The organism is Herbaspirillum rhizosphaerae (assembly GCF_001189965.1).
Taxonomy (GTDB): Bacteria; Pseudomonadota; Gammaproteobacteria; order Burkholderiales; family Burkholderiaceae_D; genus Herbaspirillum; species Herbaspirillum rhizosphaerae.
On record NZ_LFLU01000001.1, the window covers coordinates 401862 to 517204 of the forward strand.

At 58.7% G+C, this 115343-nt stretch carries 100 protein-coding genes and 2 tRNA genes (2 of these 102 cut by a window edge); 65 read left to right on the forward strand and 37 right to left on the reverse strand.

What is annotated here, in order from left to right:
• Nucleotides 1-775, forward strand: the end of a protein-coding gene (locus tag AKL25_RS01770) for an APC family permease (RefSeq protein WP_050476114.1). Its footprint begins 1181 nt before the window's first position; only the last 775 of its 1956 coding nucleotides appear in the window; its start codon lies beyond the left edge, outside the window; it ends in the stop codon at nucleotides 773-775.
• Nucleotides 776-808: 33 nt separating this feature from the next.
• On the opposite strand, the gene AKL25_RS01775 is transcribed toward AKL25_RS01770, so the two are convergent.
• The 3 genes from AKL25_RS01775 to AKL25_RS01785 all read right to left on the reverse strand — a co-directional run bounded on the left by AKL25_RS01775 (nucleotide 809) and on the right by AKL25_RS01785 (nucleotide 3957).
• Nucleotides 809-1210, reverse strand: a complete 402-nt coding sequence (locus tag AKL25_RS01775; RefSeq protein WP_050475911.1) for a surface-adhesin E family protein — start codon at nucleotides 1208-1210, stop codon at nucleotides 809-811.
• 571 nt (nucleotides 1211-1781) lie between these two features.
• Complete coding sequence (locus AKL25_RS01780; RefSeq protein WP_050475912.1) at nucleotides 1782-2801, reverse strand: DctP family TRAP transporter solute-binding subunit; 1020 nt, start codon at nucleotides 2799-2801, stop codon at nucleotides 1782-1784.
• Nucleotides 2802-2880: 79 nt separating this feature from the next.
• Complete coding sequence (locus AKL25_RS01785; protein ID WP_050475913.1) at nucleotides 2881-3957, reverse strand: tartrate dehydrogenase; 1077 nt, start codon at nucleotides 3955-3957, stop codon at nucleotides 2881-2883.
• Nucleotides 3958-4058: 101 nt separating this feature from the next.
• On the opposite strand from AKL25_RS01785, the gene AKL25_RS01790 reads away from it, so the two are divergent.
• On the forward strand, nucleotides 4059-4973 hold the full coding sequence (locus AKL25_RS01790; RefSeq protein WP_050475914.1) for a LysR family transcriptional regulator: 915 nt from the start codon (nucleotides 4059-4061) through the stop codon (nucleotides 4971-4973).
• A gap of 10 nt (nucleotides 4974-4983) precedes the next feature.
• Here the strand turns inward: AKL25_RS01790 and AKL25_RS01795 are convergent, their stop codons facing one another.
• Nucleotides 4984-6051: a substrate-binding domain-containing protein gene (locus AKL25_RS01795; protein ID WP_050475915.1), complete on the reverse strand. Its 1068-nt coding sequence runs from the start codon at nucleotides 6049-6051 to the stop codon at nucleotides 4984-4986.
• 163 nt (nucleotides 6052-6214) lie between these two features.
• On the opposite strand from AKL25_RS01795, the gene AKL25_RS01800 reads away from it, so the two are divergent.
• From AKL25_RS01800 to AKL25_RS01890, 18 genes are all read left to right on the forward strand, one after another.
• Entirely contained in the window at nucleotides 6215-7858 is a 1644-nt protein-coding gene (locus AKL25_RS01800; protein WP_050475916.1) for an OFA family MFS transporter, read from the forward strand.
• Nucleotides 7859-8466: 608 nt separating this feature from the next.
• Nucleotides 8467-8946: a formate dehydrogenase subunit gamma gene (locus tag AKL25_RS01810; RefSeq protein WP_050475918.1), complete on the forward strand. Its 480-nt coding sequence runs from the start codon at nucleotides 8467-8469 to the stop codon at nucleotides 8944-8946.
• Complete coding sequence (locus AKL25_RS01815; RefSeq protein WP_050475919.1) at nucleotides 8943-10493, forward strand: formate dehydrogenase beta subunit; 1551 nt, start codon at nucleotides 8943-8945, stop codon at nucleotides 10491-10493. Before AKL25_RS01810 ends, AKL25_RS01815 begins: the two co-directional genes overlap by 4 nt.
• Before the next feature lie 39 nt (nucleotides 10494-10532).
• Nucleotides 10533-13412 carry a formate dehydrogenase subunit alpha gene (gene fdhF / locus AKL25_RS01820; RefSeq protein ID WP_050475920.1) on the forward strand — a complete coding sequence of 960 codons (2880 nt, stop codon included), beginning with the start codon at nucleotides 10533-10535 and terminating at the stop codon, nucleotides 13410-13412.
• A gap of 39 nt (nucleotides 13413-13451) precedes the next feature.
• Nucleotides 13452-14285, forward strand: a complete 834-nt coding sequence (fdhD, locus tag AKL25_RS01825) for a formate dehydrogenase accessory sulfurtransferase FdhD (protein ID WP_050475921.1) — start codon at nucleotides 13452-13454, stop codon at nucleotides 14283-14285.
• Nucleotides 14286-14311: 26 nt separating this feature from the next.
• Nucleotides 14312-14542, forward strand: a complete 231-nt coding sequence (locus AKL25_RS01830; protein WP_050475922.1) for a formate dehydrogenase subunit delta — start codon at nucleotides 14312-14314, stop codon at nucleotides 14540-14542.
• A gap of 239 nt (nucleotides 14543-14781) precedes the next feature.
• The gene (locus tag AKL25_RS01835; protein WP_205627195.1) at nucleotides 14782-16272 is read left to right on the forward strand and encodes an EAL domain-containing protein; all 1491 of its coding nucleotides are present in this window, start codon (nucleotides 14782-14784) and stop codon (nucleotides 16270-16272) included.
• A gap of 344 nt (nucleotides 16273-16616) precedes the next feature.
• Nucleotides 16617-17696, forward strand: coding sequence for a LacI family DNA-binding transcriptional regulator (locus AKL25_RS01840; RefSeq protein ID WP_050475924.1), 1080 nt, complete (start codon nucleotides 16617-16619; stop codon nucleotides 17694-17696).
• Nucleotides 17697-17908: 212 nt separating this feature from the next.
• Complete coding sequence (locus AKL25_RS01845) at nucleotides 17909-18715, forward strand: transporter substrate-binding domain-containing protein (protein WP_050475925.1); 807 nt, start codon at nucleotides 17909-17911, stop codon at nucleotides 18713-18715.
• A 258-nt stretch (nucleotides 18716-18973) separates the two neighbouring features.
• Nucleotides 18974-19672 (forward strand): amino acid ABC transporter permease, encoded by a 699-nt coding sequence (locus AKL25_RS01850; protein WP_007879909.1) that lies wholly within the window; start codon nucleotides 18974-18976, stop codon nucleotides 19670-19672.
• On the forward strand, nucleotides 19669-20319 hold the full coding sequence (locus AKL25_RS01855) for an amino acid ABC transporter permease (RefSeq protein ID WP_050475926.1): 651 nt from the start codon (nucleotides 19669-19671) through the stop codon (nucleotides 20317-20319). Before AKL25_RS01850 ends, AKL25_RS01855 begins: the two co-directional genes overlap by 4 nt.
• A complete protein-coding gene (locus tag AKL25_RS01860) occupies nucleotides 20306-21040 on the forward strand; it encodes an amino acid ABC transporter ATP-binding protein (RefSeq protein WP_050475927.1) in 735 nt (244 codons plus the stop codon). The genes AKL25_RS01855 and AKL25_RS01860 overlap by 14 nt, the downstream gene beginning before the upstream one ends.
• Entirely contained in the window at nucleotides 21037-21783 is a 747-nt protein-coding gene (locus AKL25_RS01865) for a sugar phosphate isomerase/epimerase family protein (RefSeq protein WP_050475928.1), read from the forward strand. The genes AKL25_RS01860 and AKL25_RS01865 overlap by 4 nt, the downstream gene beginning before the upstream one ends.
• A gap of 59 nt (nucleotides 21784-21842) precedes the next feature.
• Nucleotides 21843-22790: a sugar kinase gene (locus AKL25_RS01870; protein ID WP_050475929.1), complete on the forward strand. Its 948-nt coding sequence runs from the start codon at nucleotides 21843-21845 to the stop codon at nucleotides 22788-22790.
• Nucleotides 22791-22822: 32 nt separating this feature from the next.
• The gene (locus tag AKL25_RS01875; RefSeq protein WP_050475930.1) at nucleotides 22823-23782 is read left to right on the forward strand and encodes a 2-hydroxyacid dehydrogenase; all 960 of its coding nucleotides are present in this window, start codon (nucleotides 22823-22825) and stop codon (nucleotides 23780-23782) included.
• A gap of 244 nt (nucleotides 23783-24026) precedes the next feature.
• The gene (locus AKL25_RS01880) at nucleotides 24027-24782 is read left to right on the forward strand and encodes an electron transfer flavoprotein subunit beta/FixA family protein (protein ID WP_050475931.1); all 756 of its coding nucleotides are present in this window, start codon (nucleotides 24027-24029) and stop codon (nucleotides 24780-24782) included.
• A 12-nt stretch (nucleotides 24783-24794) separates the two neighbouring features.
• Complete coding sequence (locus AKL25_RS01885) at nucleotides 24795-25724, forward strand: electron transfer flavoprotein subunit alpha/FixB family protein (RefSeq protein ID WP_050475932.1); 930 nt, start codon at nucleotides 24795-24797, stop codon at nucleotides 25722-25724.
• Between the two features lie 137 nt (nucleotides 25725-25861).
• Nucleotides 25862-27664, forward strand: coding sequence for an acyl-CoA dehydrogenase (locus tag AKL25_RS01890; protein ID WP_050475933.1), 1803 nt, complete (start codon nucleotides 25862-25864; stop codon nucleotides 27662-27664).
• 76 nt (nucleotides 27665-27740) lie between these two features.
• Here AKL25_RS01890 and AKL25_RS01895 read toward each other — a convergent pair whose 3' ends face one another.
• On the reverse strand, nucleotides 27741-28157 hold the full coding sequence (locus tag AKL25_RS01895) for a hypothetical protein (protein ID WP_050475934.1): 417 nt from the start codon (nucleotides 28155-28157) through the stop codon (nucleotides 27741-27743).
• Between the two features lie 304 nt (nucleotides 28158-28461).
• On the opposite strand from AKL25_RS01895, the gene rpsP reads away from it, so the two are divergent.
• From rpsP to trpS, 11 genes are all read left to right on the forward strand, one after another.
• Nucleotides 28462-28716 carry a 30S ribosomal protein S16 gene (gene rpsP / locus AKL25_RS23635; RefSeq protein ID WP_007879928.1) on the forward strand — a complete coding sequence of 85 codons (255 nt, stop codon included), beginning with the start codon at nucleotides 28462-28464 and terminating at the stop codon, nucleotides 28714-28716.
• Nucleotides 28717-28756: 40 nt separating this feature from the next.
• Complete coding sequence (gene rimM / locus AKL25_RS01900; RefSeq protein ID WP_083444539.1) at nucleotides 28757-29320, forward strand: ribosome maturation factor RimM; 564 nt, start codon at nucleotides 28757-28759, stop codon at nucleotides 29318-29320.
• A 47-nt stretch (nucleotides 29321-29367) separates the two neighbouring features.
• Nucleotides 29368-30114 carry a tRNA (guanosine(37)-N1)-methyltransferase TrmD gene (trmD, locus tag AKL25_RS01905; RefSeq protein WP_050475936.1) on the forward strand — a complete coding sequence of 249 codons (747 nt, stop codon included), beginning with the start codon at nucleotides 29368-29370 and terminating at the stop codon, nucleotides 30112-30114.
• 141 nt (nucleotides 30115-30255) lie between these two features.
• Nucleotides 30256-30639, forward strand: coding sequence for a 50S ribosomal protein L19 (rplS, locus tag AKL25_RS01910; RefSeq protein WP_007879931.1), 384 nt, complete (start codon nucleotides 30256-30258; stop codon nucleotides 30637-30639).
• A gap of 81 nt (nucleotides 30640-30720) precedes the next feature.
• The gene (locus tag AKL25_RS01915) at nucleotides 30721-31386 is read left to right on the forward strand and encodes a CoA pyrophosphatase (protein ID WP_050475937.1); all 666 of its coding nucleotides are present in this window, start codon (nucleotides 30721-30723) and stop codon (nucleotides 31384-31386) included.
• Nucleotides 31387-31586: 200 nt separating this feature from the next.
• Nucleotides 31587-32543, forward strand: a complete 957-nt coding sequence (locus tag AKL25_RS01920; protein WP_050475938.1) for a CobD/CbiB family protein — start codon at nucleotides 31587-31589, stop codon at nucleotides 32541-32543.
• A gap of 170 nt (nucleotides 32544-32713) precedes the next feature.
• The gene (locus AKL25_RS01925) at nucleotides 32714-33058 is read left to right on the forward strand and encodes a DUF3579 domain-containing protein (protein ID WP_050475939.1); all 345 of its coding nucleotides are present in this window, start codon (nucleotides 32714-32716) and stop codon (nucleotides 33056-33058) included.
• Nucleotides 33059-33357: 299 nt separating this feature from the next.
• Nucleotides 33358-34746: a class II fumarate hydratase gene (gene fumC / locus AKL25_RS01930; RefSeq protein WP_050475940.1), complete on the forward strand. Its 1389-nt coding sequence runs from the start codon at nucleotides 33358-33360 to the stop codon at nucleotides 34744-34746.
• Nucleotides 34747-35013: 267 nt separating this feature from the next.
• Nucleotides 35014-35346 (forward strand): hypothetical protein, encoded by a 333-nt coding sequence (locus AKL25_RS01935; RefSeq protein ID WP_050475941.1) that lies wholly within the window; start codon nucleotides 35014-35016, stop codon nucleotides 35344-35346.
• An 89-nt stretch (nucleotides 35347-35435) separates the two neighbouring features.
• A complete protein-coding gene (locus AKL25_RS01940) occupies nucleotides 35436-35999 on the forward strand; it encodes a glycine zipper family protein (protein ID WP_050476115.1) in 564 nt (187 codons plus the stop codon).
• Between the two features lie 320 nt (nucleotides 36000-36319).
• Nucleotides 36320-37366 carry a tryptophan--tRNA ligase gene (gene trpS / locus AKL25_RS01945; RefSeq protein WP_050475942.1) on the forward strand — a complete coding sequence of 349 codons (1047 nt, stop codon included), beginning with the start codon at nucleotides 36320-36322 and terminating at the stop codon, nucleotides 37364-37366.
• Nucleotides 37367-37432: 66 nt separating this feature from the next.
• Here the strand turns inward: trpS and AKL25_RS01950 are convergent, their stop codons facing one another.
• Both AKL25_RS01950 and AKL25_RS01955 read right to left on the reverse strand, forming a co-directional pair.
• Nucleotides 37433-38863: an ATP-binding protein gene (locus AKL25_RS01950; protein ID WP_050475943.1), complete on the reverse strand. Its 1431-nt coding sequence runs from the start codon at nucleotides 38861-38863 to the stop codon at nucleotides 37433-37435.
• Nucleotides 38860-39588 carry a response regulator gene (locus AKL25_RS01955; RefSeq protein WP_205627196.1) on the reverse strand — a complete coding sequence of 243 codons (729 nt, stop codon included), beginning with the start codon at nucleotides 39586-39588 and terminating at the stop codon, nucleotides 38860-38862. The genes AKL25_RS01950 and AKL25_RS01955 overlap by 4 nt, the downstream gene beginning before the upstream one ends.
• Before the next feature lie 207 nt (nucleotides 39589-39795).
• On the opposite strand from AKL25_RS01955, the gene AKL25_RS01960 reads away from it, so the two are divergent.
• The 5 genes from AKL25_RS01960 to AKL25_RS01980 all read left to right on the forward strand — a co-directional run bounded on the left by AKL25_RS01960 (nucleotide 39796) and on the right by AKL25_RS01980 (nucleotide 50175).
• On the forward strand, nucleotides 39796-40317 hold the full coding sequence (locus AKL25_RS01960) for a Spy/CpxP family protein refolding chaperone (RefSeq protein ID WP_050475945.1): 522 nt from the start codon (nucleotides 39796-39798) through the stop codon (nucleotides 40315-40317).
• Nucleotides 40318-40616: 299 nt separating this feature from the next.
• Complete coding sequence (locus tag AKL25_RS01965) at nucleotides 40617-42239, forward strand: MdtA/MuxA family multidrug efflux RND transporter periplasmic adaptor subunit (RefSeq protein WP_050475946.1); 1623 nt, start codon at nucleotides 40617-40619, stop codon at nucleotides 42237-42239.
• Nucleotides 42240-42249: 10 nt separating this feature from the next.
• On the forward strand, nucleotides 42250-45417 hold the full coding sequence (locus tag AKL25_RS01970; RefSeq protein WP_050475947.1) for an MdtB/MuxB family multidrug efflux RND transporter permease subunit: 3168 nt from the start codon (nucleotides 42250-42252) through the stop codon (nucleotides 45415-45417).
• Nucleotides 45418-45439: 22 nt separating this feature from the next.
• Nucleotides 45440-48685, forward strand: a complete 3246-nt coding sequence (locus tag AKL25_RS01975) for an efflux RND transporter permease subunit (RefSeq protein WP_050475948.1) — start codon at nucleotides 45440-45442, stop codon at nucleotides 48683-48685.
• 26 nt (nucleotides 48686-48711) lie between these two features.
• On the forward strand, nucleotides 48712-50175 hold the full coding sequence (locus AKL25_RS01980; protein WP_050476116.1) for an efflux transporter outer membrane subunit: 1464 nt from the start codon (nucleotides 48712-48714) through the stop codon (nucleotides 50173-50175).
• A 17-nt stretch (nucleotides 50176-50192) separates the two neighbouring features.
• Here AKL25_RS01980 and pabB read toward each other — a convergent pair whose 3' ends face one another.
• Entirely contained in the window at nucleotides 50193-52040 is a 1848-nt protein-coding gene (pabB, locus tag AKL25_RS01985) for an aminodeoxychorismate synthase component I (RefSeq protein WP_050475949.1), read from the reverse strand.
• A 248-nt stretch (nucleotides 52041-52288) separates the two neighbouring features.
• Between pabB and AKL25_RS01990 the strand changes: the two genes are divergently transcribed.
• Genes AKL25_RS01990 through AKL25_RS02000 form a run of 3 tightly spaced genes read left to right on the forward strand, consistent with a single transcriptional unit; the run spans nucleotide 52289 to nucleotide 55638 of the window.
• A complete protein-coding gene (locus AKL25_RS01990) occupies nucleotides 52289-53713 on the forward strand; it encodes a DHA2 family efflux MFS transporter permease subunit (protein WP_050475950.1) in 1425 nt (474 codons plus the stop codon).
• Nucleotides 53714-53736: 23 nt separating this feature from the next.
• Nucleotides 53737-54627: a DMT family transporter gene (locus AKL25_RS01995; protein ID WP_050475951.1), complete on the forward strand. Its 891-nt coding sequence runs from the start codon at nucleotides 53737-53739 to the stop codon at nucleotides 54625-54627.
• A gap of 24 nt (nucleotides 54628-54651) precedes the next feature.
• Entirely contained in the window at nucleotides 54652-55638 is a 987-nt protein-coding gene (locus tag AKL25_RS02000) for a magnesium and cobalt transport protein CorA (protein WP_050475952.1), read from the forward strand.
• A gap of 107 nt (nucleotides 55639-55745) precedes the next feature.
• On the opposite strand, the gene AKL25_RS02005 is transcribed toward AKL25_RS02000, so the two are convergent.
• Both AKL25_RS02005 and AKL25_RS02010 read right to left on the reverse strand, forming a co-directional pair.
• The gene (locus tag AKL25_RS02005; RefSeq protein WP_050475953.1) at nucleotides 55746-59741 is read right to left on the reverse strand and encodes a translocation/assembly module TamB domain-containing protein; all 3996 of its coding nucleotides are present in this window, start codon (nucleotides 59739-59741) and stop codon (nucleotides 55746-55748) included.
• Between the two features lie 30 nt (nucleotides 59742-59771).
• On the reverse strand, nucleotides 59772-61538 hold the full coding sequence (locus tag AKL25_RS02010) for an autotransporter assembly complex protein TamA (protein WP_050475954.1): 1767 nt from the start codon (nucleotides 61536-61538) through the stop codon (nucleotides 59772-59774).
• 251 nt (nucleotides 61539-61789) lie between these two features.
• Here AKL25_RS02010 and AKL25_RS02015 point away from each other — a divergent pair, with 251 nt between their 5' ends.
• Nucleotides 61790-62581 carry a ferredoxin--NADP reductase gene (locus tag AKL25_RS02015; protein WP_050476117.1) on the forward strand — a complete coding sequence of 264 codons (792 nt, stop codon included), beginning with the start codon at nucleotides 61790-61792 and terminating at the stop codon, nucleotides 62579-62581.
• Between the two features lie 495 nt (nucleotides 62582-63076).
• Nucleotides 63077-63721, forward strand: coding sequence for a response regulator transcription factor (locus tag AKL25_RS02020; RefSeq protein ID WP_240475622.1), 645 nt, complete (start codon nucleotides 63077-63079; stop codon nucleotides 63719-63721).
• A 112-nt stretch (nucleotides 63722-63833) separates the two neighbouring features.
• On the opposite strand, the gene istB is transcribed toward AKL25_RS02020, so the two are convergent.
• On the reverse strand, nucleotides 63834-64586 hold the full coding sequence (gene istB, locus AKL25_RS02025; protein WP_050475955.1) for an IS21-like element helper ATPase IstB: 753 nt from the start codon (nucleotides 64584-64586) through the stop codon (nucleotides 63834-63836).
• A gap of 3 nt (nucleotides 64587-64589) precedes the next feature.
• A complete protein-coding gene (gene istA, locus AKL25_RS02030; protein ID WP_050475956.1) occupies nucleotides 64590-66125 on the reverse strand; it encodes an IS21 family transposase in 1536 nt (511 codons plus the stop codon).
• A 401-nt stretch (nucleotides 66126-66526) separates the two neighbouring features.
• On the opposite strand from istA, the gene AKL25_RS02035 reads away from it, so the two are divergent.
• Nucleotides 66527-67453 carry a hypothetical protein gene (locus AKL25_RS02035; protein ID WP_050475957.1) on the forward strand — a complete coding sequence of 309 codons (927 nt, stop codon included), beginning with the start codon at nucleotides 66527-66529 and terminating at the stop codon, nucleotides 67451-67453.
• On the opposite strand, the gene AKL25_RS02040 is transcribed toward AKL25_RS02035, so the two are convergent.
• Nucleotides 67445-67723, reverse strand: coding sequence for a helix-turn-helix domain-containing protein (locus AKL25_RS02040; RefSeq protein WP_050475958.1), 279 nt, complete (start codon nucleotides 67721-67723; stop codon nucleotides 67445-67447). The genes AKL25_RS02035 and AKL25_RS02040 overlap by 9 nt on opposite strands.
• A 93-nt stretch (nucleotides 67724-67816) precedes the next feature.
• Between AKL25_RS02040 and AKL25_RS02045 the strand changes: the two genes are divergently transcribed.
• From AKL25_RS02045 to AKL25_RS02060, 4 genes are all read left to right on the forward strand, one after another.
• Nucleotides 67817-68059, forward strand: coding sequence for a hypothetical protein (locus AKL25_RS02045; protein WP_050475959.1), 243 nt, complete (start codon nucleotides 67817-67819; stop codon nucleotides 68057-68059).
• A 177-nt stretch (nucleotides 68060-68236) separates the two neighbouring features.
• Complete coding sequence (locus tag AKL25_RS02050) at nucleotides 68237-68437, forward strand: hypothetical protein (RefSeq protein WP_050475960.1); 201 nt, start codon at nucleotides 68237-68239, stop codon at nucleotides 68435-68437.
• An 83-nt stretch (nucleotides 68438-68520) separates the two neighbouring features.
• The gene (locus AKL25_RS02055) at nucleotides 68521-69198 is read left to right on the forward strand and encodes a hypothetical protein (RefSeq protein ID WP_050475961.1); all 678 of its coding nucleotides are present in this window, start codon (nucleotides 68521-68523) and stop codon (nucleotides 69196-69198) included.
• A 110-nt stretch (nucleotides 69199-69308) separates the two neighbouring features.
• The gene (locus AKL25_RS02060; protein ID WP_157050426.1) at nucleotides 69309-69758 is read left to right on the forward strand and encodes a hypothetical protein; all 450 of its coding nucleotides are present in this window, start codon (nucleotides 69309-69311) and stop codon (nucleotides 69756-69758) included.
• Between the two features lie 465 nt (nucleotides 69759-70223).
• On the opposite strand, the gene AKL25_RS02065 is transcribed toward AKL25_RS02060, so the two are convergent.
• The 3 genes from AKL25_RS02065 to AKL25_RS02075 all read right to left on the reverse strand — a co-directional run bounded on the left by AKL25_RS02065 (nucleotide 70224) and on the right by AKL25_RS02075 (nucleotide 72653).
• Entirely contained in the window at nucleotides 70224-70736 is a 513-nt protein-coding gene (locus AKL25_RS02065; RefSeq protein WP_157050428.1) for an SLATT domain-containing protein, read from the reverse strand.
• On the reverse strand, nucleotides 70733-71800 hold the full coding sequence (locus tag AKL25_RS02070; protein ID WP_157050430.1) for an SMODS domain-containing nucleotidyltransferase: 1068 nt from the start codon (nucleotides 71798-71800) through the stop codon (nucleotides 70733-70735). Before AKL25_RS02070 ends, AKL25_RS02065 begins: the two co-directional genes overlap by 4 nt.
• Nucleotides 71801-72035: 235 nt before the next feature.
• Nucleotides 72036-72653 carry a LysE family translocator gene (locus AKL25_RS02075; protein ID WP_050475965.1) on the reverse strand — a complete coding sequence of 206 codons (618 nt, stop codon included), beginning with the start codon at nucleotides 72651-72653 and terminating at the stop codon, nucleotides 72036-72038.
• 164 nt (nucleotides 72654-72817) lie between these two features.
• Between AKL25_RS02075 and AKL25_RS02080 the strand changes: the two genes are divergently transcribed.
• Both AKL25_RS02080 and nikR read left to right on the forward strand, forming a co-directional pair.
• Nucleotides 72818-74872: a TonB-dependent receptor gene (locus AKL25_RS02080; protein ID WP_338034461.1), complete on the forward strand. Its 2055-nt coding sequence runs from the start codon at nucleotides 72818-72820 to the stop codon at nucleotides 74870-74872.
• A 65-nt stretch (nucleotides 74873-74937) separates the two neighbouring features.
• Complete coding sequence (gene nikR / locus AKL25_RS02085) at nucleotides 74938-75393, forward strand: nickel-responsive transcriptional regulator NikR (RefSeq protein WP_050475967.1); 456 nt, start codon at nucleotides 74938-74940, stop codon at nucleotides 75391-75393.
• A 379-nt stretch (nucleotides 75394-75772) separates the two neighbouring features.
• Here the strand turns inward: nikR and AKL25_RS02095 are convergent, their stop codons facing one another.
• The 5 genes from AKL25_RS02095 to AKL25_RS02115 all read right to left on the reverse strand — a co-directional run bounded on the left by AKL25_RS02095 (nucleotide 75773) and on the right by AKL25_RS02115 (nucleotide 79834).
• Nucleotides 75773-76006 (reverse strand): hypothetical protein, encoded by a 234-nt coding sequence (locus tag AKL25_RS02095; protein ID WP_050475969.1) that lies wholly within the window; start codon nucleotides 76004-76006, stop codon nucleotides 75773-75775.
• 515 nt (nucleotides 76007-76521) lie between these two features.
• Nucleotides 76522-76597: transfer RNA gene (locus tag AKL25_RS02100), tRNA-His, on the reverse strand.
• 123 nt (nucleotides 76598-76720) lie between these two features.
• A complete protein-coding gene (gene murI / locus AKL25_RS02105) occupies nucleotides 76721-77539 on the reverse strand; it encodes a glutamate racemase (protein ID WP_205627198.1) in 819 nt (272 codons plus the stop codon).
• A 94-nt stretch (nucleotides 77540-77633) separates the two neighbouring features.
• The gene (locus tag AKL25_RS02110) at nucleotides 77634-79178 is read right to left on the reverse strand and encodes a fumarate hydratase (RefSeq protein WP_050475970.1); all 1545 of its coding nucleotides are present in this window, start codon (nucleotides 79176-79178) and stop codon (nucleotides 77634-77636) included.
• A gap of 32 nt (nucleotides 79179-79210) precedes the next feature.
• Complete coding sequence (locus AKL25_RS02115; protein WP_050475971.1) at nucleotides 79211-79834, reverse strand: YqhA family protein; 624 nt, start codon at nucleotides 79832-79834, stop codon at nucleotides 79211-79213.
• Between the two features lie 547 nt (nucleotides 79835-80381).
• On the opposite strand from AKL25_RS02115, the gene acs reads away from it, so the two are divergent.
• From acs to AKL25_RS02135, 7 genes are all read left to right on the forward strand, one after another.
• Nucleotides 80382-82364 carry an acetate--CoA ligase gene (gene acs / locus AKL25_RS02120; RefSeq protein WP_050475972.1) on the forward strand — a complete coding sequence of 661 codons (1983 nt, stop codon included), beginning with the start codon at nucleotides 80382-80384 and terminating at the stop codon, nucleotides 82362-82364.
• 225 nt (nucleotides 82365-82589) lie between these two features.
• Nucleotides 82590-82680: transfer RNA gene (locus tag AKL25_RS02125), tRNA-Ser, on the forward strand.
• Between the two features lie 285 nt (nucleotides 82681-82965).
• Nucleotides 82966-83124 carry a DUF6538 domain-containing protein gene (locus tag AKL25_RS24800; RefSeq protein WP_420840695.1) on the forward strand — a complete coding sequence of 53 codons (159 nt, stop codon included), beginning with the start codon at nucleotides 82966-82968 and terminating at the stop codon, nucleotides 83122-83124.
• Nucleotides 83066-83410: a hypothetical protein gene (locus AKL25_RS24045; RefSeq protein WP_157050432.1), complete on the forward strand. Its 345-nt coding sequence runs from the start codon at nucleotides 83066-83068 to the stop codon at nucleotides 83408-83410. Before AKL25_RS24800 ends, AKL25_RS24045 begins: the two co-directional genes overlap by 59 nt.
• 37 nt (nucleotides 83411-83447) lie before the next feature.
• The gene (locus tag AKL25_RS02130; protein WP_050475973.1) at nucleotides 83448-83942 is read left to right on the forward strand and encodes an MltR family transcriptional regulator; all 495 of its coding nucleotides are present in this window, start codon (nucleotides 83448-83450) and stop codon (nucleotides 83940-83942) included.
• A gap of 11 nt (nucleotides 83943-83953) precedes the next feature.
• Nucleotides 83954-84730, forward strand: a complete 777-nt coding sequence (locus AKL25_RS24050) for a hypothetical protein (protein WP_157050434.1) — start codon at nucleotides 83954-83956, stop codon at nucleotides 84728-84730.
• A gap of 39 nt (nucleotides 84731-84769) precedes the next feature.
• Nucleotides 84770-85222 carry a hypothetical protein gene (locus AKL25_RS02135; RefSeq protein ID WP_157050436.1) on the forward strand — a complete coding sequence of 151 codons (453 nt, stop codon included), beginning with the start codon at nucleotides 84770-84772 and terminating at the stop codon, nucleotides 85220-85222.
• Nucleotides 85223-85414: 192 nt separating this feature from the next.
• Here the strand turns inward: AKL25_RS02135 and AKL25_RS02140 are convergent, their stop codons facing one another.
• From AKL25_RS02140 to AKL25_RS02190, 11 genes are all read right to left on the reverse strand, one after another.
• On the reverse strand, nucleotides 85415-86701 hold the full coding sequence (locus AKL25_RS02140; RefSeq protein ID WP_050475975.1) for an aspartate carbamoyltransferase: 1287 nt from the start codon (nucleotides 86699-86701) through the stop codon (nucleotides 85415-85417).
• A gap of 125 nt (nucleotides 86702-86826) precedes the next feature.
• Nucleotides 86827-87591 carry an SDR family oxidoreductase gene (locus AKL25_RS02145; protein WP_050475976.1) on the reverse strand — a complete coding sequence of 255 codons (765 nt, stop codon included), beginning with the start codon at nucleotides 87589-87591 and terminating at the stop codon, nucleotides 86827-86829.
• Between the two features lie 68 nt (nucleotides 87592-87659).
• On the reverse strand, nucleotides 87660-88679 hold the full coding sequence (locus tag AKL25_RS02150) for a dipeptide ABC transporter ATP-binding protein (protein WP_050475977.1): 1020 nt from the start codon (nucleotides 88677-88679) through the stop codon (nucleotides 87660-87662).
• The gene (locus tag AKL25_RS02155) at nucleotides 88679-89677 is read right to left on the reverse strand and encodes an oligopeptide/dipeptide ABC transporter ATP-binding protein (protein ID WP_050475978.1); all 999 of its coding nucleotides are present in this window, start codon (nucleotides 89675-89677) and stop codon (nucleotides 88679-88681) included. Before AKL25_RS02155 ends, AKL25_RS02150 begins: the two co-directional genes overlap by 1 nt.
• A gap of 3 nt (nucleotides 89678-89680) precedes the next feature.
• On the reverse strand, nucleotides 89681-90607 hold the full coding sequence (locus AKL25_RS02160) for an ABC transporter permease subunit (RefSeq protein ID WP_050475979.1): 927 nt from the start codon (nucleotides 90605-90607) through the stop codon (nucleotides 89681-89683).
• Nucleotides 90604-91614, reverse strand: coding sequence for an ABC transporter permease subunit (locus tag AKL25_RS02165; protein ID WP_050475980.1), 1011 nt, complete (start codon nucleotides 91612-91614; stop codon nucleotides 90604-90606). Before AKL25_RS02165 ends, AKL25_RS02160 begins: the two co-directional genes overlap by 4 nt.
• Nucleotides 91615-91913: 299 nt before the next feature.
• The gene (locus AKL25_RS02170) at nucleotides 91914-93503 is read right to left on the reverse strand and encodes an ABC transporter substrate-binding protein (RefSeq protein WP_276202996.1); all 1590 of its coding nucleotides are present in this window, start codon (nucleotides 93501-93503) and stop codon (nucleotides 91914-91916) included.
• Nucleotides 93504-93711: 208 nt separating this feature from the next.
• Nucleotides 93712-95103, reverse strand: coding sequence for an aminopeptidase P family protein (locus AKL25_RS02175; protein ID WP_050475982.1), 1392 nt, complete (start codon nucleotides 95101-95103; stop codon nucleotides 93712-93714).
• A gap of 556 nt (nucleotides 95104-95659) precedes the next feature.
• Nucleotides 95660-96595, reverse strand: coding sequence for an exopolyphosphatase (locus AKL25_RS02180; protein WP_050475983.1), 936 nt, complete (start codon nucleotides 96593-96595; stop codon nucleotides 95660-95662).
• A gap of 394 nt (nucleotides 96596-96989) precedes the next feature.
• Entirely contained in the window at nucleotides 96990-97805 is an 816-nt protein-coding gene (locus AKL25_RS02185; RefSeq protein WP_050475984.1) for a methyltransferase, TIGR04325 family, read from the reverse strand.
• A gap of 375 nt (nucleotides 97806-98180) precedes the next feature.
• Nucleotides 98181-98588, reverse strand: coding sequence for a winged helix-turn-helix transcriptional regulator (locus AKL25_RS02190; RefSeq protein ID WP_050475985.1), 408 nt, complete (start codon nucleotides 98586-98588; stop codon nucleotides 98181-98183).
• 108 nt (nucleotides 98589-98696) lie between these two features.
• Between AKL25_RS02190 and AKL25_RS02195 the strand changes: the two genes are divergently transcribed.
• Complete coding sequence (locus AKL25_RS02195; protein ID WP_050475986.1) at nucleotides 98697-99560, forward strand: SDR family oxidoreductase; 864 nt, start codon at nucleotides 98697-98699, stop codon at nucleotides 99558-99560.
• Between the two features lie 56 nt (nucleotides 99561-99616).
• On the opposite strand, the gene AKL25_RS02200 is transcribed toward AKL25_RS02195, so the two are convergent.
• The 4 genes from AKL25_RS02200 to AKL25_RS02215 all read right to left on the reverse strand — a co-directional run bounded on the left by AKL25_RS02200 (nucleotide 99617) and on the right by AKL25_RS02215 (nucleotide 103225).
• Nucleotides 99617-100933: an NAD(P)/FAD-dependent oxidoreductase gene (locus AKL25_RS02200; protein WP_157050438.1), complete on the reverse strand. Its 1317-nt coding sequence runs from the start codon at nucleotides 100931-100933 to the stop codon at nucleotides 99617-99619.
• Complete coding sequence (locus AKL25_RS02205) at nucleotides 100930-101703, reverse strand: amino acid ABC transporter ATP-binding protein (protein WP_050475987.1); 774 nt, start codon at nucleotides 101701-101703, stop codon at nucleotides 100930-100932. Before AKL25_RS02205 ends, AKL25_RS02200 begins: the two co-directional genes overlap by 4 nt.
• Nucleotides 101700-102356, reverse strand: coding sequence for an amino acid ABC transporter permease (locus tag AKL25_RS02210; RefSeq protein ID WP_050475988.1), 657 nt, complete (start codon nucleotides 102354-102356; stop codon nucleotides 101700-101702). Before AKL25_RS02210 ends, AKL25_RS02205 begins: the two co-directional genes overlap by 4 nt.
• Before the next feature lie 98 nt (nucleotides 102357-102454).
• A complete protein-coding gene (locus AKL25_RS02215; protein WP_050475989.1) occupies nucleotides 102455-103225 on the reverse strand; it encodes an ABC transporter substrate-binding protein in 771 nt (256 codons plus the stop codon).
• A gap of 208 nt (nucleotides 103226-103433) precedes the next feature.
• Here AKL25_RS02215 and AKL25_RS02220 point away from each other — a divergent pair, with 208 nt between their 5' ends.
• Entirely contained in the window at nucleotides 103434-104237 is an 804-nt protein-coding gene (locus AKL25_RS02220; protein WP_050476121.1) for an IclR family transcriptional regulator, read from the forward strand.
• A gap of 104 nt (nucleotides 104238-104341) precedes the next feature.
• Here AKL25_RS02220 and mgrA read toward each other — a convergent pair whose 3' ends face one another.
• On the reverse strand, nucleotides 104342-105379 hold the full coding sequence (gene mgrA / locus AKL25_RS02225; protein WP_050475990.1) for an L-glyceraldehyde 3-phosphate reductase: 1038 nt from the start codon (nucleotides 105377-105379) through the stop codon (nucleotides 104342-104344).
• 500 nt (nucleotides 105380-105879) lie between these two features.
• On the opposite strand from mgrA, the gene AKL25_RS02230 reads away from it, so the two are divergent.
• From AKL25_RS02230 to AKL25_RS02265, 8 genes are all read left to right on the forward strand, one after another.
• Complete coding sequence (locus AKL25_RS02230) at nucleotides 105880-106188, forward strand: hypothetical protein (protein ID WP_050475991.1); 309 nt, start codon at nucleotides 105880-105882, stop codon at nucleotides 106186-106188.
• Between the two features lie 317 nt (nucleotides 106189-106505).
• Nucleotides 106506-106976, forward strand: a complete 471-nt coding sequence (locus AKL25_RS02235; protein WP_050475992.1) for a (2Fe-2S)-binding protein — start codon at nucleotides 106506-106508, stop codon at nucleotides 106974-106976.
• Nucleotides 106973-109225 carry a xanthine dehydrogenase family protein molybdopterin-binding subunit gene (locus AKL25_RS02240; RefSeq protein ID WP_050475993.1) on the forward strand — a complete coding sequence of 751 codons (2253 nt, stop codon included), beginning with the start codon at nucleotides 106973-106975 and terminating at the stop codon, nucleotides 109223-109225. The genes AKL25_RS02235 and AKL25_RS02240 overlap by 4 nt, the downstream gene beginning before the upstream one ends.
• 74 nt (nucleotides 109226-109299) lie before the next feature.
• Nucleotides 109300-109719, forward strand: coding sequence for a CHRD domain-containing protein (locus tag AKL25_RS02245; RefSeq protein ID WP_050475994.1), 420 nt, complete (start codon nucleotides 109300-109302; stop codon nucleotides 109717-109719).
• Between the two features lie 650 nt (nucleotides 109720-110369).
• Nucleotides 110370-111653 (forward strand): MFS transporter, encoded by a 1284-nt coding sequence (locus tag AKL25_RS02250; RefSeq protein WP_240475628.1) that lies wholly within the window; start codon nucleotides 110370-110372, stop codon nucleotides 111651-111653.
• Nucleotides 111654-111699: 46 nt separating this feature from the next.
• Nucleotides 111700-113283, forward strand: coding sequence for a galactarate dehydratase (garD, locus tag AKL25_RS02255; protein ID WP_050475996.1), 1584 nt, complete (start codon nucleotides 111700-111702; stop codon nucleotides 113281-113283).
• Between the two features lie 99 nt (nucleotides 113284-113382).
• Complete coding sequence (locus AKL25_RS02260) at nucleotides 113383-114468, forward strand: lactonase family protein (protein ID WP_083444540.1); 1086 nt, start codon at nucleotides 113383-113385, stop codon at nucleotides 114466-114468.
• 243 nt (nucleotides 114469-114711) lie between these two features.
• On the forward strand, nucleotides 114712-115343 hold the start of the coding sequence (locus AKL25_RS02265) for a methyl-accepting chemotaxis protein (protein WP_050475997.1). The gene runs 1108 nt beyond the window's last position; 632 of the gene's 1740 nt are visible here — the first part of the coding sequence; the start codon lies at nucleotides 114712-114714; its stop codon lies beyond the right edge, outside the window.

A 115343-nucleotide genomic window follows, 5' to 3' on the forward strand; every position in this document is an offset into this window, starting at 1 on the left:
ATTCCTGACCTTCGCCATTTCGCTGTTCGGCCTGTGCCGCTACTGGTGGCGCCATCGCCGCCATCTGGCGCACTGGAAGCGGCGTTTCCTGCTGTCGCTGGTCGGTTTCGTGATTTGCGCTTCGATTTTGTCGGTCCTGCTGTTCGAGAAGCTGTTTGAAGGCGGCTGGGCCACAGCGGTGATCATCGCCGCCATTTCGGCACTGTGCATCTATATCCGCAATCACTACCGCGACACCAAGGAAGCGATCCGTTCAGTGGATCAGATTTTTTCCAGCCAGCCCTTCGGCGCCAACATGGAGGCGATCGAGCCGGATCCGGTCAATCAGACGGCAGTCTTCATCGTCGGCACTTCGCGCGGCGGCGGTTTGCATGCCTTGCTGTGGGTGCAGCGCATGTTTCCGCATCATTTCAAGAACTTCATCTTCGTCAATGCGCGCACGGTCGATTCGCACGCCTATGGCGGTGAAGGCGCGGTGGAACAGATGCGCGCCGAGGCCAATGCGACCTTGCAGTTCTTCGTGGATTTTTGCCGCAGCCACGGCATGGCGTCGACTTCGTTTCTGGGCTTCGGCACCGATGCCGTGCAGGAAGTGACCAAGCTTTGCTACGACATCAGCAAGCAGTATCCGAATGCGATTTTCTTTACCAGCAAGCTGATTTTCGAGCAGGACAACTGGTTCATCCGCCTGCTGCACAACCAGGCGGCGCTGGCGATCCAGCGCAGGCTGCACTTCGATGGTTTGCAGATGGTGATTCTGCCGATGAAGGTCTGACGGACAAGAAGAGCGTTTTACGAAACGCTCTTTTTATTTGAGACTGCAGATGGCCTTGATCATTTGCGCGCCGGTCGAGCCGGGCACCGTGTCTTGCAGCTTGACGTCGCCATAGGCGAGGTAGGGGGAGAACAGTGCGCCGCCCTGGGCGTCCGCCTTGGCATACATGGTGCGGCTGCCGAAACCGATTTGCTTGTCATCGCAATCAAGATAGGCGACGGACACTTCGGACAAGTAATATTTGCCGTGTCCTTGCAGTGCCTGGGGCTTGTTCCAGTTCAGCAGGACGTTTGCCTGCAGGACGCCGCGGGTGCGGGTGATGCTCGTTTTGTCGACAAAAAAAGTACCGAAGTCATTGTCGCCGAGCAACGACCATTGCGCGGCAAGAACCTGGTTCGACACCAGCAGCAACGCCAGTACAGCAAATTTCATCATGTCCCGTTCAGTCAATACGGTGAGTGTGTTGGGCAATGTTTTCAGGAAAACATAAACGCCAGCATGGCGACGTCATCTTCCAGCATGATGAGCAAGGTGACCGACCACAGCAGCGTGTGTGCACTCAATGCCGCCGCGAAATACGTCAATCGAACCTTCATCTTGATGGGTAACGCCTGCTTATTTTAAGCGGCAAATGCTAACACGACATGACGGTGCTGTATTTCAGAATGTGCCTCTGATGTAAAAAAGCCGACGATCCCAGGGCCTGTTGACCATTAATTTGTAAGGTGCGTTCCCACCAGAAGGCGTGTTGGCAAGGCGCGTGGCGTAGCAGGTGGTGGGCCCACCTGCAAGCCATGCAACGCCGCCAGCGCGCCTTCTGGGGGGAACCCTCCGGGAACGGCTGCAGGCGTCGCCTGCCGTTGTTGCAGCTCCTTGCCATAGCACCGCTATGCCGCGTCGCCGCGCCTAGGCAGTCAACGCCTGCCGCGCGTTCGCACTTGCAAATTAATGGTCAACAGGCCCTGAATTCGTCGGCTTGAACTTGACACGGCTGGCGCCGCTGCGGCTATTTGCCGTCCGGCGTGCGGCCGATTTCCTTGTAGATGGACTGGATCAGGTCCTTGCCGATGCGGTCTTCCATCTCGCGGTGGACCTTGTACTGGATCTTTTTCCACTCGCTCTTTTCTTCCGGCGTCATGGTCAGGATTTTCATCTTGCCGGTCTTTTTGATGTCTTCCAGCGCATCGTCGTTTTCTTTCTTCGAGTTGCTGTTGAAATAGTCGGTGGCGTCGATCACGGCCTTGTCCATGATCGGCCTGATGTCGGCCGGCAGCGCGTCCCAGAAGCGCTTGTTGGCGATGAACACGTAGCCGTGATAGCCGTGTTCGGAAATCGTCATGAACTTCTGCACCTCGAACAGCTTGGCGGTGCTGACGATGGACGGCGGATTTTCCTGGCCGTCGACCACGCCGGTCTGCAAGCCCTGATAAATCTCCGACCACGGCATCACCTGCGGCAGCGCGCCGACGATGCGGGTGCGCGCGTCGATCACCTTGGACGACTGGATGCGGATCTTCATACCCTTGATGTCGGCCGGTTTCAGGATCGGCTTGTTGGAGGTCCAGTCGAGAAAGCCGCTGTCCCACATCGCCAGGCCGGTCAGGCCCTTGCTATCGAGCTTCCTGAGCAGCGCATGGCCGATAGCGCCCTGCGTGACCTTTTGCGCCTGCGCCATGTTGTCGAACAGATAGGGCAGGTCGAATACTTCGAATTCGCGCACACCCATCGGGCCGAATTTGCCGAAGGTCGGGGCCAGCATTTGCACCGAGCCCATTTGCAGGGCTTCGAGCTCTTCCTTGTCCTTGTAGAGCTGGCTGTTCGGGTAGACCTCGACCTTGACGCGGCCGGCAGTGCGTTCTTCGACGATCTTCTTGAAGTATTCCGCCGTCTTGCCTTTGGAGGTATTGGCGGCGACGACGTGGCTGAACTTGATGACGATGGGTTGCTGCGCGGTTTGTGCCTGTGCGTTGAATGCGAACGTTGCTGCTGTCGCTATGGTCGCGACGATGGCTTTCCAGTGTTGCATGGGGTCTCCTCCTGATGGCGATGCGGTCGCGCTTCTGATGAGCGCGATCCGCATCCGGGTACTGCGGTTTCTGGTCCGCTCAGATGGCGGCGGCGATGGCCTTGCCGACTGCCGTTGTGTCGCCGGTGCCGCCCAGGTCGGCGGTCTTCGGTCCTTCCACCAGCACCTTTTCGATGGCGCTCAGAATGGCGTCATGGGCTTGCTTGTATTTCGGATTGCCGTTGCCGAGGAAATCCAGCATCATCGCGCCGGACCAGATCGTGGCGACCGGATTGGCGATGTTCTTGCCGGCGATGTCGGGTGCCGAACCATGCACCGGCTCGAACAGCGACGGCAGCTTGCGGTCCGGATTGATGTTGGCCGACGGCGCAATGCCGATGGTGCCGGCGCAGGCCGGGCCGAGGTCGGACAGGATGTCGCCGAACAGATTGGGCGCGACCACCACGTCGAAGCGCTGCGGGTTCAGCACGAAATGCGCGGTCAGGATGTCGATGTGGTACTTGTCCCATTTGACGTCGCCGTAGTTCTTGCCCATGGCTTCGACGCGTTCGTCCCAGTAAGGCATGGTGATGGCGATGCCGTTGGATTTGGTGGCCGAAGTCAGATGTTTCTTTGGACGGCTTTGCGCCAGGTCGAAGGCGTATTTCAGGATGCGGTCGACGCCGTGTCGGGTGAACACCGATTCCTGGATCACGACTTCACGCTCGGTGCCTTCGTACATGCGGCCGCCGATGGAGGAATATTCGCCTTCGGTGTTTTCGCGCACGACGTAGAAATCGATGTCGCCGGGTTTGCGGCCGGCCAGCGGGCAGGGCACGCCGGGCATCAGGCGCACCGGACGCAGGTTGACGTAGAGGTCGAAGTCGCGGCGGAATTTCAGCAACGAACCCCACAGTGACACGTGATCAGGCACAGTAGCGGGCCAGCCGACCGCGCCGAAGAAGATCGCTTCGAATCCCTTCAACTGGTCGAACCAGTCGTCCGGCATCATCTTGCCGTGCTGGGCGTAGTAGCCGCAGTGGGCCCAGTCGAAATGGGTGTACTCGATCTCGATGCCGAATTTCTTCGCCGCGGCGTCGACCGCGCGCAAGCCTTCGGGGATCACTTCCTGGCCGATGCCGTCGCCGGCGATGACGGCTACTTTATGTTTGGTCATGCTGTCTGCTCCTTGAAAAATCAGACAGAAATCATAAACGCTATTGTCGGCGCTGCAGCTGGCTATAATTCACGAATCGGTTACTTCATAAAACACGAATCGTGAACAATCAATCTGCTGCCGCCCCTTTGCTGGAAGACCTGCGCCTGTTCTGCACGGTCGCGCGCAAGAACAGTTTTGCCGAATCCGCCAAGGAGCTGGGGGCGTCTCCCGCCTACATCAGCAAACGCATCGCCTTGCTGGAGGCGGCGCTGGGCGTGCGCCTGTTTCACCGCACCACGCGCAGCGTGGTCATGACGGAGGACGGCAGCAACGTGCACGACTGGGCGCGGCGCATCCTCGACGACGTCGACCAGATGATAGAAACCGTCAGCACCGCCAAGCGGGTGCCGCGCGGTTTGCTCAAGATCAGCACCAGCTTTGCCCTGGGGCGCAAATATGTGTCGCCGCTGATTTCCGAATTCGCGCGGCTGCACCCCGGCCTGCGCATCCAGCTGGAGCTGTTCGACCGGCAGGTCGACATGATCAATGAGGGATTCGACCTCGACATCCGCGTCGGGCCGGTGCATGAGCCGCACCTGTTCGCCAAGCGCATTATCGCCAGCCAGCGCGTGCTGTGCGCCAGTCCGGCGTATCTGCAAAGTCAAGGCATGCCGCAGACCTTGTCCGAGCTGACGCAGCATCAATGCCTGGTGATCCGCGAACGCAATCAGTCGTTCGGCATCTGGCGCATGATGGGGCCGAAGGGGGCAGAGACCGTCAAGGTGGCCGGCGGGCTGGCCTCGAACCACGGCGAGATCATCCATCAATGGGCGGTAGACGGGCACGGCATCATCCTGCGTTCGATCTGGGACGTCGCCGCCAGCCTCAAGGACGGCAGCCTGGTGCGCGTGCTGCCGGGGTATTTCCAGGAGGCGGATCTGTGCGCCGTCTATCCGCTGCAGTTGAAGAATTCCGCCAAGGTGCGGGAGTGTGTGCGCTTCCTGCAAAAACATCTGAACGTGCAGGCGCGCTGAAGCGCCGGGTTCAGCCGAAGGCTTCTTGCAGGCTTTGTATCTTGCCGGTGTCGGCGCCGTCATAGCCGGCCAGATCGTCGACCACGCTGCGGAAGGTCGGTGACTGCAGGATGCTGACCACGGCTTGCACCAGCGGATCGTTGAGCGAAGCCGACGGCAGGGCGAAGAAATAGCGCTCGCGCACCAGCGGGATGAAATCCAGGCCGAAGCGCTGCGACGCCGTCTGCACGCCGAAGCCGACATCGGCCATGCCGCTGGCGATGAAGGCTGCGACGGCCGAGTGGGTGAATTCGGTGTTTTCGAAACCGTTGATCTTCTTGTGCGAGATGCCTTGTCCGGCCAGCATCAGTTCCAGCAGCATGCGCGTGCCGGAGCCGGCTTCGCGGTTGACGAAGCGCAGGTCGCTGCGGGTGAGGTCGGACAAGTCGCGGATCTGCTTGGGATTGCCGGGCGCGACGAACAAGCCTTGATTGCGCACCGCCAGGTGGATCAGGCAATCGCTGCGCTTGTTGAGCCACTTGGCGTACGTGGCGATGGCCGGTTTTTCGAATTCTCCCAGCGGTACGTGAAAGCCTGCCAGGTCGCATTCCTGGCGCGACAGTGCGGCCACGGCGTCGGTGCTGTGGCGGTAGCGCACTTCCACCGGCAGCTTGGCCTGGTTGAACTGGTTGAGCAGGGCGGCGACCGCGAAGCCGTGGCTGGCGTTCAGGCGCACGGTCTTGGATTTGCCTTCGACGGTCTTGCCGAGTTCGATTTCCAGTTCCGAGGCCAGGCTGTCCAGCGTGGGCGACAGCCGCGCGCTGACCATGCGGTCGGCCCACAGCAATTTGCTGGCGAACGGCGTCAGTGTCGTGCCGCGGCCACGTCCGCTCTCAATCAGGCTGTGTCCGAACAACTGCTCGGAAGTGCGCAGCAAGCCCCAGGCATGGCGATAGGAGTGGCGCAATTGCTGCGCGCCTTTGGCGATGGAGCCGCTCTGTTGTATGGCGGTCAACAAATTGAGCAAATCCGTCGTGTCGAGCGGCGTTTCTTCTCCGTGGGCGATTTCCCAATGGGGTTTGATACGGACTTTATACATAATAAATATGAAATAAATAGCATATTGAGAACGGCGAGTTTCAATGATACCTTCGCGTTAGTAGGTGTAGCACATAAAAACTATAGGTAATTTTTTGCATAAATAGCCGAATTCTTTCGACTTGCATATAATTGCCGCCCCACAACATCAAAAGGAGGGAATAATGGCCTTCGATTTCCTGCAGAAGGAACACACCATAGCCAAGCCTGGCTTCAATCGCTGGCTGGTTCCGCCCGCCGCGCTCGCAATTCACTTGTGTATCGGCATGGCCTACGGCTTCTCCGTCTTCTGGCTGCCTTTGTCCAAGTCGCTCGGCATCAAAGAGTCGATCGCCTGTGCACCGGACACCGGCTTCTTTGCTCAAGTGTTCTCCACGACCTGCGACTGGAAGATTTCCATGCTGGGCTGGATGTACACCATGTTCTTCGTCCTGCTCGGCGTGTCCGCCGCGATCTGGGGCGGCTGGCTGGAACGCGCAGGTCCGCGCAAGGCCGGCGTCGTGTCGGCATTGTGCTGGTGCGGCGGCCTGTTGATTTCCGCGTTCGGCGTCTATACCCACCAGATCTGGCTCATGTGGCTCGGCTCGGGCGTCATCGGCGGGGTCGGTCTCGGTCTCGGCTATATTTCGCCGGTGTCGACGCTGATTAAATGGTTCCCGGACCGTCGCGGCATGGCGACCGGAATGGCGATCATGGGCTTCGGCGGCGGTGCGCTGGTCGGCAGCCCGCTGGCCGACAAGCTGATGAAGCACTTCGCTACCCCGACCTCGGTCGGCGTGTGGGAAACCTTCGTCGCGATGGCAGTCATCTATTTCATCTTCATGATGGCCGGCGCCCTGGGCTACCGTGTTCCGCCAAGCGGCTGGAAGCCTGCAGGCTGGACGCCGCCGGCGACCACCAGCAACACCATGATCACGCAAAACCACGTGCACGTCAGCAAGGTCTGGGGCATCCCTCAGTTCTGGCTGGTGTGGCTGGTGCTGTGCCTGAACGTGTCGGCCGGTATCGGCGTGATCGGCATCTCGTCGCCGATGCTGCAAGAAGTGTTCGGCGGCCATCTGCTGGGCGTCAACGTCGGCTTCAGCGATCTGTCGCTGGAGCAAAAGGCGGCGATTGCGGCGATTGCAGCCGGCTTCACCGGTCTGATCAGCCTGTTCAACATCGGCGGCCGTTTCGTCTGGGCGTCGTGCTCCGACTTCTTCGGCCGCAAGATGACTTACGTGATCTTCTTCGTGCTGGGCTTCATCCTGTACGTCAGCCTGCCATGGTCGGCCAAAGCCGGCAGCATCGCGCTGTTCGTCGGCGCGGTTTGCCTGATCTTGTCGATGTACGGCGGCGGTTTTGCAACGGTGCCTGCTTACCTGGCGGACTTGTTCGGTACGCAAATGGTCGGTGCGATCCACGGTCGTCTGCTGACTGCATGGGCAACCGCCGGCATCCTGGGTCCTGTGGTCGTGAACTACATGCGTGAATACCAGCTGTCGCTGGGCATGCCGCGCGATCAGGTTTACAACACCACGATGTACATCCTGGCAGGCATGCTGGTGCTGGGTCTGATCTGCAACTTGCTGGTCCGTCCTGTCGCTGCAAAGCATTTCATGACGCCGGAAGAACTGGCCCGTGAAAAGCAACTGGCGCACGAAAAATCGTCGTCCGACAGCACGGCAACGATGTCCGACGCAGAACTGTCGCAAGTCGGTCGCGGCGGCAATCCTGCGCTGATCGGCGCGGCATGGCTGGCAGTCGGTATCCCGCTGGTGTGGGGCATTGCCCTGACGCTGCAAAAGACTGCGGTGTTGTTCAAGTAACAGAGACGTAAAGCAATAAGGCTGCCGCGAGAGCAATGGCTCTGCGGCAGCCGGTTTCACCAGTAGAACCTGTTTGCGATCTGTAGCGAGAGGCCATCAGCCGGTGGCGGCCGGAGCGCAGGAACCGGAGCGTACTTCAGTACGTGAGGATTCCGAGCACCGCCCGACGCCGGATCATGGTCTCGCAGTAAGATCGCGAATAGGTTCTCAGTGTTCTGGTCCAACCCGATGCATCTTGATAGGCAGGGAGAACATGAAACCGTTCGGTCACTTATCGATCAGACAGCGTGCTGTAACGCTCCCGCTCTTCAGCGCAGCGTCTGCACCTCTGATTGTTTGCATCATCTTCGCCGCTGCAGTCCTTACAGTCGCGCTCTTCAGTATTTTATTCCCCCGATTTTTGAGCTTTGCCGTGCCGTTTGCGCAGGCAGGGATCGCTGTATCCATTGCTGCCGGCTTGTTGTCGGCGGCGCGTAACAAAGCAGCGCAGCAACCGCAACGCCTCGTTCCAATCAAGTTCAGGCGGCGAGACTAGACACGCATTTTCACGGTCCGGTAAATAAAACAACAAACCGGCGCCCTACAAAAGTTCAGCAGGAGACGAAACAATGAACAGACAACAGCCTTTCGACGTCGGCGCAGTCAGGGATGTGATTGCCGCGCGCCGCCATATGCCGGGCGCCATGCTGCCCATCCTTCACGGCATTCAGGATGCGGTCGGCTTCGTGCCGGCCGATGCGGTGCCGATGATCGCCGACGCGCTGAATGTATCGCGCGCCGAAGTGCACGGTGTGATTTCCTTTTACCACCACTTCCGCCAGCAGCCCGCCGGCAAGCATGTGATCCAGGTCTGCCGCGCCGAAGCCTGCCAGTCGGTCGGCTCCGAAGCCTTGGCCAGGCACGCCGAGAAAGCACTCGGTTGCGCCTTCCACGAAACCACGCCCGACGGCCAGTTCACGCTTGAACCCGTCTACTGCCTAGGCCTGTGCGCCTGCGGTCCCAATGTCGTGGTCGACGGCGAACTGCATGCGCGCGTCGGCGCCGAGAAACTGGATCGCCTGCTGCAAGCCAAGCGAGGTGCGCCATGAGTGTGACTATTTACGTCCCGCGCGATTCTGCCGCCATCGCCCTTGGCGCCAATGATGTCGCCGCAGCAATCGCCAGCGAAGCGGAAAAGCGCGGTATCGGGATCAGCATCGTGCGCAACGGATCGCGCGGCATGTTCTGGCTGGAGCCCATGGTTGAGGTGGAGACCGCGCAAGGCCGCATCGCTTACGGCCCGGTTGATCCTGCCGATGTATCCGGTTTGTTCGACGCGGGTTTTTTGCAGGGTGGGGCGCACGCATTGGCGCAGGGCCTGACCGAAGAAATCCCTTACCTGAAGAATCAGGAACGCCTGACGTTCGCGCGCGTCGGCATTACCGATCCGGTGTCACTGAGCGACTATCTGGCGCATGAAGGCTATGCCGGGCTGCAGCGCGCCATCGGCATGAGCAGCGAAGCCATCGTGCAGGAAGTACTGGATTCCGGCCTGCGCGGACGCGGCGGCGCAGCCTTCCCGACCGGCATCAAATGGAAGACCGTGGCCAATGCGCAAGCGGCGCAGAAGTACATCGTCTGCAATGCCGATGAAGGCGACTCCGGCACCTTCTCCGACCGCATGGTGATGGAGGACGATCCCTTCGTGCTGGTCGAGGGCATGACGATTGCAGGTCTCGCCGTCGGCGCAACACAGGGCTATATTTACGTACGCTCCGAATATCCGCACGCCATCGCCGCACTCAATGAGGCGATCGATACGGCGAACCAGCACGGCTACCTGGGCGACGACATTCTTGGTTCCGGCAAGATCTTCCACCTGGAAGTGCGCATGGGCGCCGGCGCCTATATCTGCGGCGAAGAAACTGCGCTGCTGGAAAGCCTGGAAGGCAAGCGCGGCGTGGTGCGCGCCAAGCCGCCGCTGCCGGCGCTGGAAGGTTTGTTCGGCAAGCCGACCGTGATCAACAACGTGATTTCGCTGGCGACGGTGCCCATCGTGCTGGCGCGCGGCGCGGCGTTTTACAAGAACTATGGCGTGGGTCGTTCGCACGGCACCTTGCCGTTCCAGCTGGCGGGTAATGTCAGATATGGCGGCCTGGTCGAGAAGGCCTTCGGCCTCACTCTGCGCCAGTTGCTGGAAGATTTCGGCGGCGGCACGCTCAGCGGCCGTCCGATCCGTGCGGTGCAGGTGGGCGGCCCATTGGGCGCTTACATGCCGCAGCAGCAACTCGACACGCCGCTGGACTACGAAGCCTTCGCCGCCATCGGCGCCATGGTCGGCCACGGCGGCATGGTGGTGTTCGACGACGGCGTCGACATGGCGCAGCAGGCGCGCTATGCGATGGAGTTTTGCGCCATCGAATCCTGCGGCAAATGCACGCCATGCCGCATCGGTTCGACACGCGGCGTGGAGGTGATCGACAAGATCATTGCCAACGACAATCGTCCGCAGCAAATCCATCTGCTGCGCGACTTGTGCGACACCATGCTCAACGGTTCGCTGTGCGCCATGGGCGGCCTGACGCCGTATCCGGTGCTGTCGGCGCTGAACCATTTCCCCGAAGACTTCGGTTCGCCGGCTGAAAAAGCCGCCTGAACCAAACCTGTCCCACGCATTCAGCAAGGAGTTGTTGTCATGAACCAGCTCAACGAAACAGATTACGGCACGCCGGCGCGCGTCTCCGAGACCGAGGTTACGCTTGAAATCGATGGCGTCGCCGTCACCGTGCCGAGCGGCACCTCAGTGATGCGGGCGGCGGTCGAAGCGGGCATCAATGTGCCCAAACTGTGCGCCACCGATAGCCTGGAACCTTTCGGCTCCTGCCGCCTGTGCCTGGTCGAGATCGAAGGCAAGGACGGTCGCAAGATGAAGGGCTATCCCGCTTCCTGCACCACGCCGTGCGAATCCGGCATGAAGGTGCAGACGCAGACGCCCAAGCTGGCTGACATCCGGCGCGGCGTGATGGAACTGTACATCTCCGACCATCCGCTCGACTGCCTGACCTGTCCGACCAACGGCAATTGCGAACTGCAAGACATGGCCGGCACGGTCGGCCTGCGCGAAGTGCGCTACGGCTACGAAGGTGAAAACCATCTGGAAATGAAGAAGGATGAGTCCAATCCTTACTTCACCTACGATCCGTCCAAATGCATCGTCTGCAACCGCTGCGTGCGCGCCTGCGAAGAGACGCAAGGCACTTTCGCGCTGACCATCAACGGCCGCGGCTTTGAGTCGCGCGTGTCGGCCGGGCAGATGGATACCTTCATGGAATCCGAATGCGTCTCCTGCGGCGCTTGCGTGCAGGCTTGCCCGACCGCCACGCTGACCGAAAAGACCGTGATCATGCTGGGCCAGGCCGAGCACAGCAAGGTCACCACCTGCGCCTATTGCGGCGTGGGTTGTTCGTTCAAGGCTGAGATGAAGGGCAATGAAGTGGTGCGCATGGTGCCGTACAAGGACGGCAAGGCCAACCACGGCCATTCCTGCGTCAAGGGACGTTTCGCCTGGGGCTATGCGACCCACAAGGATCGCATCACCAAGCCGATGATTCGCAGCAAGATCAGCGATCCATGGCGCGAAGTGTCGTGGGAAGAGGCGCTGGCTTACGCCGCCGGCGAGTTCCGCCGCATCCAGGCCAGGCACGGCAAGGATTCCATCGGCGGCATCACCTCGTCGCGTTGCACCAACGAAGAAACCTACCTGGTGCAGAAACTGGTGCGCGCCGCCTTCGGCAACAACAACGTCGACACTTGTGCACGCGTCTGCCATTCGCCGACCGGTTACGGTCTCAAGCAAACGCTGGGCGAATCGGCCGGCACCCAGACTTTCGATTCCGTGATGAAGTCTGACGTCGTCATGATCATCGGCGCCAATCCGGCGTCGGCGCATCCTGTGTTCGCCTCGCAGATGAAGCGCCGCCTGCGACAGGGCGCCAAGCTGATCGTCATCGATCCGCGCACCACGGAGATGGTCAAGTCGCCGCATATCCAGGCCGACTATCACCTCAAGCTGCGTCCCGGCACCAACGTCGCGGTGATTACCGCGCTGGCGCACGTGATCATGTCCGAAGGCCTGCAAAGCGAGGAATACATCCGCGAACGCTGCGACGTACAGTCTTACGAGCAATGGAAGGAATTCGTGCTGCGCGAAGACAACTCGCCGGAAGCCTTGTCCGCCGTTTGCGGCGTGCCGGCGGAAGAATTGCGCGGTGCGGCGAGATTGTTTGCCACCGGCGGCAACGGCGCGATCTATTACGGCCTGGGCGTGACCGAGCATGCGCAAGGTTCCACCATGGTGATCGGCATCGCCAACCTCGCGATGGCGACCGGCAACGTCGGTCGCGAAGGCGTCGGCGTCAATCCGCTGCGCGGCCAGAACAACGTGCAGGGTTCCTGCGACATGGGTTCGTTCCCGCATGAGCTGCCGGGCTATCGCCATATCTCGGATTCGACGGTGCGTTCACAGTTCGAGCAGGCCTGGGGTGTGACGCTCAATCCGGAGCCGGGTTTGCGCATTCCCAACATGTTCGACGCCGCGCTCGACGGCAGCTTCAAGGGCCTGTATTGCGAGGGCGAAGACATCGTCCAGTCCGATCCGAACACCCAGCACGTCGCCGCCGCCTTGCAGGAGATGGAGTGCATCGTGGTGCAGGACTTGTTCCTCAACGAGACCGCCAAGTATGCGCACGTCTTTTTGCCGGGCTCGTCCTTCCTGGAAAAGGACGGCACCTTCACCAACGCCGAGCGCCGCATCTCGCGCGTGCGCAAGGTGATGCCGTCGAAGTCGGGCAAGTCCGACTGGGAAGTCACGGTGGCGCTGGCCGAAGCGCTCGGCTACCCGATGCCGTACAATCATCCTTCGGAAATCATGGACGAGATTGCGGCCCTGACGCCGAGTTTCCATGGCGTCAGCTACGACAAGCTGGAGCGCCTCGGCAGCATCCAGTGGCCGTGCAACGAAGCGGCGCCGGAAGGCACGCCGATCATGCACATCGGCAGCTTCATCCGCGGCAAGGGCAAGTTCCTCAATACGCAGTACTTCGCCACCGACGAGAAGGTGACGCAGCGTTATCCGCTGATCCTGACCACCGGCCGTATCCTGTCGCAGTACAACGTCGGCGCGCAGACGCGGCGCACCGAGAATTCGCAGTGGCACGATGAAGACCGCCTGGAAATCCATCCGCACGACGCCGAAGACCGCGGCGTGCGCGAAGGCGACTGGGTCGGTATTGAATCGCGCGCAGGGCAGACGGTGTTGCGCGCCACGGTGACCGAGCGGGTGCAGCCGGGCGTGGTCTACACCACGTTCCACTTCCCCGAGTCGGGCGCCAATGTGATCACCACCGACAACTCCGACTGGGCCACCAATTGCCCCGAGTACAAGGTGACGGCGGTGCAGGTCATGCCGGTGTCGCAGCCGTCCGAATGGCAGCAGCATTACGAACAGTTCAATCGTGAGCAGCTCGGTTTGCTGAAAGGCGAGAAGGTTCCTCAGGAGCCTTTGGTAAGCAAATAACAAAATAGCGAAATATCGGAATAGAGAAAGAAGCAGTCAATGAATGCATGTCCCATCCCATCGTCTGCAGACACTGAATTTGCTACTGCGGCGCAGGTCGAGGTGGAAAAATGGCGCGACGGCCGGCGTGAAGTCATCACTGACGTCGTCGCCGAAGAAGTCCCGATCGCGCTCGAATACAACGGCATTTCGCATGCCGTGATGATGGCGACGCCGGCCGATCTGGAAGACTTTGCGTTGGGCTTCTCATTGACCGAAGGCATTCTGGCGGACCCGAGCGAACTCTACGATTGCGAGATCGTGCAGGGCGCGGAAGGCATCCAGGTGCAGATGAACGTCGCGACCGAACGTTTTGTCGCCCTGAAAGAAAAGCGCCGCAACCTGACCGGCCGCACCGGCTGCGGTCTGTGCGGAGCGGAAACGCTGGAGCAGGCGGTGCGTCATCCGGCCGCGGTGCAGGCCGATGCCTTGCGTTTTTCGGCAGAGACCTTGCACGCCGCGCTGGAAGCGATGCAGGCGCAGCAGGAATTGCAGCAGCAAACCGGCGCCACGCACGCAGCGGCGTGGCTGGGGCGCGACGGCAAGATCAGACTGGTGCGGGAAGATGTCGGTCGCCACAACGCGCTCGACAAACTGATCGGCGCGTTGGCGGAAGACAAGCAGGATTTTTCATCGGGCGCCGTCATCATCACCAGCCGCGCCAGTTATGAAATGGTGCAAAAGGCGGCCACCGTGGGCATCGGTTTCATCGCCGCGATTTCCGCGCCGACGGCCTTGGCGATCCGGCTGGCCAAGGAGACCGACGTGACGCTGATCGGTTTCGTGCGCCGGCAAGGCCATGTCGTCTATGCCGGCCCGCATCGCCTGATCTGACAACAATCCCAACACGAGACAACATCATGAATCTTCCGCACCTGATCAAGATGGCCAACCAGATCGGCACGTTCTTTTCCACCATGCCGGACCGTGCGCAGGCGGAGAACGACCTGGCGGCGCATATCAAGCGTTTCTGGGAACCCCGCATGCGCCGCGCCTTGCTGGCCTACGTAGAGCAAGAGGGCGGCCCGGAACTCAGCGAGATCGTGCTGGCGGCAGTGAAGTCGCATGCTGCCGATTTGCAGCCGGCTTGATGGATTTGCCTGAAGTCGGCTGATTCTGGCGTGCGTCGACATTGCTGCGACATTTTCGCGTTGTCTAAAGCATACAAATGTTATCAAAAAATTAATAAAATAGTTTCCCCGCCTTATACTGAAAAGCATATTTCTTTCGGGAAAAAGCTCAGCAGGAGACAGGCGATATGGGGCGCTCTCACGTTATTGTTGTCAGCATCGTGTTCGCGATTGCCGCGGCGGCTTTATCGGTTGGGAGCATGTCCTACCTTTCGCGCTACCGCGCAGGCAGCGAAGAACAAGCCAGGCTGAACGTATTCGCACAGCGCGGCCTGGTGCGTGCGCAATCTACGCTGAACGATATTCGCGCCATCCTTTTTACGCTGAACGCGTTGAGCGTCAAACCTTGCTCGGCCGAGCATATCGCCATCCTGCGCCGCCTGACTGCCAACACGCGTTCGGTTGACGAGATCGATTACTTCGAAAATGGTTTGCTCAAATGCACGTCATGGGGAGGCATCACCGACGAACGCATCGAACAGCCTGCCGCCGATTTCATTACTGAGGACGGCATCAAGGTCACCATACGCATGGTGCCGCTGGTCAGCAAGGGTAATCCGGTCATGGCGGCGCAATACAATGCTTACGGCGTATTGACGGTGCCGGAGAGATTTGCCGATGTCATCGTCGACGAAGGCATCCAGCTTGTGATTGCCTCAGACACCGGAAAAATCCTCAGCACCTTGAATTCCCCGAATGAGCAATTGGCGGCCAGAATCATCGCCGACCCGCAAAACGTTGAAGACGACAACTTTCTTTTTTCCGTCGAGCGCTCGGCCGGTTTTATTGCCATTGCGCTGGAGCCGAAGCGCTATCTGTTTATCCGGTTGCATAAAGAGGACATGCTGTTCGTGCCCATCGGCATCCTGCTGGCGGTGCTGGCGATTGGCTGTGTGTTCATGCGGACGCGTCGTCGCCTGTCGCCTTTGGGAGAGTTGATCATTGCGGTGAAGAAGCACGAACTCATCGCTCACTACCAACCCATCGTCGAACTGGCGAGCGGACGCTGTGTCGGCGCCGAGGCTTTGCTGCGCTGGCAGCGTCCCGATGGCGAGGTGCTGCGACCGGACTTGTTCATTCCCCTGGCGGAAGAAAGCGGACTGATCGGCGCCATTACCGATCAGGTCATCGGTCTTGTCGTACGCGATCTGCAAGCCATGTTGGTAAGCGATCGAAGCCTGCACGTGGCGATCAATCTCAGCGCCGACGATATCAAGGACGGACGAGGGCTTGATGCGATTCAGGCGGCGCTGGCCGATACCGGCATCGAGAATCGCCAGATCTGGCTGGAAGCGACGGAGCGGGGCTTTATCGATATTACGTCGGCCTGCCTGACCTTGGGTCACGCGAGGGAGCTTGGCCATGCAGTCTCGGTGGACGACTTCGGCACCGGCTATTCCAGTTTGTCGTCGTTGCAGAAGCTGCCGCTCGACGCCGTCAAGATCGACAAGAGTTTCATCGACAAGATCGGCACCGATTCGGCCAGCAGCAGCGTCACGCCTCACATCATCGCCATGGCCAAGACACTGCATCTCGGCATCTTCGCCGAAGGGGTGGAAACGCAAGGGCAGGCCGATTACCTGCGAAATCAAAAGGTGGAATATGCGCAGGGATGGTTGTTTTCTGCGGCGATGCCGGTGGAAGAATTCATTTCTTACTACAAGAAAAATCGCGAGCAGTTTCCGGACTGAACGAATGTCGGCGACGTCATGCTGCGCTTGCTTTCATGGTTGGATGGCGCAAGAGCCCGGCGACGCTGCCGTCGGTTCGATCAGTGCGAGTTTTTCCTTGCAATGCGGCAAGGAAAGCGGCTGGCACTTGCTGCGGCGCAGAATGAGACAACAATAAAACTGCGTGTATGGCGATAAAAATATTCATGTGAAATAGTTTGCAAAAGGATTTTTGCGCTGCTATCTTGGAACCGGTTCCAAAGATTCGCAAAAATAAAAACCTGGGAACCCGCAGAACAAATCAATCGATGTATCGGTAGATAACAATCAACGATTTGGCAGGTAGAGTGAGACAAAAATCCAATATGCAACACATGCGCAGCGTTGGCGCGGGCAGGGTCACGATTGCCCAGGTCGCACGCGAAGCGGGTGTGTCGAAGACCAGTATTTCGAGATATCTCGGCGGCGAGCTTGACGCCTTGTCGGAGCACCTGCGCGAACAGATTCGCAGCACGATCGCCCGGCTCGGTTATCAGCCAAGCCAGATGGCGCGCGGCCTCAAGGGCGGGCGCACACGCTTGATCGGGATGCTGGTGGCGGACATCCTGAATCCGTATTCGGTCGCCGTGCTGAACGGCGCGGAGGCGGCTTGCCAGGAGCATGGCTATACCCTGATGTTGTGCAATACCGGTAATGACGAAAAGCGCGAACTGCAATCGCTGGCGGCTTTGCATTCCTATAGCGTGGAAGGTTTGCTGTTCAACACGCAGGGACGCAATGTCACGCCGCTGAAAGAGTTGGGACGCGTGGCGTTTCCGGTGGTGTTGCTGGACCGGCGTATTGAAGGCTGCGATTTCGACCTGGTCGGACTCGACAACGTCAGAGCGGCGCGCATGGCGACTGAGCATTTGCTGGCGAGCGGTTACACCGATATCGGACTGGTGGTGCAGCCATTGTATGGCGTGAGCTCAAGGCAGGGGCGGCAAGCGGGATTCCTGCAGGCGCTGGCCGAAAGGCCCGATTGCGAAGGCGAGACGCTGGAAGTGCATATCGATCAGCCCGGCCATGTGGCGGCCATGCTGCAGGATTTCTTGAAGCGTCGCAAAGCTAGTCGCGACGGCGGGAAAATCGCCATCCTCGCGGGCAACGGCATGGTGTCGCTGCAAATTGCACTGGCCTTGCAAAGCATGAAATTGCGTTTTCCCGAAGACATCGGCTTGCTGTGTTTTGACGAGTTGTCGTGGTCGCCGCTGGTGGGAAGCGGCATCAGCACGATTGAGCAGCCGACGTATGAAATCGGTTTTGCGGCCATTGAGCGTTTGCTTGCACGCATCCATGGAGAGCGCGCTCCGCGCCGGGAAATCTTGCTGGAGGGGCGCCTGATTCAGCGTGGCTCAAGCTTGCCGACAGGGATGTTGAAGGGAACGAAAGAGCAGATTTTTTAATGATTCTGGAACCGATACCAGAGACAAGAAATGCACGAGCGATGCAAAACTGCACAGAAGAGTCGGACGGCAAGGCAACGCAGTCCGATATAAAAACAAGCTGAAGGACAAGCTGTAAAGCAGAGAAGCAGTAAAGAGGGCGAAAGCCGTTTATTGAGGATGTTTGCAAGTTGCTTCTATCCGGGGCGACGAGCAAAAAAAGGAGACAAGTCATGAGCATCAAGAAACTGTTCAGCACCAAATTCGCCGCGCTGACCCTGGTTGCCGCCTGCGCCGCCAGCGCAGCCGTCAGCGCCAGCGCACAAACCGTGGCCGACCTGATCAAGAAGGGCAAGATCACCATCGGCGTCGTCAGCGGCACACCGCCGTTCGGCAGCGTTGACGCCAAGGGCGAACCGATTGGTTACGACGTCGACGTCGCCAACCTGATCGGAAAATATATCGGTTTGCCTGTGGAAATCGTTCCACTGGTGCCGCCGGCGCGTATTCCTGCGCTGGAATCCGGCAAGGTCGACTTCCTGGCCGCGACACTGGCGCCGACGCCTGAGCGCGCCAAGGCGGTCATGTTCACGATTCCTTACAGCGCTTTTGAGTTGTCCATCGTCGGTCCGGTCGGATCCAAGTTCAAGAGCCTGAACGACCTGGTCAAGAAGAAGGTCGGTGTCTCGCGCGGCAGCACCAACGACACGGCGCTGACACGTCTGGCGCCTGCCGGCACCGTGCTGGTCCGTTTTGAAGACGACTCGACCGTGACCCAGGCGTTGCTGAGCGGCCAGGTTGATGCGATCTCCATCCCGAACACCATGGCCAATGAAATCGTGAAGACCCGTGGCGCCGGCAAGATCGACGTCAAGTTCCCTTACTCCCTGCAACCGAACTCCATGACCGTGCGTAAAGGCGCGTTCGATCTGCAGCAATGGCTCAACAACTTCATCTACTACGTCAAGCTGAACGGCGAACTGGATGCAATCGCGCGCAAGTGGTCGGGTTCGCCACTGCCGAATCTGCCGGTGTTTTAAGAAACGTTTAACGAATCCGGGTCTCGATCCAGTCTGCGAATTCAATAGCATGTCGTCCCAGCGAAAGCTGGGACCCAGTGTCGTGAACAGGCGATCGGAAAGTTTGCCGCAGCCGCCAACGCCGCTGGATTCCGGCTTTCGCCGGAACGACAAGTTATCGACAAGCGTCGGTGGCCATTTGCCGCCAATCGTGATCCGGATGTTTCCGCCGACCGTTGCAAGTTCATGACGGTGCGGTGAATCGGCAAGGAGTAGAAGATGTCTTATGATTTTCAGTTTGCGTTCATCTTTCAGCACATGGACCAGCTGTTATGGGGAGCGCTGCTCACCATCCGGCTCAGTGCGCTGTCGATGATCTGCGGTTTGGCGGTGGGTATCTTCGGGGCGATCGTGAGCATTCACGGTTCGGCGCCGGCCCGCTTTGCGGTCACGTCCTATGTGGAGCTGATCCGCAGCACGCCTTTCCTGGTGCAGTTGTTCATTATCTTTTTCGGCTTGCCCGCTGCGGGCGTGCAGGTCGATGCCAATATCGCCGCGTTGGTGGCGATGACGGTCAATCTCGGGGCGTATTCGACCGAGATCGTGCGCGCCGGCATGATGGCGGTCCATCCTTCGCAGATCGAGGCGGCGCAGGCGCTGGCGATGACGCGCTGGCAGGTGATCCGCCACGTGGTGCTGACGCCGGCGCTGGAGAAGGTTTATCCGGCCCTGGCCAGCCAGTTCACGCTGATGATGCTGGCTTCCAGCGTGGTGTCGGCGATTTCTGCCGAAGAGCTGACCGCGAGCGCCAACCTGCTCGACGCCGAAACTTTCCGCAGCTTCGAAATTTACCTGATCGTGATGGTGCTCTACATTCTGCTGGCGCTGCTGTTCCGCCTCAGTTTCTGGCTCATCGGTCTGGTTGTGTTTAAACGCCGCCGCCGTCTTGGCGTAGCGCGGCCAAGGGGGAACCGATGATTGCCGAATTTTCCTGGGACCAGTTTGTCTTCTTGTGGGAAGCCGCGCGCTGGACGGTGCTGTTGTCGGTGTTGGCGTTCGTCGTCGGCGGGGCGGCCGGTTTCGTCGTCGCGCTGATGCGCACTTCGCACCTGCCGATCCTGCGCACGGTGTCCGCGGTGTATATCCAGATCATTCAGGGTACGCCGGTGCTGATCATCCTGTTCCTGTCGTTCTACGGACTGGCGATCTATGGCTTCAAGCTGCCGCCGATGGTGGCGGCGACGATCGCGATGACGATTTATACGAGCGCCTATCTCGGTGAAATCTGGCGCGGCTGTATCGAAGCCGTGCCGGTGCCGCAGTGGGAAGCGTCGACTGCGCTGGCCATGACGCGCTGGCAGCAGCTGCGCTATGTGATCCTGCCGCAGGCGGTGCGCATTTCGCTGCCGCCGACGGTGGGTTTCCTGGTGCAGATCGTCAAGAACACCTCGATCGCTTCCATTATCGGCCTGGTGGAGTTGACGCAGGCGGGCAAGCTCGTCAGCAACGCGACTTTCCAGCCCTTCCTCGTATTCCCGATTGTTGCAGCGATTTACTTCATTTTCTGCTATCCGCTGTCGCGTTTCAGTTTTGCCTTAGAAAGGAAATTACATGCCCATCGTTGAGATCGAGAACATCACCAAGAGCTTTGGCAGCAACCAGGTCTTGAATGGGATATCGTTGTCCGTCGAGCGCGGGCAGGTCATTGCGATCATCGGACGCAGCGGTTCAGGAAAAAGTACGATGCTGCGTTGCATCAACGGTTTGGAGACCATTGATGGTGGTAGCATCAGCGTTGCCGGTCACAAGCTCACTGCAAAACATGAGCATCTGATCGAGTTGCGCAAGGATGTCGGGATGGTGTTCCAGCACTACAATCTGTTCCCGCATCTGACGGTGGAAGAGAACGTCATGCTATCGCCGCGCATCGTCAAGAAAGTCGCAACCGAGAAGGCGCGCGAAACGGCGATCAAGGTCTTGAAGCAGGTCGGCCTCGATCACAAGCGCGATGCGTATCCGGAACAGTTGTCCGGCGGTCAGCAGCAGCGCGTGGCGATTGCCCGTTCGCTGGCGATGGAGCCGCAGGTCATGCTGTTCGACGAAGTGACGTCGGCGCTGGATCCGGAGTTGACGCAAGAAGTGCTGAAAGTCATGGAAGAACTCGCCCGAGGAGGAATGACTATGTTGCTCGTCACGCACGAAATGGAATTCGCCCGGCGCGTCGCCGATCTCACCGTGTTCATGCATCAGGGCAAGGTCTGGGAAACGCGTCCGTCCAAGGAATTCTTCGCCGATCCGCAAACGCCGGAAGCACGCCAGTTCGTCGGCGCCGGCAACATCAAATGAAAACCCCGGTACTGGTTGCGGCTTCGGCCTATGGCGCAGATTTCGTGCGCCAGGTCGGCCATGCGCATCTGATCCCCATCGTTGCAGCGGCTGGTGCGGCGGGCCTGGAAATTCGCCGCGAGTTGTTTGCCGAGTTGCCGGATTTCGACGAACTGCACGCGCTGCTGGTGAAGCACAAGCTGTTCTCGGTGTATTCGGCTCCCATCGAATTGTTCCGTAAGGACGGTTCGCTGGCGCGCGACGAACTGGACGAAGTGATGGGCGAGGCGCAGCAATTGCAGTCGCGTTTCCTGAAGGTGTCGCTGGGACATTTTTCGCCGTCCAGCAACATGTTGGACTGGTCGCGCTTTGTGGCGCAGGCTCCCGTGCCCTTGTTGCTGGAGAACGACCAGACCGAACACGGCGGCAAGCTGGAATCGATCGCCAATTTCCTCGCAGTGTGTTCCGGCACCGGCGTGCCGGTCGGCATGACCTTCGACATGGGCAACTGGCGCTGGAGCGGCGTGGACGCTGAAGTCGCCGCGCGTACACTGGCGGGGCACGTGCAATACGTGCACTGCAAGGGCGTGTGGAACGACAAGGGCAAGCTCAAGGCGATCCCGCTGGATGAGGACGACGCCGTCTGGCGGCGCTTGTTCTCGCATTTTCCGCGCGGCGTGCAACGGGCGATCGAATTCCCCATTATCGGCAAGGATCTGGAAGCCATGACCCGCGATTACGTGGCGATGCTTGCTTCGGCATAGTTGTTTGCCTGCCGGGATCTTTTGCACGACATCATCCGAATCCATCAGAAAGAAAATAAATGACGCAAGCACAACTGGACGTCGTCACGTACGGCGAAGCATTGGCATTGTTTGTTGCAGATGAAGTCGGCGATTTTGCCGACGTGGAAAAGTACACGCGCCGCCTGGCCGGCGCCGAAACCAACGTCGCCATCGGGCTGTCGCGCCTCGGCCTGAAAGTCGGCTGGGTCAGCCGGGTCGGTAATGATTCCTTCGGCCGTTTCATTCGCAAGCGCGTGGCGCAAGAGGGCGTGGATGTCAGCCACGTCGCCACCGACATGGAATTCCGCACGGCGATCCAGCTCAAGGCGAAAGCCGTCGACGGCGCCGATCCGGCGATTGAATACTATCGCAAGGGCTCGGCCGCCAGCCATCTGTCGCAGGTTGATTTCGACGAATCCTATTTCGGCGGCGCGCGCCATTTGCATGCCACCGGTATTGCCGCGGCCTTGTCGGCCAGCACGATGGCGTTTGCCCATCAGGCGCTGGATTTCATGCGCGCCAAGGGCAAGACGATTTCCTTCGATCCCAATCTGCGCCCCATGCTGTGGCCGTCGCAGGAAGTGATGGCGCAGAAGCTCAACGAGCTGGCCTTCAAGGCGGATTGGGTGTTGCCCGGTCTGAGCGAGGGAAAGATTCTGACCGGCTACAGCGAGCCGCGCGACATCGCCGCGTTCTATCTGGACCAGGGCGTCAAGCAGGTGGTGATCAAGCTGGGTGCGGAGGGTGCGTATTTCCGCAACGCGAGCGAAGAGGGCGTGGTTGCCGGTGTTGAAGTCAAAGAGGTGGTCGATACGGTCGGTGCCGGCGACGGCTTTGCGGTTGGCGTGATCAGCGGTTTGCTGGAAGGCCTGGCGATGTCCGAGGCAGTGATGCGGGGAAATCGCATCGGCGCGTTTGCCATCCAGGTCGTGGGCGACATGGAAGGCTTGCCGACGCGCGCGCAGTTGAACGCCGCTTCCGCTTGATCATCATTCGTCATTGTTAAAGAAGATCGCAAATGAAACAGCATGTCGTTGTCTACAAGGCCTTGCCGGAAGATCTATTGAGCCGCTTGCAGGCGGAGTTCGATGTCACGTACTTCACAGGAATTGATGCGGGCAACCGGCCGCAGTTTCTGGACGCGCTCAAGACGGCGCAGGGCATGATCGGCGCCAGTCTGCCGATCACCAACGATATGCTGGATGCGGCACCGCAGTTGAAGATCGTGTCGACGATTTCAGTCGGCGTCGATAATTTTGATCTGGATTATTTCCGCAAGCGCGGGCTGATGCTGGCGCACACGCCGGGAGTACTCAATGAAGCGACGGCGGACGCGATTTTTTCGCTGATCCTCGCCAGTGCGCGCCGCATCGTGGAGCTGGCCGAACTCGTCAAGGCCGGCAAGTGGACCGGCAGCATCGGCGCATCCTTGTTCGGCGTGAACGTGCACGGCAAGACGCTGGGCATGCTGGGCATGGGGCGCATCGGCAGCGCCGTCGCGCGACGGGCGCATCACGGCTTCGGCATGAAGATCATCTATCACAATACCAGGCCCAATCCGGAAGCGGAGCAGGAACTGGCGGCGACTTACGTTTCGCGTGAAGAGCTGTTCAGGCAAGCCGATTTTGTCTGCCCGATGTTGCCGTTGACGCCGCAAACCGAACGCACCATCGGCGCGCAGGAATTTGCACTGATGAAGCCGAGTGCAATTTTCATCAATGCATCACGCGGCAAGATCGTCAACGAGGCGGCGCTGATCGATGCATTGAGGCAAAAGACCATCTACGGCGCAGGCCTGGACGTTTTCGAGAAGGAGCCGTTGTCGATGGACTCTCCTTTGCTGCAACTGCCTAACGTGGTTGCGTTGCCGCATATCGGCTCCGCCACGCATGAAACGCGGCGCGCCATGGCCGAGCTGGCGGTGCAGAATCTGATCGACGGATTGCGCGGCGCACAACCGCAGCATCTGGCTGTTTAGTCGTATTTAGTCAATCTTTCGCAAGGCCATCCGGCAGATTTGATCTCGCCGGATGCGCGTCTGAAAAAGCATTCAAAAAGTGTGTTGGGGACTTTCGCTGCGGCGATTTAGTGTGTATGCTTCACACATTAAAAAGAACGATCGTGCTAAATTTGAGTGGTGTCCAGCTTTTGCGCCGCTTTTGCTTTTATAATCACCGTTCAGTTAACGTTTACGTCAATTCGTTTTTTCCAAGGACCAGGCGATGAAAGTATTAGTCCCCGTCAAGCGGGTAGTAGATTACAACGTCAAAGTACGCGTCAAATCCGACGGCAGCGGTGTGGACATCGCCAACGTCAAAATGTCGATGAACCCCTTCGACGAAATCGCGGTGGAAGAAGCCACGCGTTTGAAAGAAGGCGGCAAGGTCACAGAAGTGATCGCTGTGTCTTGCGGCGTCACGCAATGCCAGGAAACCCTGCGCACCGCGATGGCCATCGGCGCCGACCGCGGCATCCTGGTGGAAACCGCAGCCGATCTCGACCTGCAACCGCTGGCCGTGGCCAAGTTGCTGAAGGCGCTGGCCGACAAAGAACAACCGCAACTGATCATCCTCGGCAAACAAGCCATCGACGACGATTCCAACCAGACCGGCCAGATGCTGGCGGCGCTGCTGGGGTGGCCGCAAGCGACGTTCGCATCGAAGGTCGTGCTGGAAGACGGCAAAGTCTCCGTGACGCGCGAAGTCGACGGCGGCTTGGAAACGCTGGCGCTGACGTTGCCTGCCATCGTCACCACCGACCTGCGCCTGAACGAGCCGCGCTACGTCACGCTGCCGAACATCATGAAGGCCAAGAAGAAGACTCTGGATATCGTCAAGCCGGAAGACCTGGGTGTGGACGTCGCACCGCGCGTCAAGACACTGAAAGTCGCCGAGCCGCCGAAGCGCAGCGCAGGCGTGAAAGTGCCTGACGTCGCAACCCTGGTTGCGAAACTCAGAAACGAAGCCAAAGTCATCTAAGGAAGAGACAACATGACCGCACTCGTCATTGCAGAACACGACAATGCCAGCCTGAAAGGCAGCACATTGAACACCGTCACCGCAGCCGCGCAAGCGGGCGGCGACGTCCACATCCTGATCGCCGGCCACAACGCCAAGGCAGCCGCCGATGCAGCCGCGCAAATTGCCGGCGTGTCGAAGGTCTTGCTGGCCGACGCGCCGCAATTCGCCGACGGCCTGGCAGAAAACGTCGCCGAGCAGGCGCTGGCCATCGCCAAGGACTACAGCCACATCCTGGCGCCGGCCACCGCTTACGGCAAGAACATCCTGCCGCGCGTGGCAGCCAAGCTGGACGTGGCGCAGATTTCCGAAATCACCAAGGTCGACAGCGCGGATACTTTCGAGCGCCCGATCTATGCCGGCAACGCCATCGCCACTGTGCAATCGTCCGACAGCATCAAGGTCATCACCGTGCGTACGACAGGTTTCGACGCGGCAGCTACCGGCGGCAGCGCAGCGGTGGAATCGCTGACGGCCGTGGCCGACTCCGGCAAGTCCAGCTTCGTTTCGCGCGAAGTGGCCAAGTCGGATCGTCCTGAACTGACCGCCGCCAAGATCATCGTCTCCGGCGGTCGCGGCATGGGTTCGTCGGAAAGCTTCAAGATCCTCGAGCCGCTGGCCGACAAGCTCAACGCCGCCATGGGCGCATCGCGCGCTGCTGTCGATGCAGGCTACGTGCCGAACGACTGGCAGGTCGGACAGACCGGCAAGATCGTCGCGCCGCAGCTGTATATTGCCGTCGGTATTTCCGGCGCGATCCAGCATCTGGCCGGCATGAAGGATTCCAAGGTGATCGTCGCGATCAACAAGGATGAAGAAGCACCGATCTTCTCGGTAGCGGACTACGGCATCGTCGGCGACTTGTTCGAAGTCGTGCCTGAGTTGGTCAAGCAACTGGGTTGATCCAAAACACGGCCCCGCCAGTTTGACGGGGCCGATTAATTTAAAAGCGTCAAAGAAGCGTTGCAGAAGTTGCAAAAGCGCTGAGCGCAACAAGAGATTGCGTATTTGCGTATACAACAAGGAATCAGGAGTCGGAGATGAGCTACGTCGCACCAGTGAAAGATATGCTGTTCGTCATGAACGAACTGGCAGGATTGTCGGAAGTCAACGCATTGCCCCATTGCGAAGATGCGACGCCGGAAACCGTGGAAGCCATTCTGGAAGAGAATGCAAAATTTTGCGGCGAGGTGGTGGCGCCGCTCAATCATTCCGCCGACAAAGATCCAAGCTCCTGGAGCGACGGCAAGGTCACCACCAGCAAAGGCTTCAAGGAAGCCTTCAAACAGTTCGGTGAAGCCGGCTGGCAGGGCGTGCAGCATCCCGTCGAATTCGGCGGCCAGGGCCTGCCCAAGCTGGTGGCGACACCTTGCATCGAAATGCTCAATTCGGCCAACCTCTCGTTTGCCTTGTGCCCCTTGCTGACGGACGGCACCATCGAAGCGCTGATGACGGCCGGCACCGAAGAGCAAAAGAATACTTATCTCACCAATTTCATCTCCGGCAAGTGGACCGGCACGATGAATCTGACAGAGCCGCAAGCCGGCTCCGATCTGGCGCTGGTGCGTACGCGTGCGGTGCCGCAGGGCGACGGCACATTTAAGCTTTCCGGCACCAAGATTTTCATCACCTACGGTGAGCACGACATGGCCGAAAACATCGTCCATCTGGTGCTGGCGCGTACGCCGGATGCGCCCGAAGGCGTGAAGGGCATTTCGCTCTTCATCGTGCCGAAATTCCTGGTTAAGCCGGACGGTTCGCTGGGCGAGCGCAACGACGTGCATTGCGTTTCCATCGAACACAAGCTGGGTATCAAGGCCAGCCCGACTGCGGTGTTGCAGTTCGGCGATCACGGCGGCGCCGTCGGCATGCTGGTCGGTGAAGAAAACCGCGGTCTCGAATACATGTTCATCATGATGAATGCGGCGCGTTTCGCGGTCGGCATTCAAGGTATCAGTGTTGCCGAGCGCGCCTATCAGAAGGCCGTGGCCTATGCCAAGGATCGTGTGCAGTCACGCGACCTGGCGGGCTCAGCCGGCGCGGTCACCATCATTCACCAGCCGGATGTGCGCCGCATGCTGATGTCGATGCGCTCGCAGGTGGAAGCGGCGCGCGCGTTGGCCTATGTGGCTGCGGCGGCTTCAGACGCCGGTCATCATCATCCCGACGAAGCGACGCGCAAGGCCAATCAGGCTTGCTACGAATATCTGGTGCCTATCGTCAAGGGCTGGTCGACCGAGCTGTCCATCGACGTGACCTCAACCGGCGTGCAGGTGCATGGCGGCATGGGATTCATCGAAGAAACCGGCGCCGCGCAGTACTACCGCGATGCGCGCATCCTGGCAATCTACGAAGGTACAACCGCGATCCAGGCCAACGATCTGGTCGGACGCAAAACGGCGCGTGACGGCGGCGCAGTCGCCAAGGGCATCATTGCCCAGATTCACAAAACGGAAGCGGCTTTGTCGGCGGCGGCAGCCGGAGAGTCCGGCGACGATCTGCAAGCGATTCGCAAGCGTCTGGTTGACGGCGCGCGCGCTTTGGACGAAGTGGTCAATTACGTTGTCGCCAACATCAAGACAGACATCAAAGGCGTATTCTCGGGCAGCGTGCCGTATCTGAAGCTGGCGGGTGTGGTGCTGGGCGGATGGCAGATGGCGCGGGCTGCACTGGTGGCGGTGGACAAGCTGAAAGCCGGCGAGGGCGACGCGCAGTTCTATAAGGCCAAGATCGCGACGGCGCGCTTCTATGCGGATCACGTGCTGACCCAGGCATCATCCTTGCGCGCTTCGATTGTCGAAGGCAGCGCCGGTGTCATGGCGTTGAGCGAAGCGCAGTTCTGATTCGGTGCTACCTGCCGGAGCGATCCGGCAGGTACGCAACTGGTGCCGCATCAAATATCTTGATGCAGTCAAGGCATCAGCCGTAAGCGCCGCCGGTGAATAGCAGGTCGAAGCTGCGCGCCAGCAAGGCGATCACGGACATGGCGCCGATGCCGACCGTTAGCACCAGAATCAAGGCCAGCACCCAGTGCGACTCCGATTTCTTGCCGGATGCCGGATTATGTCTGGCGTCCCATTTCTCGTCCGGCGTCAGGCCGATGACGAGCGCTTCCAGGAAGCCGCACAATACGGATAGTACAAAGAGCATTCCCATGAACAAGGGCTGGGAATTGCTGAAAATCAAGATGGCCAGCACCGAAACCGGGAGCGTGGCCGCATGCAGCCAGCCGAAGATGTCCTTGCGACCATACATATAAAACCGATGCAAACCGATGCCGCCGGTGACGGCTGCGATGAAGGTGGTGAAGGTTTTGTTCTTGTGCGGAATTGTCATTAAGTTAACTTCTTGAGGGCAAAGACGCGATTGGCTGTCGTGCAAGGCACAACAGTGTTGTAAAAAAACTGCGGTTAGTATAGCCGTGGAAACTTGCTCCGCGGATGAGGTTCTGCGAGGGGAAGTGAATAAAAACCGCTGGTAATCAGGAGGTAACCCGCAGCTAATTGGCGGGCAAGCGAAATGGGCCGTTCCGGCCCGCTTGGACGGACACGGCGCTTGCCTGGCATTGAACTTGCCGTTTGGCTGACATTTCGGCTATAATCGTCGTCTTTTCCGTGTTCGAACACTTTTTGGAACCATTATGGTCGTTATTCGTTTAGCTCGTGGAGGCGCCAAGAAGCGCCCGTTCTTCAATATCGTTGCAACTGATTCGCGCAATCGCCGCGATGGTCGTTTCATCGAGCGTCTGGGTTTCTACAACCCGGTTGCATCCGGCAAGGAAGAGTCCTTCCGTATCGCTCAAGACCGTCTGGCTCACTGGCAAGGCACCGGCGCACAATTGTCGCCAACCGTTGCTCGCCTGGTTAGCGAAGCAGGCAAAAAAGCTGCTGCTTAATCGCAGTCGCTTTTAGTTTCGCAGCGATAGTAAGACAGGTTTGTCACGCACAATACAATCAGGCGTTACCGTTCCTTCGGATCTGGTGACGGTCGGTTATGTCTCTGGTGCTTATGGTATTCAGGGCTGGGTGCGAGTCAAACCTTATTCGGCAGATGCAGATGCACTGCTGAGCGCAAAAAACTGGTGGCTGGATAAGCCGGAATTGCGCGATGTCGAGATGATGCAGTCCAAGTACCACAGCGGTGATGTGGTGGCGAAGCTGATGGGAGTGGCGGGTCGTGAAGGTGCTGAAGCGCTCAAGGGTGCTGTGGTGCAGATTTCGCGTAGCCATTTTCCTGCGTTGTCCGACGATGAATTTTACTGGGTCGATCTGATCGGCCTGGCAGTTGAGAACTTGCAGGGCGAGTCCCTGGGCGTAGTGAGCGATCTGATGGATAACGGGGCACACCCTATCCTCCGCGTCGCTCCTGCAAATGTCCCGGCCGAGGCTGCCGACAGCAAGGCTCCGACAGAAATCCTGATTCCTTACGTCGACCAATTCGTCAAGTCCGTCACTTTGGCGGAGAAAAAAATGGTCGTCGACTGGGGACTGGATTATTAAACCGGCCATCCGACCTGTGATGCCGGCAGCATTGGAGAAAGTGCCGAATGCAATTTGATGTCGTCACGCTTTTCCCCGAAATGTTTTCCGCTTTGACGCAGTCCGGTGTAACACGCCGTGCGTACGAGCAAAAGAAATGGGCGTTGTCGTTATGGAATCCGCGTGATTTCACAACCGACAATCACCGCACAGTCGATGACCGGCCTTATGGCGGTGGTCCTGGGATGGTGATGCTGGCCAAGCCTTTGCAGCAGACGCTGGCGGCGGCAAAGCAGCGGCAGACGGATCTGGGTTTGCCTGCGCCGCGCGTCGTGTACCTGTCGCCGCAAGGCAAGCCGCTGACGCATCAACGCGTCATGCAGTTTTCGCAAGATTCAGGTGTCGTGCTGTTGTGCGGTCGCTATGAAGCGATTGATCAGCGTTTGCTCGACAGCCATGTCGACGAAGAAATCAGTCTCGGCGATTTCGTCCTGTCGGGCGGCGAGTTGCCGGCGATGGCGTTGATGGACTCAGTGATCCGGCAGTTGCCCGGCGTGCTGAATGACGGTTCTTCAGCGGTCGAAGACAGCTTTGTGAACGGTTTGCTGGATTGCCCGCATTACACGCGTCCGGAAGAATATGAAGGCGTAGCAGTGCCGCCGGTGTTGATGGGCGGGCACCACGCAGAGATAGTGAAGTGGCGGCGCGAGCGGGCGCTTGAAGCGACCGCAAAAAAGCGTCCCGATCTGATCGTCAAGGCGCGTCAGGATGGTTTGCTGACGAAGTCGGACGAAAAGTTCCTGAGCAGTTTGTAGCAGTGCAGTTGTAGCAAAAGTGCAGGCAAGGCCGGAAGATCCCTGAAGGCAGTCTGTTGATAAATCCCCATCCTCTACCGGGCATATATCGGTTTCAAACCGATGCAGTCAGCGCCGGCAAGATGGTTATTGGAGTAAAAAATGGATCTGATCCAGCAATTAGAGCAAGAAGAGATCTCGCGTCTCGCAAAGAACATCCCTGACTTCGCGCCAGGCGATACAGTCATCGTCAGCGTCAACGTGGTCGAAGGTACGCGCAAGCGCGCCCAGGCTTACGAAGGCGTTGTGATTTCGCGTCGCAACCGTGGTCTGAACTCCAACTTCATCGTCCGTAAGATTTCTTCCGGCGAAGGCGTTGAGCGTACATTCCAGTTGTACTCGCCACTGATCGCTTCGATCGAAGTCAAGCGTCGCGGCGATGTCCGTCGCGCGAAGCTGTACTATCTGCGTGAGCGTTCCGGCAAGTCGGCACGTATCAAAGAGAAGTTGCCTAACCGCCGCGGCACTGCCAAGGCTGAAGCGTAATCTTCACCAGGTCTTTGATATATGCATGAACAAAAGGGCGTCTTCGGACGCCCTTTTGTATTCCATTTTTAGGATACGGTCTTGGCCAGTTTTGATCCTCTCATTCTTCCGATAGAGTCCATCGCCGGCGAGGCGCCGCTGGATGCCGAGCGCATGCGCGAAGACTGGCTGCGTCAGCGCTTTGCCAGTCCCCAGCCCTGGACGCCTGAAATCAACGAAGAGCAGCGCATGCGCCAGATCGTCGGTACGCCGCGGCCGGCGGCAGTACTGATGCCGATCGTGATGCGGGAAGAGGGGCCGGCGATGCTGTTCACGCAGCGCACCGCCGATCTGAAAGACCATGCCGGCCAGATCAGCTTCCCGGGCGGCCGCACCGAACTGAGCGATGTCTCGCCGATCGATACCGCGTTGCGCGAAACCGAAGAAGAAATCGGCCTGGCGCGCAGCCACGTGGAAGTCATCGGCAGCCTGCCGGAATATTTTACCGGCACCGGTTATCGCGTCACGCCGGTTGCAGGGCTGATCAAGCCGCCGTTTGAAGTCGTTCCCGATCCGCGCGAGGTCGCCGAAATCTTCGAAGTCCCGCTGGCTTTCCTGATGGACGGCATGAATCACCAGCGGCGCACCATCGAGCTCTCCAAGGAACTCGGCAGCCGGACCTTCTACACCATGCCTTACCAGCGCTTTTTCATCTGGGGCGCGACCGCCGGAATGCTGCGGAATTTATTCCTTTTTCTGCGCAGCTGAGCGCATATTTTGCGGTGCTTTGATGCCGCATTGATGCCCGTTTCATAGGGAAAATATCTCTTGTGGACAACATAAAGCATCAGCAACTCTTGCCGCCGTTGTATCATTTGCGTGTTTCCGAAGAACCTTGCGTGCCAAGTACGCGTGTCGGTTCTTCAGGCGGGGAAGCTCACAAATAAGACTCACCAAAAGGCGGCTTGATGACATTTCTTTCCATACTCTTTGCGCTCCTGATCGAACAATTGAAACCGTTGCGGGCGGATAATCCTATCTATGCCTGGATCAAATCCTTCGCGGCCCGCATCGAGAACTGGTTCAATGCCGGTCATGCGCATCACGGGCGCCTGGGATGGTTCGTCATGGTGGCGGCGCTGACCGTACCGGCCGGCCTGATCTACTGGATCTGCCTGCGCATCAGCCCGCTGGCCGCATTGGCGTGGAATGTCCTGATTGTCTACATGACACTGGGTTTCCGTCACTACAGCCACTATTTCACCTCGATTCAACTGGCGCTCAATACCGGCGACGAAGTCGCGGCGCGCGCCTTGCTGGCCGAATGGATCAAGCAGGACACGTCCGACATGGACGTCACCGAGATTTCCCGCATTGCCGCCGAAAAAGCCCTGATCACCACACACCGTCACGTATTCGGCGTATTCTTTTGGTTCCTGATGCCGGTCGGCCCGGCTTGCGCCGTGATGTACCGCGTTGCCGAATACCTGGCGCGCGCCTGGAACGAGCCGGATCACATGAAGCAGGAAGTGTTCGGCCGCTTTGCCGAGCGCGCGTTTTACTGGATCGACTGGATTCCGGCGCGTTTTACCGCCTCGGCATTTGCGGTTGTCGGCAATTTCGAAGATGCGATCTACGCCTGGCGCAATTTCGCGGATCGCTGGAAAGACGAAGCAGTCGGCATCATCCTGTCGGCCGGCGGCGGCGCGATGGGCGTGCGTTTCGGCACGCCGGCAGAGTCCGCCTCGGACGTCTTGCCGATCGATGCGGCGACCGTGGATTCCACGTTGGATACGGCTGACGGCTTCCCCGGCGACCAGCCTTCGCCGCGCACCCTGCAGAGCACGGTGGGTCTGGTGTGGCGTGCTTTGTTGCTGTGGATGTTCCTGCTCTTGCTGTTGTCTGTGGCAGTCTGGCTTGGCTGATGCAATATCGAAAAAATGCCTGAAAGACAAGTTTCTTTCAGGCATTTCATATTTCAGATATAGGTACATTCCAAGTCTTCTATAAGATATAATACTTGGGTTACGAAGGCTTCTTCCCCATCCGGCTGGAAGCTATTTATGTGGCAAGCGCTAGAGAACGAATTGCACGCATGGCTGATCCCATCAATACCACCAACGCGCCGGCACAAGAATTCATCATTCTGGGTCTGACCCAGGATGGTAAACAGTTCCGCCCCAGTGACTGGGCGGAGCGACTATGCGGCGTCATGTCCTGTTTCCGCCCGGAAGGCACTGGCGGACGCAACGCTCACCTTCAATATTCCCCTTACGTTTTGCCTACGATGATCAATGGCGTACGCTCAGTCGTCGTCAATGAAGCGCTGCGCGGTCTCGACCCGCTGGCGTACCATTTCGTGCTCAATTTCGCCAAGGACAACGGCTTGCAGGTGATCGACGCCTGCCTGGTGCCCGAGAAAAACGCCAGCAAGCCCTAGGACGCATTACCTCAGTTGCTGTTGCGATCGCAGGCAATTGAGATAATGCGTTCTATCAACCTGCCTGTGATCTGTAGCGAGAGGCCATCAGCCGGTGGCGACCGGAGCGCAAGAACCGGAGTGTACTTCAGTACATGAGGATTCTGAGCACCGTACGACGCCGGATCATGGCCTCGCAGTAAGATCGCGGGCAGGTTCTAAGTTGTCTCATATCGCTCAAGCCAGCCTGTGGTCGTGCGCCAGAGCCGTACGAGATGTAGCGGTTCTGTCGAACCATATTTCTTGCGGAGAAAAGCATCATGAAACATCGAATGGAGCGTGACACCTTTGGCCTGATCGAGGTCCCCGACGATCGGCTGTGGGGCGCACAGACGCAGCGCTCGCTGCATCATTTCCACATTTCCACCGAACGCATGCCGGCTGAGCTGGTGGTCGCACTGGCGGCAGTCAAGCGCTCCTGCGCCGTGGTCAATCAAGGCCTCGGCAAGCTGGACGCCAAGAAGGGCGCAGCCATCGTTGCCGCCGCCGACGAAGTGATCGCCGGCAAGCATCCTCAGGAGTTTCCGCTGTCGATCTGGCAGACCGGCTCCGGCACCCAAAGCAACATGAACATGAACGAAGTGCTGGCCAACCGCGCTTCGGAGCTGCTGGGCGGCGTGCGCGGCGAAGAGCGCCTGGTGCATCCGAATGACGACGTCAATCAAAGCCAATCTTCCAACGACATCTTCCCGACCGCCATGCATGTCGCGGCCTGCATGGCCGTTGCAACGCATCTGATCCCGATGCTGCACAAGCTGCGCGCCACGCTGGAAAAGAAGTCCGATGCATTCAAGGACATCGTCAAGATCGGCCGTACGCATCTGCAGGACGCCACGCCGCTGACGCTGGGCCAGGAGTTTTCCGGCTATGTCGCGCAGCTGACGCACGCGGAAATGGCGATCATTTCCACGCTCAACGCCGTCAGCGAGCTGGCAGCCGGCGGTACGGCGGTCGGCACCGGCCTCAATGCGCATCCGGAGTTCGGCATGCGCGTGGCTGCGGAGCTGGAAACGCATTACGGCTTCCCGTTCAAGACCGCGCCGAACAAGTTCGCTGCACTGGCCAGCCACGACGCGCTGGTGTCTGCACACGGCGCCTTGAAGACGCTGGCAGCCGCGCTGATGAAGATCGCCAACGACGTGCGCTGGCTGGCTTCCGGTCCGCGCTCCGGCCTCGGCGAACTCACGATTCCTGAAAACGAACCAGGCAGCTCCATCATGCCGGGCAAGGTCAATCCTACCCAATGTGAAGCGCTCACCATGCTGTGCGCGCAGGTGTTCGGCAACGACGTGGCGATCAATATCGGCGGCGCTTCCGGCAATTTCGAACTGAATGTCTTCAAGCCGCTGATCGTGCATAACTTCCTGCAAAGTGTGCGTTTGCTGGCCGACGGCATGGACAGCTTCGACGAACATTGCGCTCAAGGTATTGAGGCCAATCGCGATCGCATCGCTGACCTGATGGAGCGTTCGCTGATGCTGGTGACGGCGTTGGCGCCGCATATCGGCTACGACAAGGCCGCCAAAATCGCCAAGCAGGCGCATCACGACGGCACCACCTTGAAACAGGCGGCGCTGGCGCTCGGCTATGTCACCGAAGAGCAGTTCGCCCTGTGGATCAAGCCGGAAGAGATGACCGGCCCGAAGTAAAAAAACAATGAACATCGGCTTGGCTTGCTGAGCTTGTTACCAAAGTTTTCCGCTTGTCCGACAACGCCGCTTCCCGTAAGCGGCGTTGTTGTTTCCACTCCTCGGAAAACCGCTTGTATGCGGCTTTGTAGCGGCATGTACAGTATTCTTAAATAGGGTTACGAATTGAAACAAAGCCGTTGAAACCTTGCCGTTTTGAGTATATTGAATGCAGAGGGATGGCGTGTGCCGTCTCCGTCAGATCTCTGTGAAATATTCGAGGCGAATATGAAGAAAGCAGCTTTGTTGGGACTGTTTGCGCTGGGTTGCATGGTGGCAAGCGGCGCCAGTTCTGCGCACACCCGTTTCGGCGTGTACATCGGCGGACCGCTCTGGATTCCGCCCCCGGTCTATTACCCGCCTCCCGTGTATTACCCGCCGCCAGTCTATGTCGAGCGTCAAGCACCGCCGGTCTATGTCCAGCAAAACCCGACACCGGACAACTATTGGTACTACTGCCAGGAATCCAAGGGCTATTACCCCTACGTGCAAAGCTGCCCGAGCAACTGGATGAAGGTGGTGCCGAACGGCCCCGGCGGCAATCAGCCGCCGCCGCAATAAGGATAACAAGGAGTGCGCACAGCGACGCTGTGCCAGCGCAGGCGGCATGAGCATTGCCTCTGCCGGGCTTTATTTTCGAGGACAACATCGTGAAACCAATTTACAAGACAACAGGCGCCGTTTCGGCGGTCGCCGTATTGCTGGCGCTGGGTGGATGCGTGAGCGTGCCGACCGGCCCGTCCGTGATGGCGATGCCGGGCAACGGCAAATCGTATGAGCAGTTCCGTGCCGAGCAATCGCAGTGCCAGCAGTATGCGCAAGACTCCATCGGCGGCGCTGCGCAAGCGACGCAGAACAATACCGTCAACAGCGCCGCCGCAGGTACGGCGATCGGCGCGGTCGCCGGTGCGCTGATCGGCGCGGCATCCGGCAATGCCGGAGCGGGCGCAGCCATCGGCGCCGGCGGCGGTTTACTGGTCGGCAGTGCGGCCGGCAGCAATGCGGCGGCGGGCGGCAATTATTCCATGCAGCAACGCTATGACATGACCTACAGCCAGTGCATGTACAGCAAGGGCAACCAGATCCAGACCCAGGCGCAGACCACGGTCTACACCTATCATCCGCGCCGCTACTACTATTCGGCGCCTCCGCCGCCTCCGGGATATTACGGCCCGCCGCCGGGCTACTACGGTCCTCCTCCTGGCGCCTACTGATCGCGACCGGAAGACCGGACAAACCGCATTGTGTGCATCACGCCTACAATGCGGTTTTTATTTTTGGGGCGCGGAAGGGCGCATTCGATCCGGTTGCAATGCAGCACAGGCGCGGGTCTTGGTGATATACTCGCCCGATGCAATACCGAATCCCACAAATTCCCTTTACGCAAATTCAGCATTGGTGGCGCACCTGACCAAGGTGGCCCGCTTTTGCACAGCTTTGCAGTACAGCTTTTGTTAATGTGATGCCGCCAGTCCTGGCGGCATTGTTTTTGCGGCGATGAGACTGGCGACATTCCGAAATTTCCGGAGTGACCATGTCTTTGAATGTTTCGCCAGCGTCCGAATCTTCTGCACCGACCAAAAAACCTGTCGTATTGACCGGCGACCGGCCTACCGGTCCGCTGCATCTGGGCCACTACATCGGCTCGCTCAAGTCGCGCGTGCAGTTGCAGCATGAAGCCAGCCAGTTCCTGCTGCTGGCCGATACCCAGGCCATGACCGACAACGTCGGCCGCCATCAGAAAGTCACCGACAACGTGCTGGAAGTTGCGCTCGACTACCTGGCCGTCGGCATCGATCCTGAGAAATCCACTATCTTCATTCAGTCGCAGGTCTACGAGCTGTACGAGCTGTCGATGCACTTGCTCAATCTGGTGACGGTGTCGCGTCTGGAACGCAATCCCACCATCAAGGAAGAAATCCGCCTGCGCGGCTTCGAGCGCGATATTCCGGCCGGTTTCCTGACCTATCCGGTCAGCCAGGCAGCCGACATCACGGCCTTCAAAGCCAATCTGGTGCCGGTCGGTAACGACCAGTTGCCGATGATTGAGCAGACCAACGAACTGGTGCGCCGCTTCAACAATGTCGTCGGCAAGGACATCCTGGTGGAGTGCAAAGAGGTGTTGTCAGAAACCGGACGCCTGCCCGGCATCGACGGCAAGGCCAAGATGAGCAAGTCGCTCGGCAACGCGATTGCGCTCGGCGCCACGCCTGATGAAATCAAGCAGGCCGTGCAGCGCATGTACACCGATGCGAATCACTTGCGCGTGGACGATCCGGGGCAGGTCGAAGGCAATGTGGTGTTCGACTTCCTCGATGCTTTCGAGCCGGACCGCATTGCGTTGGAAGAACTGAAACAACACTATCGCCGCGGCGGCCTTGGCGACAGCGTCCTCAAGCGTCGTCTGGATGGCCATCTGCAGGTCTTGCTGGAGCCTATCCGGACACGCCGTCAGGAATGGGAAAAGGAACGCGGCGAAGTGCAGGCGATCTTGCGTCGCGGCACCGAACGCGCGCGTGCCGTTGCCGCACAAACTGTATCCGAAGTGCGCGGCGCACTGGGTCTGAACTACTTCTCCTGATCTGGCTTTTCAAGGCGCGCCGTCCTGGCGCGTCTTACTTAACTTGCTTGCCTATTCACACATTTTTCAGCTTTGAGCTGGTTTGCTGCGGGTTCTGCCGCCTGACTGCCTGAGCGGCAGCGACAGCAGCACTTCCAGACCGCCGTTGCGATAATTACGCAGGTTCAGCAGCGCGCCGTGGTTTTCGGCGATATTACGCGCAATCGTCAGTCCCAGGCCGGTGCCGCCGGTATCGCGCGAACGCGACGTTTCCAAGCGGTAGAAGGGATCGAACACCGCTTCCAGCTGGTCTTCAGGAATGCCCGGGCCATAGTCGCGGATGCAAATCAGCACGCGGTTGGGCAGCAGGTCGTCGAGCGCGATCGTGACATCCGCTCGCTGGCCGTACTTGAACGCATTGTCGAGCAAATTGGTCAGGCAGCGACGCAGGGCGTTCGGCTGGGCAACGATGAAGGAGCGCGTGGTGCCGGTCAGTTGAACCTGCTGGCCGGCGTCGGACGCATCGGCGCAGACGCTGTCGAGCAGCGAGTCGATATCCAGGCGCTGCATCGGTTCGGACGAATCCATGCTGCGCGCCAGATCGAGTCCTTCGCGCACCATGCCTTGCATGACGGCGAGGTCGTCAATCAGCTTCTGCTGCAACTCTCCATCGCTGACCTTCTCCAAACGCAGGCGCAGGCGCGTCAACGGCGTTTGCAAGTCGTGCGTGATGGCCGCCAGCATATGCGTGCGATGCTGGATCTGGCGGCGGATACGCGCCTGCATGGCGTTGAATGCCTTGGCCGCCAGACGGATTTCGGTAGGACCTTTTTCTGCCAGTGGCGGGTGATCGATGTCGCGCCCCAGCTCGGTGGCGGCGCTGGCCAGTTGCTTGATCGGGCGCGCCGTCATGCGCGCCACCACGTACGCCAGCATGGCGATCAGCACCAGGAACAACAGGATGTAAGGCGTGCCGCTGAACGATCCCATGTCGCCGCCGCGGCCGCGCCAGGTCGGCGGCTCGCCCGGGATATGCAGGCGCAGACGCAGCAGCGCCTTGTCCTGCAGGCTGACATAGATCACGCGGCAGGTTTCCATGCGCGGCTTGCCGGCAGGCACGGGCAAGTTATTGTGCGGCGGACGCGGCGTGCAGTCGCTCTCGCGCTGGACCACGATCTGGCGGTCGGCGCCCAGGCGCGCTTTCAGGATATCAACCATCGGGCTGGCGCTGCGGCTGACCGTATCGCCGACGCTGTCGACCATCGCCGCTTCAAAGCCGAAACTGCCGGCCGCCTGCAAGACGTTGCGGCGCGCTTCAGGACTGATTTCATCCAGCGCCTGCACAAATTGTTCGACCCGCTCCGCAACATGCTGGTAGCGGATTTCCTTGAGGGTATTGCGGCGTTCGTTGGAAGCCAGCCAGGTGGTGGTGACGGTCGCCACCACAATCCCCGCCAGCAGGATCAGGAAGACCCGGTTGGCCATCGAGCTAAAAAACGAACTGAAGATATGTTTCATTCAGGAGTTTCCATGGTCACGGTCGTTGCCAGCACATAGCCTTCGTTGCGAATGGTCTTGATGATGGTGGGCGTGCGCGCATCGTCGCCCAGCTTCTGGCGCAGGCGGCTGATCTGGATGTCGACCGAACGGTCAAAGGGATCGGCTTCGCGGCCCTGGGTCAATTCCAGCAATTGGTCGCGATTGAGGATCCGGTTGGGATGGTCGAGGAACACCTTGAGCATGCGGAACTCCGCCCCCGACAGCGCCACCACGACGCCGTCGTTGCTCAGCAGATGGCGCGCCGTCAGATCCAGCGTCCAGCCCGAAAAATGCATCGCCTTGGCTTCCGAGCGGCTCATGTTGGGCGGCAGGGCCTGGGTGCGGCGCAATACGCTGCGGATACGGGCGAACAGCTCGCGCGGCTCAAACGGCTTGGCGAGATAATCGTCGGCGCCCATTTCCAGGCCGAGGATGCGGTCCAGCGGTTCGCCGCGCGCGGTCAGCATGATCACCGGCACATTCGATTGCGAGCGCAGGTTGCGGCACAGCGTGAGGCCGTCTTCGCCCGGCAGGGTCAGATCCAGCACGATCAGGTCGACGCGCGACTCTTCCAGCACCTTGCGCATGTCGGCGCCATTGGTCGCCGTCAGGGTGCGAAAACCATTGGCGTCGAGATATTCCGCCAGCAAGGTGCGGATCTCGCGGTCGTCGTCGACTACCAAAATGTGAGAATTTGTGTCCATGGCGGCCATTATGACAATTCCTGTAAAGAGGGCGACGCTGAATTGTATATTGGGATAACAGGGCGGCCGCCAGACATAGAGCGAAACAAAGCGACCTTTCCCATATACAAACCGATACAAATCGAGCAACACGGGAAAAATCGCGGTTACACCTCAAGCGTTAAATGTGAAGCGTGCAGAAAGCACTATCACGAAAGGAAACACACCATGTTGAATCTGAAAAAACGCCTGATGATCGGCGTCGCCGCCGCGGGTATCGGTCTGACTGCCATGTCCTCGTTCGCCCAGATGCCGCCGGCCGACGGCAACGCTCCGGCCGGACGCCATGCGCCGACCGCCGACCAGATCGCCAAATTCGAGCAGCACCGCGCCAAGCGCCAGGCAGCCTTGCATGACAAGCTGAAGATCACCGCCGCGCAGGAAGGCGCCTGGAAGACCTTCACCGAAAAGACTACGCCGATGCATCCGGCCACGCCGCCGGTGCGTCCGAGCAAGGATGAATGGAACAAGCTGACCACACCGGAACGCCTGGACCGTCATCTGGACATGATGAAGAAAATGGAAGCGCGCATGACGGACCGTATCGCCGCGACCAAGGAGTTCTACGCCGTTCTGTCGCCTGAGCAGCAAAAAACCTTCGACCAGGAATTCCGCAAGATGGAAGAACACCGCTTCAAACATGGCCGTTTTGGTCATGATCAAGGCGGCGATCACGGTCCGAAGAAATAAGATTCTTTTGTAATCAAGGCCTTGCGCATATTCCCATGCGCAAGGCCTTTTGATTTTCCAGATGTTTTTGCGATGCAGCGATGAACATTTCCGGTATTTCATCATCGTATCGTCATGCTTCTGCACCATAATATAGAGTTGGCTTTTCCAGCGTCGTTGCAGAAGGTCGTTTCCTGACCGGATTGCTGCCGCAGCTGACGCCGAGCGCATTTTGTGAACACCCGCGGCCTGTGTCCCTTGGCAACGCTGATGTTCACGAAATGTCTTGATCAAAACCTATCCGTTTCCTGTCTTCCAAGATGACTACCACACCAACTCCCGATAACAAGCAAACGCCATCTTCCTCCTCTTCCGCCGGCAAACCGGGCTTGCTCAGGCGCTGGTGGTTCTGGGTCCTGCTGGTCGTGCTGGCCGGAGGCGGTTATTCCTATTGGAGCCATAAGCGCGCGGCGACCGCCGAGCAAGCTCAGGGACAGGGCGGTCCCGGTGGGCAAGGCGGTGCGGGCGCTCCCGGCGGCAGGGGCAAACGCGGCGCCGGCGGTCCGGGCGGTTTCGGCACTACGGGTTTGTCGCCGGTGGGCGTGGCGCTGGCCAAGACCGCGGACGTCAACGTCTACCTGACCGGCCTGGGCGGCGTCACGCCGACCGCGACCGCGACGGTGCGCAGCCGCGTGGACGGCCAGTTGATGAAGCTGCATTTCAAGGAAGGCCAACTGGTCAAGCAGGGCGATCTGCTGGCGGAACTCGATGCGCGTCCTTATGAAGTCGCCGTCACTCAGGCCGAAGGCCAACTGGCGCGCGACCAGGCCTTGCTCAACGCTGCGCAGCTCGACCTCAAGCGTTATCGCACGTTGCTGGCGCAAGACTCCATCGCCAGCCAGCAAGTCGACACCCAGGCTGCGCTGGTCAAGCAATACGAAGGCACGGTCAAGTCCGATCAGGGCAACCTCGCCAGCGCGCGCCTGCAATTGACCTATTCGCGCGTGACCGCGCCGGTCAGCGGCCGCACCGGCCTGCGCCAGGTCGATATCGGCAACATCGTCCATTCCAGCGACACCAGCGGCATCGTCATCATCACGCAGGTGCAGCCGATCACCGCAATTTTCAGCATCCCCGAAGACAACATCCCGGCGGTCATGAAGCAGCTGCAAGCCGGCAAAAAACTGGCGACCGACGCCTGGGACCGCGAGCAGAAAAACAAACTGGCCAGCGGCACCTTGCTGACCATCGACAACCAGGTCGATGCAACCACCGGCACCGTCAAGCTCAAAGCGCAATTCCCGAATACCGACTTCGCGCTGTTCCCGAATCAGTTCGTCAATATCCGCATGCTGCTTGATACCCGCCAGGGCGCGACGGTGATTCCAAGCGCCGCGATCCAGCGCGGCTCCAAGGGGCTGTTCGTCTATGTCGTCAAGCAGGACAACACCGTCACCGTGCGCAACGTCAAGACCGGCCCGACCGAAGGCGACGTGACTGCGATTGAAGACGGCGTGGCGTCCGGCGAAACCGTGGTGGTCGACGGTATCGATCGTCTGCGCGAAGGCGCCAAGGTGGAGCCTGTGATGCGTGGCGGCGCCGACGATCCGGCCAACAAGCTGACTGAAAAAGCCGGTCCGCGCCGTCACAAGCGCGACGGCGCCACAGGTGCAGGCGCTCCCGCTGCTGCCGGTGCGCCTGCCGCGCAAGCTGAACAAGGCGGGCAGGGCGGGCAGAACATGACACCTGAAGAACGTCAAAAACGCTGGGCCGAGATCAACAAACGCATCGACGCCGGCGAATTCGGCGAAGAAATCAAGAAGCTTCCCGAAGACCAGCGTCGCCAGCGCATGATGGAAATGCGCCGCCAGCAGCGCGCCAATGGCGGTGATTCCGCTACCGCTGGAGCTCCCGCTGCAGGCAACGCCAATGCAAACAAATAAAGGCTGAAGCATGAATCCTTCACGCCTGTTTATTCTCCGGCCGGTCGCCACGTCGCTGCTGATGCTGGCGATTCTGCTGGCCGGCATCATGGCCTACAAGCAGTTGCCGCTGTCGGCGCTGCCGGAAGTCGATTACCCGACCATCCAGGTCGTCACGTTGTATCCCGGCGCCAGCCCGGATGTGATGACGTCCTCGGTCACTGCGCCGCTGGAACGCCAGTTCGGCCAGATGCCCGGCCTCAACCAGATGTCGTCGACCAGCTCGGGCGGCGCATCGGTGATCACGCTGCAATTCAACCTCGACCTCAGCCTCGACATCGCCGAACAGGAAGTGCAGGCAGCGATCAACGCCGGCGGCAACCTGTTGCCGTCGGACTTGCCGGCGCCGCCGATCTACAGCAAGGTCAATCCGGCCGACACGCCTATCCTGACGCTGGCGGTGACCTCCAAGACCCTGCCGCTGCCGAAGGTGCAGGATCTGATCGACACGCGTCTGGCGCAAAAGATTTCGCAGCTTTCCGGCGTCGGTCTGGTGAGCTTGTCGGGCGGGCAGCGTCCGGCCGTGCGCATGCAACTGAATCCGCGCGCGATCGCTTCGCTGGGCATGAACCTGGACGACATCCGCACCGCTATCGGCAACGCCAACGTCAACCAGGCCAAGGGCAGTTTCGACGGCCCGACGCGCGCCTCGACCATCGACGCCAACGATCAGCTGAAGTCCGCCGACGAGTATCGCAACCTCATCATCGCCTACAAGAACGGCGCGCCGATCCGCGTATCCGACGTGGCCGACGTGGTCGACGGCGCAGAAAACGTTCGCCTCGGCGCCTGGGCCAACGAGTCCGCCGCCGTCATCGTCAACATCCAGCGCCAGCCCGGCGCCAACGTGATTGCCGTGGTCGACAGCATCAAGAAGATCCTGCCGACCTTGCAATCCAGCTTGCCGGGCGCCATCGACGTGCAAATTCTCACTGACCGTACGACGACCATCCGCGCCTCGGTGGACGACGTCAAGTTCGAGCTGCTGCTGTCGATCGTGCTGGTGGTGATGGTGATCTTCGTCTTCCTGCGCAACATCCCGGCAACCATCATTCCGAGCGTGGCCGTGCCGCTGTCGCTGGTGGGCACCTTCGGCATCATGTACATGGCCGGCTTCTCGATCAACAACCTGACGCTGATGGCGCTGACGATTGCCACCGGCTTCGTGGTCGACGATGCGATCGTCATGATCGAGAATATCTCGCGCTACATCGAAGAGGGCATGGAGCCCTTGCAGGCGGCCTTGAAGGGCGCGCAGCAGATCGGCTTCACCATCATCTCGCTGACGTTTTCGCTGATCGCCGTGCTGATCCCGCTGCTGTTCATGGGCGACGTGGTGGGGCGGCTGTTCCACGAATTCGCCGTCACGCTGGCGGTGGCGATCCTGATCTCGGCCGTGGTGTCGCTGACGCTCACGCCGATGATGTGCGCGCGCCTGCTGCATCACGTGCCGGAAGAAAAGCAGGGCTGGTTCTATCACAAGAGCGGCGCCTTCTTCGATCGCATCATCGCGCGCTACGGCGTGATGCTGGAATGGGTGCTCAACCGCCAGCGCTCCACCTTGCTGGTGGCGCTGGGCACGCTGGCGCTGACGGTGGTGCTGTACATCTACGTGCCCAAGGGTTTCTTCCCGGTGCAGGACACCGGCGTGATCCAGGGTATTTCCGAGGCGACGCAATCGGTGTCGTTCGGCGCCATGGCCGAGCGTCAACAGCAACTGGCGAAAGTCGTGCTGGAAGACCCCGCGGTCGACAGCCTGTCGTCCTTCATCGGCGTCGACGGCATCAACGCCACGCTCAACAGCGGCCGCATGCTGATCAATCTCAAGCCGCATGCCGAGCGCGACATCAGCGCCAGCGACATCATCCGCCGCCTGCAACCCAAGCTCGCCGAAAAAGTCCCCGGCATCACGCTCTACATGCAGCCGGTGCAGGACCTGACCATCGAAGACAGCGTCAGCCGCACGCAATACCAGTTCACGCTGGAAGACGCCGACTCCGCCGAACTCAGCACCTGGGTGCCGAAGCTGGTGGAGCGCCTGCGCCAGCTGCCGGAACTGGCCGACGTCGCCAGCAACGTGCAGGATCAGGGTTTGCAGGCCTATGTCGAGATCGACCGCGACGCCGCTTCACGCATGGGCATCACCACGGCCGCGATCGACAACGCCTTGTACAACGCCTTCGGCCAGCGCCTGATCTCGACCATCTACACGCAATCGAATCAGTACCGCGTGGTGATGGAGGTCAAGCCGGAATTCCAGAAGGGGCCGGATGCGCTCAACAGCATCTTCCTGGTCGCCTCCAACGGCAACCAGATTCCGCTGGCCAGCATCGCCAAGGTGACCGAGCGCACTGCGCCGCTGGTGGTCAATCACCTCGGCCAGTTCCCGTCGGCGACGGTGTCGTTCAACCTGGCGGCCGGTTCGTCGCTGGGCGAAGCCGTCAAGGCCATCACTGCTGCCGAGAAGGCGATCAACCTGCCCGACAGCATCGCCACCAACTTCCAGGGCGCGGCGCTGGCCTTCCAGGCTTCGCTGTCGAATACGCTGTGGCTGATCCTGGCCGCGATCATCACCATGTACATCGTGCTCGGCGTGCTGTACGAAAGCTACATCCATCCGATCACGATTCTGTCGACCTTGCCGTCGGCGGGCGTGGGGGCGCTGTTGTCGCTGATGATTTCGCGCAACGACCTCGGCATCATCGGCATCATCGGCATCATCCTGCTGATCGGCATCGTCAAGAAGAACGCGATCATGATGATCGACTTTGCGCTCGAGGCCGAGCGCAACGAGGGCAAGTCGCCGCGCGAAGCCATTTATCAGGCGTGTCTGCTGCGCTTCCGTCCTATCCTGATGACGACCATGGCGGCCTTGCTCGGCGCCTTGCCGCTGATGCTGGGCACCGGCGTCGGCTCGGAACTGCGCCAGCCGCTGGGGATCACGATGGTAGGCGGTTTGCTGGTGTCGCAAGTGCTGACGCTGTTCACCACGCCGGTGATCTATCTGGGCTTCGACAGCCTGGCCAAGCGCATGCGCAAGCGTTTCGGCAAGGACAAGCTTGACCATGCCGACGATCTCGATGACCGGGATGACAATGCGCCTTCTGCACCGGCACCGTCCTTGCCGCCGCACGCCTGATGCCGGAACGAGCTGAGACAGCATGAATATTTCGCGTCCCTTTATCGAACGGCCCATCGCCACCACCTTGCTGACCATCGGCATTGCGCTGGCGGGCATCGTGGCGTTCCGCCTGTTGCCGGTGTCGCCCTTGCCGCAGGTCGACTATCCGACCATTTCCGTCTCCGCCTCGATGCCCGGCGCCAGCCCGGAAACCATGGCGGCCACCATCGCCACGCCGCTGGAGCGGGCGCTCGGCGCCATCGCCGGCGTCACCGAGATGACTTCGTCGAGCTCGCTGAACTCCACCCGGATCACGCTGCAGTTCGATCTCACGCGCGACATCGATGGCGCCGCCCGCGACGTGCAGGCTGCGTTGAACGCGGCGCGCAACCTGCTGCCCTCCGGCATGCCGAGCAATCCGAGCTATCGCAAGGTCAATCCGGCGGATGCGCCCATCCTGATCCTGGCGCTGACCTCCGACACCATGACGCAAGGGCAGATGTACGACGCGGCCGACAGTATCCTGGCGCAGAAGCTGTCGCAGGTGCGCGGCGTCGGCCAGGTCAGCGTCGGCGGCAGTTCGCAGCCGGCGGTGCGGATCGAGCTGAATCCGACTGCGCTCAACAAGTACGGCATCGGCTCGGCCGACGTGCGTACGGCAGTCGCCGCCACCAATGCCAATCGTCCCAAGGGCATCGTCGAAGACGGCGACCGCAACTGGCAGATCTATGCCAACGACCAGGCCAAGACCGCCGCCGAGTACGCGCCGCTGATCGTCTCGTATCGCAACGGTGCGCCGGTGCGCGTGCGCGATGTGGCCGAAGTCAAGGATTCGGTTGCCGACGTGCGCAACGCCGGTTCCGCCAACGGTAAGCCGTCGGTGCTGCTGATCCTCAACCGCCAGCCGGGCGCCAACATCATCGAGACGGTGGATTCGGTCATGGCCTTGCTGCCGCAGTTGCGCGCATCGATTCCGCACGCCATCAACCTTGAGGTGATGATGGATCGCACGCCGACCATCCGCGCCTCGCTCAAGGACACCGAGAAGACCTTGCTGATGTCGATCGCGCTGGTGATCATGGTGGTGTTCATCTTCCTGCGCAACTGGCGCGCCACGCTGATCCCGAGCGTGGCGGTGCCGGTGTCGCTGATCGGCACCTTCGGCGTGATGTACCTGCTGGGCTACAGTCTGGACAACCTGTCGCTGATGGCGTTGACGATCGCCACCGGTTTCGTGGTCGATGACGCCATCGTCGTGCTGGAAAACATCTCGCGCCATATCGAGCAGGGCATGAAGCCGGTCAAGGCGGCGCTGATCGGCGCGCGCGAAGTCGGTTTCACGGTCTTGTCGATGAGCATTTCGCTGATCGCGGTGTTCATCCCCATCCTGATGATGGGCGGTATTGTCGGTCGCCTGTTCCGCGAATTTGCGGTGACGCTGTCGGTGGCGATTCTGGTCTCGTTGCTGGTGTCGCTGACGACTACACCGATGATGTGCGCCAAGCTGCTCAAACGCGAGAGCGAGCAAGAGCGCAAGCCGGGCCGCTTCTTCACGGCAGTGGAACGCCTGTTCGACAGCATACTGCGCGGATATGAACGTTCGCTGGCGTGGGCGCTGCGCTTCTCGCCGCTGATGATCGTCATCTTGTTCGCGACCATCGCGCTCAACGTCTACCTGTACGTGATCGTGCCCAAGGGCTTCTTCCCGCAACAGGATACCGGCCGGCTGATCGGCGGCATTCGCGGCGACCAGTCGATTTCCTTCCAGGCGATGCGCATCAAACTCAATGAATTCATCGAGATCGTGCGCCAGGATCCGGCGGTGGATAACGTCACCGCCTTCACCGGCGGCGGGCGGCGCAACGGCGGCAGCATGTACGTTGCGCTCAAGCCTTTGTCCGAGCGCAAGATATCGGCCGACAAGGTGATCGCCCGTTTGCGCGGCAAGCTGGCGCATGTGGCGGGGGCCAACGTGTTCCTGCAGGCGGCGCAGGATATCCGCGTCGGCGCGCGCCAGAGCGACTCGCAGTACGAATTCACGCTGCAATCGGACGACCTGGAGATGCTGCGCACCTGGGAGCCCAAGATCCGCCTGGCGTTCTCCAATCTGCCGCAACTGGAGGACGTCACCACCGACCAGCAGGACAAGGGTTTGCAGACCACGCTGACGATAGACCGCGAGACGGCGATCCGCAGCGGCGTCACACCGCAGCTGATCGATTCCAGCCTGAGCGACCTGTTCGGGCAGCGTCAGATATCCACCATCTACAGCGGCATGAACCAGTACCACGTGGTGATGGAAGCCGCGCCGCAATACTGGCAAAGCCCGGAAATCCTCAACAGCACCTACGTCAGCCTGGCCAACAGTACCGCCAACCTGTCGCCGACGACCTCGGCGCTGGGTACGCCGCCGGCGCTGACGGCGGGCGGCAAGCTCAACTCCAACTCGTCGCTGGCGCTGACCTTGTCGACTGCGGCATCGAAGCAGGTGCCGCTGACCTCGTTCTCACGGTTTGCGCCGACGACGACGGCCCTGAGCGTCAGCCATGAAGGGCAGTTCATTGCCTCGACGATCTCCTTCAACCTGGCCGAAGGCGTCTCGTTGTCGCAGGCAACCGACGTCATCAACGACACGCTGGCGCGCCTCGGTGTGCCGACGGCCGTGCACGGCGCATTTGCCGGCACCGCCAATGCCTTCCAGTCGTCGATGGGCAGCCAGCCTTTGCTGATCCTCACGGCCTTGCTGGCGGTGTATATCGTGCTCGGCATCCTGTATGAAAGCCTGGTGCATCCGATCACGATTCTTTCGACCTTGCCGTCAGCGGGTGTCGGTGCGCTGCTGGCCTTGCTGGCGACCGGGACCGACTTCAGCCTGATCGCGCTGATCGGCGTGATCCTGCTGATCGGCATCGTCAAGAAAAACGCCATCATGATGATCGACTTCGCCCTGCAGGCCGAACGTACGCGCGGCCTGTCGCCGCGTGAAGCGATCTTCGAGGCGTGCAGCCTGCGCTTCCGTCCGATCATGATGACCACCATGGCGGCGCTGCTGGGTGCGATACCGCTGGCGCTGGGCACCGGCGACGGCGCCGAGCTGCGCCAGCCGCTGGGGATTTCGATCGTCGGCGGCCTGATCGTCAGCCAGATGCTGACGCTGTACACCACGCCGGTCGTCTATTTGTACATGGAGCGTTTCCGCCTGTGGAGCAAGGGCTTGTTCGAACGCAAGACGGCGCGAGTAAACTCGGCAGATTCGGCAGACTCGACGAATGCGGGCGCGGCTTAAGCAGCGGCGCTCACGGAGAAATGAAAATGACACACGCAAAAAACTATCGCACCTTGACGATGTTCTCGCTGGCCCCTGTGGTGCTGGCGCTTGCCGCATGTTCGGTCGGTCCCGACTACGTGCGACCGAAGATGGACGAGGCGCCGGCCGTCTTCAAGGAAGGCCAGAACTGGAAGCCTGCGCAACCGCGCGAACTGACGGCCGACGGCAAATGGTGGGAAATGTTCGGCGATGCGCAACTTGATGCGCTGGTCGCGCAGGTCGATATTTCGAACCAGAACCTGGCGCTGGCCGAAGCCAATTTCCGCAGCGCCATGGCATTGGTGCAAACTTCGCGCGCGGCTTATTCGCCGACGCTGGACGCCTCGGCTTCTGCCACGCGTAGCCGCTCAGGCAGCAGCTCCAGCAATTCCTCTTCGACGAATGCCGGCGTGCGCAACTCGTATTCCTTTGCGCTGAATGCTTCATGGGAAGCCGACGTTTGGGGACGGGTGCGGCGCGACGTCGAAGCCAGCCAGGCCAGCGCCCAGGCCAGTGCGGCAGATCTGGCGGCGACCCGCCTCTCGGCCCAGGCGCAACTGGCGCAAAACTATCTGCAACTGCGCGTGCTGGATGCCCAGCAAAAGCTGCTGGACGAGACGGTGGAGGCTTACCAACGTTCTTACCAGCTCACGAAAAACCAATATGCGGCTGGCATAGTCGCCAAATCGGACGTTATCCAGGCGCAGAGCCAGTTGAATTCGGCCCAGGCGTCGGCGCTGGACAATGGCGTCTCGCGCGCCCAGATCGAGCACGCGATCGCGCTGTTGGTGGGCAAGACCCCGTCCACCTTTAGCCTGCCCAAGGCGCCGCTGGAAGCCAGCGCGCCGCCGATTCCGCAAGGCTTGCCTTCGATGTTGTTGGAGCGTCGTCCCGACGTGGCGGCAGCCGAACGCCGCGTGGCGGCAGCCAACGCCAAGATCGGTGTGGCCAAGGCGGCCTATTTTCCGAGTCTGACACTGTCGGCGTCAGGCGGCTATCAGAGTTCGAGTTTCGCCGACTGGTTCTCGCTGCCGGGACGCGTATGGTCGCTCGGCCCGCAACTGGCGCAATCGATTTTTGACGGCGGCTTGCGCCGCGCTGCCACCGATCAGGCGATCGCTTCGTATGACGGCACCGTGGCGGAGTACAAGCAGGCCGTGCTGACCGCGTTCCAGGAAGTGGAAGATAACCTGGCGGCGCTGCGCATCCTGGAGCAAGAGGCCGTGGTACAGAATGAAGCCCTGCTGTCAGCACGTCAGGCGGTGCTGCTGGTGACCAATCAATACAAGGCCGGCACCGTCAGCTATGTGAACGTGATTACCGCACAGGCCACCGCATTTTCAGCTGAACGCACGGCGCTGGATATCCTTAATCGTCGCATGGCGGCCAGCGTGTTGCTGGCCAAGGCTCTGGGCGGCGGCTGGAGCGACTCAAGCCTGAACGACCTGCAACCGGTTGTGCGCAAGTAGGGCGGTTAGGGCAAGGCTCAGGCCGGCAAGTCGGCCAGCTGCGCGCGCAACATGCCGCGCAGCGCATTGCAGACAATAATCTCTTCCGCACGCGCCAGATCTGTGCGCGTGATGTTCGCTTCGCTTGCCGCCAGGTCCGGATCGGCTAGCAGCACCTCGCGCATGATTCCCGGCAACACACCCGCCGACAGATGAGGCGTCAGCCAGCGACCATCCAGCTTCACAAACACGCTGCTGCGTCCGCCCTCGGTCAGTTCATCGCGCTCATTGAAGAACAGCATGTCGAAGCCGCCGCCGCGTTCGGCGTTTTTCCAGGCGTCGTCATAAATTGTGCGCACCGAAGTCTTGTGGCGCAAAAACAGATCGTCGCTGGCGGTGGCGACCGGCGAGACGAATACCTTGACCGGTTCCGCCAACGGCGACAACGCGCCTTGTTGCAGGCGCAGCGCGCCGTCGCGATGCAGGTCGAGGCGGAGGCGGTGCGGCGTGGCCGGCGGCAGTTGTGCGCAAGCCTGATTGAGCGCGGCGCGAATGGCAGTGTCGTCAAACAGGAAATTGAAATAGTACGCCGAACGCTGCAGGCGTTGCAGATGCAGGTCGAGATGCCTACAGCCGTCTTCCTGCGTGGCGCAGATAGTTTCGAACAGGCTGAAATCGCTTTTCAGCCCGGTCAGGAAACCCGCCTTCAGCTTGCATTCGGCATATTCGTCGGCAGCATTGCTGTCATGGACGATACCGGCGCCGACGCCCATTTCACCGCTGCGCACGCCGTCTTGCGGCGCCTGCAATACCAGGGTGCGGATCGGCACCGACATGCAGAAGTCGCCGATAGCGGCGTTATCCCCGGCAGCGTCGAACCAGCCGATGGCGCCCGTGTACAAGCCGCGCGGGGAGCTTTCCAGCTCGCGGATGATTTGCATGGTGCGTCGCTTGGGCGCGCCGGTGATCGAGCCGCAGGGATAGAGGGCGGCGAATAGTTCTGCCAGCGTGACATCGGGGCGCAACTGCGCCGTGACGGTCGAGGTCATTTGCAGGACCTGGCCGTATCGTTCGACGGCGAACAGATGCGGCACCGCTACCGAGCCGTTGACGGCGATCCGGCCCAGGTCGTTGCGCAGCAGGTCGACGATCATCAGGTTTTCGGCGCGATTCTTTTCATCGTTCGACAATTCCTTTGCGCGCAATGCATCTTCTTGCGCATCGCCGCTGGCGCGCGCGGTGCCTTTCATCGGTTGCGCATGCAGCGTGCCGCGCGCATGGCGCACGAACAGCTCCGGCGAGAACGACAGGATGCAGCGCTGATCCGGCAAGCGGATGAAGGCGCCATAAGGCACCGGCTGACGCGCGCGCAGCTTGTTGTACAAGGCAGTCGGCGCGCCGTAGGCGTCGAAGTGCAGCCGGTAGGTGTAGTTGACCTGATAGGTGTCGCCAGCGGCGATGTAGTCGCGGATGCGGGCGATGTCGTCGGTGAATTGCTGCTCATCCACGCTGGCGCGGACGTCGGCGACGCCGCTTGCATTCGCGGTGTCAGCGTCGGCTTGCTGCTGCAGCCAGGCCGTGGTCTCTGCTGCGCTCAGGAATTGGCATTGCTTGAATAGCAAGATTTCTGCCGGCGCCGGTTCGGCATCCCCGGTTGCCGCATGAGGATCGATGCCATGCAGTCCCGCACCCAGTTCATAGTGCAGCAAGGAGACCGCGTACAAACCGCCCCGGATTGCCTTTTCCATCGCGGCCAGCAGTGTCGGGAGTTCAGCGGCGCTGCGGCAGCTCAGTGTGGTGTGATAGTCCGTGTAGAGACGCGAGCGCGGCGTCGCGGCGCGCACATCGTTGTCGTCGAGCAAGGCAAAGCAGGGGAGCTGCATCATAGAGCAAAAAACGCTGCAAATTCACAAGGGATGGCAAGTATGGCGTATTGCGCCCGGCATTGCAGGCGGCGAGGGCGTACCGCGTCGCCCGCTATGCGTGCCCGGCAGCATCATAGCTTAAACGGTATACTGGCAGACATTTCCCCGTATCCGGACCGGTCGTCCGGGTGGTTGCAATGAGTTGCATTTAGTTGCAATCGGCTGTAATCGAAGCAGTCACGACCTCTTCTCCACTCTCATTTTCTCCGATGGCATTTCCGCGCACATTCACCATTCCCCTGATCGTTGCCTGCGCCTTGTTCATGGAGCAGATGGATTCCACCGTGATCTCCACGTCGCTGCCGGTACTGGCGGTCGACATGGCGGTCGACCCGATCTCGCTCAAGCTGGCGCTGACGTCTTATCTGGTCAGTCTGGCGGTGTTCATCCCGATCAGCGGCTGGATGGCGGACCGCTTCGGCGCACTCACGATTTTTCGCTCGGCGATCTGCGTCTTCATGATGGGTTCGATCCTGTGCGGCATTTCGCAGAACCTGCCGGAGTTCGTCGCCGCGCGCTTCTTCCAGGGCATCGGCGGCGCGATGATGGTGCCGGTCGGACGGCTGGTCATCCTGCGCAGCGTGGACAAGGCCAACCTGGTCAAGGCGCTCAGCTACCTGACGATTCCGGCGATGTTCGGCCCGGTGCTGGGGCCGCCGCTGGGCGGTTTCATCACGACGTATTTTCACTGGCGCTGGATTTTCTTCATCAATATTCCGATCAGCATTCTCGGCTTGTACCTGGCCACGCGCTTCATTGAAAACAAGAAGGAAGCGCAGGTCGCGCCGCTCGACTGGCCCGGTTTTATCCTGTCGGCGCTGGGCTGTTCATTGCTGATGATGGGGCTGGCGACCGCCGGCCGTCATCTGGTGTCGGGAGAAATCTCGCTGGCGTGCGTGGTGGTGGGCGCGCTGTCGCTGGTTGCGTACGTGTGGCATGCGCGTCGTACCGAATATCCGCTGATCGATCTGAACCTGTTGAAGATCACCACCCTGCAAGCCGGCGTCGGCGGCGGTTCGCTGTTCCGGCTGGGGATAGGCGCGATTCCTTTCCTGCTGCCGCTGATGTTGCAGCTGGGGTTCGGCTTCACCGCTTTTCACTCCGGTTTGCTGACCTGCGCCTCGGCGGCCGGCGCCATGTTCATGAAGACGATCGCGGCGAAATTCCTCAAGCGTTACGGCTTCCGCCGCGTGATGATCATCAACGGCACCTGCGGCGTGATTTCGCTCGCGGCCATCGGCCTGTTCACCCAGACCACGCCGTACGCCGTGATGCTGATCGTGCTGCTGATCGGCGGCTGTTTCCGCTCCTTGCAATTCACCAGCCTCAACGCGATTTCCTACGCCGACGTCGATACGCACAAGCTGAGCCAGGCCACCAGCATCGCCAGCGTGGCGCAGCAACTGTCGGTGGGGATGGGCGTGGTGCTGGGCGGTTTCGCCTTGCAGACTTCGAATCATTTGCAGGGACATGCAACGCTGGTGGCGCAGGACTTCTGGCCGGCTTTCTTGACGGTTGCGGTGGCGGCTTCGTTTTCGATTCCCTTGCTGATGCGTCTGCCCGCGAACGCCGGCGCCGAGCTGGCCGGACGCGCTTCTGAATCTGCCCCGGCTGCCAAGCCCACATCCGCATAAACGCCGGAAAGACCATTCCCGACATGCAGCTCAAATACAGCGTCTTCCCCCTCGGAGCAGTACTGATCTGGGCCGGCAATACCGTCGTCAGCAAGATGTCGGCGGGGCTGATCGAGCCGGCGGCGATTTCCTTTTATCGCTGGCTGCTGGCAGGCTTGATCCTGACGCCGTTCCTGCTGAAACCGGTCTGGCGGCAACGCCGCACGATACAGCCGCATCTGCCGAAGATCCTGGTGCTGGCCCTGCTCGGGATGGTGCTGTACCAGAGTCTTGCCTACTTTGCCGCGGCGACCTCGTCGGCGACCAGCATGGGCATGATCGCGTCGCTGATGCCGTTGCTGACCCTGCTGCTGAGCAGCCTGTTCCTGCGTGAACCGCCGACCTGGGGCACGCTGATCGGCGGCGTGCTGTCGCTGCTGGGGCTGATGATCCTGATCGGCAAGGGCCACCCCATGCAGTTGTTCGAACACGGCGTGGTGTTCGGCGACATCCTCATGTTGCTGGCGACGGTGGCCTACGCTTTATACGGCGTGCTGCTGCGCAAATGGGCCTTGCCGATTGCCTCCTGGCATCTTCTGTATCTGCAGATCTGGATCGCGGTGGTGCTGTTGTTCCCGCCATTCCTGCTGGCGCCATATTCGCCGGTGACGGCGGCCAATCTGCCGTTGCTACTGTACGCCGCCATCGCGGCATCGATCATTTCCCAGATCCTGTGGATGAACGGCGTCGCCCATCTGGGCGCCAGCCATGCGACGGTGTTCATGAACTTGTTTCCTATTTTTACCGTCATAATTGCGGTGGCGGCTCTGGGCGAGTCCGTGCATTCGTATCACGCCATCGGCGGCGGCATTACGCTGGTCGGCGTGCTGCTGGCGCAAATGCTGAAGCAAAGAATCGTGCGCCCGGCCGTCTGATCGGCATCAAAAAAAAGGTAAAACATGATCGAGACAAACATGATCGTCAACTGCACGGTCTACAAGAAGGGCAAGAAGCTGCGCGAGATCACTCTCGATGAAATCAGCGACGTGCTGGCGGAGGACGGCACCTTCGTCTGGCTCGGCCTGCTTGAGCCGAACGTCGAGCTGATGAACAAGATCAAGGAAGAGTTCCACCTGCACGAGCTGGCAGTGGAAGACGCCTATGCGGCCCACCAGCGCCCCAAGATCGAGGAATACGGCGATACCTTGTTCGTGGTGCTGCACACCGCGCAATTGGCCGACGGCGAGGTGCAGTTCGGCGAAACCCACATCCTGACCGGACCGCGTTTTGTGGTCACGGTGCGCCACGGCGCCTCGCGCAGCTACGCCAAGGTGCGCGAACACTGCGAGATGCTGCCCGAGCGCCTAGGACGAGGCCCCAGCTTCGTGCTGTACGCGATCATGGACTTCGTGGTCGACAACTACCGTCCCATCATGGACGACCTCGAGGCCAAGTTCACCCAGTACGAAGCACAGCTGTTCGACCCGACCGCCAATACCGGCAAAGCCTATCTGCAAGAGCTCTACCAGCTGAAGCGCCAACTGATCCGGCTGCGTTCGGCGGCTTCGCCCTTGCTGGATGTCTGTACCCAGCTGCTGCGCTTCCACGAAGGCCTGATCACCAAGGAAGGCAAAGTCTACTTCCGCGACATCTACGACCACGTGGTGCGCTTCATCGACACCGGCGACCGCCTGCGCGAAATGGTCGAGTCGGCGGTGCAGATCAACCTGGCCCAGGTCACCATCCATCAGAATGAAATCGTGCAGACGCTGGCCGGCTGGGGTGCGATCCTGGCCATCCCGACCATGATTTTCAGCTTGTACGGCATGAACTTCGCGAATATGCCGGGCCTGTCCTGGCAATGGAGTTTTCCGCTGGTGCTGTTGGGTATTGCCACCGGCTGTTCGCTGCTATGGCGTCGTTTGCGCAAGGCGGGGTGGCTGTAATGGTTGATGGATGCCGGTGATTCGTCGATAAGGCGACTCGGAAGAAGGACGTAAAAAAGGGCGGAGATGACCGCCCTTTTTTACGTCCGTCGAAATGGCTGTCGAACTCAATCGAAGCGGCGGTTATACAAAATATTCAAACCGTTGATGGTGCCCGTGCGCGCCACCACCGACCAGCGGCGCGACAGCTGCCACGTCGCCTTGGCGATACTGGCGGCGCCGGTCAGGCTTTGTTCGTAGCCGACTGATAGCTTTTCCGAAATCGCCTTGCCGAGATTGACGACCTGTTCGTCGGAGAGCCCCGATTCGCTGGAGCCGATGGAGAACTGGTCGAGGCCGATGTCCTTGGCGATCTTCTTGCCGCCGAAATTGCCGACGAAAGCGAGCGCCTGGCTGCTGGCGCTGCGCTGGCCGAGTCCGGAGCTGTCGCTGCCGTGGCCGAACATCATCCATGACAGTTTTTCGTCGTCCGGCACGTTCGGTTCCGACACCAGGCGCACGCGCGGCTGGTTGGCGTTGCCGGTGACTTCGACGCCGGCTTCGACGTCCTGGTTGCGGCGCATGGCCAGGATATTGAGATTCGGATTGCTGATCGGTCCCTGGAAATTGATGATGCCGCGCTCGATGTTGAGCTTGGTGCCGAAGGCTTCGTAGGTGCCTTCCGCGACATTGATGGTGCCGGTGGCGCGCAAGGGCAGCAGGGGTTCGCTGCGTACCGTCATGTCGCCGCGCAGGCGCAGGTCGGCGCCGCTGCCGTTGAAGCGGAAGTTGTTGCCCAGATCAACCTGGATGTTCATCACCGGCGCAAAGCGTCCGGCCGGTTTTTCGGTGGCGGCGGTCAGCTTTTCTTTCGATGTCGCTGCTGCGCCGGCTTTGGCTTGGGCTTTTCCATCCTTGTCCTTGCGCACGATCACGACGTCGTCGCCCAGCTTGGGCGCGCTGCTCTTGGGCAGATCGAACAAGGCTTTGTCGACCACGAATTTGCCGTCGATGCGCAGTTGTTCATTGACGTTGGCAAGCTTGGCCTGGCCCGACAGCATCAACTGGCGGTCGGGGCTGGCGAACAGCTGCAGGCGGTCGGCGACGATGGTGGCGTTGAGGTCGGGATCGGAAGCGCCCAACTGCACCTTGCCGGTGGCGCGCAAGGTGCCTTCGCCGCCGTGGAATTCGATCTGGCGCAGGTCGATGACGTTGTCGTCCATGACGATGCGGGCGATGCCGTCCTTGAGCTGGATGCCCTGGTCGAACAAGGTCACGGCCAGGTTGTCGCCGTTGATGGAACCCGACAGGCGCGGCTTGGCGACCGTGCCGCCGGCGTTCAGCGCCATGGCCAGCTTGCCGTTCAGGCTGTATTGCGGACCGAGCAGGGCGCCGATGGTTTTGACGTCGGGGACGTTGAGCCGGGCTTGCGCCTTGAGCGGCGAATCCGCTGTCAGGGCGAGGATGCCGTCCTGCCGGATGAAGCCGGCCTGGCCGCCGGCTTCCACCGTGCCGATGCGGCTGGCGGCCATGCGTCCGTCGAATTTCGCTTCTTGTCCGGCCAGGTCGACACGCAATTGCAGCGCCGACAGCCCCAGCGCCACCAGCGAATTGCCGGCATTGACGGAGACGTCGCCGCTCTTGCGCGCGATCTGCAGGAAGCCGCTGGCGCTTTCCGCCAGCGCAAAGTTCCAGTCGGCGTCGAACACCAGATCGGTCTTGACCGGCGGCGGTGTGCCGGTCATTTCCTGCACCAGTTCCATCAGGCGGCCGACGTCGACGGCCCTGGCGCTGCCTTCCGAGCGGATGCGGCCCTGTTGATAGCTCAGGCTGCGCAGGTCGATGGCCATCTTGTCGACGTTGAGCCGCGTCGCACCGGCGATCACCGTATCGGGCGCCAGCGTCAGGCTCAGCGGCGAGGCCAGGGCGATGCGCGGCAAGCCCTGGTTGTCCAGCTTGTCGACGACGCCGTTCCAGCCGTAGCCGGTTTTATCTTCGGTGATCTTGCCGTGGGCGTTGAGCTGCAAGGCCAGCGTCTGATCCTTGATGCGGCCGTCGGCTTGCAGCGTCAGTTGATGACTGCCGTAGGTGCCGGATAAATTCACTTTCAGTTGCCTGAGCACCGCGTCCGGGCCGCTGTAGCCTTCGCCGTTCAGACTCAGTTGCAGTTTATTGCCGGCCGATGCCGCGCCACCCGCGAGGTCGGTTTGCAGATCGGTTTGACCGTCGAGTTTGTTCAGGTGATGCGGACCAAACGAGAGTTGCTCGCCGCTGTAGGTGGCACGCAGGTTCGGCCGCTGCATGGTGCCGGTCACCTGGCCGTCCAGCTTCAGCAGACCGGCGATGCCGAACCCCAGGCGTGCCAGTTGAGGTGCATTGACGTGGACGTCGAGACGGTCGGACGGCGCGCCGAAGGCGCCTTTGAGTTGCAACTGGTTGCCCGCCACCAGCAAATCGACGCTGCTGGGCAGCAGCCGTTTGCCGGCCAGTTGCACTTTGCCGTTGCCGCTCATGGGCAGGTTGTCGTAGCTGCTGTCGTGAATGGTGAAAGCGAGCTTCGCCTGCAGTTCCGGCGACAGCGAACCGCTGGTGTCGAAGTCCATGTTGATGCGTGCCGAGATGGATCTGCTGCCGGAATTTTTGGCACCCTTGCTGCCGGCGCTTGCCGGCACCGTGCCGGTATGCATCCACAAGGACGGATCGAAGTTGCTGAGTTTGCCCTTGAACGCATAATCCATCGCACCGACCGTTCCCAGTGTGCCGGCCAGTTCAAGACGCGCTTTGGCGGCAGTCAGCCGGACCTGTTTCAGCGTCACCTTGTCGGCGGTGACGGTGGCATCTGCGAGGACGTTGTAGACGGCGTCTTGCAGCTTGAGGGCGATGTCTTGTGCGTCCGGCTTCAACTGTACGGTGAGCGGGCCGCGCAGCGCGGTCGGTTTGAGTTCGCGGTGAATGGCGTGCAGGTCGAGATCGGTAATCTGGAAATCAAAACTGCTGGCTTTGTCTGCCGGGAGGAATTGTCCCTTGCCGGTGATGGCAGCCTTGTTGAGCAGCGCGACGTGCAAGTCCGACAGCTGCTGGCTGTCCGCACCCAGATCGACAGTAGCCTTGGCGGACGTCAACGGCAAGCGTTGCTGATCGATGCTGCCCGGGATGGCATTGCTGATCGTCACCTCGCCCGTTACGCGCAACTTGTCGGCGGTGGCGCCTGTTGCCGGCGCCAGATCGGCTTGCAGGCGGATGTCTGCTTTCGGTGCGCCGGGGCTGAACGTCTGCGGATTGATGTGCTGCAGGTCGACCTTGGCCTGCTTCAGCGGGACGGCGGCGAAGGGTGTGGCGACCACGTCCGCGGAGCCGTTGAGCTTGTCGCCGCTGGCGGTCAGGGCGATGCCAAGTTCTTCAAGAGAGCCGGACAATTGCGCCGCCAGCTGGAATTTCTCCTGCAGCTTTTCTTGCTGATACAGGCCTGCCAGTTCGACGCCGCCGCTGGCGGCAAAGGGCCGTTTACCATTCAGATGCAGCAGCGCTGTCGCCTGGCCGAAAGCGGTCGTCAGCTTGTCCAGCACCAGCGTATGCTGCACGCCGTCGGAGGCGCCGTGCAATTGCAGGCCGCTGAGCTCGGTGACGGAAGTGCCGGTTTGCAGGCGCAGCTGCTGCAGCGAGATGTCGTTCAGGTCCAGGGCCAGCGGCAAGCTCAGCGAGGACGGCAGGACGGTCGGCGTCGGCGGTGTCGGCTGTTGGTTGATGTCGACCGTGCCGATGTGCAGATAGGACACCGTCAAGCGGCGCTGGCGCAAGGACAGGCGCCAGCTGGATTCGATGCGATCGATATCGAGCTGCATGGCGGCATCGCGGTAGCGCAGATCGCGCAGGCGTATGCCTTCGGCCAGATTGCCGCCGACAAACTGGCCCGACAACTTGCCTTGCATCGCCCACACCGCAACGCGCCATGCGTTGCGTGTGCCGCTGTCGGTGCCGGCCAGCCAGACCGTTGCCGCCGTCAGCGCGAGCAATGACGCGACGACGATCGCCAGCAGCCGGCGTCCCAGGCGCCTGCCTTTGTGCGGAGCAGGGGCGGGCGCTTGCTGGTTGTCATTGGCGTCAGGTACTGTCGGAGCGGTCATGCGTACGTCGTGTCGATGTGAGAGTAAAAATTAAAAGGCGATGCCGAGCGAAATGTGCGGACGGATCTGCTTTTTCTGTATGCCGTAAGCCAGGTCCAGATTGAGCGAACCGACCGGGCTGCGCCAGCGCGCACCGGCGCCGACGCCGTTGTAGAAGGTTTTGTTGTTCCAGTTGTCGGCCGCCGCGCCGACGTCGTAGAACACCGCCGCTCCCCATTTCTCGGTAAACCAGCGCTGATATTCGGCGCTGCCAGTCACCAGATATTTGGTCGGATAGACGGTGCCGTTTTGTTCGTTGCCGATGCTGTCGTAGCTGTAGCCGCGCACCGACTCGTTGCCGCCGGCGCGAAACAGCAGCGACGCCGGGACTTCCGACGCCGAGCCCTTGGTGAAGACGCCGCCCAGTTCAGTGCGGAAGATGATCAGGTCGCGCTTGGCGACCGGCAGGTATTGCTTGAAGCGCCCGTAGATACGGCCGAAGGTCTGGTCGGTGATCACGCCCTTGAGCGCGAAACCGGTTTCTATCGTCAGCAGATTGCCGTGGCGCGGAAAGATGGGATCGTCAACATTGCGGCGCGCCCATGAGAATCCCGGCACCAGCGCCTGATGCTTGCCTTGCGAAATGACGGTGTCGCTCGGCAGGGTGGCGCCATTCTCCTGTTGCAATTCGTCGCGGTAATAAGTCAGCGTGTAGGCGGTGTCGTACAGCTCGCCGGTGCGTGCGCGTTTGATGCCGGCGCGCAGGCTGCGCAGGTCGACGCCCTCGAGCCGGGTGCGCTCCATCGAGGTGTTGACGCTGTTGACGAAGTTCTTGCTGTCCGGCGGCATGGCCAGGTTGAGCAAGCCGTACTGGCGCTTTTGCTCCAGCCGCAACTGGCTGTCGAAGACATAGGCCTTGTTGAAGACGTTGTAGTGCGTATAGCGGCCTTCGACCTGCGCACCGGTGTCGGTGGCGTAACCGACGCCGGTACGGATGCGTTGCGTGGGGAATTCGGTGACCTGCACCTTGACCGGCGCCATGTCGGAATTCTCCGGATCGTTGTCGATGCCGACGATGGCGTTGCTGAAGTAGGGGGTGTTCTGGATCTGGCGTTGCAGCGACAGCAGGCGATTGACGTCGTATTCTTCGCCGACGCTGAGCGGGTTGACGTTGCGGATGATGCTTTCCGGATAGCGCTTGGTGCCGGTGATCTGCAGCGGGCCCAGCGTGAAGCGCGGACCGCTGTCGTATTGCACCGTCAGGTCGGCCTGCTGATCGTCGGGATCGACGCTGGCTTGCGACCGGGCGATGCGGGCGGCGGCATACTTGTGCTGCTGCAGTTTTTCGAGCCCCTGGTTCTTGGCCGTATCCCAGTCTTCCTGGCGGAACGGCGCGCCTGCAGGTAAAGACCAGTTTTTCCGGATGTCGGCGATACGCGCACTGTCTTGTTGAGCGGCGGCGCCCGTTGCGGTGACCTCGACCGATCCGATCCTGGTCTGCGGCCCGGCTTCCACATGCAGTTGTACATGCTTCGTGCTTTTTTCACCCAGGGACTGTTCGACCTTGATGGTTGTCCTGGGCGTGAAATAGCCTTCGGTCGACGCCAGTTGCACCACCTGGTCGCTCACGGTGTCGAGCAGGAACTGCAACTGCTCGTCGCTCAGGTCGGCGCGATCCTGATAGCGCACCAGGTCGAGGTATTCCTTGAGCATCTTTTGCAGCGGCGCAGGAGCGTCGATGTCAACTTTATATGCGGCATGGGCAGATCCCGCTGCGCATGACAAAACAGCAATGGCGAATCGACGAGTCCATTTCATTGGGGCGTTCGGAAATCTTCGTAATTAAAGCACTCAGATGAAAGTGCAGTTAGGATGTTGTTTATTCTAGGGCCTGTTGACTAGGCTCTGCCGGGGATAAATAGTTCCCTGTTCGGAGTTCTGCGATCAGTGGTCGGCAAGGCAAATCGGGGTTGTCGTTATTGTATCCGGCAAACCGGAAAATCGAAGCAGTAGCAGGCAATTTGCTGCAATTTTTAATGTTTTCGCCATAGGGCAAGAGGAGCAGCTTGGTGAGTGAGCAAACAACGGCAACGGACAAGGCAACGCAGGAAAGTCTTATTTCAATCCATCGTTGGACGGATAAGCTGCTGACCTTCAGGACCACGCGTTCTGCCGATTATCGTTTTACACCGGGCCAGTTCGCGCGCCTGGGTTTGCTGATCAACGGCGAGATGGTCTGGCGCGCCTATTCGATCACGTCGGCTGAAGCCGAGGATCAGCTGGAGTATTACGCCATCGTTGTTCCCGGCGGCTTGTTCACGTCGGCGCTGAACCAGCTGCAACCGGGCGACCCGGTGTGGGTGGAAAAACTCAGTTACGGATTCATGACGCCGGACCGTTTTGCCGACGGCGAGGATTTCTGGATGCTGGCGACCGGCACCGGGCTCGGGCCGTATATTTCGATTTTGCAGCAGCGCGAGGTGTGGCAGCAGTTTCGCCATCTGATCCTGGTGCATTGCGTGCGGCACGAAGAAGAGCTGACCTATCAGGAAAAATTTGAAACCCTGCGCGCAGAGGCGGCGGCGCAAAACTTGCCGGCGCAATTGCAACTGATCCGGATGACGACGCGGGACGACGGTGCGGCGCAGCCCGATCGGCTGCAGGGCCGCATCACCAGCGCTCTGCGCGAAGGCCGGCTTGAGCGCGCCGCCGGCCTGGCGATCACGACTGCATCGTCGCGTCTGATGGTTTGCGGGAATCCGGACATGATTACCGAAGTGCGCGAGATCTTGAAAGAGCGGGGGCTTGGTCCTTGCCGTCGTGCCGGCGGCGGGCAATTCATTACCGAAGATTACTGGTGACGGGTTGTACAGCCCGGGGTGGGTGGCGATGCAGACGACCGGTCTCATCGCCATTTTTTTTTGCGTGTTGCGATAAGGCCTCAGATTGAGATGCGAGTCACGAAAATGAACGGCAAATCCTAAGCATTCTTATCGATATATTATTGTTGCTATATCGACAATAAACTCGGTTGGCGCCGACGATTTCCATCAATGTGGACGACGGTGGCGTCATCAGAAAGCAGGGGAGTCATTGCATGGCTTTTGATGCCGGATATCATTTTTTGGAGGTCTGCATGCTCAAAAAATAGATAGAGGCAGGGGGAAAATATTCATAAAAATAAGAATTTTCCTAAAGATTTTGGAGGGGCTCCCTTCCTATACTCGCCCTGTTATGAGTTCATTTTTTGGATGAATCTCGTAAATCCTTGTTGCTCCATTGCTTCTATTCCTGAGGGGGAAATATGTTTTGCATGGTTGGAGCGACAAATTGCCGAGTTGATGACAGGAGAAGCTATGAGTTTGATTTTGAACAAGGTATTGCAGATTGCAATTGCCGACGACCATCCGGTCGTATTGAGTGCGTTGAAAAACGAGTTGAGCCGTCTGCCGGAATTTCGCATCGTACTGATGGCGCCGACCGGAGAAAAATTGCTGGAGTCATTGCAACGCACACCGTGTGAAGTCGTCATCACTGACTTCGCCATGCCGACTGACGACAAGGACGAGTCGGACGGCTTTGTCCTGGTCAAGCGTATCCGTAACGACTATCCGTCGACCAAGCTGATCATCTACACCGCGATGAACAACAGCGCGGTAGTGAAACGTCTGTACCGCATGGGTGTGTTTTCGGTGATCAGCAAAAAGGAAAAAACGGAAGAACTGATTAACGCCTGCCTGGCGACGCAGACGAGCAAGCAGGTCTATTTCCCGGTTTCCTTGCGCGGCGAACTGGAGATGAGCTGGGCACAGGGCGACGCTTTTACGCAGAACAAGGAATTGACGATGAGCGAACTGGAAGTCGTGCGCTTGTTTGTCGGCGGCAGCTCGCTGAGCGACATCTGCGAACGTCTGTCGCGCACGCCAAGCACGGTGAGCACGCACAAGAACAACGCCATGCGTGCAGGCGACAGTAAATCTTGGACACTGAATCCGGTCTGAGTTGGACACTCAAACCGGATCAAGTTGGTCACCTAGTCCAGCAAGAAACCAACTTCGGCATCGCAAACAGTGTTACGACGCCTGATGCAGAGATTTGGCATCGTGGATGCCATCACTCTTCCGCGAGTGAATTTTTACCTCGAGTTTTTCGCATCGATTCCCCTTTCAGTTGGATCTTGTATGCCTGATGAACAACTCGGTCCAGCACTGCATCAGCAATGGTTGGATCGGGAAAGAATCCATGCCATTTTTCCACCGGGTACTGACTGGTGATGAGCAAAGAGCCTGTCCGCATCCGTCTATCCGCAACATCCAAGATGATCTGCGCTGTGAACGGCGTCATCTCACCGATCCCAAAATCATCCAAGATCAGCAATGCAGGCTTATAGAGCGATGCCTTCAGCTTGGGCAGTGAGCCATCAAGTTGGGCTTCAACAATTTCTGTGTAAAGATCGCTTGTCCTGTGAAACGCTACTCCCATTTCAAGTCGACATGCTTGCTGCCCAAAGGCAGAAGCAAGCCATGTCTTGCCTACGCCAGTCGGGCCTATGATCATCAAGTTGAGATGACGGGTGATCCACGCACAGCTAGACAAGGCTGCAATCATCGTTTTATCCAGCCCACGAGCTGATTGAGTATTCAGGTCTTCAAGCGCTGCAGCTTCAGGAAATTTTGCTGTTTTAATCAGCTTAGTGACCTTTTTCGATTGACGCGATGCGACTTCTGCATCTAGCAGCATGCCGAGTCTGTCATCGAACATCAATTGGTGTAATTTTGGATTTTGCCCTTGAAGTTCATAGGCGCTCAGCATCGCTGACAACTTCAGATCCCGCAAATATCCGACATTTTGATTCTGGGTGCTCATATTTTAATCCTCAAAGTAGTCGCCACCGCGCAAGTTTTCATGCTCCTCGGGTGACGTTGTTGCTGGTGTGGTTGCTGGGCGCAAGTCCGTTTTATTCTTCAGAATTGACTCCATGTTGCGAAGCGTCTTAATGTTGACGGTCAAAGCATAGCCACAGGCATGCTCGAAGCGTTCTTCGCCGTATTTCCTGGCCAATTCACGTAAGCGTTGGGCCGTGCGAAGGCCATTGGTGAGATCGTTGCGATCCTCCAGATGGTGCACGATCATTCGCTTAGCATTGGCGCCAACTGAGTCTGCCCATTGCAGGAGATCAGCTGGCTCACCTTCGACGACACGCTGATGCGCCACCGGCCTGTGTTCATCCAGCGTCTGAATCAACCCCGCCTCGCCCTGGAACGAATGCAGTGCGACTCTTCGACCGTTGAAAAATACCTCCAGCGTCTTCGAGTCGTACCTCAGATCCACCCGATTTCCAATCAGATGAGACGGCACCGAGTAGTAGCTACCGCCGTGTTCGAGGTGGTAGTCCACATTCACTCGAACTTGGTATCTCCATTCACACAACTCGAACGCTTTCACCGGCAACGGTCTCAGTTTCATCTTTTCACGCTCTTCGAACCACTTACTGCGAGATCCGGGAAGCTTTTTGAAGGGATGTGCGTTCAGTTGATCGCACAGATTTCTCAGCTCTTTGTTGAGTTCGTCGATGTCGAAGAAGACGCGATCCCGCAGCTTAAAAAGCATGAATCTTTGTATGATTTTTACGCCGACCTCAACTTTGCCTTTGTCTTTGGGGCGCCGGCTACGGGCCGGACGCGGTGCGCTGTCGTAGTGAGTCAGGCATTCGCGGTAAGTCGGGTTAATGACGATCCGGTCACGCTCTCGACGTATCACTGCAGCCTTCAAATTGTCGCTGACGACCCATTTTGGAACACCTTCCATGTACTCAAAGCACTTCACATGGCATTCCACCCAACTCGCGATCGTTTGGTCGGGCACCGCGTACACGAAGGTGTAGTTTGAAAATCCCAGCACAGATACGAATATCTGAGCATGAATGACGTTCTGGGTATGAGGAATATTGACGGGCACGGTGCGCCCCGCAAAATCCACAAACAGCTTGTCCCCAGGGGTATGAACACGCCGCATCACGATGTTCAGCTGCTTTGTGAAACGTCGATAGCTGGTTGTAAATTGGCTATAACCGATCCCATCGGGACATGTTTCACGCCAAGTTTGCCAAAGGCCTTCCAATGTCGCATCTTCCCGCTGCATTTCTTCGTGGATCCAATCCCAATCTGGAACGGGCTTATTGACGGCGATGCTGCGGTTATGGGTTCCCAGGGTTGTTCGCCAACGATGATCGTCGAGAGTCTGAAGCGTCGCCCAGTCCTTCTCAGAGTTCACAAGTGCTTTTCGCAGGACGCCAACAGTAGAAGGTGAGATTCCAAGCTGATCGGCTATTGAACGGTCGGAACCAGAAATGTCATGAAAATGTAGACGTGCTACGTCTCTTTGTAGGTGAATCGCAAGCCGCATGGGCTCCTTTCACGCAGCGCACGAGTTTTGCGTTGCATTAGGATGAGTGTCCCCATTCGCCTCACTATTGACATGTGAGGCGTTGCGGCCGATACTCGCGCCATAGATCCCTCGATCTTCGGCTGCGGCCGACGAAAGAGCCCGAGTTTGCCGACTCGGGCTTTTTGCGTTTTGGGGGTGGATAAACGTAGCGTAGTTTCCTCTGTGGATAACCTCCTTAGTGTGCTCAAAAATGAGCCTATTGATTGATTAGGTTGGCGAATCCACCGTCCAGGGTGCTGAATCGGTGTTCACCGTGCCAAACCGAACTCCAAATCGCTGAAACGCTGCCGAGATGCAATTTGGTCATGAATCCTAATAAATCTCGGGGGTCGAAACTACTAGGTTAGATGGACACTTGAATGCCGTTTTATCTTGAGGACGCGAATCTTTCGCTTTTGACTGAGTTGGAAGCTTCCGTTTTGCGCGCGATCGCCGACGAGATTGGGGAGAACGTAGTTAACCCCTCAATGGCGCTAACTTTGATTCGACGCTTCTTGACGCCGTTGCTTGCAGCAGAGCAGCATGACTTGCTACGTGTTGTAGGCCAGCCTTCTTGGGACCGCATCCACACCCTATATCCTCAGTTGGCGTTTGCTAGTAATAAAGGCGCGGATCGGCAGCTACTTGCCGCGGCGACCCTGGTACACCTACTTTTTCTGCACACCACTCGCCCACCGAGAGACGTGCAATTCCCGCCTTTTGTCGAATTGTCATCTTTTAGGCGTGTTGCCGGGTACTTGAAGCTTCCCGTGGTCCCCCTCTCCGTGCAGGTAGGGGAGCATCAATTAGATCTCTATAAATTTTGCCAATACTGCTGGTTGCCGGCGAGAGCGCGAGATTTATGTGCGCTTCATTCGATAAAGCCCGGGAACCTCGGGCGTTTTGGGAAGCAATCCGCGTGCGGATATACCACTCAGAAGCAAGGGCAGCGTTTAAAGGAGTTGTTCAATGGGTGCACTCATGCATTCGTCTCGCAAGAGGAGCTTGATTTCCATGAGTCGGATTTTGCTTTGCCCTTCATGCTCCCCCCATCTGGGCTCGCGGCATGGCTCTTGGAGCGCCGGCCTTTTATAGGGGGCATGTTCGCGCAGCGCCACACCCCCGAGGCGAATCCCTTGGACACATTACTTTCAATCTTGTATGGGTCTCAGGGCGATTTGGTAGCGGAATCTATTGGCGGAGCGGTGCACCTTCTCACCCCCATAACTGCAAGGGCGGAAGGCTGGATGACGGCTTGGAACGTACGTCCAAGCCATGGTGGCAATCGCAGAAAATTGTCAGTCTGAAAACTTAATGGTTTCTGACAGTATTTTGTTGCAGAAGGTCTCAGCGTCGACGTTCTCTATCTTGCAGTACGCCATGGTCAAAAGAGTAACGGGATGAACACCTATTACTGAAGCAATTTCTTCAAGCTTGTCCAATGTAGGTGATTTTATGCCTCGTTCGAGTGTACTCAGATAAGTACGGCTCGAAACGTCCGAAAAATCCTCCTGGGTCAATTCCTGTTGTTTCCGAGTCTCTCGGAGCGCGGCAGCAAATCCTTCTCGCAACTTCATATAACAGTCTCCTAAAGAGACTGATGTACTCATTTTGAACACTTTAGAGCTACAATCTATAGTGTTCATTTATTCGTTTTCAGGAATACACCCATGAAGAAAGGCGAGATTCGGCCATTTTCCATCTACATCGGACATGGCGGTGTCATTAGAAAAGTGAAATCCATCAGCATGGCGGTGGATGGCAGTCTGTTTGTCCAATGGCGCCTGATTCGGTCCCGCGGACAGTCGGAAGAGCCAGCTGAATCCATACAACCTATCGATGAATTCGCAAGATGGGCGAAGGCATTGAAACAGACGCTATCTAAAGATTTAGAACATCACCTGAGCAAGTAATAGATGCGTGTCAACACGCTCTCATACGTCCTAAGAAAGTAACCAAGAAAAATGGATAAGACCCAATGCCCGCATTGTGAGAAGAATTGCGTCCCAAAATTGTGGCACTACCGGCCAGCCTTTGGCGCCCTCCGATACATGGCGACACAGCACCTATGCCCGTTTTGCGGGGGCGTCATGTATCAGTCTGGCGGACAACTGACGATCTTTGGCTGGTTGGTGGTTATCGTGGCCGGCACGATCTTCGGCATAGGCTTCATCGCCCAGCTGTTTAAAAGCCAGGACATCACGGAGGTGTTCATTGGCCTAGGCTCTTTGGCCTTCTGGGGATTTATCGCCTACCAGCTGTACAAGCGATTTTCGGGACGTAGACGGTAAAGAGTAAGGCCGCTGAGACTGGAAATTACCCCGACTGTGAACGGATTTAGTCAGCAGCCACTCCGTCGACGATCAAGGAACCAATGACTCAATACCCGAACATGATGAAAAACACGATGTATCGCGTACTCATGTGCGCTATCTGCTTGCTTACGGTCACCGCTTGCAAAAAAGATGGGAAACCATCCGACGATACGGCAAAGCTGACCTTGGATCAGTACTACGCAAAACGCGGCGATCTTTGCCTCTATGTCGGCAAGTTCCCAGTCGATATCAGTCCTCGGGACCTGAATCCTTCCATTATGGAGATCATGAACGACGGCCTACCAGCGCAACTAAGTGCCTTGGAAAATGCGGGCTTAGTGGGGCGTAGTTCGATGAACGTCAGCGCCGGCGGGAATTTTGGCGCCCAAATGTCAGTAGTACGCTTCACGGTCACGGATCTAGGGAACAAGTTCTTTGGTACGAAACCTCGTGAAGCTTACGCGATGGGTGGATGGATTGACGTGAATCGCCCTGAGTTCTGTTACGGTAAATTCGTCCTGGATAAGGTCGAATCAATCACAGAAATTGAGGGCAAAGACAGCAAGAGAACGGCCGAGGTCAAGTACGTCGTTCGTACTGATAACGTGGCCGGCTGGGCATCCAATAAGAAAATTCAGGATGCCTTTCCTGAAGTCAAAAGCGTACTGAAGAGCGCCACAGTTGAAGTTACTAAGACGCTTACTCCAGTCAATGGCGACTGGAAAGTCGAAAATTAATCCGTGGTCAGTTCATCAATTCAAGATCCGCTCTCATCCAAATACGTGTCACGTATATAGCGGGACCTGGGTCTGTGCCTGACATGGACGTTTATTAGCGTGGTCTTCCTATGAACATTCCATATGTCGCGCCAGAGGTGCGCACTACACTTCCTGTTTCAAGATGGGCTGTTAGTGAGTTGATTTTGCGTATGCAGAATCACGGAAGTGATGCTGACGTCTTAGGCGCGCTCGAAGCCCATTGCTTATATGGGATAAAAAAGCGTGGCGCGGATGCCGTCTCCGACTTCCCTGCATGGCAATTTATTTGGCCGGCGCCTTATTTGATCAAAAAAATCTTGCCACATCTTTCTGAAAAGCCAGGATCTGAGATACACATATTCTGGACCGTTCAACGCGATGAACTCAACGAACTGTCGCCGGCGGAGGTTCTCGCCGGCATGCCGTATGAAACGCGCGAGTTTATCGATGAATGTCAAAGAAAGTACATGGTGCAAACGAGCCAAGAGCGCGTAAAACGGCTACTTTCCGTGGTTAAGAACTTAGACGTCTATTTATAGAAAGGAGGCTGCATGAGGTACTTCCAGCTCGAAGATAGCTGCCGTCAATTCAATCGGGGTCACTATGGATATTGACTTGGATATCGCTTTTAAGAAGCTACGTCAGATGGAATTAGAGGGCGGAGACCTGGGCGCCACCTATTGGCATCAGGTCGCAATGTTGTTGCGAGATGCAGACCAACTTCGCACTCGAGCACTCGCTGCAGAGGAGCAGCTTAGGAAGGTCCGTAGTCGAAAAACTAAACGGATACTAAATTCACGCTTTGATCCCCCCGTCGGTTCTGAACGCTACTTACTTAAGCGATTTTCACCGTGAATGAACACCCGCGCTTGTCGCACACATTGAATAATCTCGCCTACCTACGGCAAAATCAAACAAATAGAGCGTCTCAGTGTTGGCAAGCGATCGTACTGACGACAAATCCCATTGGTTTGGGCTTAGTGAAATAGAAATTGCGCTGTCGTTTATTTGGGCACCTGTCCATCAATGTCGAAATCATAAGCTCCCGATTTTATTTTCTTCTGAGCTTTCTTAAAATACCCGTCTGGAACAGGAGGACTAGAGGCGCGCGCGTCATCCATTCGATCCATGAGAGCATGAAATTCCTCTTCCAGAGCATCGATAGAATCGTTAGCTTTGATTTTTGCGGCCTGCCGGAACCTATCTTGAAGGACTTTGAAACGGTGGGCACTATCGGCAATAGTTTTCAAACTAATGTCGAGTTCTAATGCCTTAAATATCGCCGGGAACAATCCGGCTAGCATGGCGCTAATGGCAATTACCCAGTCGTACGTAGGGTCCCGCACCAATATTCGAGCGCTAGCAACTGCCCCCGCAATGATCGGCACAACGATAAAAATAACCCGCCAAAAACGAACTCTCTTGAGCCACTCGTAAAGAGCCGTTGAAGTGTAAAGGCACGAATCTTCTTGCCTCTTGCATTCTTTGATGATTTCTTGCAAACGTGCATCCATCATGGATTCCTTGGAATGTTGGGTCCAAAAATCATCTGCCACATTTCACCCGCGTCATTCATCGCATTATCCCTCTCGAATCCGCACGCCAAATCGGCACGCCTGTATGCACTTTCCGCCTTACTTTTCCAATCATTTCCCAGCCAGAACAACTCACTCATGTTAGGAGCGACGAGGTAAGTGTTTGCCTTTTTAACCATCCATTCGAAGAAGTCCCTGCAAATCCAGTCGTAGTAGAAATGGTCTTGATGGCGCCAGGCGCATTGATCCAAGAACTCGATCGCAAGCAATTCCAGGTAAAACGACTTTATAGGCACCGAGCACCAATCTTGCCAAACTTTAAGCATTCGGATCAAAGGACGGACATTATTGGCATTGCGCTGATCGGCTGTATTAATTGCGACGGCTTCGTCCCCCGGTCTTGTCTTCTTATACGCGCCGCCATCCTTTGTATCGCAAACAAAATAAGCGTGTTCTTCTGTGAGCGCGAACGCCGGCACGATCTCAATGCTGAAGCTCTCAAATGCCGCCAGCACAACCGGACCGTCCCCCTTAATGGCGCTACCCGGGTACTTTGCAAGTAGTTTTCCCTTCACCTCCTGCAGTAATGCCGACTGTCTATAGCCTTGGTAGGTCTCAAAGCGGTGATAGACCGCAGCCGGCAGCAAAAAATACAGGTCGACGTCACGAGGTGGCCGAACTCGAGTTCCTTTTGCCCAAGAGCCGATAAGAAAGGCGTTTTCCGTTTCCGATCCGTGTCCATAATATGCCCAGTTCAGGCATGCGATGACGCCTCGACACTTCCTCTGCCCATCCGTGATCTGATGCGTTGTGAGCTCGATATTGCTCAGAAACTGAGTGAAGCGACGCGTAACATAGCGCCAGGAAAGCGAGGGTGGGAATGCCAAGGCATTTGGCGTGGTCGATGGAGATGCGCTAGAAAGCCCCCCAAGCAGTGTAGGAGATGCAAGCCTGGCCAGGCTATTAAGAGCTGGTGGATTAGGCTCAGGCCACGTTCCAAGCAGAGTCGAAGCAGGAAGAAAACTATTCCAAGGCGATTCAGACATGCGACCTCCATTTGAGAAGCACTGATTAAATATACAGTAAAACTACTGTTGTTGTCATCCAGTACACTTAAATGCGACATCTTGCCTCCAACGGATGCATATTTCGGAGGCTCGTGGACACTCAATTCGGTTTGATTTGGACGCTCAGACAGGATCGAACTGGACAGCGCGGCGACTACCTGAGCAGAGCGACGCGTCAGAAGTCCGTTATTGGCCGGAAGCGGACAAGTCTCACTTAGGACGAGCGCTTGGCCGTGGCAAGGAAGATGCCCAAGAAAATCATGGTTACACCTGAAATGCGGGCCATCATACGTGCCCGGGCCAGCCGAAGTTGCTCGGATAAGAGAATCCGCGCGGCGGCAAACACTGCTATGACATCGACCAGCGTGTTGAGCAGAACGCAGATGCCGCCCAGAAAGGCGACTTGTTCCGTCATAGAGATATTAGCCGAGACGAATTGAGGCAAAAATGCCAGGAAGAACAGTGCAGTCTTGATATTCAAAGCCTCGACAACGATTCCCTCTGCCAACGCGCGTTTCCAACCTTGCGCCACTGCGCGACTGGCATCCAAACGTTCGTTTTTTCGACGAAGTAGCTGAATGCCGAGGAAAACCAGATAAGCGGCGCCAATGAATTTAATGGCATTGAAAGCAATGGCGGACTTCGCGACGATAAGCGACAAACCGAGTGCCGCCGCCAACACGTGCAGCAATCCCCCCACAGCGGTGCCGATGCAGGATGCCAAACCTTCAACGCGGCCTCCTGACACAGTTTTCGCAACGACATACGCAATGCCCGGTCCCGGCGTGATGGCAAGAATAGACGCAGCAATAACAAAGGTAATTAAGGACATGGCATCAATCGTAGAGGAAGTCGTCAGATTTTACCGTTGAAGGCCGATTGTAGAGATAGACGGGCAATCCCTGATGTCTGCTCCTGGCCGATTGGTGACATTGCTTTATGGCATAACACTTGCTAAGTATGATAAATTTAAAAAATATCATACAGGGAGGGTAAGTGTTTTACGCAAAGAAGAAAATGGCCCTAGCCATTCTGGCCGCGAGCCAGGGATTTCATGCCGCCTACGCCGCCGAAGGCGATGGCCTCGCCCCAATTGAAGTCGTCGGCAATTACGACAATGCCATTGGTAGCTCGAATGCCGCAAGCCAAGGCACAGTCAACAGCTCATTGATTGCAACTCGTCCGATATTGAGAACCGGTGAAATCCTGGAATTCGTGCCAGGCATGATCGTTACTCAACACAGTGGCGACGGGAAAGCCAACCAGTATTTCCTGCGTGGTTTCAATCTGGACCACGGCACCGACTTTGCCACCTTTATTGATGGCATGCCGATTAACATGCGCACGCACGCTCATGGCCAAGGCTACACCGATCTGAACTTCATCATTCCAGAGCTGGTGGAACGTATCGATTACAAGAAAGGCCCGTATTTTTCCGATGAAGGCGATTTTGCCTCTGCAGGTGCCGCCCACATGAGGTTGGCCAACACGCTGCCAGAAGGTATTGCCTCCGTTTCGATAGGTGGACATGGCTATCAGCGTGCGCTGTTGGCGGATTCACTCTCCCTGGGAACTGGTAATCTGCTCTATGGCCTGGAAGTCACTCGCAATAATGGTCCTTGGGATGTGGCGGAAGGACTCCGCAAATACAGCGGTACGCTGCGCTATAGCGGTGGCACGCGGGCAGACGGTTATGAGGTCACGGCTATGGCCTATAGCAATCGCTGGAACTCGACCGACCAGATTCCTTCCCGTGCAGTGCAATCAGGACAGATTGGCCGTTACGGCTCGTTGGCCCCTACGGACGGCGGTGATACTTCGCGCTACAGCCTGTCCTATGCAATGCACAAGCGGGATGACAATGGGCTGTTCCAGCTCAACGCCTACTTGATCCAGTCGAAACTGGATCTCTATAGCGATTTCACTTATTTACTGAGCAATCCGACCGCCGGTGATCAGTTCCATCAGGCAGAGAAGCGCCGCATTGCCGGTTTTGAGGCCAGCCAGACCTTGTTCGGCAAGCTGGCAGGTGTGGACATGACCAACAAATTTGGCATGCAAGTTCGTTATGACTGGCTATCGCCGGTCGGTCTGTACAGCACCACCGCACGACAACAAACCAGCGTGGTCAGCGAAAGCAACGTGCGCGAAGGAAGTATTGGTCTGTTTGCCGAAAACACCATGCAATGGCTGGACAAATTCCGCACTATCGCCGGTATCCGTTACGACGCCTATCGGTTCAACGTTAATAGCAGCATCGCTAGTAATTCAGGCACCGCCAACGATCATATCGTCTCGCCTAAGCTTTCTCTGATCTTTGGCCCTTGGGCAAAGACGGAATACTTCATTAATTACGGCAGCGGCTTCCACAGTAACGATGCCCGTGGCACGACACAGACACGCTTACCCAACGGGGATCCGGCTTCGCCGGTCACGCCTTTGGTGCGAACCAAGGGATACGAAGTCGGCACCCGCACCGAAATTGTGCCGGGCCTGCAAAGTTCGCTGGCCCTCTGGCGATTGGATATCGATTCCGAACTGGTGTTTGTGGGTGATGCGGGAGAGACACAGCCTAGCCGTGCCAGTAAGCGCTATGGGGTCGAATGGAACAATCACTACGTCGCCAATTCCTGGTTGATGTTTGATATCGATCTGGCCGCCTCACGCGCTCGCTATACACAGGACGATCCTGTCGGCAACTACATTCCCGGTTCGATCAATAAAGTAGCTTCATTTGGCGTAACGCTGAACGATCTTGGCCGCTGGTCGGGGGCATTCCAACTGCGTTACTTCGGCCCGCGTCCGCTGATCGAAGATAACAGCGTGCGCTCCCAATCAACCACGCTGGCTTATGCTCGCGTGGGCTACAAGGTCGATACGAAGACGAAACTTAGCTTGGATATTTTCAACTTATTCAACCGTCAGGCCAGCGATATCGACTACTACTATCCGTCGCGGTTGGCAGGCGAACCGGCTGAAGGGATTAACGACATTCACTTCCATCCGGTTGAGCCCCGTACTTTCCGTCTCACGCTCACTCGCAACTTCTGATCTCGCTTTGACCAGGCCAGTGCTACATTGCTATCATCCTTGCAATACTACCTTGGAGAATGGCAATGCAGCGCTGGACAATTTCAGTTGACGACGACCTGGCGGAGGACTTTGACCGGTTCGTAGCCAGCAAGGGGTATTCCAATCGCTCTGAAGCTTTCCGCGATTTGGCGCGCAAGGAATTAGGTCAAACTGATGTTGAGGAAGGAACGGCCAAATGGTGCGTCGCGACGGTCAGCTACATATACGATCACCATGAACGCATGCTTGCGAATCGCCTAACTCAAATCCAGCACGATCATCATGATGTTGCGGCTGCCTCGCAGCATGTCCATCTCGATCATGACAATTGTTTGGAGACGGTCATTTTGAAAGGCCGTATTGATGAAGTCCGCGCTTGCGCCGATGCCATCATTTCGCAGACCGGAGTGCGGCATGGGAACGTCCACATCGTTCCAGTCGAGATGAAGAAGGAGAAATACGTACGGGTTGGGCACATACACTTACATCCTAAGTCCTAATGCCAGAGCTAGTAGTGGGGCTGCAGGTATCACCGTCGCCAAGGATTTCACTTGTGACTTAACAACGTTCAAAAGCGCTGCATATTGCGGGGCCTTTGAATGTTCAGACGTCCGCTTCTGGCCGATTGCGGAAGTAGGCTATGGTAAAGGTGTTCGACCTATCCCTCCCGGTCAATCGCCTCCTTGGCCTCCATGGTTGCATATTGAAGGGCATCCTGACGGTGCTTTATCGGTGCACGTCGAGGTGACTCCAAGCGACTACCTGCAATATCCGTGTGCCAGAGCCAGCCGTCACCCGTCAGCGGTTGCATCATTTGGATACTGACTTGCTTTCCCTTGTATTCGAATAGCTCGCCAGCCATGGTGCATCCCCCCGAGGTTAGTCTTTCTTGGCAACCAGGATGAAATCTTGAATCACTCCCACAGTTCGCTCCATAAATTCACGCGCGTCTTCCGAAGGGGAGAGATTTTCCTCAATGGAATCAAGCTGTCGCTGAAGGAGTATTTGAAAAAGGCGTGCTTGCTCAGGAGGCTGGACTGCGCAAAGCGAATAAAGCACAGCTTTCATACCTGTAATTTCCGCTCGCACTTTGTCAAATTCAGCATTTATCATCCGCTTCTCCCTTTGGATTTACCTTGAGGACAGTATAGCGGTTGAGTTAGATGGCGTCTCTTGGCGGATAGCAAATGTAATGTAGCTAGAAAAAACAAGCCTATTCACTTGGTCGACTGTCCGCGTTGCTGAACAATCGATGTCCATGTTGTTGAACTACGTGACCAAATTCACTGGAATATGCACCATGCGCAAACTGGGGCTGTCGACCGATGCCGACCTGATCAAGTACGCTTATGCGACGGGGATGCTCTGAGTAGTGGCGGCATTTGCAGCGTCGAGGCCTGTTCACTGAAAAGTGAGCAGGCTTTTTCATGTCGCCCGGGGCTTTTCATTCAGGCAATAAAGCGGGAAATGCTCTGTCGCGGGAATGCCAAAGTCGGATAGGCTGAGGGAACGGCCGGAGCCGTGACGAAGTAGCGCGCAAAAAACAAAAAAGGACCGTATCCGGTCCTTGACGATTTGCTGCTGGGGGAGTTGCTCAGTGCAGAGCACTGTTTGCACATTTGCAGTAATGGGGTGGCTGACGGGGCTCGAACCCGCGACAACAGGAATCACAATCCTGGACTCTACCAACTGAGCTACAGCCACCACTGCATGACCAAGACTTGTTTCTGTCTTAAGTCAGTGAAGCAAAAGATTATACAAAACTGTGAGGCTTATGGCAAATAAAATAGTCATTCAATTTTTGCAAGCCGGCGATGCGGGTGTTTCTCAGGTGATCTGGACGATATCGGGGCGTATTTTCAAGAGACTGGCAAAGATCGTCTCGAGCGTGGAGGCGCTTGCCGTCGTATAAGCCCTCAGGGCCTCCGGCGGGGTGTTGTTGTTGCACAGTGCGCGTTCCTCCAGCAAACGCTGCAGCTGGCGCGTGACCGCTTCGCCGGTGTCGATGATGACAGGCGATGCCAAACCGGCGTGACGGGCGGCGGATTCGATCAGTGCGCCGACAAAAGGATAGTGCGTGCAACCGAGCACCAGGGTGTCGGCGCCTTGTGCAATGAGCGGCGCCACATATTGATCGACCAGTCTGGCGGTGACGGCGGAAGACAGTTCGCCCTTTTCGATCTGATCGACGAGGCCGACGCAGGCTTGCGACAGGAAGCGCACCTCGCTCGTCGCGGCGATCTGCTCGCGCAGCTGGATAAAACGCTTGCTGGCCAGGGTGCTGCGGGTGGCGAGAACGCCGACAATCCTGCTTTTGCTTTGTGCCGCAGCCGGCTTGAGGCCGGGCTCGATGCCGACCACGATCAGTTGCGGCCAGCGCCGGCGGATGGCCTGGATGGCGGCGGCGGTGGCGGTATTGCAGGCGACCACCAGCGCTTTGATGCCTGCCTCCACCAGGAAGCCGGCAACCGCCAGCGAGCGTTCGACGATCTGCTGTTCTTCCTTGTCGCCGTAGGGCGCATAGCCGGAGTCGGCGAAATACAGCAGCTTTTCTCGCGGCAGCGCCACGCGGACATGACGCAGCACCGACAAACCGCCGATGCCGGAATCGAAAATGCCGATGGGCGCATCGGCGGCCATCGGCATCGGTATTGCCTGCGATTGTGACGGTAAAGCTGCGCCGGTCATCAGCAAACGGTCTCCGGTTGCAGCTTTGCCTGTGTCGCTTGTTGCAGCGTCATCATGCCGTCGTGACAGGAATCTTGCTCAGCGCAGTGTTGGTGGCGATCTTTTCCTTCCACTCGGCAGGACCGGTGTTGTGCACCGAGATGCCGTTGGCGTCGACCGCCACGGTAACCGGCATGTCCTTGACGTCGAACTCGTAGATCGCTTCCATGCCCAGATCGGCAAAACCCAGCACCTTGGCCGACTTGATCGCCTTGGACACCAGATACGCCGAACCGCCGACCGCCATCAGGTAAGCCGACTTGTGCTTCTTGATCGCCTCGATGGCGGCTGGGCCGCGTTCCGACTTGCCGATCATGGAGATCAGGCCGGTTTGCTCCAGCATCATGTCGGTGAATTTGTCCATGCGCGTGGCAGTCGTCGGGCCGGCAGGGCCAACCACTTCGTCGCGCACCGGATCGACCGGGCCGACGTAGTAGATCACGCGGTTGGTGAAGTCGACCGGCAGCTTCTCGCCCTTGGCCAGCATCTCCTGGATACGCTTGTGCGCGGCATCGCGGCCGGTCAGCATCTTGCCGTTCAGCAGCAGGGTCTGGCCCGGCTTCCACGAAGCGACTTCTTCCTTGGTCAGCGTGTCGAGGTTGACGCTCTTGGATTTCTCGGTGTCCGGCACCCAGTGCACTTCAGGCCATTCGGACAGCGACGGCGGCTCCATGTAGGCCGGGCCGGAACCGTCCAGCACGAAGTGGCCGTGGCGGGTTGCCGCGCAGTTGGGGATCATCGCGACCGGCTTGGAAGCCGCATGCGTCGGATGCATCATGATCTTGACGTCGAGCACGGTGGTCAGGCCGCCCAGGCCTTGCGCGCCGATACCGAGCGCATTGACCTTGTCGCACAGTTCGATGCGCAGCTCTTCGGTCTTGTTTTGGGGACCGCGCTGCTTCAGTTCGTACATGTCGATGTCGTCCATCAGCACTTCCTTGGCCATCAGCATGGCCTTCTCGGCAGTGCCGCCGATGCCGATGCCCAGCATGCCCGGAGGACACCAGCCGGCGCCCATGGTCGGCACGGTCTTCAGGACCCAGTCCACCAGCGAGTCGGAAGGATTGAGCATGACGAACTTGGTCTTGTTCTCGGAACCGCCGCCCTTGGCCGCGATACGCACGTCGACGGTGTTGCCCGGCACCAGTTCCATGTGGATCACGGCGGGGGTGTTGTCCTTGGTGTTCTTGCGTTCGAATTGCGGGTCGGCCACGATCGACGCGCGCAGCACGTTGTCGGGATGGCTGTAGCCCTGACGCACGCCCTGGTTGACGGCGTCGGCGATGGAGCCGCTGCCGAAACCTTCAAAGCGCACGCCCATGCCGATCTTCAGGAACACGTTGACGATGCCGGTATCCTGGCAGATCGGACGCTTGCCTTCGGCGCACATGCGCGAATTGGTCAGGATCTGGGCGATGGAATCCTTCGCGGCCGGGCTTTGCTCCAGCTCATAGGCGCGCGCCAGATGCTGGATGTAGTCCACCGGATGGTAATAGCTGATGTATTGCAGCGCGGCGGCTACGGATTCGATGAGATCGTCTTGCTTGATGATGGTCATGGCTGGTTCTCTCGGGTTAATTAAAAGGGCTGTCAATGCGGTCCGGGCGGCTCGGACGGCTCCTGCGGATGGCTCATGAGGCGGTCGCAGTAAGCGATCGCCATGGCGGACAACAGAAAGGTGATATGGATGCCGGTCTGCGCCAGCAAGGTCTTGACGTCGTACAGGTTGGCGTTGATGAAGGTCTTGAGCAGATGGATGGACGAGATGCCGATGATCGCCGTGGCGAGCTTCACCTTCAGCACGGAAGCGTTCACGTGCGACAGCCACTCGGGCTGGTCGGGATGGCTTTCCAGGTTCATGCGCGAGACGAAGGTCTCGTAGCCGCCGACGATCACCATGATCAGCAGATTGGAAATCATCACCACGTCGATCAGCGCCAGCACCACCAGCATGATGGTTTGCTCGTTGAGTTTTTCCGGGCGCAGCGCGCCGTCGATGGCGACGGCGTCGAGGATGTGTTCCAACGATGCGGCATTGCCCATGGCCGCGCCGATCAGATCGCTCAGCTCGACCCAGAAGTGATAGACATAGACGCACTGCGCCAGGATCAGGCCAAGATACAAAGGCAACTGCAGCCACCTGCTCATGAAAATCAGATTGGGCAGGATGCCGATCTTTTGCTTGCCGGAAGAAGCGGGGCGGGTGTCTTTCATTGGCGCGAATCTTAAAAGTCGTAGAGTTGAAACCGGAGGTGTCTGCGCAGCGCGGGAGCGGCGACGCTTTGTCCAATCGTTGCCGATATGCCGACGATACTCGCTCGGTATCTAGTCTGGCGCGCCGTCGCAAGCTGCGGACGAATTCAGGCCGCTATTTTACACTCCCTTGCCGCTCTCTTGGCGGCAGAGCGCGATTCCATCCCGATCGCTGCCTATCCGCCCGGCAAATGCGATAATGCAGGCGGGCAATATCGCAAGACGGATGCTTTGCAAACTTCACTTCATCGCTGCGGTCTGACCTTCGGATAATCGTGCGCGCCGCTGTGAACGACGCGCAGACGCCGCTTCCGGCCGGTCATCAATTCAGAAGGTGTAAGGACTGAGTAAGTGAAAACGCCTATGTTTTGCGAAAAGCAAAGTTGCTCGTTTTGCGGAACGCAAAAACAAATCGGTTTTTAAGAAGCATGAAAACCGGAGTTTGCGGAACGCGAAAAACGAACCGCTTTTGCAAAAAGCAAAAATCATCAATCGCAGGAGACTAATCGTGGCAGATATTCAAACCTTCAAGCAGGAAAACCGTGTATTCGCTCCACCGGCAGAATTCGTAAAAAATGCCACCGTATCCGGCATGGATGCCTACAACGCCTTGTGCGCCGAAGCCGAGCGCGACTACGAAGGCTTCTGGGCCCGCCTCGCGCGTGAAAACCTGCAATGGAAAAAGCCCTTCACCAAGACCCTGAACGAGTCCAACGCACCGTTCTACAAATGGTTTGAAGACGGCCAGATCAACGTTTCGTACAACTGCCTCGACGTCAATCTTGAAAACGGCAATGCCGACAAGACCGCCGTCATCTTCGAATCCGACGACGCCAAAGTCACCCGCGTCACCTATCGCGAACTGCACAAGAAGGTCTGCCATTTCGCCAACGGCCTCAAGTCGCTGGGCGTGAAGAAGGGCGATCGCGTCGTCATCTACATGCCGATGTCGGTCGAGGGCGTCGCCGCCATGCAAGCCTGCGCCCGCATCGGCGCCACGCACTCGGTGGTGTTCGGCGGCTTCTCCGCCAAGTCGCTGCAGGAACGCGTGATCGATGCCGGCGCAGTCGCCGTCATCACCGCCGACTATCAGGTGCGCGGCGGCAAGCAGCTGCCGTTGAAATCCATCGTCGATGAAGCGATCGCCATGGGCGGTTGCGATACTCTCAAAAACGTCATCGTCTACAAGCGCGCCGGCGCCGACATCAACTGGGTCGCAGGTCGCGACCTCTGGCTGCATGACGTCGTCGCCCATCAGTCCGACGTCTGCGAACCGGAATGGGTCGACGCCGAACATCCGCTCTTCATCCTCTACACCTCCGGCTCCACCGGCAAACCGAAGGGCGTGCAGCACGCCTCCGGCGGCTACCTGCTGTGGGCCGTGCTGACGATGAAGTGGACCTTCGACATCAAGCCCGACGACATCTACTGGTGCACCGCCGACATCGGCTGGATCACCGGCCACACCTATATCGCCTACGGTCCGCTGGCTGTCGGCGCCACGCAGATTGTGTTCGAAGGCGTGCCGACCTATCCGAACGCCGGCCGTTTCTGGGACATGGTCCAACGCCACAAGGCCACCATTTTCTACACCGCGCCGACCGCGATCCGCTCGCTGATCAAAGCCGCCGACGCCGACGAAAAAATCCATCCGAAGCAATACGACCTGTCGTCATTGCGATTGCTGGGTTCGGTCGGCGAGCCGATCAATCCGGAAGCCTGGATGTGGTACTACAAGAACATCGGCCAGGAAAAATGTCCGATCGTCGACACCTTCTGGCAAACCGAAACCGGCGGCCACATGATTTCGCCGCTGCCGGGCGCCACGCTGCAAGTGCCGGGTTCCTGCACGTTGCCGCTGCCGGGCATCACCGCCGCCATCGTCGACGAAACCGGCAACGATCTGCCCAACGGTACCGGCGGCATCCTGGTCGTCAAGCGTCCGTGGCCATCCATGATCCGCACCATCTGGAACGATCCCGAGCGTTTCAAGAAGAGCTATTTCCCTGAAGAATTCGGCGGCAAGGTCTATCTCGCCGGCGACGGCGCAATCCGCAACAAGGAAACCGGCAACTTCACCATCACCGGCCGCATCGACGACGTGCTCAACGTCTCCGGTCACCGCATGGGCACGATGGAAATCGAATCCGCGCTGGTCGCCAATCCCATCGTGGCCGAAGCCGCCGTGGTCGGCAAACCGGATGAAACCACGGGCGAATCGATCTGCGCCTTCGTGGTCCTGAAGCGTCCGCGTCCGACCGGCGACGAAGCCAAGGCCATCGCCAAAGAGCTGCGCGACTGGGTCGCCAAGGAAATCGGCCCCATCGCCAAACCGAAGGAAATCCGCTTCGGCGATAACCTCCCCAAGACCCGCTCCGGCAAGATCATGCGCCGCCTACTGCGCGTGCTGGCCAAGGGCGAAGACATCACGCAGGATATTTCCACACTGGAAAATCCGGCCATCTTGGATCAGTTGAAAGAAGCGCAATAAGGTTTGGCCGATTGCCGGGAAGACCGGGCGGGTAGAGCAGCAAGCCCGCCAAAGCCCGGCGATTGATGGCAATCAGGCAAGCAGCAATGAAGCAACAGTGGAGCAACAGCGGCGGCGCAGTAATGCGCCGCCATTATTTTTTAGGGAGTGAGAGGAGAAAACCATCTCATTTTCTGAAAAATGTTGCTATAATCGGCGGCTTCGCTAAAAACGAAGCCAAATTCCGGAGAGATGGATGAGTGGTTGAAGTCGCACGCCTGGAAAGCGTGTATAGGTTAATAGCCTATCGGGGGTTCGAATCCCCCTCTCTCCGCCAGAATACAAATGCCCGCACCAGCGGGCATTTTCTTTATGGAGAGAAGAAAGCCGCCTGCGCGGCTTTCGCGGGGGATTCGAAGGGAATCGCTTGCAAGCGATTCCGCGGCCTGCGCCTGTGTAGGCGGAATCCCCCTCCGCCAAGTTGCAGCTAACCCCTTGAAATGCCAGAATGTCAGGCTACATCAAGGGGTTTTGTTTTTTGTATAGTACATGAGCGGGTACAAAAGCAGCTACAAGCAGCGGATACTGGGGGGTAGCCACACACGACCCTATGCCACAATACATGTTCAAAAGTCCTCGCGGGATAGGCTATATATTCCGGCGAGCTGTCCCTGCCGATATTCAGCAAATCATCGGAAAACGAGAATTCAAGCATTCGCTCGGTGGAGATTTCCGCAGAGCAAGTACGCGCTGTCGAGAGTTGGCTGTGGATACTGGATAGAGGAGGCTCGACGCCTTACCTTGTCGCAGTGGCAGATTCGGCGCATGCCCCTAACAATGAAGAAAGAAGGGCTGCGTTGCGAAACGCTGCGAGCACTAAAGCTCGTATCGCTGTTTACGGGGGTCGAGAAGTAATTCGTGCGTTAGTCGACTTTGAAAATTCAGGTGCGCGTATCGTTGATACCGAAGGAAAAGAATTCTTTCTCGTACTTATAAGTGCGATGCGAAATAATGCTGAGGTTTCAAAGACCGATATTGAAATACTTTTGTTAGGCAGTAACGCTTGATTTGACATTGTGTTCATCTCTTAGTGAGGGCTTTCGAATGGCGCTGCTTGAAAATCTCGATATCGACCAACTCAACAATATGGTTCCTGCATTCAACAAGGAGTCGGACCGTGGAGCGGCGATACTTGCTGGAAGTTTTCTTGAACACTACCTGGGATTATTTCTTCGCTCCCATACTGTTGAAAAAGCAGTTGCTGACAAGCTATTTGGAAGCATGGGGCCGCTCGCGACTTTTTCACAACGAATAGCGATTGCATATGCATTTGGGTTTATCGACAAAGAAGCATTCGCCAATCTCGAACAAATACGTAAGATACGAAATCACTTCGCTCATAATCCGATAAACGCGACATTTGACGATGATGAGGTAAAAAAGAGGGTGTTATTGCTTTCGACTTATGGTGGCGAAGCCAAGAATTACAGCAATAGTCATGCTCGGCAAGTCTACTTATTCACGTGCGCCCTTTTTTGCGGAAAATTCAACAAGTCCATGCGTGAACGTTCTCTGGCATCAGGTGCCGTTGAACGATAAAGGGCTTAAAAATGGATATATTTTTCGCGCCGTATCATGATGACCAGTGTTGCCTATGCGGGTCGTCGGAATCCCTTACGGGAGAGCATAAGATAAAAGCTTCAGCTCTCCGAAAAATTTTCGGAAATGATGCGATGGTCATCGGTAAGTTTGATGGTAAGAGTAAGCCGCGCCCGGCACAGGGACCGAAATCGAGTGCCTTTCATTTTGCCGTCCCCCTGTGCGCTTCTTGCAATAGCACTCGCACTCAAGCGCCCGACTGCGAGTTCGACCGCTTTCATGCTCTGGTTTCGACATCACTAGCTACAGGTCGCACTCCGGATGAAGTGTTCAACATGCGGGAATACGAGATTGGGTCAGAGCCATACTTAAATGTATTTCGCTACTTTGCCAAACTCTTGTGTTGCCATGTGGCAGAATCAGGTGGTCCTCGGCCACTAGCAGTAAGTGAATTCGCTCTAGGGAATATGGATAGAAATGTCGTGTTGCTGCACATTGATGCAGACCCAATCTATGCAGCTTATGAAAGTAGTTTAGGAGAGAATCGGTTCGCTGGACATGGGGGACTTATCGTTCCTGTTGATGCAGAAACAGAACTCGCTACAGGTTTCAGAAGTTCTATAATTCTTGGTGCAGTTCGTTATATCTTTTTCGTTCGCTTTGATTCTATGGTGGGAAGGGAACTCCGCACCTATCATCATGATTTTTGGCTCAAATGCGAAGCAGCATATCGTGATGCAGTTGCAAATCCTATATCGGAGGAGCAGCGATATTTTTTGGGCGTCTAGCTCCGTGTGCCGAATTATCTATTTTTCGAAAGGTGTTACGTGACACGTGAACGATTTTTGGTGAAAACCTTTGGTGATAATCCCGACGGGGTTCGGTTAGGTCTGGTCAAAGTGCTGCAGCTTCTGGATACGTATCAGAGCGCTGTCATTGTAGTGCCAAATATTGGTAACGTAAAAGGTTCTATGCTCGCTAGTGTCTTAGGAGAAGACACTACAAAAAAACTTTTGAAGGACAGAGAAATCACATTTCCTGATGGGAAAAAGATTTTTATATGTGGCCAGAGTGCTCTTAAAAAATATCGTGATCACGATGTGTATCTGGATTTGTGGGGAAGTAAATTCTCAATCAAAGATATTGAAAATATGAGCTACTGGAGGGCCGTTGTACTTGTTACCTGGGGCCTTGATGATTCGGTGGAATGGGTCAAGGAATATGATGTCCTTACGATACATGACGATGGGAATACAGGAAATACCGACTTGATGGGTTAATACAAAGTTCGGTATTATTTTAAGTGTAGATGCATTTTTCTCTAAATTGTAAGTCATTATTTTTTAATATTTTTATTCTCAATGGTCAGACTCTCCCTCTCCTCCTGAATACAGAAAGGCCGCCTGATTGGCGGCCTTTTTCATTTGTGCTATTCATCGTCGTCCGCTACGTCACGCTTGCGGACGTCGCGCTCAGCCATCCATCCCATGAAAGATCGCATCATCAGGCCCGATAAAGCGCGGCGCTTTCCAGCTTGCGTCTTTGAGCGAATGCGGCACCTGGTCGGCGACGCCTAGCAGCGATGCGAAGAGTGCCATCCGGACCGGGATGCCGTTATCGGTCTGGCGGAAAATCGCCAGGCGCGGGTCGTGCAGAAGATCGGCGCCGAGATCGTTCGCGCCTGGGCGGCTGTCGCGCGGCAGCGGATGCATGATCAGCGTATCCGGTTTGCATACCGCATTGACCAGCGCCTGATTGACTTGGAAGTCCGGGGTATAGCCCTCGATGGCTTCGTTGCCGAAGCGTTCTTTTTGTATCCGTGTGGCGTACACGACATCCGCGCCGCGCAAGCCGTTGGCGAGATCCGATGTCTGCTCGACGATGTTGCCGTTGATGGTGATGCGCTCGACGATGTGCGCCGGCATTTCCAGTTGTTCAGGAGCGATCAGCGTGAATTTGACGCCGCGATAGAGCGCCAGCAATTTGCTCAGGGAGTGCACCGTGCGGCCATATTTCAGATCGCCGACCATGGCGATGTGGGCGCCGTCGACCAGCTTGCCCAGGCGGGAGAATTCGCGTTGTATCGTGTACAGATCGAGCAGCGCCTGGCTGGGATGCTCGCCGGGGCCGTCGCCGGCATTGATGACCGGAATATTGGTTGCGCGCGCGAATTCGGCGACGGAGCCCTGATCCGGATGGCGCACCACCAGGGCGTCGACGTAGCCGCTCAGCACACGGCTGGTGTCGTAGATCGATTCGCCTTTGGCCATGGAAGAGAAGGTGAAGCCCGTCGTGTCGCACACCGAGCCGCCCAGCCGGCAAAAGGCCGCGCCGAAACTGACCCGCGTGCGCGTGCTCGCTTCGAAAAACAGATTCCCCAGCACGGCGCCTTCCAGCGCGCGCGACACTTTTTGTCTGCGCGCAATCGGTTGCATCACGTCTGCCAGTCGAAACAGCGCCTCGGCCGACTCGCGCGAAAACTGATCGACGGAGAGCAGGCAGGGTTTGCCCTCATGGGTGATGCTTAAGTCTGATGTCGGATATACGCTTTGCGTATCGGTGGCAGCATTTGTGCTGAGGATTTCACTCACAAAGCGTTCCACGATGTCGGGCATGCGCCGAAATTCCTGCGACTCCGCCGGTAGCAGCCAGGTGTCCAGCGCCCTGCGACTCACGCCGATTCGCGAAGAAAGCACTTCTCGCGTCATGTTCAGGCGGCGCATGGCGTCGCGCAGGAAGCTTTGTTGCTGGATAGTCATCGCTCTTCTCAATATTGTACGCAATGCGTATTTTATTGATTATTTTTATGAATGACAATGATATTTGTGTACATATTGCGTAGTGCCTGGCGTATCCGGAGGAACGGACGTCAATCCGTTCGTTGTCAGCCTCTGCCGACGAAGGGCATGTTGCTTGCCATTACCGTGAGATTGAGCACGTTGGCGCTCAGCGGCAGCGAGGCCATGTAGCGCACGGCATCGGCAACGTGCTGGACATCCATCATCGGTTCCGTGGCGGTCGAGCCGTTCGCTTGCAATACGCCTTTGGTCATGCGCGCCGACAACGAGGTCAGGGCATTGCCGACGTCGATCTGGCTGCAGACGATGTTATAGGGGCGTCCGTCCAGCGCGATGCTCTTGGTCAGGCCGGTCACGGCGTGTTTGCTGGAGGTGTAGGCGGAACTGAGAGGGCGCGGCGTATGCGCTGAAATCGATCCGTTGTTGATGATGCGTCCGCCTTGCGGCGATTGCTGCCGCATCAGGCGAAACGCGCCGCGCGCACAAAGAAATGCGCCGGTGAGATTGGTGTCGATGACGTTCTTCCACTGGTCGACCGTGAGTTCATCGAAGGGTATCGCCGGTGCATTGACGCCGGCATTGTTGAACAAGACGTCAAGCCTGCCAAACGAGGCGGAGATGTTTTCAAACAGCGCGTCGACGCTTGCAGGGTCGCGTATGTCCACCGGCATCGCGACGGCATGGCGGCCGGCGGCCTGTGCGGTTGCCACCGCTTCTTCGAGCACTTCGCGGCGGCGTCCGGCAAGGATCACGGTGAAGTCGTCGCTGAGCAGGGCCTGGGCGACCGCCAGGCCGATGCCGCTGCCGGCTCCTGTCACGAGGGCGATTTTCGATGCGGCGGGCTGGTTCATGGCAGATCCTTTTGGCGAGAGAGAAAGCGGTAACGTGATGCCGACAGAGGGCATCACGTTACCGCAGATCAGGCAATCTCGCTGACGCGGTGGCAGGCGACCCGGCTGCCCTTGAAGTGCTGTAATAACGGAGTCTCGTGACGGCAGCGTTCGACGGCGTGCGGGCAGCGGCTATGGAAAGCGCACCCGGGCGGCGGCGCCAGCGGCGACGGCAGTTCACCGTCGAGCATGAGGCGCGCCTGGCGTTGCGCCGGATCGATGCGCGGCGTGCTGGCCAGCAGCGCGCGCGTGTACGGGTGTAGCGGACGGCTGAAGGTATCGGCCTTGCTGCCGTGTTCGACCACTTTGCCGAGATACATCACTATCACCTCATCGGCAATGTGCTCCACCACCGACAGGTTGTGGGAGATGAACAGATAGGCGACTTTGGTTTTTTGCTGGATGTCCATCAGCAGATTGAGCACTTGCGCCTGGATCGACACGTCCAGCGCCGAGACAGGTTCGTCGGCGACAATCACTTTGGGATCCAGCATCAATGCGCGCGCGATGGCGATACGCTGGCGCTGGCCGCCGGAGAACATATGCGGATAGCGGCCGTAGAATTCCGGGCGCAGGCCGACTTGCTTCATCATCTCCTTGGCTTTTTCCATGCGCTCGGCGCCGTTGAGCCGCGTGTTGATGATCAGCGGTTCTTCCAGCATGGCGGCGACTTTTTTGCGCGGGTTCAGGCTGGCGTCGGGATTCTGGAACACCATCTGCACCAGCGGGCGCACTGCCTTCAGGAGCGCGGGATCGCGTTCGGCGACATTTTTTCCGTCCAGCCAGAGTGCGCCGGCGGTGGGCGATTCGATCATGGTGATCTGTCTGGCCAACGTCGATTTGCCGCAACCGGATTCGCCTACCACCGCCAATGTTTTGCCGGCGGCGAGCGTGAAGGATACGCCGTCCAGCGCGCGGGAGATGGCCTTGGGTCTGAACCATCCCTGAGAAACGGGATAGTGCTTGGTCAGCTGGTCCGCGCGCAGCAGGACTTGCTCCGCAGATGTTGCGGACGAGCTTGCCGGAGTCGAAGTAGGGCGTTCGTTCATCAGCTTGCCTTTTGCCATTGATTGGTCGGACGGCCGGCGCTATCCAGCGGAAAATGGCAGCGCACTTGGGCATGGGCGGGGCCGGTCAGGGCCGGGCGAGTTTCACTGCAATGCGGCACAGCGTAGGCGCAGCGCGGACTGAGCAGGCAGCCGGCAGGCCGGTCGTATTGGCCGGGCACCATGCCGGGAATGGTCTGCAGGCGTTCGCGTCCGGCATTGTTTTCCGGCAGCGCCGCCAGCAGCGCCTGGGTATAGGGATGTTGCGGCGTGTTGAAGATCTCGGGAACGGTGCCGGTTTCCAGCACCTGGCCCGCGTACATCACGACGACGCGTTGCACGGTCTGGGCGACCACGCTCAGGTCGTGCGTGATCAGCATCAGCGCCATGCCGCGCTCGCGTTGCAGCTCCAGCAGCAGGTCCAGCATCTGCGCCTGCACGGTCACGTCCAGCGCCGTGGTCGGTTCGTCGGCGATGAGCAGGCGCGGATTGCAGGCAATGGCGATGGCGACCATGACGCGCTGGCTCATGCCGCCCGACAGTTGATGCGGGTAAGCGTCCAGCCGGCGTTCAGGATCGGGAATGTTGACCTGTTTGAGCAGTTCGAGTGCGCGGGCGCGCAGTTCGGCTTTCGAACCTTTCTCGTGCACGCGCAAGGTTTCCATCAACTGATACGCTACGGTGAAGGAGGGATTCAGGCTCGTCATCGGATTCTGGAAAATCATCGCGATGTCTTTGCCCAGCAAGGTGCGCCGTTCGCGCTCAGACATCTTCTGCAAGTCGCGCCCGTCGAAGGCCATGCGTTCGGCCTTGACGCGGCCGGGGTAGTCGATCAGTCCCATCAGCGCCAGCGAGGTGACGCTTTTGCCGGATCCGGATTCGCCGACGATGCCGACCACTTCACCCTGTTCGATATGCAGGTCGAGATCGTCGACGGCGAGGTGCGGATTGGCGTCCGAGCCGAATTCGACGCGCAGATGTTGGATATCAAGAAGCGCCATGGTCTATCGTTTCAATTTGGGATCGAGGGCGTCGCGCAGACCGTCGCCCATCAGGTTGAATGCCAGCACCGAGATCAGGATCGCCAGGCCCGGGAAGGTCACGACCCACCACGCGCTCTGGATGAATTCCAGCGCGCTGGCGAGCATCGAGCCCCATTCCGGCGTCGGCGGTTGGGCGCCGAGACCGAGAAAGCCCAGCGCCGCAGCATCGAGAATGGCCGTCGAAAATCCCAGCGTGGCTTGCACGATCAGCGGTGCGGCGCAGTTCGGCAACACGCAGTTGAACATCAGGCGCAGCTTGCCGGCGCCGGCGATGCGCGAGGCATTGACGTAATCCTTGGACAGTTCGCTGATCACGGCGGCGCGCGTTTGCCGCGTGTAATGCGGCAGCAGCACGATGGCGATCGCGTACATCGCATTCATCAGGCCGGAACCGAGCACGGCCACCACCGCCACCGCCAGCAGCAGGCTGGGCAGGGCGAGCAGGATGTCCATCAGCCGCATGATCACCAGTTCAGCGACCCCGCGGAAAAAGCCGGCGATCAAGCCGAGCGCGATACCGACGCTCAACGAAATGGTGACCGAGACCAGCCCGATGATCAGCGACAGACGCGTGCCGTAGATGATGCGCGACAGCATATCGCGCCCGACCGGATCCGTGCCGAGCAGGAATTTCGTGCTGCCGCCGGTTTGCCATGCCGGCGGCGCCAGCGTGGCGTCGCGGAATTGCTCGATGGCGGAATGCGGCGCAATGACATCGGCAAAGATCGTGGCCAGCAGCATCAGCAGGATCAGCGCCAGGCCGACCACCGCGCCACGGTTCTGGCGGAAGTGACGCCACAGCTCGATCGCCGGATGCGGCGGCTTGCCGGTCTCAGCTGAGAGGTTTGCGGCCGTCGCCGGCGTAGTGGAAAAAGATTGATCGCTCATGTGCTGTGCCTGATTCTTGGGCTGATGACGCCGTAAAGCAAATCGACGATGAGATTCACGCCGATGACGATGCTGGCGGACAGCAGGATGCCGCCTTGCACCACGGTGTAGTCGCGGCTCTGGATTGCGCCGACCAGCCATTTGCCGATGCCGGGCCAGGAAAAGATGGTTTCGGTCAGGATCGCGCCGGCCAGCAGCGTGCCGATCTGCAGGCCGATCACGGTCACCACCGGAATGAGCGCATTGCGCAAGGCGTGGATACCGATCACGCGTAATTGCGACAGACCTTTGGCGCGCGCCGTTCTCACATAGTCTTCACGCAGCACCTCCAGCATCGCCGAGCGCGTCATGCGCGCGATGACCGCCAGCGGGATGGTGGCCAGCGTCACAGTCGGCAGGATCAGGTGCGAGAGGGCCGAGCGGAAGGCGTCCATGTCGCCCGCGATCAGCGTGTCGATCAGCATGAAGCCGGTCACCGGCGGCAGATCGAACATGATGTCGATGCGGCCCGATACCGGCGTCCAGCCGAGCGTGACGGAGAACAGCAGAATCAGGAGCAGCGCCCACCAGAACACCGGCATCGAATAGCCGGTGAGCGAGACGCCCATCACGGAATAGTCGAGCACGGTATTGCGTTTGAGCGCCGCCAGAATGCCGGCCGGGATGCCGATCAGCAGCGCCAGCAGCATGGCGCAGACCGACAGCTCCAGCGTCGCCGGGAACAGCGTCGCGAATTCGCGCAAGACCGGTTCATGCGTGACATAAGACACGCCGAGGTTGCCGCTCGCCACCTGTTTCAGGTAGCTGAAATACTGGATGTAGAGCGGCTGATCCAGACCCAGTTCGTGCGCCATGCGCGCGTAGAGGGCGGGATCCATGCCGCGTTCGCCGGACATGGCTTCCACCGGATCGCCGGGGATCAGGTGGATCAGGGTGAATACCAGCAGGGTGATGCCGAAGAAGGTCGGAATCACCAGACCGGCCCGGCGAAGCAGAAAAACGAACATAAGAAATACCTTGGGTAAAAATGAAAAGAACGCACCGGCACATCTGGTCTGCACTGACTTTTCAGACAAGCTGCGCTGGCGCTGGCCCTATCGCTATCGCATTGGCGCAATCAGTGACCGGTACGACTTGTGTTGCCTGGTATTTTCAGTTGATTGAGGACTTGTCGAATTCTCCGGCGTCGCAGAAAAAAGGATGCCGTCCGTTTCACTGTCGTCTGGAGTTGCCAGTTTGCATTTGCCGCCGGCAGCCCTTTTTGTGAATGCAGGGAGGGCTGCCGGGAACGGTGTTGCTCAGTAAGTTACTTGGTCAGATCGACCTTGTCGAAGTAGTTATGGATCGTTGCATCCATCTTGAAACCCACCACTTCCTTGCGGACCGGGACGAAACGCGTGGAGTGTGCAATCGTGACCCATGGCGCTTCTTCCTTGGCGATGACCTGGGCCTGTTCGTACAGCTTGGCGCGGTCGGCTTGCTTGTTCAGGGACTTGGCTTTTTGTACCAGCGCTTCATAGTCCTTGTTGCACCAGCGCGCCACGTTGCCGCCGCCTTGCACCGCATCGCAGCCGAGCACGGTCTTGAAGAAGTTGTCCGGGTCGCCGTTGTCGCCGTTCCAGCCGTACATCATGGAGTGCTGTTCGCCGGTTTTGGAGCGCTTGCGATACTCGCCCCATTCAAAGGTCGTGAGCTTGGTCTTGACGCCGACCTTTTCCCAGTCGGCCTGGATCAGTTCGGCCATGCGCTTGCCGTCCGGATTGTAAGGACGGCTGACCGGCAGATACCACAGCTCGACTTCGACGCCGTTGGCGTAGCCGGCCTTGGCCAGCAATGCCTTGGCCTTGGCAGGATCGTATGCGTAGTCCTTGACCTTGTCGTTATAGCTCCACATGGTCGGCGGGATCAGGTTCTTGGCGGCCATGCCGGTGCCCAGGAACACCGTGTTCAGAATGCCTTGTTTGTCGATCGCCATGTTCAGCGCCTGACGCACTTCCTTGTTGTCGAAGGGTTTCTTCTCGACGTTGAAGGCGATGTAGCCGACGTTCAGGCCCGGCTTGGTCAGCAGCTTGATGTTCTTGTCTTCCTTCATCAAGGCCAGATCGGCCGATTTCGGATAAGCCATGACCTGGCACTCGTTGGCTTTCAGCTTGGCGTAGCGCACCGATGCATCCGGCGTGATCGCATAGATCAGGTTGTCGATCTTGGGACGGCCTTGCCAGGATTTGTCGAAGGCCTTGTAACGGATGACCGCGTCTTTCTGGTACGAGACGAACTGGAACGGGCCGGTGCCGACCGGCTCGCGGTCGATCACGTCAGGGGTGCCGGCGGCAGCCATCTTGTCGGCATACTCGGCCGACAGGATCGACGCGAAGTCCATCGCCAAGTTGGCGAGGAAGGGCGACTCAGGCGCCTTGAGCGTGAAGCGTACGGTGTAGTCGTCGACCTTTTCAAGCTTGTCGACGATCTTGCTCATGCCCATATCGTTGAAGTAGGCGAAGGACTGACCGGCCGCGAGCTTGTGGAAAGGATGGTTTTCCACCGCCATGCGGTTGTACGAAAAAATCACGTCGTCGGCGTTGAAATCGCGGGTCGGTGTGAATTTGGCCGTGGTGTGAAACTTCACGCCATGGCGCAGCTTGAAGGTGTAAGTCAGGCCGTCTGCGGAGACCTCCCACGATGTCGCCAGACCCGGCACGATGTTGGTGGTGCCCAGCTCGAACTGCACCAGGCGGTTGTACATCGGCACCGACGAGGCATCGAAGGTCGTGCCGGTGGTGAACAGTTGCGGATTGAATCCTTCCGGGCTGCCCTCGGAGCAGAACACCAGCGTCTTGGCCGCCATGGCGACGCCGCCGTAAATGCACAGGACCGAGAACAGGCCTGCCTTGATCATTAACTTGTGCTTACTTTTCATCTGTTGTGCCCCATTGATATGTACTAAAACAAAAACTCCACCGAGACGGTTTATTGCATCGTCTGAACACTTCGGCGGTTCCTTAGCCGCTTTGTTGCATTTCGCTAATGCAAATATCGGGCCAATTTCTTGAGCATGGCGTCGTACTGTTCCATTTACTGTCGGATGTCCTGTCCGCTGCACCCGCTCAGGTTGCCATGATTTCTTCAATCTCTGCGCAGGTTTTGGGGATGATCTCTCCCAGGATACGCGCGCCACTGTCGGTGACCAGGACATTGTCCTCAATGCGTATGCCGCCGAAATCCAGGTAGTCGTTGAACCGGTCGTAGTTGATGTGCTCGCGGTGCAATCCCTGATGTTCCCAGCGCTGGATCAGTTGCGGAATGAAATAGATGCCTGGCTCCACAGTGATCACCATGCCGTCGCGCAGCGGCTTGGCCAGCCGCAGATTGCGCAGGCCGAACAGGTCGCTGCGGCGGTAGCGGTCGTCGTAACCGACCAGGTCTTCGCCATAGCTTTCCATGTCGTGGACGTCCAATCCCAATTGGTGGCCCAATCCATGCGGATAGCAAAGCGCATAGGCGCCGGAATCGACCACCGCTTCCGGCTCGCCGCGAAAGAAACCCAATGCCGTCAGGCCGCGCACCAGGTCGATTGCCACCGCACGGTGCACGTCGGCGTAGGCCATGCCGGCCCGCAGGGTGGCGATGCACTGTTGTTGCGCATGCAGCACCACCTCGTAGACGGCGCGCTGGCGGTCCGAGAAACGGCCGCCCACCGGGATGGTGCGCGTGATGTCGGCGACATAATGAAACGGGCTCGCAGCGCCGGAGTCGTTGACGATCAGGTCGCCGTTGCGCAAACGGTTGTCATAGGAATGGTTGTGAAGAATTTCACCATGCCGGGAAAAAATCGGGATGTAGGGAGCATAGGTATTGTGACGGCGCAGCACGCGCTCCATTTCCGCGACGACTTCGTATTCATAGACGTCGGGTTTGGCATGCCGCATTGCCGCAATGTGCATCAGGCGCGCGACCGCTTGCGCCTTTTCCATTTCCGAGATTTCTGCGCTGCTCTTGACTTCGCGCAGGCGGACGATGGCGGCGATCAGCTCTTGCGATGCACCATCCTTGATTTGCCTGGCCGGCGTTTGCAGCAAATCGCTCAGCACGGCGACCGTCTCGGCGCGATAGGGCGGAACATAATGGATCGCGCGCTTCTGCTGCTGTGCGCGGGCCAGCACCTGTTGCAAATCCGCGCCGGGCAGGACCTTAGCGATTCCGACCCCGGCGGCTTCCTCTCTCAAACTCTTGGGGTGCGGGCCGTGCCAGATGATGTCGCTGTCGGACTGCTCATCGCCGAACAATACTTGGCTGCCGTCGTCGAGATCGATGATCGCGGTCAGTGCAGGGCGTTGCAGACCCAGGAAATAGGCGAAGGTGCTGTCCTGGCGAAACGGATAGGCATCGCGCGGCGAGCTGAGCGGAATGGCATCGGCGCCCATCAGCAGCACCAGCCCGGAAGGCATGGACTGCTGCAGTTGTTTGCGACGGTGTTGGTATTCGTTACGGGTAAACATCGTGTCTCCGTTTTATTGTCGGTAAAGATATCAATGATGCAAACGGATGCAGACTCTTCTCGGGCGCTGGCAGACTACATGGATCAGGATAATAGGTCCAAGTTGCCGGCGACGACAACTGTTTTGCATGTCTTGTCCGGTTTTCTTCAAGCTATCTTGATAACTCCTCATGCTGGTTGCGGTATGGTGCAGTTGCGTCACACAGCGCGTTGCCGGCTGTGTCGTGACAGCGGCGATCGGTATAAGGCCGGGTTTTCGCGAATACTTGAAAGGGCTTGTGAGGCGGTCAGGATGAAGAGGGATTGGCGATGAGACTGGTTTCTTCCTTCGAACGTTTCTGCAAAAAACAGGAAGCCCGGATTCTATTTGACGAGGCGTATCCAACAAAAGAATATTTTCGCTCTAGCTTATCTATTTGTTCAGCATTTTTTGCTCGCCGATCTTCTGATGCTTTGCGCAGGTAGCGATGTCTCCACCAACGAAAAGGCTCCCAACCGGGAGCCTTTTTGCTTGTGTCGACCAATATGCATGCACTTAAAGCAAGCGCACCATTGGTTTAGCCATCCGCGTTAATCCGCGAAATCAGCACCTTCAACACTTCTTCCGCCTTGTCGTTCTCGACCTGGCAGGTGCCGGCGTTCTCATGCCCGCCACCGCCGTATTCCAGCATCAGCGCGCCGATGTTGGTTTTCGAGGTGCGGTTCAGGATGGATTTGCCGGTGGCGAACACGGTGTTCTGGTTCTTCAGGCCCCACAGTACGTGGATGGAGATGTTCGTTTGCGGGAACAGGGCGTAGATGATGAAACGGTTGCCGGCGAAGATGACTTCTTCGTTGCGCAGGTCCAGCACCACCAGGTTCTTGTGCACGGTGGCGCAGCGGCGGATCTGATCCTTGCATTTTTCCGCGTGCTCGAAATACAGGTCCTTGCGTTCCTTGACGTCGGGGGAGGCCATGATCTGGTCGATGGTGTGCGTTTTGCACAGTTCGATCAGGTCCATCATCAGGTTGTAGTTGGAGATGCGGAAGTCGCGGAAGCGGCCGAGGCCGGTGCGGGCGTCCATCAGGAAGTTGAGCAGGTCCCAGCCTTCCGGATTGAGCACTTCCTGTTCGTTGAAGCGTGCGGCGTCGCCCTTGTCGACGGCGGCCATCATGTCGCCCCACGATGCAGGGAAGGCCTTTTCGCCGCCGTAGTAGTCGTACACGACGCGCGCAGCCGAAGGCGCATCGGGATGGATCACGTGGTTCTTGCGTTCACCGGTGTTGCGGATGGTTTCCGACAGATGGTGATCGAAGGCGATGTGTACGCCCGGCACGAACGGCAGGTTGGTGGTGATATCGTTGTCGCTGATGGCGATCTTGCCGTCCTGCATGTCTTTCGGATGCACGAACAGGATCTCGTCGATCATGTTGAGGTGTTTCAGCAAGACTGCGCAGACCAGGCCATCAAAGTCGCTACGCGTCACCAGACGATATTTCTTTGTTTCCGACATGAGTGTTTCCCCCTCGTTGATTGAACATTTTGCCTGGCGTTTGCCACTGCGGTGCAATGGCTAATAATACAACTCAAAATTATGCGTGGACAGTTATTGTTGCTATTTGACGCGGGTCTGAATCTGTCTCAGATTTCATCTCGTTTTATTAATGGATTTTTGCATGGCGCGCAGGCGGCAATTGCATTTGTGTGGGAGATGGGGGGGGGGCAGCCTATGGTGCGGATGCGAAGAAAAAGTGACCGCCTCCCTGGAGTTCAACGTTCTTGAAAGAATGTTTCAGCTGATCAATATTTGTTGCGCCTACTGCCGAGACTGCTCAGGTCCGATGGGGAAATCGGCAACGATCGTAGAATTCAGTTTCGGGGTTTGTCAAATGAACCCGCATAGGCAATCAGCGACGCAAATCGCAGAAATAACCGTAGAGGTGCATTTCTTTGTCGCCGATAACATGAACTGCTTGATTTTCTTCAATTGCAAATCGAATATCATATTTGGTCGTCAATATTTTTTCCACTTCAGCTTTATCGACAAATGAAATCGGATAGGCAATTTCCTTGTTCTGAAATCCATCCGGAAGAGGACCGGGACCGTTATCCGCGAGATGGGAACGCTGTATGGCGATGATGGTGCCTGGAGCGTCATTGAATGCTGTGCGCGTAATGAACAGGTGCCTTGCCTCTACATCCACAAGTTTTTGAAGCATTGCCAACGGATCAGGGCAATATTGCAAGGCGCTGCTGGAAAACAGCAAGTCAATTTCCCCCAGCGCCTGTTTGGCGATATCGATGTTGTCGAAGAAGCGTAAGTCGTCGCCGGCAAGCCTTTGTGCTTCCTTTGCCATTGCGGTTGTTTCGACTACATTCCATTTGATTTTACTGGATCGGAATCCTATTTTTGCGATTGCGTGGTGGTATCCGCCGCCACCGCCGAAATCCAGGACATTGAACGTTTTCTCGTTGTCCATGATTCCCAAAGCCAGCAGAGTGCGTATTGCATTGAAGTCCAGGGTCTTATGTTTGGCGACCTTGTTTTTGTAGATCAGATTCTTCTCAACGACAACTTTAATAATTTCATCGTTTTCGTAAGCATCGTTCTGGCACTGGGCCAATGCGTCTGCGTATCTGGAAAAAACGGGAGCCGGGCGCTTGATTTTCTTCGCTGCATTGAAAAGGACGGGGGGGATCAATGACTTAATTGCGTTTTTCATGGAGACCTGAATGTTGATTATTGGCTTCGGTTATAGCTACGTTCGCTATTTCTTAAGCGCAGATGTTTCTCGGTACGCAACACGAAGATATTGATCTACTGACGACAAAACAGTTCCACTCTTTTTTCGAATGCTGTCATCGCTTGTTATAAAAAATGTATTTTCTGATGAGTTTTTATTGCTGAATGATTTGATATTCAGGGATCTATCAACGTTACCTATCCAAATTTCTCAATGCTTAAAATCGATCTGCGAGTCGTCTCTTTCCAAAAAAATAAAACCGCATCTGCTCGTATGCAGACGCGGTTTTTTAACTGCTCAGACGAAAGGTGGCGGACTTGATTTTTGAGTGGCGTTTCCTTCGAATCCGTCGATTCAGCGTTCCTGCCGCACTTCCATAATCCGCGGCAGGCTCATCTCTATCCAATCCGTCAGCGCTTCCACGCGTTGTGCGGCTTCCAGTCCCAAGGGCGACAAGGTGTAGTCCACGTGCGGTGGCACCACGTCGTAGGATTTGCGGATCACCAGGCCGTCGCCTTCCAGATCCTGCAGCGTCTGCGCCAGCATTTTTTCGCTGACGCCGCCGATCTTGCGGCGCAAATCGCTGAAGCGGTGCGTGCCGGCCAGCAGCGCCACCAGAATCAGCACGCCCCAGCGGCTGGTGATGTGCTTGAGCACGCTGCGCGACGGGCAATCGGCGGAAAACAGCTCGCCGCGCCGCAGCCGTTCCTTGAGCGAAACATGGTCGGCGAGCGGGTCTGGGAGGGGATCTCGTATATTCATCGGTTTATTTTACACTAACCTTTTTGTATGTACTTACTAAAAGTAAGTGCTTCGGGTAACCTGCGATTTCTTTCACCGTAGTTTCTTTTTTATTGGATAGGAATTGTCATGATCGTCGTTACCGGAGCTACCGGCCAGTTGGGCCGTCTCGTCATCGCAGCATTGTTGAAAACCGTACCCGCCGCGCAGATTGTCGCCGCCGTGCGCAGCCCGGAAAAAGCCGCGGACCTCGCCGCACAAGGCGTGCAGGTGCGCCGCGCCGACTATGGCGATGCGGCCAGCCTGGATGCTGCGTTTCAGGGCGCAACCAAAGTCTTGCTGATTTCTTCCAACGAAATCGGCGAGCGCCTTGCCCAGCATCGCGCCGTCATCGACGCCGCCAAGCGCGCCAACGTGCAACTGCTGGCCTACACCAGCGTGCTGCGTGCGGACACCTCGGCGCTGGGCCTGGCTGCCGAACATCTGCAGACCGAACAAGCCATCAAGGACAGCGGTGTTCCCGCAGCCATCCTGCGCAACGGCTGGTACACCGAGAATTACACCGCCGGCGTGCCGGGCGCGGTGGCGCAAGGCGCGATCTACGGCAGCGCCGGCGAGGGCCGCATTTCCTCGGCGGCGCGCAGCGACTATGCAGAAGCTGCGGCAGTTGTGCTGGCAAGCGAAGGGCATGCAGGCAAGATCTATGAACTGGCCGGCGACAGCGCCTACACCTTGAGCGAGCTGGCGGCGGAAGTCTCGCGCCAGTCGGGCAAGGCGGTGGAGTATCGCAATATTCCGGAAGCCGATTACAAGGCGGCGCTGATCGGTTTCGGTTTGCCGGAAGTGGTTGCGATCCTGCTGTCCGATTCGGATACGGCAGCGTCCAACGGCGCTTTGTTTGACGAGGGCCAACAATTGTCTGCATTGATCGGCCGTCCGACGACAGCGTGGCCGGTATCGGTTTCCGAAGCGTTGAAGCAAGCCGTGAAGTAATTGCCGGATGAACCCGGCAAGCCTTGCGCCTGCCGGATTTGCCATGCAGCCCGGGCTTACGAAAGCTTGTCGAGAATGCTGTAGTAAGCCACGCCGGCCGCGATGTAAAAACGCTGCAATCCATGAAATGGAATCGGCTGTATCGTGCTGACCGGAAACGGAAACGTCGCGGATGCATCGCTCGTCAGGCGTTGCGCCAGGCAGCGTCCCATGGTGCTGGCCATGGCGATGCCGCGGCCGTTATAGCCGAGCGCGATGGTCAGTCCGGCCGCCGGTTCGTGGACGTGCGGCAGGAAGTCGCGCGTAATCGCCACGCGGCCGGCCCAGCGGTATTCATAGTCGATCCCGGCAAGTTGCGGGAACAGCAGCGCCAGCGAGCGTTCCAGATGCGCGAAGTCTTGCGGCCCCTGCGGATCGGGGAAGGGGCCGCGTCCACCCATGAGCAGGCGGCCTTCGGCGTCGCGGCGGTAGTACAGCAATAGCCGGCGCGAGTCGGACACCACTTCCCGGTTTCCCAGAATACTGTCGCCCAGCGCCGCAGGCAGCGGACGCGTGGCAACGATGAAGCTGTTGGCGGCAATCACCGACTGTTTCAGCTGCGGCCACAGCGCGCCGGTATAGCCGTTGGTGGCGATGATCACGCGCCCGGCGGTGATGATCGCGCCTTGTTCGGTATGCAGCAGCCAGCGTTGTCCCTGGCGTTCCAATTTGACCACGGGCGTGCGGCCATGGATGGCGGCGCCTTGCGCCAGCGCCGCGCGCGCCAGGCCGCGGCAATATTTCAGCGGATGGATGCTGCCGGCGCGGCGGTCGACCCAGGCGCCGACATAGGCGGAGGTGCCGATGCGGCGCGCAACTGCGTCGCGGTCCAGCAATTCGATCGGCGCGCCGCGTTCGGCCCATTGCGCGGCGCGTTTTTCCAGTATGGGCATGACGGCTGCCGAATGCGCCGGCTGGATCCAGCCGTTGCGCACGGCGTCGCAGTCGATGCCGTGACGCGCGATCAGGTCGAATACCGTGTCGGCGGCTTTGCCTATGGTGTCGATCAGTCCTTCCGCCTTGGCGGAGCCGAACATCACGCGCAACTGGTCGGGATCGTATTTGAGGCCCGGGATCACCTGGCCGCCGTTGCGTCCGGAAGCGCCCCAGCCGGGTTCGCTGGCTTCCAGCACGCAGACGTTCACGCCCGCTTCAGCCAGATGCAACGCCGCGGACAAGCCGGTATAGCCACCGCCGATGATGGCGACGTCGACGCTTTTCGATTCGGTGCAAGGAGGTGTTGCTGTCGCCGCTGTGGCTGTAGCGGCCCACAGCGATGGCGGCAGGGCTGCGCCGGCCAGGGGTTGATGCATGGGTTTGGTCATGGCACTCATGGTGTGGTCGCCGTTCCGGGATGATCGCCTTGTACGCCGATCTGCGGCGCCAGGATGCGGCGCAGGAAATCCTTGGTGCGCGCATGCTGAGGCGCACCGAGCACGTCCTTGGCCGGGCCTTCTTCGACGATGGTGCCGCTATGCAAAAAGCAGACGCGGTCGGCCACTTCTTTCGCGAACCCCATCTCATGCGTGACCACGATCATGGTCATGCCGTCGGCCGCCAGCGTGCGCATGACGGCGAGCACTTCGCCCACCAGTTCGGGATCGAGCGCAGAAGTCGGTTCGTCGAACAGGATCGCCTGCGGCTGCATCGCCAGTGCGCGGGCAATCGCCACGCGTTGCTGCTGGCCGCCGGACAACTGGCTGGGATACGCATCGGCGCGTTGCGCCAGGCCGACTTTTTCCAGCAGCGCCATGGCGGATTTCTTCGCGACATCGGGGGCGATCCGGTTGACGAAGATCGGGCCTTCGACCACGTTCTCCAGCACCGTGCGATGCGGGAACAGGTTGAAGCGCTGGAATACCATGCCGACCCGCGTGCGCAATTGGTGGATGGAGGGCGACATGCTGTCGACGCGCTGGCCGTCGATCAGGATCTCGCCGGCTTCGTAGGTTTCCAGGCCGTTGATGCAGCGAAGCACGGTGGATTTGCCCGAACCCGAGGGGCCGATCAGGCACACCACTTCACCTTGCGCAACCTGCAGCGACACGCCTTTCAGCACTTCATGCTTGCCGAAACATTTATGGATCTGCTTGACCTCGATCATTTGGCTTTTCCTTTGCCGGTGCGGATTTCCAGGCGGCGGATGATGTACACCAGCGGCAGGCTCAGCAGCAGGTACAGGATCGCCACCATGGTGTAGACCGTCATGTTCTGGAAGGTGGAAGAGGCGATCATCTGGCCGGCGCGCGTCATTTCCAGCACGGTGATGGTCGACACCAGCGACGAATCCTTGAGCATCATCACCAGCGTATTGCCATAGGGCGGCAGGGCGATGCGAAACGCCTGCGGCAGCACCACGCGGCGCATGATCATGGGATTTTTCATGCCGATCGACTGCGCCGCCTCGATCTGGCCGACGTCGACGGCTTCGATGCCGGCGCGGAAGTTCTCGGCCTGATAGGCGGAGTAGGCAATCCCGAGTCCGATTACGCCGGCCTGGAAGGCGCTCAGCTGGATGCCGAATTCAGGCAACACGAAATAGATGTAGAACAGCTGCACGATGATCGGCAGCCCGCGAATGATGTTGATGATGGTCGCGGCGGTGATGGCCAGCGGCTTCCAGCGCGAGAGTTTCATCAGCGCGAAAGCGAGGCCGATCACCGAACTCAGGATGAAGGCGTAAATCGTGACTTCGACCGTCACCCAGGCGCCGCGCAGCAGGATGGGCAGGAAATCGAGCATGTTCTGTATCAGCATGGCGTTTTTCGTGGAGATAAATACCGGGCAGTAAAGAGAGAGGATTCAGCCGAAGACTGCGCGGCCGCATGGCCGGCAGTCTGGCAGGGAGGTGAGGCTCAGTTCAGATTCCACTGCTGGACGATGCGCGCGATGGTGCCGTCGGCCTTGGCGGTCGCGATGGCCTTGTTCAAGCGTTCCAGCAATTGCGTCTCGCCCTTGCGCACCACCAGGCAGACGTCGCCCATCAGGGTCGACTGGTATTCCTTGACCAGGCGCACTTGCGGATTGGCGCCTTGCGACAGCTGGTAGGCCACGATAGGGCGATCGCCGAAACCGGCCTTGATGCGGCCCAGGCCGACGTCGCGCATCATGTCGGCGATGGAGTCATACACGCGTACTTCCTTGAAGCCGCCTTTCTTGTTGAGCGCATCGACGAACACTGTGCCCACCTGCGCGCCGACGATCTCGCCCTTCAGGTCGTCCAGCGACTTGTAGACGTGCTTGTCCTCGGCGTTGACGAACAATCCCTCGCCATACGAATACACCGGATCGCTGAAGTCCACGATCTGTGCGCGCGCGGCGGTCTTGAGCATCGCGGCGGCGATGATGTCGATCTTGTTCGACGTCAGCGAAGGAATCAGCGCCGCGAAAGGCGTCTGCTGCACGTTGACGGCGAAGCCGGCGTTCTTGCCGACGGCGGTCACGGTGTCGACCATCATGCCTTGCAACTTGTTGGTCTTGATGTCGAGGAAGGTGAACGGCACGCCGGTCGAGGTGGCGCCGACGGTGTATGACGTTTGTGCGAGCGCGGAATAGGAGGTGGCGACGGCGGCAACTACGAAGGCGGCATGGAGCAGATGTTTGCGGAGAGCGGTGAACGGTTTCATACATTTCCCTTTTTGGTATGAGTCCGGCCGGATCGGCTGGCGACCGGGTTTGACGGATTGAACATCAATAAACGCTACGAAAATAAGTATATTCGCATTTGAAATATCGTCAATAGATATTATTGTATCGATATTCGATACGATTTATAATAAAATTCACATGGATAATCCAGATAAGCATCCAGAGAACACCATCAAGAGGTTTGCCATGAGCGAGACGGACGCGAAAGAACCGCGTGAGGGTTCCGACCTGTTGTTCAACCAGTCCCTGGAGAAGGGGCTGGCGGTATTGCGCGCCTTCAGTGCGCAGCGCCGCACCATGACGCTGGCCGAAGTGGCGGAAGCGACCTCGATCACCAAGAGTTCGGCGCAGCGCATGATTTACACGCTCGAAGCGCTGGGTTATGTGCGCAAGCATACGCAGACGCGGCGCTATCAGCTGACGCCCAAGGTCATGGAAGTGGGTTACAACTATCTCGCCGCCGACATCCTGGTCGACGTCGCCAATCCTTTCCTGTCCGAGCTGGCGAACATCACCGGCGAGACCGTCAACCTGACCGAGCCTTACGACAAGGAGATGGTCTACGTGGCGCGTTTCGTGAGCAGCAAATTCATCCCCATCCACATGCCCATCGGCAGCCGCATTCCCATGTATTGCACGGCGTCGGGCCGCGCCTACCTGAGCGCCTTGCCGCCCGACGAAGCGCGCGCCCAGTTGCAGGTCACCGATCTCATCGTGCGCACCCAGCACACGCGCACCGACATCAACGACATCCTGCAAGTGCTGGAGACGATCCGCGAAAGAGGCTATGCCTGCAATGTGGAAGAACTGTTCCTCGGCGACATGACCATCGCTTCGCCCATCCTCAACAATCAGGGCATGCCGGTGGCCGCGGTGCACGTGGTGGCGCCGACCAGCCGCTGGACGCAGGAAGAAGCGGAGAAGCGGCTCGGGCCGCTGGTGCTGGAATGCGCGCGTGCCATCAGCAATTCGATACGCACGCTGACCTGATTTTTCTGTCGCCGAAAAGAAAAAAGCCGCCGCAGGAATTGCTCTCTGCGGCGGCTTTCGTTGCGCCTTCAAGACCGGCGCTGCGCCGATCGTTTCTTCAGCGCTTATTTGTGGCGTGAAGACACTTCCCACAAATTGAGGTGGCCGTCCTTCGCCTGCTCGTCAATTGCCGCCAGCTCTTGCGCGGTGAAGCTCAGTTTCTCCAGCGCCGCCACGTTCTCGCGGATCTGCTTGCTGCTGCTGGCGCCGATCAGGGTCGAGGTCACGCGCGGATCGCGCAGCACCCAGGCCAGCGCCATCTGCGCCAGCGTCTGGCCGCGCGCCTTGGCGATGTCGTTGAGCACGCGTACGCGCGCCAGGTTTTCCGCACTCAGGTGATCGCCCTTGAGCGAGCCGCCGCCGGCGCGGTTGACGCGCGCGTCTTCCGGAATGCCGTTGAGGTACTTGTCGCTCAGCAGGCCTTGCGCCAGCGCGGTGAAAGTGATGCAGCCCATGCCCTGGCGTTCCAGTTCATCCAGCAGGCCTTGTTCGATCCAGCGGTTGAACATGTTGTACGAGGGCTGATGGATCAGGCAGGGGATTTTCCATTCCCTGAGCAGTGCGGCCGCTTCCCTGGTTTTTTCCAGCGAGTAGGACGACACGCCCACATACAGCGCCTTGCCTTGCTGCACGGCGGTCGCCAGTGCGCCCATGGTTTCTTCCAGCGGCGTGTCCGGATCGAAGCGGTGCGAATAGAAGATGTCGACGTAGTCGAGGTTCATGCGCTTCAAGCTCTGGTCCAGGCTGGCCAGCACATACTTGCGCGAGCCGCCGCCCTGGCCGTAGGGGCCAGGCCACATATCCCAGCCGGCCTTGGTCGAGATGATCAGCTCATCGCGATACGGCTGGAAATCCTGCTTGAACAAATGACCGAAGTTGGCCTCGGCGCTGCCGTACGGCGGGCCGTAATTGTTGGCCAGGTCGAAGTGGGTGATGCCCAGGTCGAACGCGGTGCGCAGCATTTCACGCTGGTTCGCCAGCGAACTGGTGTCGCCGAAGTTGTGCCACATGCCCAGCGACAGCAACGGCAGCTTCAGGCCGCTGCGTCCGCAGTGGCGATATTGCATGGATTCATAGCGGGTGCTTGAGGCCAGGTAGGTCATGGATGTCTCTCCTTGATTCTCGGAATAATTGATGCACGCCAACAGGCGAGGCCATGATCTTAGACCAATGCCGGCAAACGCGTCGGACTACACCGTGCCGTGTAACAAGCTACAGAGGCGCATGCAATCGAGGGAACGCCGCTGTCGGGCAGGCATGCAGATTGCGTGTACAGACGGTGCGCGCCGACGGGATTGCATTGCCAAACGGCAAGCTCAAAAACGCTGTTTTGCTGACAAAAAACTGACATATTGCTGACGCGAAACCCTTTGCTGGCGCGGCTTTCCAAGTCATCTTGGTATGTTGTAAAGATTTGTTGCGAAGCGCTTGAAAATGTCGCTTAATGTCGCCTGTCCGGGATAAATTTCTTTGAAATATGAGACACCCGGTCAAACGTCTTGGGGGGATCCAAGCACAATTGCAAGAGAATACGGTGCGCAAGGAATCGTGCACTTGCAGTGACGAGTTACAACAATGATTAACCACTCGGCTGGAGAAGTGCATGCAAAACCTTTTGATCGGGACAGGGGCGGGGCTGTTCGGCGCGGCGCTATTGTGGCTGCGCTACGGCAAGTCGCCGAATGTTGAAACACCGGTCTCCGACTTTCAGCGCAAGCTGAATTTCATCCGTGATGTCTGTGACGGCAATCTCAAAAAATCCAACGCGCTGCTCACGGAAAAAATGGAACTCGACAAAAGCCTCTCTTATGAGCAGGCCGTCGATCTGGTCTATGCCGACATGCTGGAACTTACCAGCGAAGAACGCGCCGCCGTGCTGAAGTATGGCGAACGCCGCAAGAAAAAACGCTGAGATATTCTCAGGGCGTTTTTTTGCCACCATCGAACGGCTGTCGATTCGGGTAATCGCAGCCGTTTTTCATTGTCGCTTCCTTATCTGACTTTCTTCATTATTTCGTCCGGCCATGACGCTTCTCGTTGCGGCGGGCGGAGCGTTACCCGTGGTTTTCGGAGCTTCTTGCGTCCATGGAAATGGCGCGCAGGCGGCGTCGGAGAGGATTTTCGCCGGCATGCTAGAATCCAACGCGCTACAGGTGTGCAAGTGAATTACAAGTCAGATAAGTCCAACAACAGATTTGCCGTCAACGCTTCACAGACCCGGAGAGCGTCATGCCTACCATCTCTTTCATCGTCAACGGAACGCGTCGTTCGGTTGATGTCCGCGATCCCGAACAACCCTTGCTATATGCGCTGCGCAACACCATCGGCCTGACCGGCCCCAAATTCGGTTGCGGCCTGGGGCAGTGCGGCGCGTGCACGGTCTTGCTCGACAAGACGCCGCTGCGCAGTTGCATCACGCCCTTGTCTGCAGTCGCCGGCAAATCCATCACCACGATCGAAGGCCTTGGCACCCCCGACAAGCCGCATCCGGTGCAGGCCGCATTCATCGCCGAGCAGGCCGCCCAGTGCGGTTATTGCGCCAACGGCATGGTGATGACCAGCGCCGCCTTGCTGGCGTCGAATCCCACACCGAGCGAAACCGAAATCAAGGACGCCTTGTCCGCCAATCTCTGCCGCTGCGGCACGCATGTGCGCATCGTGCGCGCGGTGATGCGCGCTTCCGGGAGGACGCCGGCATGAACGCGCCATTCGATATGCAAATGAGCCGGCGCTTGCTGCTCAAGGCCGGCGGCGCACTGGTGGTGAGCCTGGCGCTGCCGCTGTCTGCGCGCGCGACCGAACAGGTATTGCGCGACAAGCGCGGCAATGCGCAGCCGCATGCTTTATTGGACAAGACATTGGACGTCAGCGCCGTGGACGGTTTCATCGCCATCCACCAGGACGGCACGGTAACGCTGTTTTCCGGCAAGGTCGATCTGGGCCAGGGCTTGCGTATTGCGATCCGCCAGATGGCGGCGGAAGAGCTGGGCATCGGCGTCGACAAGATCGAGATGATCGAAGGCGATACCGCGCTCACGCCCGATCAGGGACCGACCGCCGGCAGCACCGGCATCATGCGCGGCGGCGTGCAGATACGCCAGGCAGCGGCGACGGCGCGCGAGGCGCTGATCGCCATGGCGGCGCAGCGTTTGCAAAAGCCGGCTTCCGAATTGATGGTGCAGGACGGCGTGGTGCGGCCCAAGAGCGGCGGCGCCGGCGTAAGCTATGCCGAGCTGGTCGGCGGCAAGCGTTTCAATCTCAAGCTGGACGCCAAGGCGCCGCTGAGTAATCCTGCCGCTTATCGCGTCGTCGGCAAGCCCTTGCTGCGTCCCGATGTGCCGGCCAAGGTGACCGGCACGCATACCTATGTCCACGACGTGAAGTTGCCGGGGATGCTGCACGGCCGCGTGATTCGTCCGGCCGGCGAAGGCGCGCAGATAGTCTCGGTGGACGAGTCGTCGGTGAAGAAATTTCCCGGTGTGAAAATTGTGCGCATCGGCGATTTTCTCGCCGTGGCGGCGCCGGACGAATGGGATGCGATACAGGCTGCCGCGGCGCTGAAGGTGGCCTGGAACGACACCGGCAAGCTGATGGGGCATGAGAAGGTCGAGCAATGGCTGCGCAGCGGTCCTTTCGACGGCGAAGAAATACTGGTCAATAAAGGCAACGCTGCCGCTGCATTGCAAAGTGCATCCGGCAAGCTGAGCGCGAGCTATTACTGGCCGCCGCAGACGCACGGTTCTATCGGCCCATCGTGCGCGGTGGCCGACGTCGGTGCGCAGCAAGCCACTATCTATACCGCCTCGCAGGGCACACATCGTTATCGTCCCGCCTACGCGCAAATGCTGGGTTTGCCGAATGAGGCCGTGCGGCTGGTCTACGTCGACGGCGCCGGTTGCTACGGCATGAATGGACACGACGATGCCGCAGCGGATGCCGCGCTGATGTCGAAGGCGCTGGGCAAGCCGGTGCGTGTGCAATGGTCGCGCCAGGATGAACACGGCTTCGATCCCAAAGGTCCGCCGCAGGCGTTGACGCTGGAAGCGGCGCTCGGTCCCGACAATACGATCGCTGCCTGGCGCACCGAGATGTGGCTGCCGCGCGCGACGGCGAGTCTGCCGACGGTGCCTTTGCTGGCGCCGCAGACCGCCGGCATGCCGCAGCCCAGGGGCATCTCGACCGGCCTGATCACGCAGAACGGCGACCCGCCGTATGAGGTCCCCAACGTCTCCGTCGGCGTGCACTGGCATGACAGTGCGCCTTTGCGTCCGGCCAATATCCGCGCGCCGGGCAAGATCGCCAACATCTATGCCGTCGAGTGCATGACCGACGAACTGGCCGCCAAAGCCGGCGTCGATCCGTTGGCGTTCCGCCTGCAATCGCTCAAGGATGCGCGCGGCGCCGAAGTGCTCAGGCGCACGGCATCGCTGTTCGGCTGGGAAGCGCGCGCCGCCAGTGCCAGCACAGGCAACAAAACCAACAAGCGCGGGCGCGGCATCGCCTATTCCCATTACAAGCACAACGAGACCTATGTCGCCATGGCGATGGAAGTCGAGGTCGATCGCGCCAGCGGCGAGATCCGTGTGCTGCGCGTGGCCTGCGCACACGATTGCGGGCTGATCATCAATCCCGACGGCTTGCGCGCCCAGGTGGAGGGCAGCATTTTGCAGACCATCTCGCGCAGCCTGTTTGAAGAGATCCGTTTCGACACGCGCCGGGTGCAGAACGTCGATTGGGCCAGCTATCCTATCCTGACCTTCCCGGCGATGCCGGAGGTGCGCATCGACCTGATTGACCGGCCGACCATGCCGCCGCTCGGGGGCGGGGAAGCGGCTGCCTCGCCGGTGACGGCGGCGCTGGCCAATGCGGTCTGGGATGCGGTGGGCATTCGCCTGCGCACCGTGCCGTTTACTCCGGAGCGGGTCAAGGCGGCGTTGGCGAGCATCTGATGCGTTTGTGTTCTACACTGCGTTGGCGGTTTCCTGCGATGTAATCACTGAGATAAAAATTGAGGAGAACAATCATGATCAAGACAAACACTATCAAGGCAGCGCTGTTGGCAGCGATGCTGTTGACCGGCGTCTCGGCAATGGCGCAAACCGTCGGCGTCGAGCTCAAGGGCGCCAATGAAGTGCCGGCCAATCCATCCACTGCCAGCGGCACCGGCAGCATCAGCGTGGCCGCCGACAAGAGCGTCAGCGGCAGTATCACGACCATGGGTATCGAGGGCAAGATGGCGCATATCCACACCGGCGTGACCGGCGCCAACGGTCCGGTGCTGGTCGGGCTGACCAAGAACGGCGACAACGGCTGGGTCGTGCCGGCCGGCGCCAAATTCACCGACGAGCAGTACGCCGCTTACATGGCCGGCGGCATGTACGTCAACGTGCACAGCGCAGCGCATCCGGGCGGCGAGATTCGCGGCCAGTTGCTGCCGAAGTAAGTCGTCGATCCGTTCAGGAGGAGAGGGCGGTTCGCCGTTTCATCTGAACAATCCGAAGAGGCCGTCATCGTCAGGTGACGGCTTTTTTTATTGTCGCCATGACTTGCGGAGATCCGGCGATTGCCCAATTGCTGTCTGATTTTTTTCTGCAAATCATCAGACAACATATTGTTTGTCGCATCGTGAAAATCGAGATTTTAACGCTATTGGAAACGATTTTCGGCATCAAAAAACGACAAAAGAAAGTGCGGTTTCACATACTTTGTTGGTGGCTTGTAAGTGGCTCTGGATAAGGCTTTGCGGGTTTTTTAACATGCCATCGATAATTCGTTTGCAAAATGAAATCGGCGTGTTTATACTCCGCCTCATGTTGTATGACGACTGATGACAAATCGGTGCAGATTACAACCCTTCAATAATAAATACTGCTGCTGCAAGCCCATTGCGCGCCGCAAGACAATAAGCAGGAGACCGCCGTCGGCGAACCAGCCTTCGGCATCGGCATCCGCATTATCGTCTCGTTGCACGCCGGCCCAGGCGCGGTACCGGTCGGGAGATAGTCAGTGAGTATCGATCAAGTCGGCGCGAAGGTAAGCGCCACCGTGCGCGCAAGCGCCAAAGCAAGTCATGTCCGTTATCTGATTCTGTTCATGCTGTTCGTGGTGACGACGGTCAACTACGCCGACCGCGCCACGCTGTCGATCGCCGGCACGTCGATGAAGGCCGAGCTCGGCCTCGATCCGGTGATGATGGGTTATATCTTCTCGGCGTTCAGCTGGGCTTATGTGCTGGCGCAATTGCCGGGCGGCTGGCTGCTGGACCGTTTCGGCTCCAAGAAGATTTATGCGCTGAGCATTTTCCTGTGGTCCTTCTTCACGCTGCTGCAAGGCGGCGTCACCTGGTTCGGCACGGCTGCGGCAGTGGTGCTGTTGTTCTTGCTGCGCTTTATCGTCGGCATGGCGGAAGCGCCGTCGTTCCCGGCCAACGGCCGTATCGTGGCATCGTGGTTCCCGACCGCGGAGCGCGGCACGGCCTCGGCGATTTTCAACTCGGCCCAGTATTTTGCGGCCGTGCTGTTCACGCCGCTGATGGGCTGGATCACGCACGTCTACGGCTGGCACCACGTGTTCACCGTGATGGGCGCGTTCGGCATCCTGCTGACCTTTGTCTGGATCAAAGTCATCCATAGCCCCAAAGATCACCCGATGATCAACAAGGCCGAGCTGGAACACATCGAGCAGGGCGGCGGCCTGGTGGACATGGATCAGGCCAAACCGAAAGCGGCAGCAGGCGCCAACGACGGCAAGGCCAAGTGGGGCTATATCAAGCAACTGCTGAGCAACCGCATGCTGCTGGGCGTGTACATCGGCCAGTACTGCATCAACACGATTACCTATTTCTTCCTCACCTGGTTCCCGGTGTACCTGGTGCAAGAGCGCGGCATGTCGATCCTGAAGGCGGGCTTCGTGGCGTCGATTCCGGCGGTGTGCGGCTTCATCGGCGGCGTGGTCGGCGGCCTGATTTCGGATCGTCTGATCAAGCGCGGCAATAGCGTCACCATGTCTCGCAAAATCCCTATCGTCGGCGGCATGCTGCTGTCGACCACGATGATCTTGTGCAACTACGTCGATGCGCAGTGGCTGGTGGTCGGCATCATGGCCGTGGCTTTCTTCGGCAAGGGCGTCGGCGCACTGGGTTGGGCTGTCGTGGCCGATACCGCGCCGAAGGAAATCGTCGGTCTGTCGGGCGGCTTGTTCAATACCTTCGGCAATATCGCCGGCATCACGACGCCGATCGTGATCGGCTATATCCTGAAGGAGACCGGTTCGTTCTCGGGGGCGCTGGTGTTCGTCGGCGCCAATGCACTGGTGACCGTGATCAGCTACCTGGTCATCGTCAAGGAAATCAAGCGCGTCGAATTGAAGCCGCTTTGATCTTGTCGTTTTATCTTGTAATAAGTTGCAGCAGATGGGAATAGCCATGAGCACCGAAACAAACGCCGAAGCCACTACCAACGTCAACACGCCGCGTTACATCCTGATGCACGAGAACGACAATGTCGCCATCGTCGTCAACGACCGCGGCCTGCCCGCCGGGACGGTTTTCCCGGACGGCCTGACGCTGATCAGCCAGGTGCCGCAAGGACACAAGATCGCCTTGCGCGATATTCCCCAGGGTGAAGCGATCGTTCGCTACGACGTCGCCATCGGCTATGCCGCGCGTGATATCGCCAAGGGCAGCTGGATCGAAGAATCGGTGGTGACGCTGCCGCCGGCGCGTGAGCTGGACAACCTGCCGATTGCCACACGCAAGGCGCCAGCTTCGGCCTCCGTGCCGCTGGAAGGCTATACCTTCGAAGGCTATCGCAACGCCGACGGTTCGGTCGGCACGCGCAATCTGCTGGCGATCACCACCACCGTGCAATGCGTGGCCGGCGTGGTTGAGCATGCGGTCAAGCGCATCCGCCTGGAGCTGCTGCCGAAGTATCCCAACGTCGAAGACGTGGTCGCGCTGGAACACACCTACGGCTGCGGCGTCGCCATCGATGCGCCGAATGCCGATATCCCGATCCGCACGCTGCGCAACATCAGCCTCAATCCTAATTTTGGCGGCCAGGCCATGGTGGTCAGTCTCGGTTGCGAAAAGCTGCAGCCGAACCGCCTGCTGCCGGAAAGCATCATCCCGATCCACAAGGAAGGCGAACCCTACGTGGTCTGCCTGCAGGATGCAGAACACGTTGGTTTCAACTCCATGATCGATTCCATCCTGCACATGGCGGAAGCGCGCCTGAAGGAACTGGACAAGCGTCGCCGCGTGACTTGCCCGGCATCCGATCTGGTGGTCGGTGTACAGTGCGGCGGCAGCGATGCGTTCTCCGGCGTGACGGCCAATCCGGCGGTGGGATTTGCGACCGATCTGCTGGTGCGCGCCGGCGCCGCCGTGATGTTCTCGGAAGTGACCGAAGTACGCGACGGCATCGACCAGCTGACGTCGCGCGCCGTCAATGAAGACGTCGCACAAGCCATGATCCGCGAGATGGATTGGTACGACAATTACCTCAAGAAGGGCGGCGTCGACCGCAGCGCGAATACGACTCCCGGCAACAAGAAGGGCGGTCTCGCCAACATCGTCGAGAAGGCCATGGGCTCCATCGTCAAGTCGGGCAGCAGCCCGATCTCGGGCGTGCTGGCGCCCGGCGATAAGCTGAAGCAAAAGGGTTTGATCTACGCCGCCACGCCGGCCAGCGATTTCGTCTGCGGCACCTTGCAACTGGCGGCCGGCATGAACCTGCACATCTTCACCACCGGCCGCGGCACGCCTTACGGCCTTGCCGCAGTACCGGTGATCAAGGTCGCCACGCGCAACGATCTGGCGCGTCGCTGGCACGACCTGATGGACGTCAACGCCGGCACCATCGCCAGCGGCGAGGCGACGATTGCCGACGTCGGCTGGGAGCTGTTCCAGTTGATGCTGGACGTCGCCAGCGGCCGCAAGCAAACCTGGGCCGAAAAATGGAAGCTGCACAACGCGCTGACGCTGTTCAATCCGGCGCCGATTACCTGATCTTTACCTGAGTTACACCACCGTACACAATAAAACCAACAAGCCCCTCGTCTATTGCTCATCGCAGGGCAGGGGCATTTTTTACCCTAAGGAGGAAGCATGGGAGTCATGAATTTTGCGCTGAAGCTTGGCGTAGCAGCGGTCTTGGGCAGCGCGGTCTGCGCCGGCGTCAATGCGGCGACGATGGTGTATGTATCCAACGCCGACAGCAAGGACATCTATGTCATGCGGCTAAACAAGGACGGTAGCGTCACGCCGGTCGAGCAGGTGCAAACCGGCGGCACCGTGATGCCGCTGGCGTTCAGTCCCGATCACACGCGTCTGTACGCGTCGTTGCGCTCGCAGCCGTATTCGGTGACCACCTTCGCCGTCGATCAGCAAAGCGGCAAGCTCAAGGCGCTGTCCACCGTGCCGCTGGCCGACAACATGGCCAATCTGGCGACCGACAAGACCGGCCGTTTCCTGTTTGCCGCGTCCTATACCGGGCACAAGATCTCGGTTAATCCGATCAGCGCCACCGGTCTGGTGCAGCAGCCTGCCACCGTCATCAACACCGGCAAGAATGCCCACGCCGTCGGCAGCGATCCGAAGAACAATTTTGTGTTTGCTTCCAATCTCGGCAGCGACGTCATCCTGCAATTCAAATTCGACGCCGCCACCGGCGTGCTGACGCCGAACACGCCGCCATCGGTTGCGACCAAGGCCGGCGCCGGTCCGCGCCATTTCGTGTTCCATCCGAATCTGCGCTATGTGTTTTCGACCAACGAGCTCGATAGCACGGTCAACACCTACGCTTACGATGCCGCGCACGGTACGCTGAGCTTGCAAAGCACCGTGTCGGCAGTGCCGGCCGGATTCAAGGGCGATGCGCCGGCTGCGGCCGATATTCACCTGACGCCGAACGGCCGTTTCCTGTATGCATCCGAACGCACCTCGAGCACGCTGGCCGCTTATCGCGTCAATGCCAAAACCGGCGCGCTGACGCTGATCGGCAACGTGCCGACGGAGACCCAGCCGCGCGGTTTCAATATCGATCCGCAAGGCAAGTATCTGCTTGCGGTCGGGCAAAAATCCAACGGCCTGACCAGCTACGCCATCAATCAGAAAACCGGTGCACTGACTCCCTTGCAACACTATGAACTGGGCAAGAATCCGAACTGGGTGGAGATCGTCAATTTCCCTTGAGTCCCCCGGGTAGACCGAGTTGCCGGATGGCACAGCTCGCCACAATCCCTCGCGATGTCATGCGGGGGATTTTTCGTTGGGCTTGCAGAATTGCCGATTCGGCAACGTTGCCGTTGATTTTCCGCAAAAACGATGCAGAAAATCGGGCTGTCGTTTCAGCCTTGTTCTAAGATGCGAGAACGCGTCGATGAAGCAACTGCGGCGTCGCGACATACACAAAATCAAAATAATCAGGAGCAGGGAATGCGAAATATCACCGTTCGTTTTAGCCTCATGGGCGCACTGGCGTTGTTCGCCGCCATGATCGCGCTGGGCGCTGCCGTCGGCATCTTTGCGCTGGGACGCGCGAACGAGTCGACCGTCATGGTGCATGACGTCACTTCACGCGCCTTGACCATCAATGACGCCTATAAGGACACTACACGCACGCGTGCGGCGCTGACCCGCGCCTACAGTGCGCTGAAAGAACAGAACGATCAGGAGGTCAAGAACTCGGCCCTGAAGAGCGCGCAGACCAGCTATGACCGCACGCTGAAACTGCTCGACGAATTCAACAAGGCGCCCGCCTTCAAAGGACAGGACGACAAGCTCAAGGCCGATCTGGTCGATGCCGGCAAACAGTTGTCGGACGTGCTGAACAAGGCCGCCGACGCCTTGCGCAACAACGACACCGCGGCCTACGCTGAAATCAATGGCCGCGACATCACGGCCAAAGGCGCCAGTTTCTCGACGCTGCTGGAGAAATTCCAGAAACTCACCAAGGATTTGTCGGAAGACATCGTCGCCCAGCGTGAGCGCGAGTACAAGATGGTGGTCTGGCTGGTGGTGGTCGGCCTGGTTGCTGCATTGGCGCTGGTGCTGACGGTGCACTTCGT

Excerpts from the sequence above, each read along its gene's own strand:
- AKL25_RS01995 (WP_050475951.1), top strand. The coding sequence starts at position 53,737 with ATGCAGCTCAAATACAGCGTCTTCCCCCTCGGAGCAGTACTGATCTGG.
- AKL25_RS01980 (WP_050476116.1), top strand. The coding sequence starts at position 48,712 with ATGACACACGCAAAAAACTATCGCACCTTGACGATGTTCTCGCTGGCC.
- AKL25_RS02010 (WP_050475954.1), bottom strand. The coding sequence starts at position 61,538 with ATGAAATGGACTCGTCGATTCGCCATTGCTGTTTTGTCATGCGCAGCG.
- AKL25_RS02075 (WP_050475965.1), bottom strand. The coding sequence starts at position 72,653 with ATGTCCTTAATTACCTTTGTTATTGCTGCGTCTATTCTTGCCATCACG.
- AKL25_RS01835 (WP_205627195.1), top strand. The coding sequence starts at position 14,782 with ATGTCCTACCTTTCGCGCTACCGCGCAGGCAGCGAAGAACAAGCCAGG.
- AKL25_RS02250 (WP_240475628.1), top strand. The coding sequence starts at position 110,370 with ATGCTGTTCGTGGTGACGACGGTCAACTACGCCGACCGCGCCACGCTG.
- AKL25_RS01890 (WP_050475933.1), top strand. The coding sequence starts at position 25,862 with ATGAGCTACGTCGCACCAGTGAAAGATATGCTGTTCGTCATGAACGAA.
- AKL25_RS01990 (WP_050475950.1), top strand. The coding sequence starts at position 52,289 with ATGGCATTTCCGCGCACATTCACCATTCCCCTGATCGTTGCCTGCGCC.
- AKL25_RS02070 (WP_157050430.1), bottom strand. The coding sequence starts at position 71,800 with ATGTCTGAATCGCCTTGGAATAGTTTTCTTCCTGCTTCGACTCTGCTT.
- fumC (WP_050475940.1), top strand. The coding sequence starts at position 33,358 with ATGAAACATCGAATGGAGCGTGACACCTTTGGCCTGATCGAGGTCCCC.
- AKL25_RS02170 (WP_276202996.1), bottom strand. The coding sequence starts at position 93,503 with ATGATCAAGGCAGGCCTGTTCTCGGTCCTGTGCATTTACGGCGGCGTC.
- AKL25_RS01795 (WP_050475915.1), bottom strand. The coding sequence starts at position 6,051 with ATGTATAAAGTCCGTATCAAACCCCATTGGGAAATCGCCCACGGAGAA.
- AKL25_RS02235 (WP_050475992.1), top strand. The coding sequence starts at position 106,506 with ATGCCTACCATCTCTTTCATCGTCAACGGAACGCGTCGTTCGGTTGAT.
- AKL25_RS01965 (WP_050475946.1), top strand. The coding sequence starts at position 40,617 with ATGACTACCACACCAACTCCCGATAACAAGCAAACGCCATCTTCCTCC.
- AKL25_RS01845 (WP_050475925.1), top strand. The coding sequence starts at position 17,909 with ATGAGCATCAAGAAACTGTTCAGCACCAAATTCGCCGCGCTGACCCTG.
- AKL25_RS02145 (WP_050475976.1), bottom strand. The coding sequence starts at position 87,591 with ATGAACCAGCCCGCCGCATCGAAAATCGCCCTCGTGACAGGAGCCGGC.
- AKL25_RS02200 (WP_157050438.1), bottom strand. The coding sequence starts at position 100,933 with ATGAGTGCCATGACCAAACCCATGCATCAACCCCTGGCCGGCGCAGCC.
- AKL25_RS02260 (WP_083444540.1), top strand. The coding sequence starts at position 113,383 with ATGGGAGTCATGAATTTTGCGCTGAAGCTTGGCGTAGCAGCGGTCTTG.
- AKL25_RS02155 (WP_050475978.1), bottom strand. The coding sequence starts at position 89,677 with ATGGCGCTTCTTGATATCCAACATCTGCGCGTCGAATTCGGCTCGGAC.
- AKL25_RS02055 (WP_050475961.1), top strand. The coding sequence starts at position 68,521 with ATGACTCAATACCCGAACATGATGAAAAACACGATGTATCGCGTACTC.
- AKL25_RS02115 (WP_050475971.1), bottom strand. The coding sequence starts at position 79,834 with ATGAAAGACACCCGCCCCGCTTCTTCCGGCAAGCAAAAGATCGGCATC.
- AKL25_RS01780 (WP_050475912.1), bottom strand. The coding sequence starts at position 2,801 with ATGCAACACTGGAAAGCCATCGTCGCGACCATAGCGACAGCAGCAACG.
- AKL25_RS01925 (WP_050475939.1), top strand. The coding sequence starts at position 32,714 with ATGGCTGATCCCATCAATACCACCAACGCGCCGGCACAAGAATTCATC.
- AKL25_RS02110 (WP_050475970.1), bottom strand. The coding sequence starts at position 79,178 with ATGACCATCATCAAGCAAGACGATCTCATCGAATCCGTAGCCGCCGCG.
- AKL25_RS02190 (WP_050475985.1), bottom strand. The coding sequence starts at position 98,588 with ATGAATATACGAGATCCCCTCCCAGACCCGCTCGCCGACCATGTTTCG.
- AKL25_RS01850 (WP_007879909.1), top strand. The coding sequence starts at position 18,974 with ATGTCTTATGATTTTCAGTTTGCGTTCATCTTTCAGCACATGGACCAG.
- AKL25_RS02035 (WP_050475957.1), top strand. The coding sequence starts at position 66,527 with ATGCCGTTTTATCTTGAGGACGCGAATCTTTCGCTTTTGACTGAGTTG.
- AKL25_RS02000 (WP_050475952.1), top strand. The coding sequence starts at position 54,652 with ATGATCGAGACAAACATGATCGTCAACTGCACGGTCTACAAGAAGGGC.
- AKL25_RS01950 (WP_050475943.1), bottom strand. The coding sequence starts at position 38,863 with ATGAAACATATCTTCAGTTCGTTTTTTAGCTCGATGGCCAACCGGGTC.
- AKL25_RS01840 (WP_050475924.1), top strand. The coding sequence starts at position 16,617 with ATGCAACACATGCGCAGCGTTGGCGCGGGCAGGGTCACGATTGCCCAG.
- AKL25_RS02095 (WP_050475969.1), bottom strand. The coding sequence starts at position 76,006 with ATGATAAATGCTGAATTTGACAAAGTGCGAGCGGAAATTACAGGTATG.
- AKL25_RS02230 (WP_050475991.1), top strand. The coding sequence starts at position 105,880 with ATGCAAAACCTTTTGATCGGGACAGGGGCGGGGCTGTTCGGCGCGGCG.
- rplS (WP_007879931.1), top strand. The coding sequence starts at position 30,256 with ATGGATCTGATCCAGCAATTAGAGCAAGAAGAGATCTCGCGTCTCGCA.
- AKL25_RS02050 (WP_050475960.1), top strand. The coding sequence starts at position 68,237 with ATGTATCAGTCTGGCGGACAACTGACGATCTTTGGCTGGTTGGTGGTT.
- AKL25_RS02005 (WP_050475953.1), bottom strand. The coding sequence starts at position 59,741 with ATGACCGCTCCGACAGTACCTGACGCCAATGACAACCAGCAAGCGCCC.
- AKL25_RS02150 (WP_050475977.1), bottom strand. The coding sequence starts at position 88,679 with ATGAACGAACGCCCTACTTCGACTCCGGCAAGCTCGTCCGCAACATCT.
- AKL25_RS02180 (WP_050475983.1), bottom strand. The coding sequence starts at position 96,595 with ATGTCGGAAACAAAGAAATATCGTCTGGTGACGCGTAGCGACTTTGAT.
- nikR (WP_050475967.1), top strand. The coding sequence starts at position 74,938 with ATGCAGCGCTGGACAATTTCAGTTGACGACGACCTGGCGGAGGACTTT.
- AKL25_RS02195 (WP_050475986.1), top strand. The coding sequence starts at position 98,697 with ATGATCGTCGTTACCGGAGCTACCGGCCAGTTGGGCCGTCTCGTCATC.
- mgrA (WP_050475990.1), bottom strand. The coding sequence starts at position 105,379 with ATGACCTACCTGGCCTCAAGCACCCGCTATGAATCCATGCAATATCGC.
- AKL25_RS01895 (WP_050475934.1), bottom strand. The coding sequence starts at position 28,157 with ATGACAATTCCGCACAAGAACAAAACCTTCACCACCTTCATCGCAGCC.
- AKL25_RS01975 (WP_050475948.1), top strand. The coding sequence starts at position 45,440 with ATGAATATTTCGCGTCCCTTTATCGAACGGCCCATCGCCACCACCTTG.
- AKL25_RS01880 (WP_050475931.1), top strand. The coding sequence starts at position 24,027 with ATGAAAGTATTAGTCCCCGTCAAGCGGGTAGTAGATTACAACGTCAAA.
- AKL25_RS01775 (WP_050475911.1), bottom strand. The coding sequence starts at position 1,210 with ATGATGAAATTTGCTGTACTGGCGTTGCTGCTGGTGTCGAACCAGGTT.
- AKL25_RS02065 (WP_157050428.1), bottom strand. The coding sequence starts at position 70,736 with ATGATGGATGCACGTTTGCAAGAAATCATCAAAGAATGCAAGAGGCAA.
- AKL25_RS01785 (WP_050475913.1), bottom strand. The coding sequence starts at position 3,957 with ATGACCAAACATAAAGTAGCCGTCATCGCCGGCGACGGCATCGGCCAG.
- AKL25_RS01960 (WP_050475945.1), top strand. The coding sequence starts at position 39,796 with ATGTTGAATCTGAAAAAACGCCTGATGATCGGCGTCGCCGCCGCGGGT.
- AKL25_RS02045 (WP_050475959.1), top strand. The coding sequence starts at position 67,817 with ATGAAGAAAGGCGAGATTCGGCCATTTTCCATCTACATCGGACATGGC.
- AKL25_RS01970 (WP_050475947.1), top strand. The coding sequence starts at position 42,250 with ATGAATCCTTCACGCCTGTTTATTCTCCGGCCGGTCGCCACGTCGCTG.
- pabB (WP_050475949.1), bottom strand. The coding sequence starts at position 52,040 with ATGATGCAGCTCCCCTGCTTTGCCTTGCTCGACGACAACGATGTGCGC.
- AKL25_RS01810 (WP_050475918.1), top strand. The coding sequence starts at position 8,467 with ATGAACAGACAACAGCCTTTCGACGTCGGCGCAGTCAGGGATGTGATT.
- rpsP (WP_007879928.1), top strand. The coding sequence starts at position 28,462 with ATGGTCGTTATTCGTTTAGCTCGTGGAGGCGCCAAGAAGCGCCCGTTC.
- AKL25_RS02140 (WP_050475975.1), bottom strand. The coding sequence starts at position 86,701 with ATGACTATCCAGCAACAAAGCTTCCTGCGCGACGCCATGCGCCGCCTG.
- istA (WP_050475956.1), bottom strand. The coding sequence starts at position 66,125 with ATGCGGCTTGCGATTCACCTACAAAGAGACGTAGCACGTCTACATTTT.
- AKL25_RS01800 (WP_050475916.1), top strand. The coding sequence starts at position 6,215 with ATGGCCTTCGATTTCCTGCAGAAGGAACACACCATAGCCAAGCCTGGC.
- AKL25_RS01870 (WP_050475929.1), top strand. The coding sequence starts at position 21,843 with ATGACGCAAGCACAACTGGACGTCGTCACGTACGGCGAAGCATTGGCA.
- AKL25_RS01855 (WP_050475926.1), top strand. The coding sequence starts at position 19,669 with ATGATTGCCGAATTTTCCTGGGACCAGTTTGTCTTCTTGTGGGAAGCC.
- AKL25_RS02020 (WP_240475622.1), top strand. The coding sequence starts at position 63,077 with ATGAGTTTGATTTTGAACAAGGTATTGCAGATTGCAATTGCCGACGAC.
- AKL25_RS01815 (WP_050475919.1), top strand. The coding sequence starts at position 8,943 with ATGAGTGTGACTATTTACGTCCCGCGCGATTCTGCCGCCATCGCCCTT.
- AKL25_RS02185 (WP_050475984.1), bottom strand. The coding sequence starts at position 97,805 with ATGAAAAACGCAATTAAGTCATTGATCCCCCCCGTCCTTTTCAATGCA.
- AKL25_RS01920 (WP_050475938.1), top strand. The coding sequence starts at position 31,587 with ATGACATTTCTTTCCATACTCTTTGCGCTCCTGATCGAACAATTGAAA.
- AKL25_RS01830 (WP_050475922.1), top strand. The coding sequence starts at position 14,312 with ATGAATCTTCCGCACCTGATCAAGATGGCCAACCAGATCGGCACGTTC.
- AKL25_RS02130 (WP_050475973.1), top strand. The coding sequence starts at position 83,448 with ATGGCGCTGCTTGAAAATCTCGATATCGACCAACTCAACAATATGGTT.
- AKL25_RS24800 (WP_420840695.1), top strand. The coding sequence starts at position 82,966 with ATGTTCAAAAGTCCTCGCGGGATAGGCTATATATTCCGGCGAGCTGTC.
- AKL25_RS01865 (WP_050475928.1), top strand. The coding sequence starts at position 21,037 with ATGAAAACCCCGGTACTGGTTGCGGCTTCGGCCTATGGCGCAGATTTC.
- murI (WP_205627198.1), bottom strand. The coding sequence starts at position 77,539 with ATGCCGATGGCCGCCGATGCGCCCATCGGCATTTTCGATTCCGGCATC.
- fdhD (WP_050475921.1), top strand. The coding sequence starts at position 13,452 with ATGAATGCATGTCCCATCCCATCGTCTGCAGACACTGAATTTGCTACT.
- AKL25_RS01935 (WP_050475941.1), top strand. The coding sequence starts at position 35,014 with ATGAAGAAAGCAGCTTTGTTGGGACTGTTTGCGCTGGGTTGCATGGTG.
- trpS (WP_050475942.1), top strand. The coding sequence starts at position 36,320 with ATGTCTTTGAATGTTTCGCCAGCGTCCGAATCTTCTGCACCGACCAAA.
- AKL25_RS01955 (WP_205627196.1), bottom strand. The coding sequence starts at position 39,588 with ATGGACACAAATTCTCACATTTTGGTAGTCGACGACGACCGCGAGATC.
- trmD (WP_050475936.1), top strand. The coding sequence starts at position 29,368 with ATGCAATTTGATGTCGTCACGCTTTTCCCCGAAATGTTTTCCGCTTTG.
- AKL25_RS02160 (WP_050475979.1), bottom strand. The coding sequence starts at position 90,607 with ATGAGCGATCAATCTTTTTCCACTACGCCGGCGACGGCCGCAAACCTC.
- AKL25_RS02220 (WP_050476121.1), top strand. The coding sequence starts at position 103,434 with ATGAGCGAGACGGACGCGAAAGAACCGCGTGAGGGTTCCGACCTGTTG.
- AKL25_RS01875 (WP_050475930.1), top strand. The coding sequence starts at position 22,823 with ATGAAACAGCATGTCGTTGTCTACAAGGCCTTGCCGGAAGATCTATTG.
- AKL25_RS02210 (WP_050475988.1), bottom strand. The coding sequence starts at position 102,356 with ATGCTGATACAGAACATGCTCGATTTCCTGCCCATCCTGCTGCGCGGC.
- AKL25_RS02205 (WP_050475987.1), bottom strand. The coding sequence starts at position 101,703 with ATGATCGAGGTCAAGCAGATCCATAAATGTTTCGGCAAGCATGAAGTG.
- AKL25_RS02245 (WP_050475994.1), top strand. The coding sequence starts at position 109,300 with ATGATCAAGACAAACACTATCAAGGCAGCGCTGTTGGCAGCGATGCTG.
- AKL25_RS02240 (WP_050475993.1), top strand. The coding sequence starts at position 106,973 with ATGAACGCGCCATTCGATATGCAAATGAGCCGGCGCTTGCTGCTCAAG.
- AKL25_RS01860 (WP_050475927.1), top strand. The coding sequence starts at position 20,306 with ATGCCCATCGTTGAGATCGAGAACATCACCAAGAGCTTTGGCAGCAAC.
- AKL25_RS02060 (WP_157050426.1), top strand. The coding sequence starts at position 69,309 with ATGAACATTCCATATGTCGCGCCAGAGGTGCGCACTACACTTCCTGTT.
- AKL25_RS02215 (WP_050475989.1), bottom strand. The coding sequence starts at position 103,225 with ATGAAACCGTTCACCGCTCTCCGCAAACATCTGCTCCATGCCGCCTTC.
- istB (WP_050475955.1), bottom strand. The coding sequence starts at position 64,586 with ATGAGCACCCAGAATCAAAATGTCGGATATTTGCGGGATCTGAAGTTG.
- AKL25_RS02165 (WP_050475980.1), bottom strand. The coding sequence starts at position 91,614 with ATGTTCGTTTTTCTGCTTCGCCGGGCCGGTCTGGTGATTCCGACCTTC.
- fdhF (WP_050475920.1), top strand. The coding sequence starts at position 10,533 with ATGAACCAGCTCAACGAAACAGATTACGGCACGCCGGCGCGCGTCTCC.
- AKL25_RS24050 (WP_157050434.1), top strand. The coding sequence starts at position 83,954 with ATGGATATATTTTTCGCGCCGTATCATGATGACCAGTGTTGCCTATGC.
- AKL25_RS01885 (WP_050475932.1), top strand. The coding sequence starts at position 24,795 with ATGACCGCACTCGTCATTGCAGAACACGACAATGCCAGCCTGAAAGGC.
- garD (WP_050475996.1), top strand. The coding sequence starts at position 111,700 with ATGAGCACCGAAACAAACGCCGAAGCCACTACCAACGTCAACACGCCG.
- AKL25_RS02040 (WP_050475958.1), bottom strand. The coding sequence starts at position 67,723 with ATGAAGTTGCGAGAAGGATTTGCTGCCGCGCTCCGAGAGACTCGGAAA.
- AKL25_RS02175 (WP_050475982.1), bottom strand. The coding sequence starts at position 95,103 with ATGTTTACCCGTAACGAATACCAACACCGTCGCAAACAACTGCAGCAG.